This window comes from Microbacterium suaedae (assembly GCF_003254645.1).
GTDB classification, from domain to species: domain Bacteria; phylum Actinomycetota; class Actinomycetes; order Actinomycetales; family Microbacteriaceae; genus Microbacterium; species Microbacterium suaedae.
The window spans coordinates 801,138-916,480 of the sequence record NZ_PNFD01000001.1 but is presented as its reverse complement, the minus strand read 5'-3'; the positions used below and the strand labels follow the sequence as shown (position 1 = coordinate 916,480).

Sequence of the window (115,343 nt, the reverse complement as noted above, 5' to 3'; positions counted from 1 at the left end):
CGAGGGCCTGCGGCCCGCGGCGCTCATCGCGGCGTACGCGGTCACCGACTACGTCGACGTCGTCGAGCGCGCCGGCGAGATGGCCGACATGGAGCGGACGATGCGCTTGGCCATCGCCACCGCGTATCTCGGCACGAGCGCACCCTCGCAGGAGGCCCTCGTCGCGGCGAGCCCCGCGCTGGTCGCCGACGAGAACACCCCGCCGTCATTCCTCTGGGGCACGGCGGGAGACACCCTCGTTCCGGCGCGGCACAGCATGCGCTTCGCCGAGCGTCTCGCCGACGTCGGCGTGCCGTACGAGCTGCACGTGTACGAGAAGGGCCGCCACGGGCTCTCGCTCGCGACGCAGGCGAGCGCCGGATCCCGCGGCGACATCGAGCCCCGTGCCGCCGACTGGTTCCGCCAGGCCGCGGCGTGGCTCGAGACCCGCTTCGCTCTCGACGTCCCCGCGCTCTCCGCCTGGGAACGCAAGGACACCTGACCCCTCCCCGATGCACAACGACGCCAATTCTGCGGTGTGCTCTGCTGCCGTCCGCGGAAACACGGGCTTCGGGCACCCGGCCAACTCAAAATTGGCGTCGTTGTGCATTCGACACTTCCGAGAGGACCTCCGATGATCTCCATCACCCGCCTGTCCGCCGAGCATCACACCGAGCCGCTCGGCATCGGCGAGGCCGCGCCGCGCCTGTCCTGGGTGACCGACACCGACATCCCCGGCTGGCGGCAGGCGGCGTACGAGCTGGCCTCGGGCGAGGAGACGACGGGTCGCGTCGACTCCGCCGAGCAGGTTCTCGTCGCCTGGCCGTTCTCCCCGCTCGCCAGCCGCGAGCGGCGCGAGGTGCGTGTGCGCGTCTGGGGCGAGGACGGGTCTGCGAGCGACTGGAGCGCGCCCCTCGCGATCGAGGCGGGGCTGCTGGATCCATCGCTCTGGGAAGCGTCGCTCGTCGCGCCGAGCCTGCCGGAGGCCGGCGAAGGCGGCGAGCCCGCGGCTCTGCTGCGCGGCGAGGTCGAGCTGCCGGACGGCGTCGTCCAGGCGCGGATCCGCGCGACGGCGCACGGCGTCATGACTCTCAGCCTCAACGGATCCACCGTCGGCGACGACGTGCTGCACCCGGGGTGGACGACGTACGCCGAGCGTCTGCGTTTCCGCACGTGGGACGTCACGGACCTCGTCCATCCCGGCACCAACGCGATCGGTGTGCACCTCGCCGATGGCTGGTTCCGCGGATATCTCGGCTTCGGTGGCAAGCGCGAGATCTACGGTGACACGACCGCCGCGCTCGTGCAGCTCGAGGCGAGCCTCGCCGACGGATCCGTCGTCGTGCGCGGAACGGACGGATCCTGGCGTTCGACGCTCGGACCCGTCACGCGCGCCGATCTGTACATGGGCGAGACCTTCGACGCGCGGCGCGTGCTCGGCGGATGGGACGAGCCGGGCTTCGACGACGGCGACTGGAGCGCGGCGACGCCCGTGCCCTTCGACGTGACGACGCTCGTGCACCCCGACGGCCCGCCCGTGCGTCGCACCGAGACGCTGCCCGTGGCCGAGGTCATCACGACCCCGTCCGGCCGCACCGTTCTCGACTTCGGGCAGAACCTCGTCGGCCGCGTTCGGGTGCGCGTGCCGGCGCTGGATCCGGGATCCGTCGTCACGCTCCGCCACGCCGAGGTGCTCGAGAACGGTGAGCTTGGAACCCGTCCGCTGCGCGCCGCGCGCGCGACCGATGAGATCGTCTCGGCCGGGGATCCGCTGGAGTACGAGCCCCTTTTCACCTTCCACGGCTTCCGCTACGTCGAGGTCACGGGGTGGCCCGGAGACGTGGATCCGGCCGCGTTCGACGCCGTCGTCACGCACACAGATATGCGGCGCGTCGGAACGTTCGAGGCATCGGATCCGCTCCTCACCCGCCTGCACGAGAACGTCGTGTGGGGCATGCGCGGCAACTTCCTCGACGTGCCGACCGACTGCCCGCAGCGCGACGAGCGCCTCGGATGGACGGGCGACCTCGCGGTGTTCGCCCCGACGGCGGCGTTCCTGTACGACACTTCGGGGATGCTCGGAGGCTGGCTGCGCGATCTCGAGTCCGATCAGCACGACGATGGCAACGTTCCGCTGTACGTGCCGAGCTTCCTGGCGTCCGACGAGCTGCCGCCGCTCGACGCCGAGGCGGGATGGGGCGACGCCGCGACGATCGTCCCGTGGACGATCTACGAGCGCACCGGCGACGCCGGGATCCTGCGGCGGCAGTGGGCGTCGATGACCGCCTGGACCGACCGCTTCGCTGCGCGTGGCGGCGAGGCCCTGGCGTTCGAGGGTGGATTCGCGCTCGGTGACTGGCTCGACTCCGCGGCCCCCGACGACCAGCCCTGGGCGGCGCGCCTGCCGTGGCAGCCCGTGGCGGTCGCCTACCTCGCCCAGACCGCCCGCATCATGCGCGACGCAGCGCGGGTGCTCGGCGAGCCCGCGGCGGAGGAGAAGTACGGCGCGCTGTTCGAGCGCGCCGCGCGGCGATTCCGCGAGGAGTACGTCACGCCGACGGGACGCGCGGCGTTCCCGTCGCAGACGGCGTACGCCCTCGGGATCCGCTTCGGACTCCTGGACGACGAGCAGCGTGCGCACGCCGGCGAGCTCCTCGCGCGCCAGGTCGTCGCGGATGACTACCGCATCGGATCCGGCTTCCTCGGCACGCCGCACGTCGCCGACGCTCTCGCCGACACCGGAAACGGCGCGACGGCGTGGGAGCTGCTGATGCAGAAGGAGTGCCCGTCGTGGCTGTATGCCGTGACGATGGGGGCGACGACCGTGTGGGAGCGGTGGAACTCGATGCTGCCCGACGGGTCGATCAACCCCGGCGAGATGACCTCGTTCAACCATTACGCCCTGGGAGCCGTCGCCGACTTCCTGCACCGTCGCGTCGCGGGCCTCGCGCCCGCCGCCCCGGGGTACCGCCGCCTGAGCGTTGCGCCGATCCCGTCGCCCCACCTGACGTCGGCGCGGGCGACGCACGAGACGCCGTACGGGCACGCGGCGGTCAGCTGGAGGCTCGACGGAACCTCCTTCGAGATCGAGGTGACCGTTCCGCCCTCGACGACGGCCGAGATCCGGCTGCCCGACGGCTCTGACCCGGTGGAGGTCGCCCCGGGGACGCACTCCTTCGCCTGTCGTTTCGAGGCGCCGGAGCCCGCCCGCCCGCCGGCGATGTTCGGGGCCTGACCCTCCCGGAAACACAACGCAGTCAATTTGCGCGCGGCAACGCCGAAACGGGCCAGATCCCGCCAGGCCGCGCCGGATTGACTGCGTTGTGATGCCGGGGGTGGCGAGACGGGGAGCCCCGCGCGCTGTGAGATGATACGCACGTGCAGAGGTCTCGCAGCCTTCATGTCGTGCGCGGCGCCACGGCGTCCAGCGTCGCGACATTCATCGCGCTCCTCTCGCACATCGGCGGCGGCGGCGCTCTGCCCGGACCCCTGGGGATCGTCGTCCCGTGGGTCCTCTCCTTCACGGTCTGCACCCTGCTCGCCGGCCGGAAGCTGTCGCTCTGGCGCCTCGCGATCTCGGTCGGGATCAGCCAAATGCTGTTCCACGTGCTGTTCGTCCTCGGCACGGTCGACACGTCGGGCGCTGCATCCACGGGGCACCAGCATCACGGGACGATCGCGCTGCCGACGGTCGAGGGATCCGCAGCGACCGCGATCATGGCCGACGCGTCCATGTGGATGAGCCACGCGATCGCCGCCCTCATCACCGTCGGGATCCTGCATCGCGGTGAGCGCGAAGTGCGTCGCGCGCTCGCGTTGATGCGCGACATCGCGCGGATCCTCGCGCGCCGCGTGCGCGCCCTCGTGACCCTGCCGGTCGAGGTCGATGCCCCGCGCCTGCACCTCGGGACCCTCGTCCTCGGCACCCGATCGCACCAGGTGCTCCTCGCCGCCGTCCGGCGCCGCGGACCACCGCTCCTCTCGATCTGATCCCCGCCGCGCACGGCCTCCTTGCCGCGCGCGGTGCACGCCGTGTGCGGCGCCGATCCGGCGCGCACACGATCAGATGAGGCGCGCTCGCGCGCCACGAGAAGGGCAAGGACACACCCATGCGATGGATCACACGATCCGTCGTGGGCGTCGTCGCGGTGCTCGTCGCCATCCTCGCGATGGCCGCGCCCGCGTCCGCCCACGACCGACTCATCGACAGCAATCCGGCCAGCGGTGAACGACTCGACACGGCTCCCGAGGAAGTTTCGCTCGTCTACTCGGGCGAGCTGCTGACGCTCGGCGATGCGCAGAACACCGCGGTCGTGGTCGTCGTCGACGACGACGGCCGCGACTGGGCGACGGGCGAAGTCCGCATCGACGGATCCGCCGTCACCGCTCCGCTTGCGGCCGACATGCCAGAAGCCGGCTATCAGATCCGCTGGCAGGTCGTCTCGGAAGATGGACACCCCATCACTGGGACGGTCCTCTTCACGATCGGCGACGCGGATCCGTACCTCGGACCGTCCGGCGAATCGGCCGCGCCCGTGGACGGCGAGAGCCGCGCCGACACCGGCGAGGGGCGCATCGCGCTCGTCGCCCTCGGAGGGGCCGTCGTCGGCGGCGGTCTCTTCGTGCTCTTCCTGCTCCTGCGACGCCGCACCGCGTCGCGTGGCGCGTCCGAATCCGACGCGCCGCAAAAGACTCCTGACAAGGAAACCCCATGAACACTTTTCCCACCCGCATCACTTCCTTCGCCGCGCTGATTGTCGCGGGATTCGGCCTTGCGGCCTGCTCCGGATCCGATGCTCCTGCCGCCACGCCCGCGGGCGATTCCGTCGTGATCGAAGACGGATGGATCAAGTCGGCCGACGAGGGGATGACCGGCGCGTTCGGCATGCTCGTCAACTCCGGCGACGATGAGGCGACGGTCGTCTCGGCGTCGACGGATGCCGCGGCGCGGACGGAACTGCACGAGACCGTCGAGTCGGAGACAGGCGAGATGCTCATGCGTGAGATCGACGGGGGGTTCGGGATCCCGGCTGGATCCGATCTCGAGCTCGTTCCCGGCGGCAGCCACCTCATGCTCATGGAGCTGATGGGTCCGCTCGAGGCGGGCGATCAGGTGTCGATCACGCTCACGTTCGATGACGAGTCAACCTACACCTTCGAAGCTCCCGTGAAGGACTACTCGGGCGCGAACGAAGAGTACGTCGGAGACGAGCAGGACGACTCCGAGATGGATCACTGATGCCAGCGCCCGCTGAGGGCGCGCGTCGACGATCTGCGGGCGGTCCGAGCCGGCGGCAGTTCCTCCTCGGAGGAGCTGTCGCCGGTGTCGGCGCCGCGGCCGCGGTCGGGATCGACGCCGCCCTGCGCATGCGCGACGACGCCCCCGCCTCCGCGGGGGACCCCGGGGCGGATCCTGGTCAGCCCGTCGCGTTCTACGGCGCGCATCAGGCCGGGATCGCGACCGAGCCGCAAGCGCACGCCGCCTTTGTCGCGCTCGACCTGCGCGACGGGGTCGGGAAGGAGGAGCTCGCGCGTCTCATGTGGCTTCTCAGCGACGACGCCGCGCGTCTCACGCAGGGGGCGGCGGCCCTCGCCGACTCGGAGCCCGAACTCGCGGTCCACCCCGCGCGGCTGACGGTCACGTTCGGCTTCGGCCAGGGTTTCGTCGCGAGAGCGGGGGCCCGTGGCCCGGACTGGCTCGCACCGCTGCCCTCCTTCGGGGTCGATCGTCTGCGCGCCGAGCTCTCGGATGGCGATCTGCTGCTGCAGATCGCGAGCGATGATCCGCTGACCGTCGCGCACGCGTCGCGGATGCTGCTGAAGGACGCACGCTCGTTTGCCTCGGTCCGCTGGATCCAGCAGGGATTCCGCCGCGCCCGTGGAACGGTGCGTCCGGGAACCACGCAGCGCAATCTGTTCGGCCAGATCGACGGAACCGTCAATCCCGTGCCGGGCACGGACGACTTCGACGAGGTCGTGTGGAGCGACGACGGCTGGCTGGACGGCGGGACGGGGCTCGTGGTGCGACGCATCCGCATGAACCTCGATAAGTGGGACGAACTCGACCGGCCCGGTCGCGAGGCTTCCGTCGGGCGCACGCTGTCGAACGGCGCCCCGCTGACGGGATCCGACGAGTTCGACGAACCCGATTTCACCGCGACCTCGTCGATCGGGTTCCCGGTGATCCCGACGTTCTCGCACATGCGCCGCGCGCGCGGGGACGGCCGTGAGCGGATCTTCCGACGCGCCTACAACTACGACGAAGGCGCTGCGGGCGACGAGATCTCCGACGCGGGGCTGATCTTCGCGTCCTACCAGGCCGATGTCGCACGGCAGTTCATTCCCATCCAGCGGCGGCTCGACGAGATCGATCTTCTCAACGAGTGGACGACGCCGATCGGATCCGCCGTCTTCGCCATCCCGCCCGGGTGCCAAGAGGGCGGATTCATCGGCGAGACGATTCTCACGAAAACAGGAGCGAGCACATGACCGCGACCGTCCCCGAGGCACCCGAGGCCCCGCCGATCGAACGGAGGAAGCCCTGGCTCATGCCGCTGCTGGTGCGCCTGCACTTCTTCGCGGGGATCCTCGTCGGCCCCTTCATCCTCATCGCCGCCATCAGCGGCGGGCTGTACGCGATCGCACCGCAGATCGAGCGGGTGGTCTATGCCGATGTGCTCGAGGTGCCTGCATCCGCCACCTCGCTCACGCTCGCAGAACAGATCGAGATCGCGGAGGGCGAGATCGGTGACGAGGCGACGCTCTCGGCGGTGCGTCCGGCTCCCGTTCCGGGATCCACGACGCGGGTGATGTTCACTCAGGAGGGGCTCGGCCCGAGTGAGTCGCGGGCGATCTTCGTGGATCCCGGAACCGGCGCCGTTACGGGCGACCTGACGGTGTACGGCACGAGCGGCGCGCTGCCCGTTCGCACCTGGATCTCGCAGCTGCACCGCCACCTGCTCCTCGACGATCCGGGGCGGCTGTACAGCGAGCTCGCCGCGAGCTGGCTCGGAATCGTCGCGGCCGCGGGCGGCGCGTTGTGGATCGCGCGGTTCGTGCGCACACGTCGCCGGCGCGACCTCCTGATCCCGAACCGTAAGCACCGCGGCTACCGGCGCCTGTTCGGCTGGCATGCCTCGATCGGCATATGGGTGCTCGTGGGCGCGCTCTTCCTCTCGGCGACGGGGATCACCTGGTCCACTTACGCCGGGGCGAATGTGTCGGATCTGCGCGCGGCGCTGTCGTGGACGACGCCGAGCGTGACGACCACCCTGTCCGGGGAGGCGCCCGAGGCGGATCCGCACGCGGGCCACGGCGCCGCGGCCAGCGGATCCGGTGCCGCCAACCCGGCGCCGCGCGCCGCGAACCCCGCGACTTTCGACGGGGTGCTCGCGATCGCGCAGCGCGAGAACGTCGACACGGGGCTCGTGGAGATCCGGCCGCCCGTGGCGGAGGGCGAGGCGTGGGTCGTCCAGGAGATCCAGCGCTCGTTCCCCACAGAGGTGGACGCCGTCGCAATCGACGGCCGCACGATGGAGGTCGTCGACCGGGTCGACTTCGACGACTTCCCCCTCGCGGCGAAGCTCTCACGGTGGGGGATCGACATCCACATGGGATCGATGTTCGGCCTCGTGAACCAGATCGCGCTCCTCGCCCTCGCGGCGGGAATCGCGGCGATGATCGTGCTCGGGTACGCCATGTGGTGGCGCAGGCGGCCGACGCGCGGATTCGCGAGCCCGCCCCGTCGAGGATCCGTTCGCGCTGCCCCGTGGTGGGGCATCGCCGCGGTCGCCGCCGTCGCCGTGGCGGTCGGGCTGTTCCTGCCGCTCGTCGGGTGGACGCTCGTCGGATTCCTCGCGCTCGACGTGGCGTTGTCGCTGATCGCGCGCCGGCGGGCGCGCGAATCTGCGGTGGCCGGCACCTGACCGCGGTGCGCATCACAACGCAGTCGATTCGGACCGGTCAGGCTGATCCGTGCGTGTTTCGGCGTCGCCGGGGCCGAATCGACTGCGTTGTGTTCGCCGAACCTACCCGCAGTATCGGGCGATGAGCCCGACGAAGCGATCGACGTCGTCTACCTGGGTGTCCCAGCTCGTCAGCCAGCGCACCTCGCCGGTCGCGGCGTTCCAGTCGTAGAAGCGCACATGCTCCCGGAGGCGGTCGGCGACGCCCTCCGGCAGCGTCGCGAAGACGCCGTTCGCCTCGGTCTTCTGCGTGAAGGCGACGCCGGGGATCCCGCGCTCCTGGATCCCCTTGCGCAACCGTGCCGCCATCGCGTTCGCCTGCGCGCCCGCGCGGATCCACAGATCGTCCTCGAGCAACGCGAGCAACTGCGCCGACACGAAGCGCATCTTGCTCGCCAGCTGCATCGTGTTCTTCCGCAGGAACTCGATGCCCGTCACGGCGTCGGGGTTCAGCACGACAACCGCCTCGGCACCCAGCGCACCGATCTTCGTGCCGCCGAAGCTCAGGACGTCGACGCCCGCATCGCGCGTGAACTCCCGCACGGGCATGTCGAGTGCGGCCGCCGCGTTCGCGAGGCGCGCGCCGTCCATGTGCAGGGCGAGGCCGAGTTCATGGGCCGCCTCGGCGATCGCGCGGATCTCTGGGGCGGTGTAGAGCGTGCCGAGCTCGGTCGACTGCGTGATCGACACTGCCTGCGGCACGATCGTGTGCACTCCGCGGGAGCCGGCGTGGGCGCGGACGAGCTCGGGAGTGAGCTTTGCATCGGGAGTCTGCACCGGCAGGATCTTGAACCCGCCGACCTTCTCGGGGGCGCCACCCTCGTCGGTGTTGACGTGTGCGATGGCGGGCGCGATGACGCCGCCCCAGCGGGTGAGGAGGCTCTGCAGGCCGATGACGTTCGCGCCCGTGCCATTGAATACGGGGAACACCTCGGTGCCGTCGCCGAACAGGTCGACGAAGCGCGCCCGGAGGGCTTCGGTATAGGGGTCGTCGCCGTATGCGCTCACGTGCCCGGCATTGGCCGCGGCGAGGGCCTCGAGGACCTCGGGGTGGGCTCCGGCGTAGTTGTCCGAGGCGAACCCGCGCCGGTCGGTGTCGTGCAATGTGTCCACGAACACAGGGTATGCGGGCACCGGAGAGCCGAGCACACCTGCACGACGACGTCAATTCTGTGCAGGGGTGGCCGACACGCGGGGTTTTCGGGCGTGCGGCGCGAGAATTGGCGTCGTTGTGTCCTCACCGCACCAAGCTCAGCTCGTCGAGCACGATGGAGCCATCCTGTCCAGTGGACCTGCACGACGACGCCAATTCTGTGCAGGAGCGGCCGACACGCCGGGTTATCGGGTGCCCGGCGCGAGAACTGGCGTCGTTGTGCACCGAGGACCCCACGCTTCTAGGCTTGAGGGATGACGGATCCGCGGTCTCAGGCGACGTATCAGGTGCGACTCGGGTGGGGCGCCCGAGCGCTCGACGACCTCGCCCCGGCCGAGATCGTGGTGGTCGTCGATGCGATCGGCGAGGATGCGCGGCTCAGAGGAGCAGCTCGGGATCGGGCTGAAACGGTCTTCGCGGGATCTCTGCGCAATGCGTCCGCCACGGCGCGGGCCGTGTACGACGAGCAGGTCGCGCGTGGAGGGCGCACCGCCATCGCGCTCGTACTGGCGGGCGACGACGGTGCATTCGCTGTTGAGGACTACCTCGCCGCCGGCGCGATCGGCGACGCGCTGTCGGAGCGAGGCCTCGACCACTCGGCGCCCGACCTCGCCGTAGCGACGGAGGGGTTTCGCGCGCTGCGCCGTGCCCTGAAGCACCTCGTCTCGGCGAGCGGAGCCGGTCTTGCGCTCGCCGCGGAGGGAAGCCGCGACGCCGTCAAGGCAGCCGCCGAAGTCGACGCCGAGGCGGACCCCACCCGCATCTGACCGTCCGCGCTCCGCCGGTCCAACACAATGCAGTCGATCTGAAGCCGAGTGGGCCGGTAGGTCCGGTTCCGGCACACTCTCGCCGAAATCGACTGCGTTGTGCTGTGCCATTAATCACGGCACAGACGGACTTCCGGCGGGGCGCCCTCCTGTGTCGGCCCGGCGGGAAGGGGCGCACCGCGGACCTGACGCGCGCTGGTTCGGACGCCGCATGCCTCTCAACACAACGCAGTCGATCGAGACCGAACGGATAAAAGAGCCCGGTATCCACGTCTTCGTCGCCCAGATTGACTGCGTTGTGTTGCCCTGCGGCGGGAGGGGTGCACCGATCGAGACCGAACGGACAAGAGTGCCCGGTATCCACGTCTTCGTCGCCCAGATTGACTGCGTTGTGTTGCCCCGCGGCGGGAAGGGGCGCACCGAGCGGGGATGACGCCGTCAGTCGCGCGGGGTCTGCGCCGCGAGACGGTCGGCGTGGGTGATCTCGCGGCGGCGCCACGCGAAGGTGTACCGCGGGTCGAAGCCCCGCGCGCACTTCACGCACGACGACGGTCGCGTGGGGCGTCGGTGACGGTAGACGGTGTGCCCCTGGGGACACGTGCCGATCCACGGAGCCAGCTCGGTCGCCGTCTCGAGGCTGTGCGTCGTGCCGCCGACGTATCCGATTTCGCGGGCGACGCGTGTCCACGCCGGTCCGTGCGCGGCGGCAGGCCCAGCGATCGCGTGCGCGACCTCGTGCAGCAGCGTCTGGTGCGTGTCGTCATCGCTGAATCGCGCCGCGAGGTAGCGCGACACCGAGATCTGCCGTTTCGTGTAGTTGCACAGCCCCGCGCGGCGCTTGGCGTTGTCGAACGCGAAGGTCCAGCTCTCGTCGAGATGCATGCGGATGAGCGCATTCGCCCACACCCTCACGCGATCCAGATCCGACACGTCTCCAGGCTAATCCGCACCTCCGACACCCGACGCGAATGGGATGTCGGGATCCGCCCCCGCAACGCCCCGCCCGCGGCGTCAGCTGGCGAAGAGGCCGCGGTTCGTTGAGCGCTTGCGCTCGGCCGCCTCGATGAACGTCATCGTCTGCTCGAGCTGATCGTCGTCGGCGCCCATCTCCTGGCGCAGGAACAGTTCGCGCTTGAAGTCGCCGCGTGCCCCCTCGTAGTCGCCCGCGTCGTAGCGTGTCTTGCCGCGGTGCGAGTGGGCCAGCGCGGTGATGCGCGGCCATCCCTGCCCCTCGGCTTCTTCGATGCACGACGTGAGCTCGGCTTCGGCGCGCGCGTGCGCACCGCGGACCTGGTTGACCGACGCGTGCAGCACTCGGGCGTGCAGGAGGTCCTTGCGTGTGCCCGACATGCGGGCGAGGCGCACCGTGTGCTCGGAGATCTGCAGGGCCTCGTCGTATTCGCCGAGCACCTTGAGTAGCCAGACCTGTTCGAGCTGTGCGGGAAAGCTGCGCTGGCGCCGCACCTCGGCCAGGCGTTCGTATACGCCCGGGCGGTCGACGATCTCCTGCAGGGTCTCCGAATCGTATCCCTGGATGAAGCCCACGCCTGCTCCCTTCCTCCGCGTCACGCGATGCGGTCTTCTATCCTGCCTGGTCACGACCTGGTAACGAGCTCGGCGCGCGGATCACTTCTCGAACAGGCGCATCGACGGCTTCGGCGAGGCGCTCGCATCGTCGTCCGTGGCGGGGATCGCGCCGCCGATAAAGGTGTCGACCTCGCGGCCTTCGGCGACCTTCGCGGGATGCGGTCCGGCCGCCATGAGCCGCGGCAGCCAGTCGGTCGGCAGGGGCTTGCCCGACGCGGCGAGGACGAGATTGCCGAATCGCCGCCCCTTGAGAACCTGCACCTCGGCGAGGATCGCGAGGTGCGGGAGCACCGCGCGCAGGGTCGCGGCCTGCCGGCGCGCGAACGCGAGTCCGGATCCGTCGGCGACGTTCACGAGCAGGATCCCGTCGGGCGCGAGGAGGTCGGCGGCGGCCCGATAGAACTCGACGGTCGTGAGGTGCGCGGGGGTCTGCGCGCCGGAGTACACGTCGCTGATGAGCAGGCCGACGGATCCGGCGAGGGCCGGCGGCATGCGCTTGAGTCCCTCGCGCGCGTCCCCGAATCGCAGGCGGATCCGCGCCTCGCGCGGCAGGGGGAGGTGCTCGCGCACGAGGTCGACGAGCGGCTGCTCGAGTTCGACGACCTGTTGGCGGGATCCGGGGCGCGTGTGGGCGATGTAGCGCGGCAGCGTGAGCCCGCCCGCGCCGAGGTGTACGGCGGTGACGGGACCGTCGGGAAGCTGGTCGATGACCGCGCCCATGCGGGCGACGTACTCAAAGGCGAGCTGGGTGGGATCCGCGAGGTCGACGTGTGATTGCGGGGTGCCGTCGACGAGTACCTCGTATCCGCTTCCGAAGTCGGACGGCCGGATCTCGGCGATCCCGCCGCCGTCGAGTCGCGCCTGCGGAATCGGGGTGTCCCGTTGTCGCTGTCTGCCCATCACGACATTGTCGCGGACGGGCCTTCTGCATGACGACGCCAATTCTGGTGGGTGCTCGCCGGGCGGCCCCGTGATCTCGGGGTTCGGGGTGGGTGGTGGGGAAGAATTGGCGTCGTTGTGCAGTTCATCTTCCCCGCGCCGACCAGCGCCGCGGGCTACCGCGCCTGGACCCGCCCCGTCACCGTGAGGCGGCCGTCCGCCGCGTCCAGCGCGAGGTCGGTGACCGCGAGCGTGTCGTCGCCGAGGCGCTCCGTCTTTCCCGCGAGCTCGCGGAGCTGGGGGCGCAGGGGAAGGAGGAGCAGTTTCGACAGGAGACTCCGGCTCGCCGCCGTCGCGCGGTGGATCGTGACGGTGCCATCCGGGCTCACCTCGAGGTCGAGGCCGATGCGCGCCGACATCGGGAGGAAGAACACCTTCCCGGCGCCGCCTGCGGTCATGACGAAGCGGTTCTCGCCCTTCGGCACGACCGCGAGCTTGAGCTTCGACAGCGAGGCCGTCCAGCGCGAGGCGTCCTTCATCCGCGATTGCGCGAGTGAGAGCGCGAGCTCGGCAATGTCTTCCTGCGACATCGAGAAGCGGAAGGTGCCGGCGACGCGCCTCTCGGCGTCGCGGCCCGGGGCGGCGGATCCGAGCAGCCGGCCGTCCTTTCGGACGACGACCCACTCGACGGGCGCGTGCGTGACGGCGAGCTCGGCTCGCAGCTCGCGTCCGTTGACGGCGACGGGATCCGCGCGGAGGCGCAGATCGTCGATCACGCCGGGCGTGCGCGAGACGACTTCGTCGTGGTGTGGATCCGGGATCCATGCGTCGTCGGCGTGGGCGAGGCGCGCGCCGTCGATCGTGATCTCGGATCCCGTCAGATCGGCCGTGATGGCCTCGACCCGTGCGCGGCTCGTGAACGCCGACGAGCTGACGCGCACTCCGGGTGCGTCGTTCCACGCCACCTCGATGCCGGATGCCGCGGCGCGCGCGAGGAGCTGCGTGAGCCCGGTCTTGAGGGTGGTGCCCGACGCGGGCCACGCCTTCTCGTTCGACAGGGTCCAGGGCCAACGATCCATGTCGTCCAGCGTATGGGACGTGTACGCCACTGGTGGGGCGGCGCGTGTTTATACCTGAGAGGAAAATCTGAGTCAATTACCACGGTGGACATCGCGTGTCCGCTGGGGTAGCGTGAACAGTTGCGCCCATTGGGTCTTCCATGCCTTCATATGGTGGTCGGCTGGACTTTCGCGTGATCCCCGCAGATAGCGGCGCGGGTCACGAGCGGATCTCGACGGATGGGCGCGCCTCACACCCTGTCGGCAAGGAATCTAGAGGCCCTTCGCGGGTCCACGGAGGTCATCCCCTTGGCTGCTTCGCGCAACGCATCCACTCCCACCACCAAGAACGGACGCGACGCACAGCGTCTTTCGTTCGCAAAAGTCAACGACGCCCTGACGGTCCCGGACCTCCTGGCGCTCCAGAAGGACTCGTTCGACTGGCTTGTCGGCAACGACGACTGGAAGGCGCAGATCGCCGCCGGTCGCTCCGACATCTCGGATCGCAGCGGTCTCGAGGAGATCTTCGAGGAGATCTCTCCCATCGAGGACCTCGGCGAGACGATGCAGCTGTCGTTCGCGAACCCCTACCTCGAGCCCGAGAAGTACTCGATCGAAGAGTGCAAGGACCGCGGCAAGACCTACGCGGCCCCGCTCTACGTCGAGGCCGAGTTCATGAACCACCAGACGGGTGAGATCAAGACCCAGACGGTGTTCATGGGCGACTTCCCGCTGCAGACGCGCGAGGGCACGTTCATCATCAACGGCACCGAGCGTGTCGTCGTGTCGCAGCTCGTCCGCTCGCCCGGTGTCTACTTCGACAAGACGCCCGACAAGACCAGCGACAAGGACGTCGTCTCGGCGCGCGTGATCCCCAGCCGCGGTGCGTGGCTCGAGTTCGAGATCGACAAGCGCGACCAGGTCGGCGTGCGCATCGACCGCAAGCGCAAGCAGCCGGTGACGGTCTTCCTGAAGGCGCTCGGCATGACGAGCGAGCAGATCCTCGAGGAGTTCGCCGGCATCTCCTCGATCGAGGAGACCCTCGCGAAGGACACGGTCCTCACGCAGGAGGACGCGCTCCGCGACATCTACCGCAAGCTGCGTCCGGGCGAGCAGGTCGCCGCTGAGGCCGCACGTTCGCTGCTCGACAACTTCTACTTCAACTCGAAGCGCTACGACCTCGCGAAGGTCGGTCGCTTCAAGCTGAACCAGAAGCTCGGCCTCGACCGTCCGCTCTCCGACTCGGTCCTCACGATCGAGGACATCGTCGAGACGATCAAGTACATGGTGCGCCTGCACCGCGGTGACACGTCCTTCGAGGGCGTCGCCAAGGGCGGCGAGATCGTCGAGAAGCGGATCGCGACCGACGACATCGACAACTTCGGCAACCGTCGCATCCGCGCGGTCGGCGAGCTGATCCAGAACCAGGTCCGCACGGGACTCTCGCGCATGGAGCGCGTCGTCCGCGAGCGCATGACGACGCAGGACATCGAGGCGATCACGCCGCAGACCCTGATCAACGTCCGCCCCGTTGTGGCGGCGATCAAGGAGTTCTTCGGCACGAGCCAGCTGTCGCAGTTCATGGACCAGAACAACCCGCTGGCGGGCATCACCCACAAGCGCACGCTGTCGGCGCTCGGACCGGGTGGTCTCTCGCGTGAGCGTGCGGGTGTCGAGGTCCGCGACGTCCACCCGTCGCACTACGGCCGCATGTGCCCGATCGAGACGCCGGAAGGCCCGAACATCGGCCTGATCGGTCGTCTCGCGACGTTCGGCCGCATCAACTCGTTCGGTTTCATCGAGACCCCGTACCGTCGCGTCATCGACGGCAAGGTGTCCGAGCAGATCGACTACCTCTCGGCCGCGGAGGAGCAGGCGTTCAACGTGGCGCCCGCGAACACGCGCCTGAATGACGACGGATCCTTCGTCGAGGATCGCGTCCTCGCGCGCCAGCACGGCGACGAGGTCGACCTGATCCCGTCCGAGGAAGTCGGGTACATGGACGTCTCGCCGCGCCAGATGGTGTCGGTCGGAACGGCTCTGATCCCCTTCCTCGAGCACGACGACGCGAACCGCGCGCTCATGGGCGCGAACATGCAGCGTCAGGCTGTGCCGCTGATCGAGTCCGAGGCTCCGGTCGTCGGAACGGGCATGGAGAAGTTCGCCGCGATCGACTCGGGCGACTCGATCATCGCCGACAAGCCGGGTGTCGTCACCGACGTCACGGCCGACTACGTCTCGCTGCAGCTCGACGAGGGCGGCACGCAGGACTTCTTCCTGCGCAAGTTCGACCGTTCGAACCAGGGCAACACGTACAACCAGCAGGCCGTCGTCCGCACGGGCGACCGCGTCGAGATCGGCGAGGTCATCGCGGATGGTCCCTCGACCGACAACGGCGAGCTCGCGCTGGGCAAGAACCTCCTCATCGGCTTCATGTCGTGGGAGGGGTACAACTTCGAGGACGCGATCATCCTCAACCAGCGTCTCGTCAAGGACGACACGCTGACCTCGATCCACATCGAGGAGTACGAGGTTGACGCGCGCGACACGAAGCTCGGCAAGGAGGAGGTCACCCGTGACCTTCCCAACGTCAGCCCCGAGCTGCTGAAGGATCTCGACGAGCGCGGCATCATCCGCATCGGCGCCGAGGTCCGTCCCGGCGACATCCTCGTCGGCAAGGTCACGCCGAAGGGCGAGACCGAGCTGAGTGCCGAGGAGCGCCTGCTCCGCGCGATCTTCAACGAGAAGAGCCGCGAGGTGCGCGACACGTCGCTGAAGGTGCCCCACGGTGAGCAGGGAACCGTCATCGCGGTCAAGGAGTTCGACGCCGAGGAGGGCGACGACGAGCTCGGCTCGGGCGTCAACCGTCGCGTCGTCGTCTACATCGCCCAGAAGCGCAAGATCACCGAGGGCGACAAGCTGGCCGGCCGCCACGGCAACAAGGGCGTCATCGCCCGCATCCTGCCGGAGGAGGACATGCCGTTCCTCCAGGACGGCACGCCGCTCGACGTGATCCTCAACCCGATGGGTATCCCCGGCCGAATGAACTTCGGTCAGGTCCTCGAGGTGCACCTCGGCTGGATCGCTCAGCAGGGATGGAAGATCGAGGGCGACCCCGAGTGGGCCGTCAACCTTCCCGAGGAGTTCCGCGAGGTCGCGCCCGGCACGCCCGTCGCGACGCCCGTCTTCGACGGTGCGGAAGAGGACCAGGTGCGTGGGCTGCTCGAGGCGACGAACACGACCGCCGACGGCGACCGCCTCATCGACAGCTCGGGCAAGGCCCGCCTGCTCGACGGACGCACCGGTGAGCCGTACCCGTACCCGATCTCGGTCGGTTACATGTACATCCTGAAGCTGCACCACCTCGTCGACGACAAGATCCACGCGCGTTCGACCGGTCCGTACTCGATGATCACCCAGCAGCCGCTCGGTGGTAAGGCGCAGTTCGGTGGTCAGCGCTTCGGTGAGATGGAGGTGTGGGCCCTCGAGGCCTACGGTGCCGCCTACGCGCTGCAGGAGCTGCTCACGGTCAAGTCCGACGACATCCTGGGTCGCGTCAAGGTGTACGAGTCGATCGTCAAGGGTGAGAACATCCCGGAGCCCGGCATCCCCGAGTCCTTCAAGGTGCTCATGAAGGAGATGCAGTCGCTCTGCCTGAACGTCGAGGTGCTCGGGGCCGACGGCGATGCCGTCAGCCTGCGTGACACCGACGACGAGGCCTTCCGCGCAGCGGAGGAGCTCGGCATCAACATCTCGTCGCGATTCGAGTCCGCCTCGATCGACGAGATCTGATCCGCCCGGCCGATTCACAGATTTCCCACACAGGAGAGTCAATTGCTCGACGCAACTTCTTTCGATGAGCTTCGCATCGGCCTGGCCACCGCCGACGACATCCGTCGCTGGTCCTACGGCGAGGTCAAGAAGCCCGAGACGATCAACTACCGCACCCTGAAGCCCGAGAAGGACGGTCTGTTCGGTGAGCAGATCTTCGGACCGAGCCGCGACTGGGAGTGCGGTTGCGGTAAGTACAAGCGGGTCCGCTTCAAGGGCATCATCTGCGAGCGCTGCGGTGTCGAGGTCACGAAGAGCTCGGTGCGCCGTGAGCGCATGGGCCACCTTGAGCTGGCCGCGCCCGTCACGCACATCTGGTACTTCAAGGGCGTGCCCTCGCGCCTCGGGTACCTGCTCGACATGGCGCCGAAGGACCTCGAGAAGGTCATCTACTTCGCCGCGTACATGGTGATCTCGGTGGACGAGGACGCACGCCACCGCGACATGCCGACGCACGAGAACAACCTGCGCCTCGAGATCAAGGCGGTCTCCGACCGTCGTGACTCGCGCGTCGCCGCTCGCCTCCAGAAGCTGGAGGAGGAGCTCGCCGCGCTCGAGGAGGAGGGCGCCAAGGCCGACCAGAAGAAGAAGGTCAAGGACGCAGCCGAGAAGGAGATGGCGACGATCCGCAAGCGTGCGGACGAGCAGGTCTCCAAGCTCGAGCGCATGTGGGAAGAGTTCCGCACGCTCGAGGTCGGTCAGCTGAAGCCGGAGGACGACGTCTTCCAGGAGCTGCAGGACCGCTTCGGTCAGTACTTCGACGCCCGCATGGGTGCCGAGGCGCTGCAGGTGCGCCTGGCGAACTTCGACCTGGCAGGCGAGGCCGAGTCGCTCCGCCACCAGATCGCCGAGGGCAAGGGGCAGCGCAAGATCCGCGCGATCAAGCGCCTCAAGGTCGTCAACTCGTTCCTCTCGACCGGCATGAGCCCGGCCGCGATGGTGCTCGACGTCGTTCCCGTGATCCCGCCGGAGCTGCGCCCGATGGTGCAGCTCGATGGTGGCCGCTTCGCGACGAGCGACCTCAACGACCTGTACCGCCGCGTGATCAACCGCAACAACCGCCTGCGCCGTCTCATCGACCTCGGTGCGCCCGAGATCATCGTGAACAACGAGAAGCGCATGCTGCAGGAGGCCGTCGACGCGCTGTTCGACAACGGCCGCCGCGGTCGTCCCGTCACGGGCACCGGCAACCGCGCCCTGAAGTCGCTCAGCGACATGCTGAAGGGCAAGCAGGGTCGTTTCCGCCAGAACCTGCTCGGTAAGCGCGTCGACTACTCGGGCCGTTCGGTCATCGTCGTCGGCCCGCAGCTGAAGCTGCACCAGTGCGGTCTCCCGAAGCAGATGGCGCTCGAGCTGTTCAAGCCGTTCGTCATCAAGCGCCTGATCGACCTCGGTCACTCGCAGAACATCAAGGCAGCGAAGCGCGCCGTGGAGCGCACGCGGCCCGAGGTGTGGGACGTCCTCGATGAGGTCATCCGCGAGCGCCCGGTTCTGCTGAACCGTGCGCCCACGCTGCACCGTCTGGGTATCCAGGCGTTCGAGCCGCAGCTCGTCGAGGGTAAGGCGATCCAGCTGCACCCGCTCGTCTGCTCGGCGTTCAACGCCGACTTCGACGGCGACCAGATGGCCGTGCACCTCCCCCTCTCGGTGGAGGCGCAGGCCGAGGCGCGCGTGCTCATGCTCGCGTCGAACAACATCCTCAAGCCGTCGGACGGCCGTCCGGTCACCCTGCCCTCGCAGGACATGATCATCGGTCTGCACCACCTCACGACCGTGATCGAGGGTGCGACGGGCGAGGGTCGCGTGTTCGGCTCGGTGAGCGAGGCGCAGATGGCCTTCGAAGAGGGCACGCTGCACCTCCAGGCCAAGGCGAAGATCCGCCAGCCTGGTCTCGAGTTCCTCGAGGGCGACGCTCCTGAGGGCTACGCCGACAGCGGTCTCGTCGACGCTTCGCTCGGTCAGATGATCTTCAACGACCAGCTGCCCAAGGGCTACCCGTTCGTGCGCGAGCAGGCCGACAAGGGCAAGCTCTCGCAGATCGTCAACAAGCTGGCCGAGGAGTACCCGAAGGTCACGACCGCCGAGACCCTCGACCGGATCAAGGACGCGGGTTACTACTGGGCGACGCGCTCGGGTGTCACGGTCGCGATGAGCGACGTCGTGACGCCGGAGAACAAGGGCGAGATCATCGCGGGCTACGAGAAGAAGGCCGCGAAGATCACGTCTCAGTACGAGAAGGGCCTCACGACTGACGACGAGCGTCGTCAGGAGCTGACGACCCTCTGGACTGAGGCGACGGACGTCCTGCAGCAGGAGATGAAGGACTCGTTCCCGACCGACAACACCATCTACCGCATGGTGTCGTCGGGCGCCCGAGGCAACTGGCTGCAGATCCGCAACATCGCCGCGATCCGCGGTCTCGTGAACAACCCCAAGGGCGAGATCATCCCCCGCCCGATTCTGTCGTCCTTCCGCGAGGGCCTCACGGTCGCCGAGTACTTCATCGCCACCCACGGTGCGCGTAAGGGTCTTGCCGACACGGCTCTCCGTACGGCCGACTCGGGGTACCTCACGCGTCGTCTCGTCGACGTCTCGCAGGATGTCATCATCCGCGAGGAGGACTGCGGTACGACGAAGGGTCTTGCGTACCCGATCGCCGAGGCCGGCGCGGATGGCGTGCTCGTCAAGGACGCCAACGTCGAGAACTCGGTGTTCGCGCGCAACCTCGCCGTCGACGTCGTGACGGAGGACGGCACGGTCGTCGCCGAGGCTGGTCAGGATGTGGGCGACCCGCTCATCGACAAGCTCGTCGCGTCCGGCGTCACCGAGATCAAGGTGCGCTCGGTGCTCACCTGCGACTCGGCCGTCGGTGTCTGCGCCCGCTGCTACGGTCGTTCGCTCGCGACGGGCAACCTCGTCGACATCGGCGAGGCCGTCGGCATCATCGCGGCCCAGTCGATCGGTGAGCCCGGTACGCAGCTCACGATGCGCACCTTCCACACCGGTGGATCCGCGTCGGCAGACGACATCACGCAGGGTCTTCCCCGCGTGCAGGAGCTGTTCGAGGCGCGTACTCCGAAGGGTGCATCGCCGATCGCCGAGTCGGCGGGTCGGGTCACGATCGAGGAGACCGAGAAGGGCAAGAAGGTCATCGTCACGCCCGACAGCGGCGACGAGCCTCACGTCTACCCGGTGCTCAAGCGTGCGACGCTGCTCGTCGAGGACGGCCAGCACGTCGACGTCGGTCAGGCGCTTCAGGTCGGAACGCTCGACCCGAAGGAGATCATGCGCGTGCAGGGCGCTCGCGAGGTGCAGAAGTACCTCGTCGACGGCGTGCAGGGTGTGTACCGCTCGCAGGGTGTGCCGATCCACGACAAGCACATCGAGGTCATCGTGCGCCAGATGCTGCGTAAGGTCACCGTCGTCGACCACGGCGAGACCGACCTGCTGCCCGGCGAGATGGTCGACATGCGCCACTACCAGGACGTCAACCGTCAGGCCGTGGGCGAGAGCAAGCGCCCGGCCTCGGGTCGTCCGGAGCTGATGGGTATCACGAAGGCGTCGCTCGCGACCGAGTCGTGGCTGTCGGCCGCGTCGTTCCAGGAGACGACCCGCGTCCTCACGGAGGCGGCGCTCCAGGGCAAGCGCGACCCGCTGATCGGTCTCAAGGAGAACGTCATCATCGGTAAGCTCATCCCGGCCGGTACGGGCCTTGCCAAGTACCGCGACGTCGAGGTGGAGGCGACCGAGGAAGCGAAGAGCGAGCGGTACCCCAACCGCATCTTCGCCTCGGATGGTGGCTTCGCCGACGGCGAGTACAGCTACGTCGACTTCGACGCGTTCTCGACGGACGACTTCACGCCCGGGTCCTACAACTGACCTGATGTGAGTCGAAAGGCCCCCGGATCTGCGGATCCGGGGGCTTTCCTCGTGCGCGGGCGCGTCACCGAATGCGGAGATCTCACGAAACGAGGACGGATCCGCGTATCGCGCCCGCGATTCGTGAGATCTCCGAGTTTCGTTGCGTCGACTATCCTGGGCGCATGGCGATCGGGGGACGCAGCAGGGTGGCCACGGCGGTCGGGACTGTCGTGATTCTCGCCATCCTGGGGCTCCTCACCTGGGCCGCGTGGCCGTTCCTGCCCGTCGTGGGCGAGTGGCTCGTGGATCTGTTTTTCGGCTTCTTCGACTGGCTGCGGTCGATCACGCCGTAGACGACGCGCCCGGGCCGACTGGGCAGGGGGTGAACGCCGCGCGTGGCGCACGCCCGAGCGGGATCACGCACGTTATCCTTCGGCGGAAGGGGAGAGACCCCGACCGTGAGGAGTGCCTGCGATGAGTGACGCACAGGGCCCGAAGAACGACGGCGACGCCGCCGAGGAGCAGCCAGACGCCACCGCTCCCGCCGCCGAAGACTCGCCTGCGGCCGAGCAGGCACCCGAGAGCGAGGGATCCGCGGTGCCGGGCGACCCGAACACGGGCGGATCTGACGCGCGCGCGTTCGCCGCCGACGAGCCGTCGGTCGACGACGGGACGTCCGCTGCCTCTGCTTCTGAGAGTGGTGCGACGCCCACGGCAGGTGGCGACCCCGCGACCGCCGGGGACACCACGTCCGAGGGTGCCGCGCCTGCGGCGGGCGACCCCGCGACCACCGGGGGCACCCCGTCCGACGGCGCCGCGCCGGCGTCGTCCGACGACGCTGCGGAGGAGCCCGACTACGAGGCCCTCGCGGCCGAGCTCGATCGTCTCGAGTCGGAGACGGCGAGTGCCGCACCTGTCGCGCCGGGGGCGCGCGAGCCGGAGGAGACCGAGAAGAAGCCCGGGGATCCCTGGTTCGAGCCGGCGGCGAACGACACGTTCACGGCGACCGACCCGCAGACGAGTGCCACGACGCCCGTCGACGAGCCCGAGCCGGTGGCGGTGACGTCGAGCGAACCGGCGCACCACGCCGCGCCGGCGCCGGGGCCGATCTTCGTGCAGGCGCCTGAGCCGCCTCGCAAGCGCGGCAACCGTGGCGCATCGGGCCTCATCGGCCTGCTTGCGGCCGTCGTGTTCGCGGTGCTGTACGCCGCGGCAAGCTATGGCTGGCAGATGTACCTGTCGGTCGTGGCGTCGCGGGACAGCTTCGCGGTCGAGCCGCTGGCTTTCGCGACCGACGTGCTGGCGCAGCCGCCGTTCTGGTTCACGGTCATCGCCTTCTGGCTGGCGTTCTGGCTGCTGGGTGTCTTCGTCAATCGCGCCCGATGGTGGTCGTGGGTCGTGCTCGGACTCTTCGTGGCGCTGCTCACCTACGCGGGGTACATCGGCGGCGTGTTCCTCGGTGCTCCGTTCTGGAACCTCACGGCCGACGAGGGAATGGCCCTGCTGGCCGACACGATGTTCGCGGTGCCGGCGCTCGTCGCCGTCATCATCGCCCGCGAGGTCACGATCTGGTTCGGCGCGTGGGTGTCGCGACGGGGCGCGCGCATCACGAAGCAGAACGCCGCCGAGCGCGAAGAATACGATCGCCTGATGGCCGAGGGGCCCCAGGGGTCCGCGGCTTCCTGACGCCGCCGCCCGCCTTACGTCCACAAGTCTCCGTCGAGTCCGCAGCTAATCACTGCGGACTCGGCGGAGACTTGTGGGTTTGCGACGTTGAGGGCGCTCAGCCGCGGGACAATGGGAGCATGGCGACACGGGATCAGCTGCCCGATGCCGCGCTCGTAGCCTTCGCGAGCGCGGGGTACCTCGCGCTGCTCGTGGCGGGCCTGGGTATCGCGAGCCTCGTGACCGACTCCGACGTCATCTCGACTCGCGGGGTCGGGCTGGTTCCCGCCTATCTCGCTGCCGGCGCTGCGATTCTGGCCTTCGCGCTGCTCCTGCGCGGATCGATCGCGCGAGAGCAGCCGAGCTATATGGCCGCGCTCGGCACGGCGATCGGATCCGCCGCCGCGCATCTGATCCTCCTCGCGGGCGCGACGCTCGTCTCCTCGGGAGATCTCGGTACGACAGTGGGCGTCGTGGGAGAGGTTCTGCTCGGCTGGGTTGCGCTGGTCTTCTTCGCCGCGGCCCTCGTCGCCGCATGGGCGGCGATCGCCGTGCGGCGCACACGCATGGATCGCCCGCGCTGGCCCTGGGAGGATCGCCCCTGAGGGGCTACTTCCCGAGATCGCGGGGGTCGAAGGGTGCGTCGAGCGACGTCGTGAGCTCCTTCATCATCGCCTCGATCTGCGGATCCACGTACTCGCTCACGGCCGCCCGGATCCGCGGGCGATGGGTGACGAGAAGGTGGCAGACCTCGTGGCCGACTTCTGCCGCGTACTCGTCGGCGAGGGCGACCTCGCGGCGCAGCGCCCGCTTCGCCTCCTCGCTCAGCGGCGGCAGGGGAGGCGTCTCCTGCGCCGCCTCCTCTTCGAACTCGGCGATCGTGAACAGGAACGGGGCGCCGGGGTCGGGCTCAGGGTCGAGCGGGAGGCCGTCGAACTCGGGATCCAGGTCTTCGCGGGGCCGGTAGCTGCGGGCCCGATTTCGCGCGGACTGCTGATCGAGCTCTGACTGCAGCATCGGAAGATTCTGTGAGGTGTAGCGGGCGACCGACTGGTCGATGATCGTCTTGATGCGCGTCGACAGTCCGTGCTGCACGCCGTGGGGCGTGTCGTGGTCGATCCCCGCGGCCTCGAGGATCGGGGATCCGAAGCAGCGTCGGCACGGTGAGCGGCGGCCACGGTGGGTGGCGGGTTCCCAGCGGGGAAGCCAGCGCAGCCAGGCGTCGACCGCCTGGCTCACCCGCGTCTCGAGGGACCGCTCCATACACTCAGGGTAGTGATCACAGAGCGTTTGCGGGGCGCGTGTCGCGCACGTATGATGGATCAGTCTGCGTGTGCGCGTCTGACGCGTGCGCGCATGCAATAAGGGTCAAGGCCTGCGAACAGGTCCACCCCCACGGCATACCCATAGCAGGCGCCCGGGCAATCGCCCGCGTGGATGGGTCGACGTGAAAAATCACGCCCCGCTGTCACCGTGCAGCATTGATTCAAGGAGAAACGTGCCAACTATTCAGCAGTTGGTTCGCAAGGGTCGCAAGCCGAAGGTCACCAAGACCAAGGCTCCCGCCCTGAAGGCGAACCCGCAGCAGGCGGGTGTCTGCACCCGTGTGTACACCACCACGCCGAAGAAGCCGAACTCGGCGATGCGCAAGGTCGCTCGTGTGAAGCTCCGCAACGGTACCGAGGTCACGGCCTACATCCCCGGTGAGGGCCACAACCTCCAGGAGCACTCGCTGGTGCTCGTCCGTGGCGGTCGTGTGAAGGACCTCCCCGGTGTGCGCTACCGCATCGTGCGCGGTGCCCTCGACACGCAGGCCGTCAAGAACCGTCAGCAGGCGCGTAGCCACTACGGCGCAAAGAAGGGTTGAGTTAGATGCCTCGTAAGGGTCCGGCCCCCAAGCGCCCCGTCGTCAACGACCCGGTCTACGGCGCGCCTGTCGTCACGCAGCTCGTCAACAAGATCCTCGTCGACGGCAAGAAGTCCATCGCTGAGCACATCGTCTACGGCGCCCTCGCTGGCGTCGAGGCGAAGGGTGACGGCGACGCCGTCGCCACGCTCAAGAAGGCGCTCGACAACGTGCGCCCCACGCTCGAGGTTCGCAGCCGTCGCGTCGGCGGCTCGACCTACCAGGTTCCGGTCGAGGTCAAGCCGCACCGCGCGAACACCCTCGCCCTCCGCTGGCTCGTGAGCTACGCGAAGGGTCGTCGTGAGAAGACGATGACCGAGCGTCTCATGAACGAGATCCTCGACGCGTCGAACGGTCTCGGCGCTGCTGTGAAGCGTCGCGAGGACACGCACAAGATGGCGGAGTCCAACCGCGCCTTCGCGCACTACCGCTGGTAAGACGACAGCGACACCCGTCGGCTCCGGAACGCTCTCCGGGGCGCTTCCGGAGCCGACGTTCCTGTTCCATCCCGTTCTCACGTAAGGAAACTCGAAGTGGCACAAGACGTGCTCACCGACCTCAAGAAGGTCCGCAACATCGGCATCATGGCGCACATCGATGCCGGTAAGACCACCACGACCGAGCGCATCCTGTTCTACACGGGCGTCAACCACAAGATCGGCGAGACGCACGATGGTGGGGCGACCACGGACTGGATGGATCAGGAGCAGGAACGTGGCATCACGATCACGTCCGCTGCCGTGACGTGCTTCTGGGACAACACCCAGATCAACATCATCGACACCCCCGGCCACGTCGACTTCACGGTCGAGGTCGAGCGCTCGCTTCGCGTGCTCGACGGTGCCGTCGCCGTCTTCGACGGCAAGGAGGGTGTGGAGCCGCAGTCTGAGACGGTGTGGCGCCAGGCCGACAAGTACAACGTGCCCCGCATCTGCTTCGTCAACAAGATGGACAAGCTGGGCGCCGACTTCTACTTCACGGTCGACACGATCATCAACCGCCTCAAGGCGACGCCGCTCGTGATGCAGCTTCCGATCGGTGCCGAGAACGACTTCGTCGGTGTCATCGACCTGCTGCACATGAAGGCCCTCGTGTGGCCGGGTGACGCCAAGGGCGACGTGACGATGGGCGCCTCCTACGAGACCCGCGAGATCCCCGAGGATCTTCAGGCTCGTGCCGAGGAGTACCGCGCGAAGCTCGTCGAGGCTGTCGCGGAGAGCGACGAGGAGCTCCTCGAGAAGTACTTCGGCGGCGAAGAGCTGTCGATCGACGAGCTCAAGGCGGGCATCCGCAAGCTCACGATCGCCGGCGACGCGTACCCCGTCTTCTGCGGCTCGGCGTTCAAGAACCGCGGTGTGCAGCCGATGCTCGACGCGGTCGTCGACTACCTGCCGGCCCCCGTCGACGTGCCCGCCATCGAGGCGCACGACCCGAAGGACGAGTCGGTCGTCATCGAGCGCCACTCCGACGCGGACGAGCCGTTCTCGGCCCTGTCGTTCAAGGTCGTCTCGCACCCGTTCTTCGGTCGCCTGACCTACATCCGCGTGTACTCGGGTCACCTCGACTCGGGCGCGCAGGTCGTCAACTCGACGAAGGGCAAGAAGGAGCGCATCGGGAAGATCTTCCAGATGCACGCCAACAAGGAGAACCCGGTCGACTCGGTCACCGCGGGTCACATCTACGCGGTTATCGGCCTCAAGGACACGACGACGGGCGACACGCTGAGCGACCCGTCCTCGCAGGTCGTCCTCGAGTCGATGACGTTCCCCGAGCCGGTCATCGAGGTCGCGATCGAGCCGAAGACGAAGGCCGACCAGGAGAAGCTGGGTCTCGCGATCCAGAAGCTCGCTGAAGAAGACCCGACCTTCCGCGTCGAGAACAACGCCGAGACCGGTCAGACCACGGTCAAGGGCATGGGCGAGCTGCACCTCGACATCCTCGTGGACCGCATGAAGCGCGAGTTCAAGGTCGAGGCGAACGTCGGCAAGCCCCAGGTGGCTTACCGCGAGACCATCCGCAAGGCGGTCGAGCGTCACGACTACACCCACAAGAAGCAGACGGGTGGATCCGGTCAGTTCGCAAAGATCCAGTTCCGCCTCGAGCCCATGGAGGTCGAGGACGACAAGATCTACGAGTTCGGCAACGAGGTCACGGGTGGCCGCGTTCCGCGCGAGTACATCCCGTCGGTCGACGCTGGTTTCCAGGACGCGATGAACGTCGGTGTGCTTGCGGGCTACCCGATGGTGGGCGTCAAGGCGACCCTCGTCGACGGTGCCTCGCACGACGTCGACTCCTCGGAGATGGCGTTCAAGATCGCCGGTTCGATGGGCTTCAAGGAGGCCGTCCAGAAGGCGAGCCCCGCGCTGCTCGAGCCGCTCATGAGCGTCGAGGTCCGTACGCCCGAGGAGTACATGGGCGACGTCATCGGCGACCTGAACTCGCGCCGCGGTCAGGTCCAGTCGATGGAAGACGCGCAGGGTGTCAAGGTGGTCAAGGCTCTCGTCCCGCTTTCGAGCATGTTCGGCTACATCGGCGACCTGCGTTCGCGCACGTCGGGCCGTGCCGTCTACTCGATGGAGTTCGACAGCTACGCCGAGGTTCCCAAGGCCGTTGCCGACGAGATCATCCAGAAGGGCAAGGGCGAGTAAGACACTCGCCGCCCCGATGGCTCTCGGGCGGGGTCGAGTCGTTCGGCCCCGCCCACACCGCATAACTTCACACAGGCTGTCTCTACTAGACTGAAATAAACCCCGGAGAGACCCGGTCGCAATCCAGCGCCCGGTATCTCTCCACGAACGTCCTGAGGAGGACCCAGTGGCTAAGGCCAAGTTCGAGCGCACCAAGCCGCACGTCAACATCGGAACGATCGGTCACGTTGACCACGGTAAGACCACGCTGACCGCTGCCATCTCGAAGGTGCTGGCGGAGAAGTACCCGTCGGACGTGAACGTGACCCGCGACTTCGGTTCGATCGACTCGGCTCCCGAGGAGCGCGACCGCGGTATCACGATCAACGTCTCGCACGTCGAGTACGAGACCCCCAGCCGTCACTACGCTCACGTTGACGCCCCCGGCCACGCCGACTACGTCAAGAACATGATCACGGGTGCCGCCCAGATGGACGGCGCGATCCTCGTGGTCGCCGCGACCGACGGTCCCATGGCGCAGACGCGTGAGCACGTTCTTCTCGCCAAGCAGGTCGGCGTTCCCTACCTGCTCGTCGCGCTGAACAAGTCCGACATGGTCGACGACGAGGAGATCCTGGAGCTCGTCGAGCTCGAGGTTCGCGAGCTCCTCTCGTCGCAGGACTTCGACGGCGACAACGCTCCCGTCGTGCAGGTCTCGGGCCTCAAGGCTCTCGAGGGCGACGAGAAGTGGGTCGAGAAGATCGTCGAGCTCATGGAGGCCGTCGACAACTCGATCCCCGAGCCCGAGCGTGACCGCGACAAGCCGTTCCTCATGCCCATCGAGGACGTCTTCACGATCACCGGTCGTGGCACGGTCGTCACGGGTCGCGCCGAGCGCGGCACCCTGAAGATCAACTCCGAGGTCGAGATCGTCGGCATCCGCGACACCCAGAAGACCACGGTCACGGGTATCGAGATGTTCCACAAGCAGCTCGACGAGGCATGGGCCGGCGAGAACTGTGGCCTCCTGCTTCGCGGTCTGAAGCGTGAGGACGTCGAGCGCGGCCAGGTCGTCGTGAAGCCGGGTTCGGTTACGCCCCACACGAACTTCGAGGGTACGGCGTACATCCTCTCGAAGGACGAGGGTGGCCGTCACAACCCCTTCTACACGAACTACCGCCCGCAGTTCTACTTCCGCACCACGGACGTCACGGGCGTCATCACGCTGCCCGAGGGCACCGAGATGGTCATGCCGGGTGACACCACCGACATGACGGTCGAGCTGATCCAGCCGATCGCTATGGAAGAGGGCCTCGGCTTCGCGATCCGTGAGGGTGGCCGCACGGTCGGCGCCGGCACGGTGACGAGCATCATCAAGTAAGACCCTTCGGTCCTGCTTTCGGAAGCGGGGTCGGATCCTTCGGGATCCGGCCCCGCTTCTCTGTGTCTGGAGCCCCCGCGGGCGAGCACCGGGCGCGTCTTCGCTCGCGAGAAGGACTTCTCTCTCACGGGGCGCTGTTACTCTGCCCGCTATGACCTCCGCTGAAGACGACCGCAGGCCGCCCCGGAGCCGCATGCGGGTGGGGCTCGCCACGGCGCTGTTCGCGGCCTACCTCGCCTTCGTTCTCTGGGTGACGATGTCGCCGAGCCTCGACGGCGTCGGCGTGGATACGGTCGCGGATCGCGTGCTGCGCGTGCTGTACCGCCTCGGCATGCCCGACGCGTTCGGCTACATGGAACTGGAGTTCGTCGCGAACATCGGGATGTTCGTTCCGCTCGGCTTCCTGCTGGGCCTCGCCCTGCCGGGGTGGGGCTGGTGGCTCGCGCTGATTCTCCTTCCGGCCTTCTCCGGTGGGATCGAGTGGGCGCAGGGCGAGTTTCTGCCGAACCGCGTGAGCGACCTCCGCGACGTCATCTCGAACTCGCTCGGCGCCTGGATCGGCACCTTCATCGCGGCGACGCTGCGCGGTATGGTGCACGCCCGAGACGCGAAGGTGCTCGAGAGGGCGCGGTGGGAGGATCAGCAGGAGCGGCGGCGGAGTCGCGCGCGCCGCGCCCCGCAGGATCCGGATCGCACGGCCGTGCTCGACCAGCTCGGATTCGCGGAGGATCGGGCGCCGGTCTCGAGGCGCTGAGGGGACGTCGCGACTCGATAGACTCGTCGGCGGGCCAGATCCGGCGAAAGGGGCCACGAGTGAGCGGCGTGATCGTGCACGAATGGCTCGAGCGATCGGGTGGTGCCGAGAATGTCTTCGAGGCGATGCGTAGCGCCTTTCCCGATGCGGCTTCCTGGTGCCTGTGGGACGACTCGGCGGGACGGTTCCCCGGTGTGCGTCAGACCCCGCTCGCGGCCACGCCGCTGCGTCGCAGCAAGACTCTTGCACTTCCCATGATGCCGTTCGTCTGGCGGTCTCTCCCGGCGGCCGATGCGTCCTGGATGCTCGTGAGCAGCCACCTCTTCGCTCATCATGCGCGATTCCGGGGGGCGGCCCGCGAGATCCCCAAGTATGTCTACGCGCACACCCCCGCACGGTATATCTGGACGCCCAGTCTTGATCCGCGCGGCGCCAGCCCCCTCGTCCGAGCCGCCGCGGCGGCGTTCAAGCCGCTCGATCGCCATCGTGCGCGCGAGGCGACCGCGATCGCGGCGAACAGCGAGTTCGTCGCGACGAGGATCCGCGATGTCTGGGATCGCGATGCGCAGGTGATCCACCCTCCCGTGCGCACGTCGGAGTTTGCAGGCGAGCCCGAGCTCTCTGCTGTCGAGGAGGAGCAGCTCGCGGCGCTCCCGGAGGGTTTCCTGCTTGCCGTGTCGCGGTGGGTGTCGTACAAGAAGATCGACGATGCGATCCACGTCGCGGCTGCGTCAGGCCGTCCGCTCGTGATTGCCGGGCGCGGCCCCGACGAGGCTCGGCTACGCGAGACCGCCGCCGAGAGCAAGGCGCGCGTCGAGTTCCTGCATCATCCCTCGCGGTCCGTCCTGCGCGCGCTGTACCGGCGCGCGGCGGCGCTGCTGTTCCCACCCGTTGAGGATTTCGGCATCGTGGCGGTGGAGGCGATGGCCTCGGGCACGCCGGTTGTCGTGAACGGCGTCGGCGGTGCAACTGAGTCCGTTGTCGATGGCGTCACTGGAGCGCACCTACACGACTGGGCGGATCCTGTCGAGGCGCGCTCGGCTGTCGAGACCGCCCTCGCCGCCAGTGGGGAAGCGTGTCGTCGGCGCGCGGCGGAGTTCGATGAGGCGGTGTTCGCGGAGCGGATCCGCGCCTTCATCGCTGCCGATGGAGGATCCCGGGCGGCCGTCCGGTCGTGACGCGGCTCTACGCGGCGTCGATCTCCGCGAGCTTCGCGAGGATCTCGTCAACGGCGTCGTCAGGCGAGACGACGGAAGCGTCGATCGTCAGATCGGCGTCGGCAGGGATCTGGTAGGGATCGCTGATGCCGGTGAATTCCGCGACCTCCCCGGCGCGCGCCTTGGCGTACAGACCTTTGCGGTCGCGCTGCTCGCACACCTCGAGCGGTGTCGAGATGTGCACGAGCAGGAAACGCCCCGCCTCCTCGACCCGCGCGCGCATCTCGGCACGCATGGCCTCGTAGGGCGCGATGGGCGCGCACACGGCGATGCCGTCGTGGCGGGCGACCAGTGCCGCGACCCATCCGATGCGGCGGACGTTGATCATGCGGTCCTCGCGCGAGAACCCGAGCCCTTCCGAGAGGATGAGTCGCACCTCGTCGCCGTCGAGCAGAGTGACGCGACGCCCGTCGCTCTCCGCAAGGCGCTGGACCAGCAGCTTAGAAATCGTCGATTTGCCGGATCCGGAAAGGCCGGTGAGGAGGATGACACGACCCGCGGGAGGCGGCGTCGGCGTCTCGAGCACATCGATGTCGTCGGCGACGAGTGCGCGTGCCGCGACCTTCGTCGCTTCGAGCGTGGAGGCCGCCGGGAGGACGAAGACTTCGCGCCCGGAGCTCTCGACGGAGGCGATCGCTTCGGCGAGTGTGCGCGGATCGCCGTGATCGAGCACGATCACGTTCTCGGCTGAGCCGAGAGCGTCGGGGACGGCGCCGGTGACGAGGAGCGCCGATTCTTCCCTGCGCGGCGAGACCGTTGCGCGGAGGGCGATGTGGTCGAGATGGCCGAGCGGGCGGCGCGCCTGGATCGGGCCGCCGACGGTGACGGGCGTGGGCAGCGCCGGTGCGACGCCCGTGCCGATCTGAGCGATCTCTTCGCCACCGGCGGGCCGTGCGACGGCGGTCTCGACCGTCATCGAGGCGATGTCGGTTCCCTCGGGGTCGAAGAGCACGATCTCCTCGCCGCGGGAGACGTCGAGGTCAGTGAAGACGAGCGAGGCGACTCCGCCCCACGCGCCGGCAAGGGCGAGCTCGACGTCGCGGATCTGCGCGGGCGAGAGCGTTACATGGGGTGAGGTCACGAGTCAGTCCTGTCCGAGGAAGCTGCGAGGGGAGGGAAAGGCGGCGTGGTCAGCATCCTAGGCGTGTCCATGGTCCCCGCCGCCTTCGCACACGGTAACAGCAGGAGTCCGAATGAGTGGGCGCGGAAACTGGCATCGACACCGCTACGAGGGAGCTACGGATTCCGGCGGTCGGAGGCCTGCCGTTCCTTCGTGAAGGTCGCGGGGAGGCCGTGCACGCGGCGGAGGCCCATCCAGCCGAGGGTCGCGGCGACGAAGGCAAGCGAGACGGCCGCGATCGTCCAGGGGAGGTCGACCTGCAGCATGCGCAGGCCGGCGGCGAGCAGCACGAGGGCGAGCGCGCGGCGCACGATGCCGCTCGGCAGCGTCGACGACAGGCGCGCGCCGATGATGGCGCCGGGAACGCTGCCGATGATGAGGGGAATGACGATGCTCCAGTCCACGTCGCCGAACAGCAGGTGGCCGATCGCGGCGGCGATCACGAGCGGCACGGCCTGAACGAGGTCGGTGCCGACGAGGCGGTTCATCGATAGCAGCGGGTACAGGAGCATGAGGGCGATGATGATGAACGAGCCCGATCCGACGGACGTCAGACCGACCATGAGGCCGCCGACGATGCCGATGAGCAGGGTCGGCAGAATCTTCACCTTGATATCGGCGGTCTCGCTGCGCTTCGTGTGCGTGCCGTCGTGACGCTCGCGCGCGCGGTTGCGCATGCCGATGAAGGCTCGGAAACCGAGGAGCATCGCCGCGACCAGGAGCACGACGCCGAGCGCCGTCTTGACGAACTCCTGCACGCCGGTCATCTCGCCGACGGCCGAGATGATGAGAGCCCCGCAGAAGGCGGTCGGCACGGATCCGATCATGAGCCAGATCACGAGCTTCCAGTGCACCGTTCCCTTGCGGGCGTGCACGAGAGAGCCCGCAGGCTTCATCGCCGCGGAGGTGATGAGGTCACTCGACACCGCGGTCAGGGGCGGGACCCCGAAGCCGAGCACGAGCACGGGGGTCATGAGTGCGCCGCCGCCCATACCGGTGAGCCCCACCACCACGCCGACGCCGAGCGCGGCGATCACCATTGCCCAGTCCATGGGGCGAAACGCTAGCAGGGTGGCGCGACGCGATCTTCCGCGTGACGCACCATGTCGGCGGGTGTCGAATCCCTTCCTTCCCAGCCGGTCGGCTGGGGTAAAGTCGCGGAGTCGCCGCTTTTCTTCGCGTGCATGACGACGGACGCAGCTTGAGGACACCAGATTCGTGACGGATACCGCCGCAGTTCGGCCTGAGGTCGACGCCGACATCGCTCGCGAGCTTGCGATCGCCGCTGCTCGTCGGCTGCTTGAGAATCGCGCTGAGAATCCCGACGTCGGGGGCAAGGCCCTCAAAGACCTCGGCGATCAGGGCGCGCAGGAGGTGCTCGCCGCGCGGCTTGCCGAGCTCGCGCCCGGCGATGCCGTGCTCAGCGAGGAAGCGGCTGATAGCGACGCCCGCCTGGGTGCCGACCGTGTGTGGATCATCGACCCGCTCGACGGCACGCGCGAGTACAGCGAGGGGCGCGACGACTGGGCCGTGCACATCGCGCTCGTCGTGAAGGGTGAACTCTCGCTCGGCGCCGTCGCGCTCGGCGGGCCGGACGAGGTGCTCGTCTCGAGCGAGCTCGACGGCCACGCGCCGGCGCAGGAGGGGCGGATCCGCATCGCGGTCAGCCGCAGTCGCGCTCCCGAACTCGTGCAGAGCGTGTCGGCATCGCTCGACGCCGAGCTCGTCCCCATGGGATCCGCCGGCGTGAAGATCTGCTCGGTCGTGCGCGGCGAGGCGGATGCCTATGTGCACGGCGGCGGTCAGTACGAGTGGGACAGCGCGGCGCCTGTCGCCGTAGCCCGCGCCGCCGGACTGCACACCGCTCGCCTCGACGGCAGCGAGCTCGTCTACAACCAGCCCAACCCTTATCTGCCCGACCTGGTGGTCTGCCGCCCGGAGCTTCGGGACGAAGTCATGACGTCGATCCGCGCGGCACTCGCGTCGCAGGCGGACGGAAAGGAGCACGGTGTCCGCTGAGACCCACTACTCGCTCTCGCAGCTGCGGCAGCTCGAGGCCGAGTCGATTCACATCATCCGCGAGGTGGTGGCGCAGCTCGAGAAGCCGGCGCTGATGTTCTCGGGCGGCAAGGACTCGCTCGTGATGCTGCACCTGGCGCTGAAGGCGTTCGCCCCCGCGCGTCTGCCGTTCCCCGTCGTGCACGTCGACACGGGGCACAACTTCCCCGAGATCCTCGACTTCCGCGACCAGTATGTCGAGAAGCACGGCCTTCGCCTCATCGTCGGATCCGTGCAGGAGGCGATCGATCGCGGTGTCGTGAAGGAGGAGCCGAACGGCTCGCGCAACCGCATCCAGACGCCGGTTCTCCTCGACACGGTTGAGAAGCACGGCTTCAACGCGATGCTCGGCGGCGCGCGTCGCGACGAGGAGAAGGCGCGCGCGAAGGAGCGCGTGTTCAGCTTCCGCGACGATTTCGGGCAGTGGGATCCGAAGAGCCAGCGCCCCGAGATCTGGAACCTCTATAACGGCCGCGTGCACCCGGGCGAATCGATCCGCGTGTTCCCGCTGTCGAACTGGACCGAGCTCGACATCTGGCAGTACATCAAGGAAGACGGCGTCGAGATCCCGCGGATCTACTTCGCGAGCGAGCGCGAGACGTTCGTGCGCGACGGCATGGTGTTCGAGGCGAACGAGTTCGCGCAGCCGAAGGACGGCGAGGAGGTGTCGACCCGCAGGGTGCGCTACCGCACGGTGGGCGACGCGACGCTGACGGCCGCGGTCGAATCGGACGCCGACACGCTCGACAAGATCATCGAAGAGGTCGCTGCGACCCGCATCACCGAGCGCGGCGCGACCCGCGGCGACGACAAGGTGAGCGAGGCCGCGATGGAAGACCGGAAGAAGCAGGGGTACTTCTAAAATGGACATGCTGCGATTCGCGACCGCCGGCTCGGTCGACGACGGCAAGAGCACGCTCATCGGCCGGCTGCTGTTCGATTCGAAGTCGATCTTCGAGGATCAGCTCGAGAGCGTCGAGAAGACGAGCAAGAGCCGCGGCAACGAGTACGTCGACCTGTCGCTTCTGACGGACGGCCTGCGCTCGGAGCGCGAGCAGGGCATCACGATCGATGTGGCCTACCGCTACTTCGCGACGCCCAAGCGCAAGTTCATCATCGCCGACACCCCGGGCCACGCGCAGTACACGCGCAACATGGTCACGGGCGCCTCGACGGCTGATCTCGCGATCGTGCTCGTCGACGCACGTAAGGGTGTCATCGAGCAGAGCCGCCGACACGCGACGATCGCGTCGCTTCTGCGGGTGCCGCACGTCGTGCTGGCCGTCAACAAGATGGACCTCGTCGACTTCGACGAGCAGCGGTTCAACGAGATCCGCGAAGAGTTTCTCGACTTCTGCTCGAAGCTCAACATCACCGACATCACGACGATCCCGATCTCGGCGCTGCAGGGCGACAACGTCGTCTCGCGCAGCGAGAACACGCCCTGGTACGACGGGCCCTCGCTGTTGCACCACCTCGAGACGGTGTACATCGGCGCCGACCGCAATCTGCAGGACGTGCGCTTCCCGGTGCAGTACGTGATCCGCCCGCAGCAGAGCGACGTGATCGACTACCGCGGCTTCGCCGGACAGGTGGCGAGCGGACACATGCAGAAGGGTGACGAGGTCATCGTGCTGCCGTCGGGCTTGACGTCGAAGATCAAGGCGATCGACACGGCCGACGGCGAGATCGACGAGGCGTTCCCGCCGATGTCGGTCACGATCCGCCTCGAAGACGAGATCGACATCTCGCGTGGTGACGTGATCGCGCGACCGAAGAACCAGCCGCACGTCTCGCAGGACATTGACGCCACGATCTGCTGGATGGATCAGACGCCGCTCGTGCCCGGCAAGAAGTACGCCGTGCTGCACAACGCGCGCGAGGCGCGCTGTGTCGTCAAGGAGATTCAGTACGAGCTCGACGTCAACACCCTGCACCGCAAGGAAGGCGTGACCGAGCTGCCGCTGAATGCGATCGGTCGCGTGACGCTGCGCATGACGACGCCGCTCGTCGCCGACTCGTACAAGCTGAACCCGTCGATGGGCTCGTTCATCATGATCGACGAGTCGACGAACGCCACGGTCGCGGCGTGCACGATCAACCAGGCCGAGTAATCTGACGCACGTCCGAGACGGGGCGGCGCTTCCTGCGAGGGAACGCCGCCCCGTTTTCTCGGGCATCGGCGTGCACTCGCGCGGAGGTCTTGCCGGGTCACGCGCATCGTCGCTGTGGCGCTCAGGAATCTCGACGCACCGGCCTATATTGTCGAGAGGCGTCGCTCGCCGCGCCCGAAACGCCCATTTAGGTGAGCGCCTTCGCTGAAACAGGGGATTTTCATCGCACATGCACAACTACGCAACGATCGGCCCCGTGGGGCAGAGTCTGCGATGGTGCGCGCTGTGAGCACGAAGAACGTGGCTGATTCCTCCACGACGATCGCTCCGCAGGGGTCGCGTCGTCGGTACTTCCATGCGCTCTGGCTCCTGACCGGTCGTGACCTGCGCGTCAAGTATGCGACGACCTGGCTCGGGTACGCGTGGACGATTCTCGACCCGTTGCTGATGTGCGCCGTCTATTGGTTGCTGTTCGTCGCGATCATCGGCCGTACGGGCGGCGTGGAGCCCTTCGGGCTCTTCCTCATCACGGGACTACTCCCGTGGCAGTGGTTCACCACCGCCGTGAATGATTCGACAAGCGCGTTCAAGAAGGACAACAAGCTGTTGCGGTCGACCGGCGCGCCGAATTCGATCTGGGTGATGCGCGTCGTCCTGAGCTCGGCGACGACCTATCTCCTCGCGGTCCCCGTGCTCATCGCGTTTCTGCTGGTCTTTCAGGTCCCCGTGGGGCCGGGACTGATCTGGTGGCCGGTCGCCTTCATCACGCAGGCCGTGCTGGTGACGGGAATCGGTCTGCTTCTTGCGCCGCTTTGCATCCTCATCGGAGATCTCGCAAGGATCGTGAGCCTCGTCACCCGCTTCCTCTTCTTCGCCTCACCGATCTTGTTCGAGCATGGACGCCTGCCGGAGTGGCTCGACTGGATGGACCGCGTGAACCCGCTGTACGGGATCATGACGATGTATCGACTGGGGTACTGGCCCGAGCTATGGAACGGCGGCTCGATCATCGCCTCGATCTCGATCAGCATCGCCCTGCTCGCCGTCGGCACCATTGTGTTCCCGATGCTCGTCCGGCCTGTCCTGAAGGATCTGTGATCGCATGGGAGACGTCGCGATCCGCGCCCGTGGGCTCGGGATCAAGTTCCGCCGCAACCGCCGCGGCCGCCGAAACATTCGGGACGTGTTCGGTCGCGCCGAAGGTCGAGTCCGAAGCGACGAGTTCTGGGCGTTTCGTGATGTCAGCTTTCGCGTTGAGCAGGGTGAGGCCGTCAGCGTGGTGGGGCGCAACGGTCAGGGCAAGTCGACGTTGCTCAAGCTCGTTGCGGGCGTGCTGAAGCCCGATGAAGGCAGGGTGACCGTGCGTGGCGGCGTGGCCCCTCTCATTGAGATCACGGGTGGCTTCGAGAGCACCCTCACAGTTCGAGAGAACATCAACATCGTCTCGGGTCTGCACGGCATGCGTCGGAAAGAAGTCAAGCGGCGTTTCGACTCGATCATCGACTTCGCCGAGCTCGACGGTTTCGTGAATACCCCATTCAAGTTCCTGAGCTCGGGCATGAAGGCTCGCCTCGCGTTCGCCGTGGTATCGCAGCTCGACGAACCGATCCTGCTCGTCGACGAGGTGCTCGCCGTCGGAGACAAGGCGTTCCGGGAGAAGTGCTTCGCCCGCATCGAGGAGATGATGGACGAGGGACGTACCATGTTCTTCGTGGGTCACAACGCGGGCAACATGAAGAGGTTCACGACGCGTGGGCTCTATCTGGACGACCATCAGCTCAAGATGGACGCGCCCATCGATGATGTATTGAAGCAGTACAACGAGGACCACCCTCCGGTGACGCCCATCAGGCGTGGGAAGAAGCCGGGGCACAGCCGCATGACAATCCAGACGGACGATGACGAATGATGGAACCTTACGGTTCTCGATCTCGCGGGGATGACCTCCCTGTGAGATGGTCGCGCGCCACGGTCGAGGTTGTTCTCGATGGGCACGACGTCGCCACGGAAATCCTTGGGAGAACGGACGGGAGGCGTGACATCCTTCCGGGGCGTCACTCGGTCACACCCGTTCAAGTGACATCTGTTCGTGGTTCACGTGGCCGCCGTGCCACGCGTGGCTCACGTCCCGGCGAGTTGCACATACGCGGCTAGGATGAATCATGCCGGGGTGGCTGGGATCAGTATGCCTCGTGGCAATCATCGAATGCCGAACCGCTGTGTGCCGACGACGGAGCAAGACCCTATGAACACGACACCTCGCGTTTCGATCGTGATTCCAGTATTCAACGACGAGGAATGGGTCGCAGCATCTCTGCGGAGTTGCCAGGCTCAATCGGTTCTAGACATCGAGGTCATCTGCGTAGATGACGCGTCGACCGACATGACTTGTGACATCATCGAGCAGTTCCAAGCTGATGACCCGCGCGTAAGCCTCATTCGACAGTCGGTCAATCGCTCGGCGTTCCAGGCGCGTCGTGCCGGCATCATGGCGGCGACTGCTCCACTCGTTCTATTCCTCGATGGTGACGATGAACTTGTGCCGGAGGCGGTCGAGACGGCCCTCACCGTCGCTGAGGAGACGGAGGCAGACGTGGTCGGCTTTGGTGTCGACGTTGTGGCTCCGGAAGGCGTTGCTGTCGGTCGCTTCGCCGCCGACATGCAACCGAAGTATGACCAGCTCCTTGGTGCCGACATTGCTCCGACGATGTTCCCAATCGGAAAGATCGCGCAAGGACACCTCTGGCGCTACTTGTGGGACATTACGTTGTTGCGCCGGGCCTACCTTGAGATCCCGGAAGACCTGGAGTTGTATCGGGCCAACGATATCCCGATTGCTTTCTTGGCGCTGTCCACAGCGAAAAAATATGTCTCAACGAAGGCGGAACTATACAAGTACTACTGGCGACGTGGCGTCAGTGGGCGTTCAGTCGAGACCGTTGAAGATTATCAATTCTACCTGGGGGCTCTCGACTCGATTGATTCGATAAGTACGAGCGTCGCAAGTATCGCGACAGATCTTGAACGGCCGGATCAATTAATCGCATCTTATCATTCTGCTCGACTCTCGATCATTCAGATGATCCTACGCTATTGCACGCCAGTCGTGGACGACGAACTGCGAGAAAAATGCTTCTCGATGCTCTCGGATAAGGCTGGAATAGTCGATGTCGTTCTTGCCGTGGCGGCATTCTATCGTGAGGCACTGTCGCTCGTAGCGGGGTATCGTGAGCATGCTCCGCAGCTTACTGCGAAGGTCAAAACAGTGATGATCACCACGGGCAACTTGGGGAACGGGGGCGTACAGGGCGTCGTTGCGTCGCAAGCCAAGTTCTTGGCTGAGGCGGGATACCGTGTGCTCATCGGGTTGCGCACCACCGAGGGGATCGTGCAGGAGGTCCACGAGGGTGTTGCTGTTGTGGAATTCTCGGGAAAGACAACGCTGGAGAAACTCGGGTCGTACTTGGACATCTGTCGCGAGTATGATGTCGACGCCGTCATTGACCACTACATTCTGTACTATGACGATTGGCCCTACTTTGCTCTTGCCGCGCGCGCCCTCGGGATTCCGGTAATTGGATGGATTCACAATTTCGCGCTTCGGCCGGTCTTTGATTTTAATACGAGGAGCTCATACCTCGCAAAATATCTGGGTATATTGACGAAGGTCGTCGTGCTCTCTCCCGCCGATGTCGCCTTCTGGAAGCTCCGGGGCGTTGAGCGTGTCGTATGCTTGCCGAATCCTCCTTCGCAGATGCTTCTTGAGCTCCCCGAGCGAGCTGGTCCGCGGATCGCTCCTAGCGGACGCGTTCGGCTTGTCTGGTGGGGGAGGCTGCAACAGCACACGAAACGGGTGCGTTCGCTCGTGGACGTCGGGGCGGCCTTGCGAGATCTCGATGTCGACTTCGAGCTTACGATCATCGGCCCGGATTCGGGCGATCTTCGACTCGCGCAAGTCTCAGACTATGCAAGGAGCAAGGGGGTTGATGATGCGATTTCTCTCCCAGGCGCACTTCATGGCGATGAGTTGCTAAATGCGATTGACGCTTGTGATGTGTATGTGGCAACGAGTGCGATCGAGGGATATCCGTTGGTACTCATTGAGGCGCAGGCGATGGGGTTGCCTGTAGCAATGTACGAACTCCCCTGGCTCGCCTCAGGAGAGAAGAATGAGGGGATCATGGCCTCGCCGCAAGGGGATGCGCGAGCGTTGGCCCTGCGGATCGCCGAACTCGTGAGAGATGAAAGCGAGTACGCTCGACGTTCACAGGGCTCTATTGATGCGAGCCGTCACACGCTTTCGATCAATTTTCGCGAGCTGTACAGAGATCTCCTCGTGAATAACCTATCCGATGATTTCTCGCTGGCGCCTACGGTTGATGACGCCAAATTGTTGCTTAATCTGACGATTGACTTCCATGAGGAGAATGTCGGTCGCGAGAAGCGTCATGCTGCGCGACTTCGCGAAGGGCGTGATCGCGAAGCACGATACGCGAAACGACTGGAAGCGGAGGTGGAAGGGCTGCGTCGCAGGCTCGAGGCTGAAGGACTTGTTGGCAACGATAGTAGACCGCAGTTTGCACACTTCCCGCGGAAGCAGCGGGCGCGTCCTGGACGTCCCCTGCAATCACGTGCGGTGATTGCTGAAGACGCCGCTGAACCCTTGCCGGTGCGAGCGATCCGGCCCATTGGCCGTGCTGTCCTGCGCATTATCCCCGCTCTTCGTCCCGTGGCACGACGAATCAACCGTGTGCTTCGCCGCTTGTAGGAGGTGTGTTGACCGCAGGGTGTTGGGCGATTGAATGAGTGGCGGATCGTGCGCATCCGAAGCGGGCGCGCATTGGCTCGCAATTTGGGGCAGGAATCGCCTGAGTTTAGCTACAATAGCCTCACCTGGTCGCGGCAGGGGGTGGGTTCACCCGATGCGCGTATCGATCACGAACCGCGGGACCGCCAGGGCCGCGCGGGGCGGCCTGCTGAGGGAGCTCTTTCGCACGGAGGCGAAGCGTGCTTCTCGAGTGCGGCGTTGCGTCAATCTGGCGCCCCGGCAGATACCGCGTGGAGCCGAATGGCCGGTGACGGCCGTCCGGATGGGAGCGGGGCTTCCGTCCGGTAGATGTGAGCCGATACGTCACTTTTCGTCGTTTCGTGCAGCAGTCCTCCCCTGCGTCGGCTGTGCCTCCGCAACTGCGATCTCGATCGAACCTGATAGGGTCGTGCCGTGATTCTACTCGTAGGCGGAGGCGGAATCCCCAACTATGGGGATGAACTCATTATCAACAACTGGCTCAAGTGGTACCATGACTCTGGGCTGATTGACAACCAATCGATGATTGTCGAGGGGTACAGGTCCAGCGTCTTACGGAACATGTTTGCTGACCGTTTTCCTCGTGCGCGATGGTCTCATACCATTCGGGAAGCACGTGTTAAGCATCGCTCCCTCGATTTTTGGGGTGCGCTCGCTCGGGGCCTCAATGTCGCTAACAGCACTGATGACGCGGGTCAGCATTCATTCCGTGAGGCTTCGGAAGCGTCACTGATGCATATTCATGGTGGCGGATACATCAATGGGAAATGGCCCAGTCATGCGTTCGTTCTCGGACTTGCGTCTGCTGCGCGCGAGAAGTCGGATACTCGCGCTATCACGACAGGAATCGGAATTAGTCCGCTGGCGGAGCCTGACACGGACCAGCGAAAAATTCTTGACCGGGCAATCGAATCCTTCGATTTCGTGGAGGTGCGCGATGTCTGGTCTTACGAATACCTCAGACGAAACTTGTCAGGGGACCGGCCGAATAAGATTGTCCTTGGCCTGGATGACGCCTTCCTTTATCGCGTAGAGTCTACCGGTCAAGACCACCGCACCCTCCATCTCGCGCTCCGTGATGACCCGCAGGCGGATTCAATCATCGAAAGATTGACGAATAAGTTTGTCGGATCATTTGATCGTCACCTATTCTGGGTATGCAAGCATACTGATGCGGGCGCCTACGTCAAGGTTGCAAATCGCTTCCGACTTTTTGAGCTTGCCGGGACCACGCAACTTGTTGAGGATCCGCGCTTGGGGCCGAACGATACTCTCATTACCGAACGCTTTCATCCGCATCTCCAGGCAGCTCGATCGGGAGCCAGTGGCGTCTACTGGTCGGGGTCGGAGTATTACGATACGAAGCATGGCTCTCTTGTGGATCTGGGGTCACCGTTTGTCGCAGATGATGGCAAAGAGTTCGGCGGGCTCAAGCCAGCGAAGAGCCCATCAAAGATGCGCGTGGATGATCCTGAGAATATTGCAACAAAGCAAGGACTTGCGCGAAGAGCCCTTAAGCTCCTGGAATGAGATGGGGGGCTGTCGAGATGGTCGCGGAACAGCGTTTCGCGACGACTCTCCGCGGGTTTCGACCGGGTTGCTCAACACTACGTTGAGGCGTCCTCCGATCGGGGGACGTCGAAGGTCGCAGTGCGGCATAGGGCGGATGCCGCCACGCCGTCCCGTCTAGGTTTCAGGATTGAGTGCGGTGCAGATGAGTGCCGTGAGCGGGTTGCGATTTCGACAGGTGTGGAGGAACTAATGCGGAGGGCTGGGTCCCGAAGAAGGCGTCGTTTGGCCCGGTTTAGGCGTCCCGGTAGGGAAGTCGATGACTTGGATCGTGCCTGAGCGGACCTGCACTGGCGTGATTGAGTCGATCAGGATGAACTTACGGTGGGCTTGGCTTCAACTCTCATGGTCTTGAGTCGAAGTGCCCGAAGTCTTCGCGTCATTTCCGTGGCGAGTCGCCGTGCGCGACTGGAACTCGACGGTTACACTGGCGAAGCAGGTTGCGACGGTGGCTTGATTCAGGTCCAGATCGTGAACCATTACGGAGCATATGTCGCTTCGCGTGAAGAGGCCGTGAGCTTGAATGATGCCTGCTGGGTCAAACATCTGCATTGCCAGGGGATGAGGAAGAACATGTCTAGCGACCGCTCTATCGTACTTCATGTGGGTGCCCACAAGACCGCGTCGACTCTGCTACAGCGTGCCATGTCGCAGCAAGCCGATGATCTGGAGCGAGATGGACTCGCAGTCACACATCGGAGAGACATTCTTGATACTGCTTTTTTCAGGAACTTGAAGCAGATCGTCATCTCGGGTAATGTTCCAAGTCCGAGCGAGACGGAAGTGTCGAAAAGAGATTTCGGGCAACTCGTTGACCGGGATGCGAGTCGCGTCCTGTTGACGAATGAGAATTTCTTGGAGAATTTCCGGAAGCCCCGATTCTATCGGAATGCTAAGGTGGCGCTGTCTTGGATTTCTGACCTTTCTGATGACCCTCTGTCGATCGTTCTATTTACGCGTTCGCAGCCGGATTATATCGAATCCATGTATATGCAGCGCCTGCATCTTGGAGAATCGATTGCATTTGACGAAGCAAGTGTCAAATATGCGAACTTGAATATGTCGTGGGCTAGCATCCTCGATGACGTGTCCGATGTGCTGGGGCGCGAATCGGTGACGAGTATCCCCTACGAGGCGGTGAAGCGTGTAGGTGCGACTGGGTACTATCGCGCGTTTCTTGCCGCCTGTGGGGTCGACGGCACGACGTACGAAATTCCTGCAGAAATGGAGACGTCCAGGTCTGCAAATCGTTCGTATTCAGGCGAGGCGATGAAGCTGGCGTTGGCTATAAACCCGCTGATTCCGCGGCAGAAACGCAAGGTCTTCAGGAAGTATCTCCAAGAGAATTACTCAACCGCCACTCATCCGAAGGCCGAGTTGTTCTCAGAGGCTGAACGTGCCACCATTCTCGAACTCTACGCCGAGGAGAATTTGCGGTTGTTCGTTGAGCATATGCCGGATTGGCGCGAGGATGCAGCGGCGTACGGCGTGAGCACGACCTAGCATCACGAGAACCGACGTGAACAGAGATCCGGCGCGACGCAACTGCCTCTGGTGGCTATTGCGTCCTGGAGCTCGCGCTGGCTTGCCGCGGCTAACGCCGACGGTTCGTTAGGGGCCTAGAGTCTCATTCGACATGCGGTAGCACAGGCCGCGAGCTCATCGGGTGCGTGGTCGGCGTTGTTGGTGGATGTCAACAGACTGGTCGTCCAGATTCGCATCAGGTCGTTTGTTGTGCGTCAACGCGTGCTCCTTCCGCGGGCAGTTGTGGACGCCCCTGTCATTGCCAGGGATGCTCACCTACCGGCTTTCTGAGGTCGACGGTTCCTCATGAGGTCTCGGCTTTAGGGATCTGCTCGCTGAAGCCTAAAGTGAAGTGTCCTGCGGCTGGCGGCCGCGGTGTACTGGCAACGGGCACACCAGCGCCGTGCTCGCGTGCTCGAGCATGGCGTGGGTCGTGTTGCCTTCCGCGCCCAGGTCTTGTCAGATGTCCGAAGTACCATCGGGCTTCTCGGTGTATCCCATGGCTGGCTAGGCTATGGGGGTGTCAAGCTCACCTCGTGTCTCAATCGTCATCGCCGCGTACAACGACGAAGCGTGGGTGGGGGCGTCGCTGGATAGCTGTCTTGCGCAGACCGAACGCAACATCGAAATTGTCGTGGTCGACGACGCCTCGACTGACTCGACATACGAGATAGTCAAGCGATACTCGCAGCTCGATTCGCGCGTGAGGCTGATCCGACAGCGTGAGAATCGCTCCGCATTCCAAGCACGCCGCGAAGGTGTCCTGGCCGCTACTGCGTCGCGCCTGATGTTCCTCGATGGCGACGATGCACTTGTCCCGACTGCTGTTGCAGAGGCTCTATCGACAGCCGATGCCAGCGGGGCAGATGTCGTCGGGTTCGGGGTAGAAGTTGTCGTTCCAGCGGGAATGAGCGTCGGACGCTTCGCTGGCGACCTGCAGCCGAAGCACGCCGAGCTGTCCGGCGACGAGATCACTCCCGCGCTGTTCCCTGTCGGGAAGATCGCGCAGGGGCATCTTTGGCGCTACCTCTGGGGCGTCCATCTGTTGCGAGACGCCTATATGTCTTTGCCTGCCGATCTCAGGCTCTACCGCGCGAACGACATTCCCATCGCGTTTCTTGCCCTCACGTCCGCGAAGAAGTATGTGTCGGTGGCTTCGAAGCTCTACCGTTATTTCTGGCATCGAGGAGTCAGCGGACGGACGGTGGCCGACGCAGAGACGTTCGACTTGTACCTCAGCGCGGTTGACTCGATCGATTCCATCGCTGACAGCATCGACGCAGCAGCTCAGTCGAAGACCAGCTCCACCGGGTTACGAGAATCCTACCGCTCTGCTCGTCTGTCGATCATCCAGATGATTCTGCGCTACGTGACCTCGATTGAGTCGACTTCGCTGCAAGATGAGTGCTTCGAACGTCTCGAGTCGAAGGCAGGATCCGCCGAGGTCGTGCTCGCGGCCGCGAGCTTCCACCACGCCGCACTTCCGTTGCTCTCCCGTCATGCGGTCGAGGTTCCCGTGAGGCGCACCCTGCGCAACGTGGTGATCGTCACAGGAAACCTGGCAGCAGGCGGGTTACAGGGCGTGGTCATTTCGCAGGCGCGACACCTTGCGGAGTCTGGACATACCGTGACCATAGTCGCTCGCACTTTCGATGGACGCACTCACGAACCGCTCGAAAATGTCGATGCTGTCGTATTGCACGGACACACGGTCGGCGAGCGAATAGCGTCTTTCCTCGAGATCCTGCGCGAGCGCGATATCGACATCGTACTCAATCATTGGTTGCTCTACGACGAGAATTGGCCGTTCTTCCCCCTTGCCGCCCGCACGGTCGGGGTACCGACCATCGGATGGATCCACAATTTCGCGCTCCGAACCGTCTACGATTTTAGTACTCGCGGGTCGCTTCTCGCGACCTATCTGCCGCTGCTGTTGCGCACCGTCGTCCTGTCGAAGATCGACGTCGTGTTCTGGAAGCTCCGGGGTGTGCACAACGCGGTGTATCTGCCGAACCCACCATCACCACTGCTGCTCGATCTTCCTCACGACGGCACGCCTCGCAGCGCTCCTGACGGCCCGATCCGGCTCGTCTGGTGGGGGCGTCTTCAGCAGCATACGAAGCGCGTGCGCGATCTCGTCGACGTCGCAGCTGCTCTGCGCGTGCGTGACGTTGAGTTCCGGCTTGCTATCATCGGGCCAGATTCGGACGATACCACTGCCGATGATCTGCACGAGTACGCCTTTGAGCGGGGCGTTGCGGATGCTATCGATATCCCCGGTATACGGCACGGTAGTGAATTGATGGAATGGCTTGAGGTCTCTGACCTCTGTATCTACACCAGCGCCATCGAAGGATACCCCCTGTCGCTCGTTGAAGCGCAGGCCGTCGGATTGCCCGTGATCATGTACGAGTTGCCGTGGCTGGCGGTCGTTCAGGAGAACGACGGCATCGTGCAGGTGCCGCAGGGCGACCCTCATGCGCTCGCCGAGCAGATCGCATTGCTTTCGGCAGATTCAAGCGCGTACGTGGCTCGCTCCCAGGCTGCGCTTCGGGCTGGACGCGAGGCCCTTGCACATGACTTCACTCAACTGTATTCGCAACTGTTGGCCGACGAGCTTCCACCTGAGCTCTCTCCGGAGCCGACCTTGGAAGACGCACGCCTCCTGTTGAACCTCTCGCTTCGTCTCGAGGAGTCCGTCGTCGTCCGTGAGCGTAGCCATGCCCAGCGCTTGGCTGATCAGCGCAACCGCGCGTGCCGCGAGGCCGAGCGCTTGCGACTCGAGAACGCGAAGCTCAATGAACCCACGATCGTTGCTGGCATCCGCCCTCTGGGGCGCGCCGCGCTGAAGATGCTCCCCAGCCTGCGCCCGATGGCGCGTAGGTTCAACCGGTGGGTGCGCGGCCTCTGACTCAGCGGAGAGCCTCGGCGAACTCCCGCGCTCCTGACGTCATGTCGCCCCACAGTTTCTCGCGGCGTTCGGCGATCTCGGCCGACAGACGATCTTCGTTGTGGATGAAGTAGTTGAGCTTGCCGATGAGTGAGTTCGCCATGCCGTCGAGTTCATCGCGCCCCAGGCGGGCGCGACGCGGCACCTTCGCGAGGAAGTGGTAGTTGCCGAAGTAATCGTTCGGCATGCCCTGGCGCGCGTTCATCCCGATGAACGCAGCCGGCTGGTCGAAGGCGAGGAATGGCAGCCAGCCGTGAAGACGTTTGCCGAACGCGAAGCGACTTCCCGTATAACGCGCGCCGAAGTCATCGACCTGTTGCAGCCGGGCCGTGTACTCCCGATTGAACGTCTTTGAGTCGGGCTCCGTCGCGAGGACGTCGTGGAAGAGGGCCTGGTCAGCGTCAATGAGCGGGAAGAGATCAAGCGAGTACCGGTTCGAGTCGCCATACGCATTGACCATGCCGCGCACTTCGAGGCCCTCCGCTTCGGCGTAGGCCTTGAACCGACGTAGGGGGTGGTTCGCGATATTCTCCTCGGTGAACAGATGCGCATCGAGGTTGACGACCACGATGTCGTTCACCTGCTTTGGCGTGCCGAGGAGGCGGTCGGTGAACAGAGATGAGCACGGCAGCATGCGCGGTTCTGCTGCGGGGTCGACCTTCCGAATGAAGTCGGCTTCCTTGCTGGCTCGTACAACGATCCGCTCCGACTTGCGCAGAATCTTCTGAAGGATCGGAAGCTCGTCTTCACGGGGAGTCTCGAGGATTCCGGAAGACCAGACGAACATACGCGAGTCGTCGAAACGGCTCCACTGCGCGTCGAATTTTCTCTGCACGTGACGCGCGCTGTTGGTGCGTGCGAGGATCCCGCCCGGCCCGATGATCACGTTGGCCGGGGCCGTGCGCGCGAACTTTACGTACTTCGGGTCGCCGACCGTGCGGAAGTCGAGGTCGACGAGACCGTCGAACAGCTTCCGGGTCGTCTGATAGATCAGGGCATCTCCCGCGTTGCCGCGCACGCCGAGCGTGACCCACATCGCCTTCTTCGGCACTGATTCCTCCGTTGTCCGCCGACTAGGCTATCCCGTGTCGTCGGAACAGCATTGCGATCGGGCCGCCGCCCCGCGCGCCGATGACGCACAAGAGGATGTAGAGGAGAACCATGCCGACCGACCAGGTAGTCATCGGAGGCCAGACGATCGGTGCGGGATCACCCGTCTACGTGATCGGCGAGATCGGGCTCAACCACAACGGCGACGTCGACAACGCGAAGAAGCTCATCGATGTCGCGGCCGATGCCGGTGCGCAGGCGGTCAAGTTTCAGAAGCGCACGCCGGCGATCGCGACGCCCGAGCATATGAAGCAGACCCCGCGCGAAACGCCGTGGGGCACGATGACGTACCTCGACTACCGCTACCGCGTGGAGTTCGAAAAGGAGGAATACGGCGAGATCGCCGCATACTCCCAGAAGAGAGGTCTCGACTGGTTCGCTTCGCCGTGGGATGAGCCCTCGGTCGACTTCCTCGAAGAGATGGGCGTCACGACGCACAAGGTCGCCTCTGCTTCGGTCACCGACCTCGGCATGCTGCGCAAGCTGAAGCAGACGGGCAAGCCGATCATCCTGTCGACGGGCATGTCGACGCTCGAGCAGATCGACACGGCCGTTGAGATCCTCGGCACCGACAAGCTCGTCATGATGCACGCGACGAGCACCTACCCGCTCCCCGCCGAGGAGGCCAACCTCCGCACGATCCAGACGCTGAAGGACCGCTACCAGGTCCCCATTGGCTACTCGGGGCACGAGCCGGGCCTGCAGATCTCGGTCGCCGCGGTGGCCCTCGGCGCCGTCGCCGTCGAGCGCCACATCACGCTCGACCGCACGATGTGGGGCAGCGATCACGCGGCGAGCCTCGAACCCCGCGGATTCGAGACCCTCGTTCGCGACATCCGCATCATCGAGGAGGCGCTGGGTGACGGCGAGAAGCGGGTGTTCCCGGGTGAGCTCGCGCCACTCAGCAAGCTGCGTCGGGTGGACGGCTGACACCCATCGTGGGCGAGCTCGACGAGCAGCGCCTGTTGTGGTGCCTGTTTCCCGAGTTCGACATTCAGCTCGCGCGTCCTCGATCGCACCGATCGACGCGTGCACGATTCGCGTCCGCGGTCATGCCGGAGTCCCTGCGGCCGTATGCGCCGTCGCGAATGCGCGAGGCCGGAGGCGGGCTTGTTGTCACGCGCTCTCCGAACGAGGAGCGAGCCGTCGCGCCCGTATTCTCATCGGAGAAGGTGGGAAGACGACCGCTTCCGAGCATCGCGGGAGCGAAGGCACATGGTGGTGTCGTGCGACGCGCCAAGCGGCGCATCGACGAGTTTCTCGAGAGAGTTGACAGGACTGAGCTTGTCGCGTCGTGGCGGCACGCCGCGAATGCGACCGCACGCGAGATTCGCCGTCTCGAGGGCGTAGACCTGAGCGAGTACGAATTCGTGCTTCTCGCGCGACAGACCCACCCACTGCTCCGCGCGCTGATCCTGCGCGCAGAGCAGCAGAATGTGCCCGTGGTGTACGTCCCGCACTCTCCGCTCACTGATTTCCAGGTGGATCTGCCAGTGTCTCTTGCGGCGATGCGTGGCGAGGCCGAGGTCGACCACATTGCGTCGGTCACGGGCGCAGACGTGTCGCGTATGGCGGTTGTCGGCAATCCCGCCACCGATGTCACACGGGCTGACCCACCGGCTCTCACGGGACCTCCTGTCTTTGCGGTGTCGCCCGACCCGGAGCCGCTCCTGCGGAGGATGTTCTCGCTGCTCTCAGATGCCGGTCTGGAAAGCGTGGTTGTGGCCCCACACCCGCGCTCCGATGTCGCAATGCTCGAGCGGCTGATGCCACGAACGTGGTCGTTGCGCCGCGGCGGGCGCACAGTGGACCTGCTTCGTGAAGGACCGCGCTGCGTTCTCCAAGCGTCGAGTGGCGTCGCGTGGGAGTCCGCGGCGCTCGGGATCCCCACCGCCGACATCCGCCTCGACATTCAGTCGCCCGTGTATCCATTTCTCCGGGATGAGCGCGCGTTCCCTGCGATACGTAGGCCGGAGGACGTTCGTGATTTCACCGAGGGGGTCTTCTCGATCGACCGCGACGCCCTGCGCAAGCGAGCGCTTCTCTGGTGCGCATCTGACGGCTCGGAGGCCGCCGGACGCCTGCGCGACCTCCTGAGGGCTCCGCGGCCAGCTGACGAACGGATCGTGGACGCCTGGGCTCCCGGAGGTGTCCTGCGCACAGCGTCGCCGCTCGCCGGGCTGTAGTGAGATATTCCTGGGTCGCGGAGCGTCTGCTGACTCTGCGACGGGTGTGAAGCCGAACACGCGCCGGCCATGAACTTTCGTACGCTATACGGTGGAATCGGATGAAAGAGGTGGGATGAGCGATACCGGTGCGTTCACTACGAACGAAGGGCGGTCGCCTGGTCGGCGCGTGCCGTGGCGCGTCGTCATCGCCGCCGCCGTGGCGCTGATCGCGGGTGGCGTGGCCGCGGCCAACCTGGCCGCGGCGTTCGTCGGCCCCACACCCGCGGGAGGCGAGCCGACACAGACGGTATCTCCGGCGCAGACGCCGACACCCACGCCCACTCGTACGCCCACTTTTGCTCCCACCCCGACGCTGACCCCCACCCCGACGCCGACTCCAACACCAACCCCGACGCCTGAGGGCGTGGAGCCCCCAGTGCACGAGGCCCCGGCGCCGCCCGCGGAGCAGCCACCGTCGCCTCCTCAAGAACCGGCGCCCAGGACGGAGCCGCCGACAGACGGTTCGACGGGCTCGGAGGGTTCTGCCGATTCGGAGGGTTCGACGGGCTCGGAGGGTTCTGCCGATTCGGAGGGCTCGATCGACTCGGAATCGGACAGCGGTACGCAAGGGGACGCGGAAACGTCAGGCACTGAAGACGCGAACGGATCCGGAACCAGCACGGGCCCGACGGTATCTCCGACGACGTCGCCCGCGCCCAACGACATCCTCGGCAACTGATGCGTGCGTCGGTGGGCCAGTAAGAGAGCCCGCTGTAGCGCCTCAGCGCGCCGCGATCACCCGGTCCGCAAGCTCCCGCACCGCGCCGTCGCCGCCGTTTCGGGTGAGCACGACGCGGGCGGCGCGCTTTACCTCGGGCCGCGCGTCCGCGACGGCGACCGGCCAGCCGACGAGCGACATCGGACCGAGATCGTTGACGTCGTTGCCCAGGTAGGCCGTGCGTGCGAGGTCCACGTCGTTCTCGCGTGCCCATTCTGTGAGCACAGAAACCTTGTCGTCGACGCCATGGAGCACGGGAACGCGCAGCTTCTCGGCGCGGGCGGCCACGACGGGATTCCGTTCCTTCGACAAGATCAGCAGCGGGATGCCGGCCTCACGGAGGAGCGAGACGCCCATGCCGTCCGAGCGGCTCACACGCACTGACTCCTGCCCGGTCTGGTCTACCGTCGCGGTGTCGTCGGTGTGGACGCCGTCGAAATCGGTCACGATCGTGTCAGCGTCGATGGCGTCCGTCGTCTCGACCAGGGGAGCGAGCGCGCCCGCCATGTCGAGCTCGAAGGGGCTGTCGATCTCGATTGCTGAGTTCTCCGGCACCTCGACGATGCCGATGCGCCCGAAGAAGCGATGCTTGGCGGTACGGAAGCCCGCCGCATCGAACACGTAGAAGGCGCCGGTTTCCATGTAGTGCGGATCGCGGTCCTGTCGCCGAGGGCGGTGACCAGCCGAGTGGTTGATTGCCTCGGCGGACCCGTCGGCGCTGCGTCCCCACAGGAAGCCGTACGTCTCGTAGGCAGAGAAGGCCGAGTCGTGCGATCCGTCTTCCACGAGGCGCACGGCCTCGGCGATCCCGTCGGAAGGGATGAACGGCGACGTTGCCTGCAGGAAAACGACGGTGGAGAGAGGGGTCCCGGCGGCCTCGATCTCTTCCATCGCGTGCAGCACGGCGCTTTCCGAGCTCGCCGTGTCACCGGCGATCGTCTCGGGCCGGTGGACGATATCGGCCCCCGCGGCCGTCGCAGCGGTAGCTATCTCGGCATCGTCTGTCGACACGAACACGTGGGAGATCCCGGCCCCGAGCGCCGCGGCGACGGCACGCGCGACGAGCGGAACGCCCGCGACAGGGAGGACATTCTTGCGGGGGACGCCCTTCGAGCCGCCGCGCGCGGGGATGATGGCGACGACCTCGCCAGGCTGAGCGGGAGTCATCACGAGTTCTCCTGGGTCGTGTCGCCGGACGCGAGCACCTCGTCGAGCATGTCGCGGTATCGGTCCGCGAAATGGCCGAGAGAGAAGCTCTCGGCGAAAGCGCGGCGGTTCGATTCTCCCCAGGTACCCCAGTCGCGTTCGATGATTGCGCGAGCCGCGTCGGCGAGGTTGTCGTCCGTCACGAACTCGACGTTGCCGTCTATGTCGAACTCGGGATTTCCGCCCGCGGGCGACAGGACCACGCCCTTGCCGGCGCGCATGGCCTCGAGGATCGCGAGGTCGAAGATCGAGTGGCGATGCATCATCACGTACACGTCGGCATAGTCGACCAGAGCGAGGAGATCGGCGTGCGTCATCCGCTTGCCGATGAGGCGCGACTCGAACGACCAAGTCTGCGACGCCTCTTGGGCCTCGGCGAAGCGCGTGCGGTCGATGGCGGATCCGATCGCGATCCACAGCACGCGGCGCCCGGACTGCTCGCGGTACACCTCGAGGAGCGCGGGCACGCGATCGAGGCCCTTGTCGCCGTTCCAGTCGCCGACGCTGATGAACACGTCGAGATCGTCGTCCTTCACGGGGAGGTCGAGCTTGCGCGCGAGGGCCGGGAGGCGCTCGGCAGGCGCGGCGCTCGCCGAGTGATCGACCGCCGACAGCGTGTTGTACAGGGGCTCGTCGCCGAAACGAATCTGTGCGGCGAGCGCCGGATCCGCCGTCGATTCGAATGCGGCCCGCGCGCCGTCGCTCGGGAAGTACATACGCTCGGCGCCCGCGCAGATGACCTCCTCGAGCCGTGTGACCACCGCCGTCTCGTGCGCGGTGGGCGTGCGCCCGATCGAGCGCATCTCCTGCAGTGTGCTGCCCTGCTGGTGGTACACGATCACGTAGGGGACGCCGAGCTGGTTCGCGCCTAGGGCGCTGCCGAGGTCGTGGCAGACCATGACGACGCGCCTACCGGCATCGATCGCGTTCGTGACCTCGGGGTGCGTACGCACGTACTCGGCGCCGAGAATGAGGTCGACGGGCTTACCGCTGAGCCCAGCGGTCAGGTGGGGAAGGCTGTGCTTGAGCGCGCCCTTGTCACCCTTGTCGAACAGAAAACGCATCTCGTGGCCCGCGTGCTCTTCGCCGAGCGCCAATCGCTGTGTGGCGAGTACCCCGGCCGGGCCTCCCGTGCGCCCGCGAGCCGGGTCGTAGTCGCGGTACGCGCAGTTGAAGATGATGGTTTCGTCGGTGTTCACGGGTTCGTCGCGACCGAGAAGCCCGCGCAGGAACGACCCCTCTCGCTCGACCTCGTGGCGCGTGCCCATATCCCCGAGCGTGTCGTAATAGTGCCCGTGGTCGGCGCCGCCGTCGACGCTCGAGAAGCCGTACACGTCGACGCCGGACAGATCGCCGTCGCGCGCCTGGGCGAGCAACCACAGCACCTGCGCCCCGCTCGTCGGAAGGCGGAGCCCGGAGGTATCGCGCAGCGTGCGCTTCGTCTCCGTATCGATCCAGGCGAGCTTCTCCGGGGCAAACAGCGCGTCGCGAGCCAGGATCTCGAGGTGTGACGGGTGCTCGAGGAGATTACGCCGCAGATCCATCTCCCAGAGCACTAGGGAGAAATCGTGGAGATTGTGACGGTCGCGCACGTCGCGGTGCGCGCCCCGCACCCACACGTCGGTGCGCGCGCCGTAGTCTCGCTCGTGCCCGCTGGGGAAATTGTTGAATCGGATCACGACGTCGTGCGCGTCGACCTCGGCCCCGAGGCCTGTGCTGAGGTTGCCGGGGCCGTTGCCTACGACGGCGACAGTCTTGCCCGCGACGAGGTCGCGAAACCGCTCGCGCGGGTCTGCCGTGAAGAGGACTTCGGCAGTCGCCGCCGCGGAGTCGAGCTCGGGCGTACGAACGCCCAGGTTGTGCACGAACGGGGCAAGGGGGAGCACCTCGGCGATGCGGTCGGGGCCGAACTCGTCCGCGTACCTGCGGGAGATCGTCTCGGCGGTACGGACCTCGCTTGCCTCGAGGGAAGCCGCCGCGTAGACGAGCCAGGCTGCCGGGTGCAGGGCGCTCCACGCGCGATCGTTCGTCGCGAGTTCCCGTGCCTGAGTCAGGATGCTCTGGGTCGGGCCGTCGTCGCGCCACGCGCAACGCAGGATCTGGAAGTCTTGGTGACGCGAGGGAAGGACGTCGGCCAGGTCCACTCCGTAGGCGTCGCGTCGTGCGCCCATCGACCGGATCGCATTCGCTGTCTGCGACACGGCCCTGCGCCCGATCTCCGTCTTCTTGACCTCGCGGAGCACGGCGCGCGCGCCGGGCAGCTTCTTGAAGGAGTCGAGCGGGTTCATGGGCCTCATAGCGTGACGGGAGCGATCGGGGCCTGCCCTGAGGCGGCTGCCCCTCGATCCTATGCAGTCGGGGGAGCGACTCTCGGATTCCGACCGCGTGGTATGCATGGAGACTATGCGCCACACGCTTCAGAATCTCTTCGCTCGTCTGAAACGTGGGGCTCGAACTCTGCGACTCCCGGCGACGGAGCGACCCTATGTGCGCAGGGCCGATGAGCTCTTCGCCTACCTGAACGTGAACGGTATCGCCGAGGGACGAGACGTGCTGGCGCTCGCCGCATCACACGGGCGCTGTCGACGTGCGGAACTCGTGGAGGCGCTGTCCGGGACGGTTCCGGTGCGCCGTTTCCGTACTCGGTACGAACGGACGGCCCTGCGGAACCTCGCCACGCTTCTCGCCGATCAGCCGGAGGGGCCGACCGACGCCGACGACGCGATTGTGCTTGTCCGAGCGCTCATCGACGGCGTCGGCGTACGCGATGCCGGAAAGGAAGCGCGCTTCCGTCTGATCGAGATGATCGTCGAACGGTCGGAGACGGAGGAGGACCTGGATGAGTTCATCGACACGCTGCACATCGCACGCGACGACGCCGCACAGCAGCACCTGCTTCGCGCGAATGCCGTAAACCCGTTTTCCGGCGGACGGTCGATCGAACCGTGGCAGGCGCACGTCAACACGATGCTGGCGTCGGACGGGCTCGACACCATCACCTTGCGCCCTGGCGAGGACGACCCGTTCGATCGTGTGTCGAGCGTGCCCGCGCAGACGCGTGGCGATGGCCCCCTCGTGACGGTCATCATTCCGACCTACGAACCCGGATCGCGTCTGGCGACGGCGGTCGAATCGCTCCTTGCCCAGTCGCACCGATCACTTCAGATCCTCATTGTGGATGACGCGTCATCTCCAGAGACCGCCGCATCCCTCGATGCATGGCGGGAACGCGACCCACGGATCGAGATCGTGCACCTGCCGGAGAACGCCGGGCCCTACCTCGCTCGAAACATCGCGGTGTCCGAGTATACGCGAGGCGCGTACGTGACGGTCCACGACGACGATGACTGGTCCCATCCGCGCAAGATCGAACGCCAGGTGGACCACCTTGAGCAGAACCCCGACGAGGTCGCGAACATGGTGAATGCCGTCCGTGCGTCTGATGACATGCAGTTCGGGCGGATCAACGGCAATCCGGTATGGACGCAGCACGCGCTCTCGTCACTCATGGTGAGGCGTTCGGCGTTCGACGTGATCGGGTTCTGGGATGTCCTGAACCGTTCGGCTGACGCCGAGTTCAACGATCGGATCAGGGCGTGGACCGCGCGGAGGATTCCCGTGGTCGGGCGGGTTCCGCATGCCTTTTACCGCGTGCGTTGGGATTCCCTGAGCGCGGGAGAGTTTCATCACGGATACATGGACGCTCGGCGTCGTTGGTATCGCGATTCTTACTCGCGCTGGCACGCATCCGAGATCGTCGCCGGCCGGGCGCCGCACCTTCCTGTCGACGATCGGAGCACGCGTCCGTTCTCGGTCCCCGCGGACTTGTGCGGCTCCCGTCAGGGTGGTGAGCGAAGCGTCGCCGTTGATGTGCTGTTCGCGGGGGACTTTCGCGACGATGCCCTCGACACGGGCGGGATCCGGGCGCGGATCGCCGGCGGGGCGAATGTGGCGCTCCTGCAGGTCGATTCGCCCCGTCTCGCCCCATCTGCACGCGTCCGGGCCGACATTCTCGACCTGGCGAGAGACCCGCGCGTCAGCATCTTTAGCCTGAAGGACGACGTGATCGCAGCGGAGACGATCGTCCTCGACACCGAGATCCTTCGGTTCCATGCCGAGGCGCGCCGGGCCCTTGAAGCGCACGTCTGACGGCCGGATGGTTGCAATCGGCGCGATCCCGCCGCGATAGGATCGCACGCGTGCCGAACGAGACCGCGAATGTGCCTCCGACCGGAGACGCCACCGCGGGACCGGGAGATCGTGCGATAGCTGCCGCGAGCGTGCTTCCCGAGGGGGCTCGGCTTCTCCACATAGGTCAGCCGGATGCCGCAGTGGTCGACATTCGCAAGGCCGCCGCTGCGCGCCGGGAAGTCCTTCTCGAAAACGGCGTCGTGTACCCCGGGGCCGACCTTGACCACAGTGCGGCGACCTCAGCGCTCATCGGGCCCTCTTCGCCAGCGTGGCGCGCGAATCGCACGCTGGCTGTGTGGGACGCGTTGCGAAGCGAGATCGAGATGCATCCGCGCAAGCGCGCGCTCATCAGCGACGAACACATCGCGGCGTGTGATGACGATGCGGCCCGGCGATTCGCCGACGAACTTGGGGGCCGCCTGCACGTCGTCATCACCGCAAGGCGTCCAGGTTCCCTTCTGCCGTGGCTCTGGCAGCAGCGCGTTCTGAGCGGTCATGCCGGGCCCTATGCCAAGTGGCTCTCCCGGGCGGTCGAGCTGGAAGATCGGAGTGACAAGCGCCGATCTGTTGTCCCCGAAGAGTACGACCTCGCGACGCAGATCGTGCGCTGGACGCGGATCATCGGCCCCGCGCAGGTGCACGTCGTCCTCGCCGACGCCGACAATCCGGCCGTTGTCCCCGACATGTTCGAGACGATGCTCGGACTCCCGGCCGGCCTTCTCCAACCGGATGCACTGAACGAGAACGACGTTCCTCGGGCGCTGACGTCCGCCGAGACAGGTCTGGTCCGTCGCGTGAACAGGGCGGCGAGGCGAGCGGGCGTCAGGCGTGACGCATACGATCGCGTCATACGCAACGGGGCGGTTGCGGCGTTGCGAGGCCACGGAGATTCGGGCGATTGCAGCGGCCCCCTGGTCGTCCCCCCGAAGTACGCCGCCCAACTGGCGTCGAAAGCGCGCACCTTCGTCGACGCGGCCGTAGCGAACGGCATCGATGTCGTCGGCGCCGGCGACCACTTCCAATCGCCGACGGCGGCGCCCGCCGCCTCGCGCCTGAGCGCCGAGGATCGCGTGGCGATGGCAGTGTCTATGCTCCGGGGGGCCGTGTCGGCGGCCCTCGGTCGAGGCGTCGACTTCGACCGCGCAGCCCCTGACCCGCACCCGTTGGGCCAGGAAGCGCGCGACGCGCGACGTGGGCGCGATGTCCTGCACATCGACCTGAGTTTCACGCGCGTAATCGATCGCATCCGTCCCTCCACTCCTCGCGCAGGCGCCCCGGCTCTCGTCGGAGGCGTTGCTCGTGTTGTCGCTTCGTCGCGCACAGCGCGGTGGGTGGGGGTCGAGGGGTACGCCCTCATCGATCCCGGTCTGCGCGAGTGCGTCTTTCGCGCGTTGAACGATCCCATGGTCATCATCACGGCCGACGCCGACGCTGAGCGTGCACTCTGGGAGCAAGCCCTCGCGTTGGGGGAGACGCGGGGCTTCCCTGATTGGTCGGTCGACGGTGACGCGCTCTTCGCCGCGATCGCAGACCAGACAGCGGACTTCTCGGTTATTCGCTCAGACGACGAGGACGCCATTCGCAAGACGCTTCAGGACCACCCCGCGCCCCTGAGATTGGCTCCCGGGAATAGTCACCCTCTCAAGCAGCCCGATCTGCTCCTCATTCGTGAACTCAACGAATCCCTCGCCGATACGTTCCTGCGGCCATTCGAACGGCTCGCCGTGATCGGGACGGGCGCGATGGGGGGCATGCGTGCGAGACGATCTGGCGACACCAACCGGCCCGACTCGATGGCGCGGGCAATTGCTGGCATCGCGGCCATGGTGGGAGACCACCTGCTTTGATGCCAAGTTCTCTCCGTGCGGCGACACCGCCGACGGTGAAGACGCGTCGCTATCAGTGTGACGACACCGAAACCGGTGCGTCGCGTCGGAGCGATCCCGTTGACGCGTCAGGCCGCCGCCGGGGGAACCTGGCCCATCGACGAGTTCGCGCGTGCCGCCTTCCGCGCCGCCTTTCGGCCGGTCTCCGCCGGAAGCTGTTCCCGCAGACGTGCCTTCTGTGGCCGGAGCTGCGCCAGCTCTTCCTTCGCCGACTTGATCGTCTCGCGTGCAGACTTCATCGACGCGCGAAGCTCCTTGATACGCGCGTTCACCTTGCGCAACTCCTGACGTGCTTCTTGGGACATGAGAGCTACTCCTGCTCGCTTGAAATGACGCGGTGCCGTGATCTTCATCGCAGGCACGCGATGCGTCTCACGCGTCGCGCCTGCCGATGGCCTCATATAGAGCATTCCGGCCCGAGGGTGATCGATCTCAGCGTAGTCCTTGGCCGATGCGACTTCGACTACGCTCGCACACGACCGGTCGGCCGCCAGGCTGGCTTGATTTCTGTCAGCAGCTCTCCGGGCGCGCCAGGGCGAGTCGAAATGTGAATGCGAGTGGAGAATGTTCGATGCCCCGTGAGCGCGCGCTGACAGTGCTCCATTCGACCCGAGCCTCCGCGCCCGGCGAGACGAAGTACGCCGACCACATGGCCGCCGTCGCCTCAGACGAGATCCACGTCGTCTTCTTCACGTGGCGCCACGCCCTGTTCGGGCGGTACGACCTCTTCCACCTGCACTGGCCCGAGGGGCTTGCCGGGGGCGCGGGGGCGCGCGGCATCGTGAAGTCGCTGCTGACGCTCCTGCTGGTGCTGCGCCTGCGGTTGACGCGCACGCCCGTCGTCTCCACGTTGCACAATCACGCACCGCACGATGCGCGCGTCTCGTGGCGGCTGCGCCGCATCACGCGCGCGTTCGAACGAATGACGCGCGTCGAGATCCATCTCGTGCCCGAGCCCGATCGCGTTGCCCCCGCACCCGTCGCCGACATCCCGCACGGCAGCTACGTGCAGCCGTTCGCGGGCATTCCTCGGGCCGAGCGCGTCAACGGACGTGTCCTCTTCTTCGGCCTCATCCGGCCCTACAAGGGAATCGATGCGCTCCTCGACCGCTACGCGGAGGCGGATATGCCCGGTGCGCTCCGCATCGTCGGAAACCCGATCGATGACGCCCTCGCGGGGCGGGTCGACGAAGCGGCGCAGCACGACGCGCGCATCACCCGCCGATTCGGCTTCCTGCGCGACGCAGACCTCGTCGACGAGGTCACGAGCGCGCAGCTCATCGTGCTGCCGTATCGCGAGATGCACAGCTCTGGCGCCGTGCTCGTCGCGCTCTCGCTCGGCCGACCCGTGCTCGTGCCAGACGGTTCGACGGCCCGGGCGCTGCGCGAGGAGATCGGGGACGGATGGGTGCACACGTTCTCGGGCGACCTCACGGCCAATGATCTGCGGACGGCATTCGAGCGTTCTCGCGAGCTGCCTTCGGATCCGCCCGATCTGTCGGCGCGGTCATGGGATCGCGTGGGCGCGGCACACGCGGCCGCGTACCGGACGGCCGTGGGCCGCGACGCAGACGAAACGGTGTTCGCGTGGCTGTGGGGGCAGGACGACAACGTCGGCGACACCGCCCTGCGTCGTGAGTACGCCGACGCTCTTCGCGCACGAGGCCCCCTCGTCGCCTACGTCGACGACGCGTCCGACGATTTCGTCGCGGCTCTCGGGCTCGCGGACGGCGACCGCGTCACCTCGAGCCTCACCGCCTGGCTCCGCGACGCGGTCTCCGCGGCTCGACGCGGACCGGCGACGCTGGCGATCAACGCCGGTGAATTCAGCTTCTCGGGCGGGTATACCGTGCGTCTCCTGCGGATCCTGCCCGCTCTGCGGCGCTTCCATCGCCGGGGCGGCGCGATCGTCTGGCTCGGCGCCGCCGTGCCGTCGCCACGTCGCGGCGTGACCTGGTTGTTCCGACGGCTCTTCCGTATGGCGGATCTCGTGCGGTGGCGAGACGACGAGACCGCTCGCGTGTTCGAGCCCGCGCCGTCGATGCCCGATTGGGCGCTCGGGCTCCCCACGAGCGGTGTCGCGGTGTCGCAGAGCACGCTGGGCGTCTCCTTGCGGGCGGATCGTCCGTATCCGAGCCCCGCGTGGATCCGCGCGGTGCGCGAGACGGCGGATCGCCTCGGCCTCGAGATCGTCACGTTCGCGCAGGTGCGCCGCGATTCCGCCCGCGCTCGACAGCTCGCAGCGGATCTCGGTGCCAGGGCCGTCCCATTCGATGACGCGACCACGCATCTTGCGCAGGAGGGAACGCTGCGCCGCGAGTACGCTGGCATGCGCGCCGTGCTCAGCGATCGTCTGCACGTCCTCCTTCTCGCGTTCACGGAAGGGGTCGTCCCCCTGGCGTGGGTCGAGGCGGCGACCCCGAAGCTCTCGCGCCACCTCGACGCACTCGGGCTGCCGTGGGCCACTGTGCAGGCGGGTGAGCTGCCGGTGCGCATCGCGGAGCTCGACGATGACACACTTCTCGCGTGTGCGAGCGACAGCGCTGCGGCGTACGCGCGGGCCGTTGACGAGCTGGCAGACGTGCGCCGCGAGCTCGTGGGGGATCAGTGGCGGCCGGCGGCACGGGCGAACACGCGCTCGTGAGCGCGCACGATCGTCTCATCGGAGGGGATCCGCTCGTCGGTGCGCGCCGCGTCGGCAAGGCGTCCGCGCAGAGCGGCGTCATCGACCAAGCGGCGCAGCGCCTTCGCGAGGGCGGCCACGTCGCGCGGAGGAACGAGCACGCCGTTCTCGCCGTCACGGATCCACTCGGCGGGCCCGCCCTCGTTTGAGGCGACGACGGTCCGCCCGCGCGCGAGGTACTGCAGCACGTTCTGTCCGAGAGGCTCGGGGCGCGTGGAGTACTGCACGCAGACGTCGAGGGCGTCGATACGCCCCCGCACCTCGTCTTCGTGCCCCGCGAACGTGACATCGCCTGCGACACCGAGCTCTCGGGCAAGGCCGGCGAGGCGACGCGCAAACTCCTCGCTGCCGAAGGAGGTACCGCCGACGAGCGTCAGCGTCGCGCGCCCGGAGAGGCCTGCGCGCGCGAAGGCGCGCAGGAGCTCTTCTTGCCCCTTCCACGGCGACAATCGTGCCACCATGCCGATGCGCACGGGGCCGTCCGGACGCGGTGCGGAGTGCACGGCGCGGCTCATGCCGATGGGGCTCGGCACGACCTCGACGAACTGGTCTGCGCGCGCGAGGGGGCTCACGGTGCGCGCCGTCGACGCCGAATTCGCGACGAATCCGGTCGCCCGTGGCACCACGACGCGGCGGAACAGCAGGGCGCCGGCCGAGCCGATTGCGTCGCGCTCGATGCGGTCGCGCAGATGCACGATAAGAGGCGTCGTCCGCCCTCGGAGGGCAAGGGCCGCATAGGCGGCCGCGCGCGTCGAGTTCGCGTGCACGACATCGGCTCCGTGCAGGGCGCCGCTGCGGCGCAGAGCCCCGGCCTGTCGAACGAGAGCTCCCGCGAATCGCGTCGCCGCGATCGGCGAGGCCGAGGCTGCGCCGGGCCGCTGGGGACGCCCGGCGCGCGAGATGTCGACGTCGTCGAGGCCTGCGAAGACACCGAGGGAAGAGTCGGTCGGAAGCGCGAGACGCGCCTGCCAAGCCCTCGCAGGATGCGAGAGAAGCCGCGCGAGCGCGATCTCGGCCCCGCCCCGTTCCGTCGTGTGCGCGACGTGCGCGACGAGGAGCGGCGGATTCGAGGTCGACACGACGTCAGTCTAGAATGGCGCGCGGTGTCCGCCTCATCGTTGGCGGTGCCGGGTGGGGAAAACGCCTGACCAGGAGCCCGGTCGGTTGTGAGGCGTGGGTGTAAGATCCTTGCGGCGGTCCCAGGCTGAGAGACAGGACGTGCAGGAGTGACAACCGAGATCGCACGTGGAGACGTGCGCGGACAGGGCGCCAGTCGACCCTCGTCCACGATCTCTTCCGCACTCGCTGCGCAGGTCTCGGCCACGTCAACGTCTTCCGTGAAGGACCGCATGGGTTGGCGCCGTCGGTACGCCATGTTTCTGCGCTGGACCGATCTCGGCGTCCTGCTCGCCGTTGTGTACGGCACCCAGGTGTTTGCCCTCGGCCTCGATGAGGACGTCGCCCGCAGCTCGACCTGGCTCGGCTCCGGCGGATGGCCGTACACGATCGTCTCCGGAATCATCGTCATCGCGTGGATGATCGCCCTCGCCCTCAACGACACGCGCTCCGACCGCGTCATCGGCGTTGGTGCCATCGAGTACAAGCGGATCTTCGACGCGAGCGTCATGCTGTTCGGAATCATCGCGATCATCGCCTTCCTGACGCGCGTGGAGCTCGCCCGCAGCTACCTCCTGCTGGCCTTCCCCGTCGGCGTCGCCGTGCTCGTTCTCGAACGGTGGCTCTGGCGCCGCTGGCTCGGCGCGAAGCGATCGCGGGGAGAGTACGCCGCCCGCGTCCTCCTCGTCGGCACGGGAGAATCCGTCGAGCGAACGGCGCGGGAGCTGCGGCGCCACGTCGGCGCGGGCTACAAGGTCGTCGGTGCGTGCGTGTCTTCGCGCCCGGGCGAGTCGAAGAGCCTCGACGGCGTTCCCCTCTATGACGGCCTCGACGACGTCGTCCCAACGATGGCGTCGGTCGGGGCCGACACGGTCGTCATCACGAGTGCCGACAGGCTCGGGCCGACGCGAGTGAAAGACATCTCCTGGGCGCTCGAGGCCGGCAGCCAGCACCTCGTTCTGGCTCCGAGCATCACAGACGTGGCGGGCCCGCGCATTCATACGCGGCCGGTCTCCGGCCTGCCGCTCATGCACGTCGAGACGCCCCGCTTCACCCCGGGACAGCGCTTCGTCAAGCGCATGCTCGATCTGTGCGGGTCCCTTCTGCTCGCGCTTCTCGCCCTGCCCGTGATGCTCGTTCTTGCGCTCGCCGTCGCGACCACGTCCCCCGGCCCTGTCATGTACCGGCAGACCCGTATCGGCCGCCACGGACGCCGGTTCCGCATGTACAAGTTCCGCTCGATGGTGGTCGACGCCGAAAAGCAAGTCGAATCGCTTCTCGATATGCAGGACATGGGCAATGCGGTCCTGTTCAAGATGAAGGACGATCCCCGCGTCACCTCCGTCGGGCGCTTCATGCGCCGCTTCAGCCTCGACGAGCTGCCCCAGCTATTCAACGTCATCGGCGGATCCATGTCGCTCGTCGGACCGCGCCCGCCGCTGCCGACCGAGGTCGAGCAGTACGCCGACCACGTGCACCGCCGATTCCTCGTCAAGCCCGGCATCACGGGCCTCTGGCAGGTCTCGGGGCGCTCGAGCCTCTCGTGGGACGACACGGTGCGCCTCGATCTGGCGTACGTCGAGAACTGGAGCCTCATGTCCGACGCCGTCATCATGTTCAAGACGGCGCGCGCGGTGATCGCGCCCGACGGCACCTCCGCCTGAGCGTCGCCTACGCGCGCGTGAGCCGGCGCCGGATCGGGCCCGGCAGAGCGAAGATCACGCGCATCGGGGTGCGCATCACGAGGGCGTGCACCGCGATAGCGGCCGCCGCGCACCCGAGTGTGATGATCAGCGGCGAGATCGCGCGCGCGAACGCGTGGTGCTGCACGAGGGGTACCCACCAGCCGGGGAATAGGATCAGCGTCTCGAGCAGAAGGGCGTGCGTCACGTAGATCGGCAGCGTGCGGCGTCCGATCCAGGCGAGCGCTCGGCCGAGCAGGGGAACAGCGGCGAGGAACAGAGCGCCGGACAGGACGACGAGCGCGCCCGCCGCGTCGCGCGGAACGGACAACAGATTCTCGATGCTCGCGATCCCGGTGATCACGACGACGCTCTGGAGCAGGGCGAACGCTCCCAGCGCCGCCGTAAACACGCCCGCGGCGTGGCGCGCGAGGGCGTCGCGCACGAAGCGCGCGCCGTACACACCCAGCGCGAAGAAGAAGGCGTATCGGCAGATGTTCCGGTACTGATCGGATCCCTCAAGTACCGGCATCCAGAAGCTCGTCGCCGAGAGCGCTGCGAGGGCGACGAGGACGATCGCGGGCGAGACTCGGCGCAGCGTCGCGAGCACGGCGGTCCACACCGCCAGAGCGAGCACGTACCAGAGCACGGTGCGGGGTAGCACGAGCTGGCGGGCGAACGCCTGCCACGTGCCGAGCGCATCGCCCGAGGCCAGCGGTCCGACCCAGAGGAATGCGCCGACTGTCAGAGCGAAGAGGGTGAAGAGGAGCAGCCATGTCGCGTACAACCATGCCGAGAGGGCGACAGAGACGCGCACGCCTTCGTCGGCCCAACCGGCGCGAATGCGTCGCGACAGCAGAAGCCCGCTGATCATCGACAGCGCCGACATTCGGAACGGGCCCATCGCGTCGACGAACCAGCGCCACGGCTCGATGGCGAAGCCGAAGGCCTGCACCGTGATGACCGTGTGCATGAGCACGACGCCGAGCACGCAGAGGGCACGAGCCACATCGGCCCACGCCATGCGCGGTTGCTCTCGGGGAGAGTTCAGATCACGCGCCACGGACGACATGTCTCAGCCCCGCAGATACGCGGCGAGCGACTCCTCATGATCGGCGGGGGCGAAGCCCGTCTGCTCGATCTTCGAGAGGTCGAGCACGCTGTTCGCGGGGCGCGGGGCGATGCCCGTCTTCCCCGCGAAATACTCGGCGGTCGACACGGGGGCGACGCGATCCGCGTCGTGGCCCGACAGCTCGAACACGCGCCGCGCGATCTCGCACCACGACCGCGGCTCGCCGGATCCCGAGAGGTTGTACGTGCCGAACGGCGCCCTCGTGTCGAGCAGGTGGCGGATCCCGCGCGCGATCTCGCTCGTGAACGTGAGGCGGCCCACCTGGTCGTCGACGACCGACGGATCCACGCCGCGATCCGCGATCTGCGCCATCGTGCGCACGAAGTTGCCGCCGTCGCCGACGACCCAGGATGTCCGCACGATGTAGTGGCGCGGCGCCGTCGCGGCGGCGACGTCGCCGCCGGCCTTGCTCTGTCCGTAGACCCCCACGGGGCACACGGCATCTGCCTCGGCGTAGGGGTGTGGGGAGGCGCCGTCGAACACGTAATCACTCGAGACGTGCACGAGCGTGATCCCGTTCTCAGCCGCGACGCGGGCGAGCTTCGCGACGCCCGTCGCGTTCGCGGCCCACGCGTCGGCCCGGTCGCTCTCGGCCGCGTCGACTGCCGTGTAGGCGCCTGCGTTGATGATGACGCCGTAATCGCGCCAGCGTCGAGCGCCCGAGACGTCGCCCGTGAGGTCGAGGTCGGCGCGCGAGGCATACTCGGCGGCGTCGCCGAACTCGGCACGCAGCGCCCGTCCCAGCTGCCCGTTCGCGCCCACCACGAGCGTCTTCCTCGGCGGCACCGGCGTGACATCCGCGAGGCGCGGGTGGGCGCGATCCTTGTCGCTCAGCTCGGCCTCCGCGAGCGGGATCGGCCAGTCGATTGCAGCGGTCTCGTCGGCGAGATTGAGGAACGAATACTCCGCATCGGGAGACCAGTGGTCGTTCACGAGATAGGTGTACGCCGTGCCGGCCTCCAGCGTCTGGAACGCATTGCCGACACCGCGCGGGACGAAGATCGCCGCCGAGGGGTCGATCTCGGCCGTGAACACCCGCCCGAAGCCCTCGCCTGCCCGCAGATCCACCCACGCGCCGAAGATGCGGCCCGTCGCGACCGAGACCCACTTGTCCCAGGGCTCCGCGTGGATCCCGCGGGTCGTGCCGACCGCGTCGTTGAACGAGATGTTGTTCTGCACGGGGCCGAAGTCGGGCAGGCCGAGCGCCGTCATCTTCTCGCGCTGCCAGTTCTCCTTGAACCAGCCGCGTGCGTCTCCGTGCACGTCGAGCTTGGCCAGCAGCATCCCCTCGATCGGGGTCTCGTGGATCCGCACTACTGTCCCTTTGATGCGTAGAAGGCCTCGACGCCGTCCTTTGCGCCCGCCCACCATGACTCGTTGTCGCGATACCAGCGGATCGTCGCCTCAAGGCCCGCGCGGAAGCTCGGGTACTGCGGTCGCCAACCCAGCTCTGCGCGCAGGCGCGAGGAATCGATCGCATAGCGCATGTCGTGCCCCGGGCGGTCGGCGACGAGGTCGTAGTCGTCGGCGTCCTTCCCCATGAGCGACAGGATCGTCTCGACGACGTCCCTGTTGCTCTCCTCGCCGTCCGCGCCGATCAGATAGGTCTCGCCGATGACCCCCTTGTCGAGGATCGTGAGAACGGCCGCCGAGTGGTCGTCGGCGTGGATCCAATCGCGCACGTTCTCGCCGGTGCCGTACAGCTTGGGACGGATCCCGCGGAGCACGTTCGTGACCTGGCGAGGAATGAATTTCTCGACGTGCTGGAACGGGCCGTAGTTGTTCGAGCAATTCGAGATCGTTGCGCGCACGCCGAACGAACGCACCCACGCGCGCACGAGCAGATCCGATGCCGCCTTCGTCGACGAGTACGGCGACGACGGGTTGTACGGGGTCGTCTCCGTGAAGCGCTGCGGGTCGTCGAGCTCGAGATCGCCGTACACCTCGTCGGTCGAGATGTGGTGCAGCCGCACGTCGTGGCGGCGCGCGGCCTCCAGCAGCGTGTAGGTGCCGACGACGTTCGTGTCGAGGAACGGGCGCGGGTCGTCGAGCGAGTTGTCGTTGTGCGACTCGGCCGCGTAGTGCACGACGGCGTCGTGGCGCGCGAACAGCTCGTCGACGAGGGGTGCATCGGCGATATCGCCCACGATGAGCTCGACACGATCCTCAGGCAGCCCCGCGAGCGAGGCGCGATTGCCGGCGTACGTGAGCTTGTCGAGCACCGTGACGGTGTGATCCGTGTGCTCCACGACGTGGTGCACGAAGTTCGATCCGATGAAACCGGCGCCGCCGGTCACGAGCAGCCGAGGCATCAGTGACCCCTCTTCAGAAGATCCAGCAGGTAGCGTCCGTAGCCCGACTTCACGAGCTTCTCGGCACGCACCCGCAGCTCCTCGTCGTCGAGGAAGCCGCGACGCCACGCGATCTCTTCGGGCGCGCCGATCTTCTGTCCCGTGCGGTGCTCCATCGTGCGCACGAAATCGCCGGCGCCGATCATGTCGTCGAACGTGCCCGTGTCGAGCCATGCCGTGCCGCGGGGGAGCACCTCGACCTGGAGGGAACCCCGCTCGAGATAGGCCCGATTGATGTCGGTGATCTCGTACTCGCCGCGCGCAGACGGCTTCAGGCCGCGGGCGATCTCGACGACGTCGTTGTCGTAGAAGTAGAGACCGGGAATCGAGTAGTTGCTCTTCGGGTGCGCGGGCTTCTCCTCCAGCGAGAGCGCGCGGCCCTCGTCGTCGAACTCGACGACGCCGTATGCCGACGGATCCGCGACCCAGTAGGCGAAGATCGCGCCGCCGACGACGTCGGTGTAGCGCCCGAGCCGTGTGCCGAGGCCCGGTCCGTACAGCAGATTGTCGCCGAGGACGAGCGCGACCGAGTCGTCGCCGATAAAGTCGGCACCGATCGTGAACGCCTGCGCGAGGCCGTCGGGCGACGGCTGCTGCGCGAACGAGATGCTCACGCCGAACTGCGATCCGTCGCCCAGCAGCCGTTCGAAGGCTGCGGCGTCATGCGGCGTGGTGATGATGAGGATGTCGCGGATCCCCGCCAGCATCAACGTGGAAAGCGGGTAGTAGATCATCGGCTTGTCGTACACGGGAACGAGCTGCTTCGAGACACCCAGGGTGATGGGGTGCAGACGCGTGCCGGTGCCGCCGGCCAGGATGATCCCCTTCACGACGCCTATCGTGTCATGAGAAGCGCTGTCGGACCGTTTGCGACGGTTGCGCGTCACATCGACCGATTACCCTGGCCACGGCTGCACGGGCCCACCGAGACCACGGAGCATGATGACGACATCCTCGACCGGCTTCCCCCGGAACCTCAATCCCGCGCGCTGGTCGACCCGCACGCGCATCATCACCGCGGTGGCGGCCGTCGTGGCGCTCGGCGGAGGCACGCTCACCGCCGTTGCGCTCCAGCAGGATCCGGAGGAGGTCGCGGCGCCGGTCGCGACCTCGACGCCGACGCCCACCCCGACGCCAACTCCCACCCCGACGCCGACACCCACGCCGGAGCCCGTGGCGCTGCCGCGTGCGGCCGTCGTCGACGCACTGATCGTCGGGTGGCAGCGCGCCCCCGAGACCCAGATCGCCGATGTGCTGCCCCAGTACGGCGCGGCCGCCGACGGAGAGACGTCCGCGTACATCGACGCTCCGAGCGTGAACGGATCGGTTACGGTGCTGCGCGCCGACGTCGACGTCGAGCCGGGGAAGACCTACGCCTTTGCGGGCCAGATGCGCGCCCTGTACGAGGAAGCCGAAGAGCGTCCCGTGCGGGTGACGGTCGGCGGTGCGGAGATCGACGTCCCCGACCTCGACGCCGGATGGGCCGAGATCGAGGGCGAGTTCACGGCGGCCGATGATCAGACGGTCGCCGAGGTGCATGTGATCGTCGAGGGGCCCGTTGCGGGGCTCGGGGTCGACGCTCTCTCGCTGCAGGCCGCAGGCGAAGGCGACAACCTCCTCCCGAACCCGTCGTTCGAAGAGGTCGAAGCGGGAAGCGGCATTCTCAACGACTCGCTCGTGCTGCGCCAGGACAGCGCGGCTCTCGGAGTGAACCTCGCCGAAGGGAAGGCGCACTGGCGCGCGGAGCGGTTCGAGAACGACACGGTCATCGAAGGCACGGCCGATCTGGGCCCGGGGGTCAGTGCGATCCCCCTCGAGGGCGTTGAGCAGGGGTACTACACCGTCACGGTCACAGCGGCCGACGGAGTCGAGGCCAGCGCACCGCTTGCCGTGATCGACCACGCGGGCGCGCGCATCCCGGTGGATGACCGCTTCGGGGCCGCCACGCACCTCCAGCGTGACGCCTATGTCGACGGGGCGGAGGCGGCCGCATCGCTCGGGCTCTCTGCCGTGCGCAACGACGTCAAATGGGACAACAACGAGGCGTCGCGCGGCAGCTACCAATGGACCCAGACCTACCTCGACGAGTTCGGGAAGCTCGCTGCCCACGGGGTCGATCTGCTCGCCGTCCTCGACAGTGGCAATCCGGCGTATACCGGCTACGCGGGTCAGGCCGAGTGGGAGATGCTCAAGACACCTCCGGAGGGCGAGGCGATCGACGCTTACGCGCGATACGGCGCGGCGGTGGTTCAGCAGTTCGACCCGATCGGCATCGAGGTCTGGAACGAGTTCAACCACGAGCCATTCAACAAGGGGTGTCGCGAGGCCGACTGCTATCTGCCGCTCGTGCAGGCCGTGCAGCAGCGCGTCGGGGAAGTCGATCCCGATGTCGCCATCGTCGCGGGCGCCACGGCGAACTACGACGCGGGCTTCCTCGACCGGCTGTGGGACATCGGCGGCCTCGACGCATCGGACGTGACGAGTTACCACCCGTACAACATCGGCCAGAACCCCGACAACGCCGCGAAGATCGTCCGCGAATCGATCCAGTCGATGAAGGACCGCGGCGAGGAACAGCCCGTCTGGATCACCGAGATGGGCTGGACGACGGGCGGCATCTGGGCGCAGGTTCCGGCCGACGAGCAGGCCGTCAACCTCCTTCGCGTCGAGACGATGGCGCTCGTCGGAGGGGCGGATAAGTACTTCTGGTACGACCTCGTCAGCGACCCCTCGCAGATCAAGAAGGACGGCAACGAACACGAGGTGCACTTCGGTCTCTTCAGCCCGCGCCGTGCGGATCTCCCCGCGCTGCCGCCCAAGCCGGCCGCGTTCGCGCAGGCTCTGCTCACGTCCAAGATCGCCGGTCTCGAGCTCGCTGGCAGCGAAGACGCGGGGGAGGGGATCCGCTCGGTGCGCTTCGGATCGGGGAACGACGCCGTGCGCATCGCCTGGGCACCCGGCGGCGGAGGAACCGCCGAGTACGCGAGCGAGGAAACCGTCACAGTGACGGATGCGTGGGGGAAGGTCTCGACCATCGATCCGGTCGACGGCACCGTGCGGATCGACATGAACCAGGAACCCGTGTTCGTCGAGGGGCTTGGGGCAGAGTGAGCCGGATCTACAGCCGCGGTTTCGTAGGATCGGCGCATGAGCTTTTCCCCCGCTGACTCCGGCGCGCCTGTGCCCCAGACGCGCCGCGAACGTCGCGCCGCGCAGGACGAATCTTCGAAGAAGGAAGCGTCCGCGCCACGCAAGCGGCGTCGGGTCATCGGCATCGTCATCGCAGCCGTTCTCGCGATTGCCGTTCTCGCCGTGTGCTGGCTCGTCTTCCGGGCCCTCACGGTGAAGAGTGAACTCGAGGCGAGCCAGCGCATCGTTGCAGAGGTTCAGAACGGCGATGCCGAGATCGCAGCGGCGCTTCCCGAACTGGGGGAGCACGCGTCCGCGGCTGCAGGCGCAGCGGGGGATCCGGTGTGGCGCCTCGCGGAGGTCATCCCGGGGGCAGGCGACAATCTGCGCGGTGTTCGCCTCGCGGCGGAGTCGCTTGACCTGCTCGCCAATGATCTCGGTCAGCCGCTCTTCGCGGCGTTCGAGGGCGACAGCGACAGGGGCCTCATCGCGATCGCCCTCCCGCTCTTCGAATCGGCTGCTCCCGACGTCACGCGCCTGGCCGACGGGCTGGACGAGGTGCGTGAAGGGGCGCTGCTCGATCCGGTGCGCGCGGGCGTCGATCAGGTCGGGGATGTCATGAGTGCGATGGCGCCCACCCTCAGCATGCTGCCCGATGTGCTCGGTGCGAACGGCGAGCGTCACCATCTGCTGGTCTTCCAGAACAACGCCGAATCCGTCGGGCTCGGCGGATCGGCCGCGTCGCAGACCCTCATCCGCGCCGACGGCGGCGAACTCGAGATGGTCCACCAGGCCAACAGCGACCAGTACAAGAACGGCACCGCGGTCGACGTCGAGGTTCCCGAGAGCGCGACCGATCTCTACACCCGGTACCTCGTCGACCACATCAACACCTCCGCGAGCCGGCCCGACTTCCCGACCATGGCCGAGATCGTCACGGCCTGGTGGCAGCGCGATATCCGCGATGACCAGATCGACGGGGTGCTTTCGGCGGATCCGCTCGCCCTTGCGCGCATGCTCAGCGCAACCGGGCCGATCGAGCTTTCTACGGGCGACGTCCTCACCGAGGACAACGCCGTCGACTTGCTGCTTCGCGAAGCGTACGAACGCTGGGGCACGCAGGAGACTAAGTTCGGCGCCGACGCGTTCTTCGCGAGCGTCGCCGAGCAGGTGTTCAGCAAGATCGCGTCGGGCGACTTCGACGCGCAGAAGATGATCGTCGCGCTCGGCGAGAGCATTGAGACGGGCAGCCTCCTCTTCTATAGCGCCGACGACGAGGTCCAGCAGATCGTGGAGCCGCTGAAGGTCTCGGGAATCCTGCCCGCGACCAACGACGAGCAGACGACGGTCGGCGTCTACTTCCGCGACGAGTCGGGTTCGAAGATCGACTACTACATGGACTCCGCCGTCGCCGTCGCCGCGAGCTGCGCCGACGGTCGTCGGTCGTTCGACGTCTCGGCGGAGCTGCACCTCGACATCTCTCCCGAGGAAGCGGCGCAGCTCCCGCCGTATGTGCGCAGCCAGAACTGGGGCATCGAGAAGTTCCGCACTCAGGTGGACGTGTACGGCCCGCCCGGAACGAGCGTCGAGAGCACGGCCGTCGACGGAGGTCAGGTCGAGCTCCGCAGCGACAATGTCGACGACCTTGGTCGCCCCGTTGCGAGCTTCTGGACCTACCTCTCCCCGGGCGAAAGCGCCGAGGTGACGGCGACCTTCTCCGGTGACGACGGCGACTACGGGGCGCTCGACGTCCGCACGACCCCCATGATCCAGTCGACAGACGTCACCACCGAGAGCGCGGGATGCGCCGCGCCCTCGTCGGAGAGCTCGGCGACGTCGTAGGTCGCACTCCGCAGGCACCCCTCGTGTCATGCTCCAAGGTCGCCGCGCCCGCAAGATAGCATCGCTGAGGCCGACGAGACGAGGGGATCCGCATGACCGAAGCGCCCGACACCGACGAGCGGGCGCAGGGTACCGAGTCCCTCTGGCAGCGCCTCCGCTGGCCGCTGCTCGCGGTCGCCGTCACCGTCGGGCTCGCCCTGAGCAGGCTCCTCGTCAACCCGCGCTTCTACTTCACCGACGACACTGAACGCGGATCCTTCGGCCAGTGGTGGGCGCTCGGCGAGTACCTCACGCAGGGTCGGCTGCCGATCCTCGATCCGTCGGCCTGGCAGGGCGGCAACTACTTCGCCGAAGGGCAATGGGGGATCCTCAGCCCCGTCACCTGGCTCATCGGACTGACCGCTCACGCCGCGCCGGACGCGGCCGTGCACGTGACGGCGTGGAAGGTGCTGTTCCTCGCCGTCTTCGCGGTCGGTATGTTCCTCCTCGCGCGCGACTTCGGGGCGTCGCGCCCATGGGCAGCGCTCGCCGCGGTGCTCGCGCCCGCCGCGGGCTTCACCGTCTACATGGACGCCGCGTCGTGGGCGACCGGCCTGTTCGACGCCTGCGTGCTCCCGCTCGTGTGGTGGACGCTGCGGCGCGTCGTCGAGGGCGGTCGATCGCCGATCCCGTTCCTCCTGGCGAGCTTCACGCTCATCACCTTCGGGTACGTATTCGGCGTGATCGTCCTCGTCGTGCTGCTCGTCGAGACGCTCGTGCGGCACCTCGTCGCGCGCGACGGGGTGCGGATCCTGCGCACGCTGCTCGCGAGCGCGTGGGGCGCGCTGTGGACGATCGTCGTCTATCTGCCCGCGATCATGACGTCGCCCGTCACGGAGCGCAGCGCGGATCCTTTCGCGAACGAGCATTTCCTCAACGCCGACGTCGCCGACCTGTTCTCTGCGGGATCCCCGCTCACGACCGCGTCGATCGAGTCGTTCTGGGGGCCGACGACGCAGGGGCCGCTCGTGTACATCGCGTGGCTGCTGCCCCTGATCCCGCTGTTCCTGCCGATCCCGCGCGACGCCCTCCGGCGCCTCGCGCCCGTCTGCGTGCTCGGGCTCGCGATGCTGGCCTTCATCCTCGCCCCGAGCGAGATGGGGCCGCTTCGCTGGCCGATCCGGATGATGCCCTACGTCGCGATCGCGGTGATTCTCGTGTTCGCCGTCGCGGCGACCCGGGCCTTCCCCGAGCGGCTGACGCGGACACGGCTCGCGGTCGCCGCCGGCGTGATCGTCGCGTGCGCCTACATCAGCTGGGTCGGCGAGATGTGGTCGTGGAAGTCGATCGCCGTGACCGCGGCGCTGCAGCTCGCCGCACTGGCGGGCTTCTGGTTCATCGCCCGCGGGCGCGAGCGCGGCTACGTCGCGGGCAAGCCGGCCGGATGGGAGCGGAAGACGTCCGCGGTCGTGCTCGCGTCGATGCTCGTCACGGTCGGCGTCGGGGGAGCGCAGCTGACGCAGTGGCCCGAGTCGCCGATGCCGAGCGTGAACGCTCCGACGGCGACGAGCGAGCTCGAGGGCGTCCTCGCAGGCGCACCGGGCGACGCGATCGTTGTCGGCAACTACTACACCGGCCAGTCGACGCCCGACAGCTGGGATGAGCGCCTCATGGGCAATCTCTGGTACCTCAGCGACACCCCCGTCGCGAGCGTCTACACCGTGCTGCCGTTCGCCGCCTACGCCGACGACCTCTGCAGCGACCTGCGCGGCATCACGTGCGCCGACGCCCTCGGCACGCTGTGGAGCATCGACGACGAGACGGGGGCGCCCGTGAGCGACCTCATGAGCATCTCGACGATCGTCGCGGCGAAGGACACCTACCCCGACCGCCCCGCCGTGCCCGAAGGATGGCACCTGGAAAGCGAGGGGTACTGGAACTGGTTCTTCGAGCGCGACGAGGAGCTGCCGACGGCGGGCGGCGTGACGTGGCAGGGATCCGGCACGACCGTGGACGTCACCGGCCAAACGCAGACGACCGTGACATTCACGGTCGAGTCGGTCGGATCCGATCCCCGCGTCGTCCTCAGCCGCCTCCCGTTCCCGGGATACTCGGTCGACGGGGCGGAGCTCGCGGATCCCGTGCGCGACTACCTGCTGACGGTCGACGTCTCGGGAGCAGCGGAAGGCGACACGGTCACGGTGCGCTTCCTCCCGCCCCCGTTCCCGGTCCTCGTCGGATCCTTCGCCCTGGCGTGGCTCGTCGCACTGTCCTGGCTCGTGGCCCGAGCGATCGCCCGCCGCCGTCTCACAGGGTCGCACCTCGCGAACGGGGCCTGGCACGGGATGCGTAGCGGCGCTACGACGCTACGATCGACGCCCGTGGTCGGCCACCTTGAACGCGTACAGGGGGCGGCCCTGCACCTCCTCGTAGATCCGGCCGATGTACTGGCCGAGCACGCCGAGCATGAGCATCTGGATCCCGCCCAGCAGGAACATGCCCGCGGCGAGGAACGTCCACCCCTCGACAACCGACTCGGGGTTCACCAGCCGCGAGATCGCGAGATACACGGTCCAGACGCCGGCGCCGACGGCGAGGATCATGCCGATGGCGCTGATGAGGCGCAGAGGAAATGAGCTGAACCCGAGGATGCCGTCGGCGGCGAGCTTCAGCATTTTCCCGAGCGGGTATCCGGTCGTGCCTGCGTGACGGGCGGAGCGATCGAACTCGACGGCGCGCTGCTCGAAGCCGATCTCGGCGACCATGCCGCGCAGGAAGCGATTGCGCTCGGGGTAGCGGCGGAGCTCTTCGACCACCCGACGATCCATGAGGCGGAAATCGCCCGTGTCGCGAGGAATCTCGATGCGCGCGAGCTTCGACAGCGTCCAATAGAAGAAGCCCGCGCTCGAGCGCTTGAAGAATCCGTCCTCGCGCGTGCGGCGCTTGGCATAGGCGACGTCGGCGCCGTCCTCCCACGCTGCGACGAGATCGACGGCGACCTCGGGCGGATCCTGCAGATCGCTGTCCATGACGATCACGGCGTCGGCGTCTGCAACGTCGATCCCCGCCGTGACGGCGATCTGGTGGCCCTTGTTGCGGGCGAGCGCATACACCGAGACGCGGTCGTCGCGCTCGCGGAGCTCGCGCAGCAGCGCCAGCGAGCGATCACGGGATCCGTCGTCGACGAACACGAACTCGCACGTGAAGCGATCGGCGAGGCCATCCGCGACGCCGCGGAGACGCTCATAAAGCACCGGGATGTTGTCCTGCTCGTTGTAGATGGGCAGGACGAAGGCGAGGGACTTCATCGCTTCACCGCCCCGAGCACGCGGTAGACGAGCCTCCGCTGGCGGGCGAGCCGCCGCGCGCGCCGTGCGCCGCGCCGGACATCGTCGGGCGTGACGGCGTCGACCGTCCGACCCGTCTCCTCGAAGAGGCGCGTGATCTCGTCGGCCTGTTCGTCGACGAGGGCGACGGACCACTGACCGCCGCCGACGCGGAAGGTCGAAGCGACCTCGTCGTCGCGGACGAAGGATCCGTGCTGCAGCACGCCGAAATAGCTTGCGAGATCGATCGCATACGACCACCGCCCCTGCCAGCCTCCGGCGCTGACGAGCGCCTCGCGCCGCAGGGTCACGGCGCCGGGCTCGCCGAACGGATTCGTGCCGCTGACGACCGCTCGTCGCACGGCCTCGTCGCCCGAGAGCGTCGCGTCGAGCCCCTGCAGCCCGCGGCGCTTCGCGATCGTCCGGCCGGACGTGTCGACGATCCGGCGCGGACCCGCGACGAGTGAGGCGTCGGGGTGCGATCGCAGGAGCGCGATCTGCCGGGCGAGGGCGCCGGGCAGCACGGTGTCGTCGCCGGGGAGGAGCTTCAGGAACTCCCCGCGCGCCGCGTTCGTCACGGCGGCCCAGTTGGCGTACGCGCCGCCACCCGCCGGGGTGCGCATCAGGCGCACGCGCGAGTCGCCTTCGAACGCGGCGGCGACGTCATAGGTGCCGTCATCGGATCCGTGGTCCGACACGATGAGCTCGACGTCGACATCGGTCTGCCCGAGGACGGAGCGCATCGTGTCCGCGAGGAATGCCGACTGACGGAACGCGGGGACGACGACAGACAGCTCGGGGGCGCGTTTCATCGGTCCTCCTTTCCGCTGCGCCGGAACGAGAAGCGGCTGTGCCCGAACCAGCTCATGACGGCGAAGACGAAGGTGAACAGGAACTGGGCGAGGATCTTGTCCATGCCGAGCCAGAGCACGAGCGGCGGCACGACGACGTGGTTCAGCACGAAGGCGGTGAGGTAGACGAGCTGGAAGCGGAAGAAGTCGAGCCAGACGTGACCCCGTACGCGGAACACCGCGTGGCGATAGAGGAAGAACGCGCTGATCGTCGACGTGATCTGGGCGCACGTGATGATCGCGAAAACCGTCCAGGCGGCACCGGGAAACCAATGGTCGAAGAGCGTCGAGAAGATGATGAACCACACGAAGCCGACGCCCGTGTTGATTCCGCCGACGACGAGGAAGGCGATCCGACGATCCGCGAAGAACCTCAGCAGGGGGCCATCCGGGCCGGACATGCCGCCGACGACGTCGCTCGTCGCGTCGTCGTCGCGCTGTCCTTCTGTCACGTGCGTCCTCATCCGATCGCTGTCGATACCGGCTATTCCCCTGCGGCAGGGCCGGTGCCAGACTAGTTGGTGCGCGCTCGCGGGGCGCGCAAGACCGATCCGAGATGAGGGGGTTTCTGGTGGGATTCGATGACCTGGTGAACAAGGGCAAGGAAGCCTACGAAGACAACAAGGACAAGATCGACGACGCCCTGCACAGCGAGAAGGCGGAGGAGATCAGCGACTCCGTTCTCGACAAGGGTGAGGAACTCGCCGACAAGGTCGGGCTGGGCGACAAGGCCGGCGACATCCGGGAGAACCTGGACGACAAGATCGGCAACGAGTAGCTCGACGATCTCGAAGGCCCTTCCCGCGGTTCGCGGGAGGGGCCTTTCGCGTCACTCGTGAGCTTGCTGAGAGCTTCGTGCGCGAACGCCGGGATCCCCGGAAACACGGGAGCCTCAGCGCGACACGCCCGGGTTGCTTTCCGACCTGCGCGCCTGGCAGAATAGACCAGTTCCACATTCCGATGCCTGCGCTGTGCGCGCATCGGATCACTGCACTGGCAGTGCACAGGCGGCGCCATGGGCGTCCAGATCTGGGCCGCGGGCAGAGGAACGAATCACATTCCACGACATCTCGGGCCCGTCCTGCGTGCCGTGGGGCTGATATGTGAACAAGGCGCGGCGTCCTGCCGAGCGGATCCTGTGGGTCCGTCACGCAGCGGCGAACGGTGCCGGCCCGAAGGGTGTCCGGAGGGTACGTGCGTCCAATGCCCATCGAGGTATGACGCGAGAAGAGAGTGAGCAGACAAATGGCGGGACAGAAGATCCGCATTCGCCTGAAGTCGTATGACCACGAGGTCATCGACACGTCGGCGCGCAAGATCGTCGACACCGTGACCCGCGCAGGTGCGCAGGTCGTGGGCCCGGTGCCCCTCCCGACGGAGAAGAACGTCGTGGCGGTCATCCGTTCGCCCCACAAGTACAAGGACAGCCGCGAGCACTTCGAGAAGCGCACGCACAAGCGCCTCATCGACATCGTCGACCCGACCCCCAAGGCGGTCGACTCGCTGATGCGGCTGGACCTTCCGGCCGACGTCAACATCGAGATCAAGCTCTGAGGTGCGTCGTGGCTGACATCAACAACAAGATTTCGAAGGGCATGCTCGGCAAGAAGCTCGGCATGACTCAGGTCTGGAACGACAACGGCAAGCTCGTCCCCGTCACGGTGATCGAGCTCGCGCCGAACGTCGTCACGCAGGTCCGCACCCCCGAGAAGGACGGCTACAACGCCGTTCAGATCGCGGGCGGCGAGGTCGACCCGCGCAAGGTCACCCAGCCCCTCACCGGCCACTTCCAGGCCGCGGGCGTGACGCCCCGTCGTCACGTCACCGAGGTCCGCACGGCTGACGCCGCGGACTACGAGGCGGGCCAGGAGCTCACGGTCGACGGCACGTTCGAGGCCGGCCAGCTGGTCGACGTCGTCGGCACCAGCAAGGGCAAGGGCTTCGCGGGAACGATGAAGCGTCACAACTTCTCGGGCGTGGGCGCATCGCACGGTGCGCACCGCAACCACCGCAAGCCCGGCTCGATCGGCGCCTCGGCGACCCCGAGCCGCGTCTTCAAGGGCACGCGCATGGCCGGCCGCATGGGCGGCGAGCGCGTGACCGTCCTCAACCTCACGGTGCACGCCGTCGACGCCGAGAAGGGCCTGCTGCTCGTCAAGGGCGCCGTCCCCGGTGCGCGCGGCCGCGTCGTGTACGTCCGCAACGCAGTGAAGGGGGCTTGAGTTAGATGGCTGACTCGACTCTCGCTCTCGACGTCCTGAACACGGACGGCAAGAAGGTCGGCTCTGTCGACCTTCCGGCCCAGGTGTTCGACGTCAAGACGAACGTTCCGCTGATCCACCAGGTCGTCACCGCGCAGCTCGCGGCTGCTCGCCAGGGCACGCACTCGACGAAGCGTCGCGGTGAGGTCTCGGGCACGGGCGCCAAGCCGTTCAAGCAGAAGGGCACAGGTCGCGCTCGTCAGGGCTCGATCCGTCAGCCCGAGCACCGCGGCGGTGGCACCGTGCACGGCCCGAAGCCGCGCGACTACTCGCAGCGCACCCCCAAGAAGATGATCGCGGCCGCCCTCGCCGGCGTGCTCAGCGACCGTCTCCGCGGACAGCGCATCCACGTGGTCGAGTCGTTCGGCGCCGAGTCGCCGTCGACCAAGGCCGCGGCGTCGTTCCTCTCCTCGTTCACGGCTTCGAAGAAGACGCTCGTCGTCCTCGACCGCGACGACGAGATCGGCTTCCTCAGCGTCCGCAACCTCGGCAACGTGCACGTGCTCGTCGCCGACCAGCTCAACGCCTACGACGTGGTCCGCAGCGACGACGTCGTCTTCACCCAGGCCGCCATCGACGCGTTCATCGCGATGAAGGCCGGCGCCAAGGAGGTCTCGGCATGACCGCGATCAACAAGGACCCGCGCGACATCATCTTCGCGCCGGTCGTCTCGGAGAAGAGCTACGGCCTGATCGACGAGGGCAAGTACACGTTCATCGTGGACACCCGCGCGAACAAGACCGAGATCAAGCTCGCGATCGAGAAGATCTTCGGCGTGAAGGTCGCCTCGGTGAACACCCTGAATCGTCAGGGCAAGTCCCGCCGCACCCGCTTCGGCACTGGCAAGCGCAAGGACACCAAGCGCGCCATCGTGACGCTCAAGTCGGGCACCATCGACATCTTCACGGCTGTCGCCTGATAGCTGGGAAGGACACAAGGAACGAATATGGGTATTCGCAACTACAAGCCGACGACCCCCGGTCGCCGCGGCTCGTCGGTGGCCGACTTCGCCGAGATCACGCGTTCGACGCCTGAGAAGTCGCTGCTTCGTCCGCTGACCAAGTCGGGCGGCCGCAACAACCAGGGCCGCATCACGACGCGTCACATCGGTGGTGGCCACAAGCGCCAGTACCGCGTGATCGACTTCCGTCGCTCCGACAAGGACGGCATCAACGCGAAGGTCGCTCACATCGAGTACGACCCGAACCGCACGGCGCGCATCGCGCTGCTGCACTTCGCCGACGGCACCAAGCGCTACATCCTCGCTCCGGCGAAGCTGAAGCAGGGCGACGTCGTCGAGTCGGGCGCCGGTGCTGACATCAAGCCGGGCAACAACCTGCCGATGCGCAACATCCCCACGGGTACGGTCATCCACAACGTGGAGCTGCGTCCCGGTGGCGGTGCGAAGCTCGCGCGTTCGGCCGGCTCCTCGGTGCGTCTCGTCGCGAAGGACGGACCCTACGCGCAGCTCCGTCTGCCGTCGGGCGAGGTCCGTAACGTCGACGCACGCTGCCGCGCCACGATCGGCGAGGTCGGCAACGCCGAGCAGTCGAACATCAACTGGGGCAAGGCCGGCCGCAACCGCTGGAAGGGTATCCGCCCGACCGTCCGCGGTGTCGTCATGAACCCGATCGACCACCCCCACGGTGGTGGTGAGGGCCGCACATCCGGTGGTCGTCACCCCGTCAGCCCCTGGGGTCAGTCGGAAGGCCGCACCCGCCACGCCAACAAGGAAAGCGACAAGTACATCGTGCGTCGCCGTTCCGCGGGCAAGAAGCGCAAGTAGGAGTTCAAGAAGATGCCACGCAGTCTGAAGAAGGGCCCCTTCGTCGACGAGCACCTGCTTCGCAAGGTTGTCTCGCAGAACGAGGCGGGAACGAAGAACGTCATCAAGACCTGGTCGCGTCGTTCGATGATCGTGCCGGCCATGCTCGGCCACACGATCGCCGTGCACGACGGTCGCAAGCACATCCCCGTGTTCGTGACGGAGTCCATGGTCGGCCACAAGCTGGGCGAGTTCGCGCCCACCCGCACCTTCCGCGGCCACGAGAAGGACGACAAGAAGGGCCGTCGCCGCTGACGCGGTGACGCAAGAGGAGAGAGAAATGGTGGAGTCCATCGCACGCGTGCGACACATCCGCGTGACCCCTCAGAAGGCTCGTCGTGTCGTCGCGCTCATCAAGGGAAAGCAGGCCGACGAGGCCCTCGCGATCCTGAAGTTCGCCGCGCAGGGTGCTTCTGAGCCCATCTACAAGCTCGTCGAGTCGGCGAAGGCCAACGCGCAGGTCAAGGCAGACGCCTCGGGTGAGTTCCTGAACGAAGACGACCTCTTCGTCAAGAACGCCTTCGTGGACGAGGGGATCACGCTGAAGCGGTTCCGTCCCCGCGCCCAGGGTCGCGCCGACCAGATCAAGAAGCGCACGAGCCACATCACGGTCGTGCTCTCGACGCCCGAGGTCGCCGAGGCGGCCGTGGGCAGCAAGAAGAAGGCGAGCAAGTAATGGGACAGAAGATCAACCCTTACGGCTTCCGCCTCGGCATCACGACGGACCACACGTCCCGTTGGTTCGCCGACTCGACGAAGCCGGGCCAGCGGTACGCCGACTACGTCGCGGAGGACATCCGGATCCGCGAGCTTCTGCAGAAGAACCTCGACCGGGCCGGTGTCAGCCGCATCGACCTCGAGCGCACGCGTGACCGCGTTCGCGTCGACATCCACACCGCCCGCCCGGGCATTGTCATCGGGCGTCGTGGTGCGGAGGCCGAGCGCATCCGCAGCGAGCTCGAGAAGCTCACGAGCAAGCAGATCCAGCTGAACATCCTCGAGGTCAAGAACCCCGAGGCCGATGCTCAGCTCGTCGCGCAGGGTGTCGCGGAGCAGCTCGCTGCCCGCGTGGCATTCCGTCGCGCGATGCGCAAGGGTCTGCAGGGCGCCATGCGCGCCGGCGCCAAGGGCGTCCGCATCCAGGTCTCCGGCCGCCTTGGCGGCGCCGAGATGAGCCGCACCGAGTTCTACCGCGAGGGTCGTGTGCCGCTGCACACGCTGCGCGCGAACATCGACTACGGCTTCTACGAGGCGAAGACCACCTTCGGCCGCATCGGCGTGAAGGTCTGGGTCTACAAGGGTGACCTCACGAACAAGGAACTCGCTCGCGAAGAGGCTTCGAAGAAGCCCGCTCGCGACCGTGGTGGCCGTCGCGGTCCGCGTCGTGGAGACGACGCCGCGAAGAAGGCCCCGGAAGGAGCGTCGGCGTAATGCTTATCCCTCGCAAGGTCAAGTTCCGCAAGCAGCACCACCCGAAGCGTTCGGGTCAGGCGACGGGCGGCACCAAGGTGTCGTTCGGCGAGTACGGGATCCAGGCCCTCAGCCCCGCGTACGTGACGAACCGTCAGATCGAGGCAGCTCGTATCGCCATGACGCGTCACATCAAGCGCGGCGGCAAGGTGTGGATCAACGTCTACCCCGACCGTCCGCTCACGAAGAAGCCCGCCGAAGTCCGCATGGGTTCGGGTAAGGGCTCGCCGGAGTGGTGGGTTGCCAACGTCAAGCCGGGTCGCGTCCTCTTCGAGGTCGCGGGCGTGAGCGAAGAGCTCGCCAAGGGCGCGCTCACCCGAGCAATGCACAAGCTGCCTCTCAAGGCACGCATCATCAAGCGCGAGGAGGGCGACGCGTAATGGCGATCGGCACCAAGGAGCTCGCCACCACCGAGCTCGACACGTTCGAAGACCAGCGCCTCGTCGAGGAGCTGCGCAAGGCCAAGGAAGAGCTGTTCAACCTGCGCTTCCAGTCGGCCACCGGCCAGCTGGAGAGCCACGGTCGCATCCGCGCCGTGAAGCGCGACATCGCGCGCCTCTACACGGTCATCCGCGAGCGCGAGCTCGGGATCCGTGCGACGCCGGCCCCTGTCGAGAAGAAGGCCAAGAAGAGCAAGGCGAAGAAGGCCGAAGAGCCTGCTGTCGCCGAGGGAGAGGCTGAGTGATGGCCAGCGAGAACAAGACGGAGGCGGCCGTCGAGCGCGGTTACCGCAAGTCCGTTCGCGGCTACGTCGTGAGCGACAAGATGGACAAGACCATCGTCGTCGAGGTCGAGGACCGCATGAAGCACCCCCTCTACGGCAAGGTTCTTCGCCGCACGAAGAAGCTGAAGGCCCACGACGAGCAGAACACCGCCGGCATCGGCGACCTCGTCGTGATCAACGAGACCCGTCCGACCAGCGCCACCAAGCGCTGGCGCCTGGTCGAGATCGTCGAGAGGGCCAAGTAAGCCCTCGGGCTCGCTTGAAGGAGTAACCAGTGATTCAGAACGAATCCCGCCTCAAGGTCGCCGACAACTCCGGCGCGAAGGAGCTGCTCACGATTCGCGTTCTCGGTGGATCCAGCCGCCGTTACGCGGGCGTGGGTGACACCATCGTCGCGACGGTCAAGGACGCGATCCCCGGCGGCAACGTCAAGAAGGGCGACGTCGTCAAGGCGGTCGTCGTCCGCACCGTGAAGCAGACGCGCCGCGACGACGGCTCGTACATCAAGTTCGACGAGAACGCGGCTGTGATCCTGAAGAACGATGGGGAGCCCCGTGGCACCCGCATCTTCGGACCGGTTGGCCGCGAGCTCCGCGACCGTCGGTTCATGAAGATCGTCTCGCTCGCCCCGGAGGTGCTGTAACCCATGGCCAAGATCAAGAAGGGCGACCTCGTCCAGGTGATCACGGGCGCCACCCAGGAGCGCGGCGGAGACCGCGGCAAGCAGGGCAAGGTGCTCGAGGTCATCGGCAACCGCGTGGTCGTCGAGGGCGTCAACTACATCACCAAGCACAACCGCGTCGGTCAGACGCAGCGCGGCACGAAGACGGGTGGAATCGAGACCTACGAGGCCCCGATCCACACGTCGAACGTCGCGATCGTCGACCCCAAGACCAAGAAGCCGACCCGCGTGGGATACCGCGTGGAGGAGCAGGTCAAGGACGGCGTCAAGAAGACCGTGCGTGTGCGCGTCGCCAAGGGGTCGGGCGAGGACATCCCCGACCCCAAGGGAAAGTAAGGGTTAACAGATGAGCACGGACACCGCCGCGCAGGCTGGCCGAATCCAGCCGCGCCTGAAGCAGGTCTACCGAGACGAGATCCGCCAGAAGCTGCAGGACGAGTTTGGCTACGCCAACGTCATGCAGGTTCCCGGCCTCGTGAAGGTCGTCGTCAACTCGGGTGTCGGCGAGGCCGCTCGCGACAGCAAGGTGATCGAGGGAGCGGTCGCAGACCTCTCCGCGATCACCGGTCAGAAGCCCGTCGTCACCAAGGCGAAGAAGTCGATCGCGCAGTTCAAACTGCGTGAAGGACAGGCCATCGGCGCACACGTCACCCTCCGTGGTGACCGCGCCTGGGAGTTCATCGACCGCCTCGTGTCGCTCGCGCTTCCCCGTATCCGCGACTTCCGCGGTCTGTCGCCGAAGCAGTTCGACGGCAACGGTAACTACACGTTCGGCGTGACGGAGCAGTCGATCTTCCACGAGATCGACCAGGACAAGATCGACCGCGTCCGCGGCTTCGACATCACGATCGTCACGACCGCGAAGTCGGACGCTGAGGGCCGGGCGCTGCTCACGCACCTCGGATTCCCGTTCGTCAAGAGCGCCTGAGCGGATCCGTCCACTCGGGGAAAACGCTGAGGATGCCGGGCTCGGTTTGGCCGAGCCCGGCTCCTTAGCGGACAATCGAATATTGCTGTCCACGTCGTGGAAGGTCGTCTGTCGTGTAACGGCAGCCGAAACCTCATGAACAAAGGAAATCTCATATGACCATGACAGACCCGGTCGCAGATCTGCTGACCCGTCTGCGCAACGCGAACTCGGCGCACCACGAACAGGTCACGCTGCCGTCGAGCAAGCTGAAGAAGAACATCGCGACGATGCTCGAGCAGGAAGGCTACATCTCCGGATGGGAGGAGTCCGACGCGCGCGTCGGAAAGAACCTCACGCTGACGCTCAAGTACGGCGCCAACCGCGAGCGGTCGATCTCGGGCATCAAGCGCGTGTCGAAGCCCGGCCTCCGCGTCTACGCGAAGTCGAACGAGCTCCCCAAGGTGCTCGGTGGCCTCGGCGTCGCCATCCTGTCCACCTCCAGCGGTCTCCTCACTGACCGTCAGGCCGAGCAGAAGGGCGTGGGCGGAGAAGTTCTCGCCTACGTGTGGTGATCGACAATGTCGCGTATCGGCAAGCTTCCCATTGACATTCCCGCGGGCGTCGAGGTGAACATCGACGGCCAGGACATCTCGGTCAAGGGCCCGAAGGGTGAGCTCTCGCTCACCGTCTCGAGCCCCATCGAGATCAAGGTCGAGGAGAACCAGATCCTCGTCACCCGCCCGGACGACGAGCGCGAGTCGCGTGCACTGCACGGCCTGTCTCGCACGCTCATCAACAACAACATCATCGGCGTCACGCAGGGCTACTCCAAGGGCCTCGAGATCGTCGGCACGGGTTACCGCGTGCAGCAGAAGGGCTCGAACCTCGAGCTCGCGCTCGGCTTCTCGCACCCGGTCACCGTCGAGCCGCCGGAGGGCATCACCTTCGCGGTCGAGGGCAACACCAAGATCACCGTCAACGGCATCTCCAAGCAGGCCGTGGGCGAGTGCGCCGCGAACATCCGCAAGATTCGCCGACCCGAGCCGTACAAGGGCAAGGGCGTGCGCTACGCCGGCGAGCAGGTCCGCCGCAAGGCCGGAAAGGCTGGTAAGTAATCATGGCTGTGAAGTCGAAGTCCGCTGCGCGCTCGCGTCGCCATGCTCGCCTTCGCAAGAAGGTCGTGGGATCCGCGGAGCGCCCCCGTCTCGTCGTGACGCGCTCGGCGCGCCACGTCTTCGTGCAGGTCATCGACGACGCTCAGGGCCACACGCTGGCCTCTGCGTCGACCCTCGAGACCGAGCTCCGCTCGGCCGAGTCCGACAAGACCGCCAAGGCGCGCAAGGTCGGCGAGCTCGTCGCTGAGCGTGCGAAGGCGGCCGGTGTCGACACCGTCGTGTTCGACCGCGGCGGCAACCGCTACGCCGGACGCGTTGCGGCCATCGCCGACGGCGCCCGCGAAGGAGGGCTGAGCCTGTGAGTGACAACAAGGAGACCGAAGTGACCACCGAAGCCGGTCAGAGCGCGCCCGCCGAGGCGCAGACCGAGCAGCGCCAGGATCAGCGTCAGGACCGCCGCGGCGGCGGACGCGGCGGGCGCGGCGACCGTCGTGGAAACGACCGCGGTCGCGGAAACGACAGCCAGTTCCTGGAGCGCGTCGTCACGATCAACCGCGTGTCGAAGGTCGTCAAGGGTGGTCGTCGCTTCAGCTTCACCGCGCTCGTCGTCGTCGGCGACGGTGACGGCCTCGTGGGCGTTGGCTACGGCAAGGCGCGCGAGGTTCCCCTCGCGATCTCGAAGGGTGTCGAGGAGGCGAAGCGCAACTTCTTCCGCGTTCCGCGCGTCGGCCAGTCGATCCCGCACCCCGTGCAGGGCGAGGAGGCGGCCGGTGTCGTCATGCTTCGTCCCGCCTCGGCCGGTACCGGTGTGATCGCCGGTGGTCCGGTGCGTGCGGTGCTCGAGTGCGCCGGCATCCACGACGTGCTCTCGAAGTCGCTCGGCTCGTCGAACACGCTCAACATCGTCCACGCGACGGTGACGGCGCTGAAGCAGCTCGAGGAGCCCCGTGCGGTCGCCGCGCGTCGCGGTCTCGAGTTCGATCAGGTCGCTCCGGCGCGTCTGGTCCGTGCGGAGGCCGAGGCCGCCGCCGCTACTGCGAAGGCAGGTGCCTGATGGCTGCGCGTCTGAAGGTCACGCAGATCAAGTCCAAGGTGAGCGAGAAGCAGAACCAGCGTCACACGCTGCGCAGCCTCGGTCTCAAGCGCATCGGCGACGCGGTTGTCCGCCCCGATGACGCACAGACCCGCGGCTACGTGCGTGCGGTCGCTCACCTCGTCGAGGTTGAGGAGATCGACTGATGGCTGAGAACAACGAGCGCCCCGGCGTGCTCAAGGCTCACCACCTCCGTCCGGTCCCGGGCGCGAACACCGCGAAGACCCGTAAGGGTCGCGGTGAGGCGTCGAAGGGCAAGACGGCGGGTCGAGGCACGAAGGGAACGCGCGCCCGCAACACGGTGCGTCCCGGCTTCGAGGGTGGCCAGATGCCGCTGCACATGCGCGCACCGAAGCTTCGCGGCTTCAAGAACCCGTTCCGCACCGAGTACCAGGTCGTCAACCTCGGCAAGATCGCCGAGGCGTTCCCCGAGGGCGGCGACATCACCTCCGACGTCCTCGTGGCGAAGGGGCTCGTGCGTAAGAACTCGCTCGTCAAGGTTCTCGGAGATGGCGACATCTCCGTGGCCCTGAACGTCTCCGTCGACAAGGTGTCGGCGTCGGCGAAGGCCAAGATCGAGGCCGCGGGCGGTTCGATCAAGTAACGCGCGATCGCGCGTTTCACCGGGAGGGCCGGGAGCGAGAAGCTCCCGGCCCTTTTCGGCTAGTCTGGTGGCTGGTGTGCGCTCTCGCGCGATCACCATCCGTTTCTGGGAGGCAGTTTCTTGTTCAGCGCTATCGCGCGGATCTTCCGCACCCCCGACCTGCGTCGGAAGATCGGCTTCACGCTCGGCATCATCGCCATCTATCGTTTCGGCGCGCACATTCCGGCGCCCTTCGTCAGCTATCCGAACGTGCAGAGCTGTATTGAGCAGACGTCGGGCGCGGATGGACTGCTCTCCCTCGTCAACCTCTTCTCCGGTGGCGCGCTGCTGCAGCTGTCGATCTTCGCGCTCGGCGTGATGCCGTACATCACCGGCACGATCATCACCCAGCTGCTGCGCGTGGTGATCCCGCACTTCGAGACCCTCCACAAGGAGGGCCAGGCGGGCCAGGCGAAGCTCACGCAGTACACGCGCTACCTCACGATCGCGCTGGCGCTGCTCCAGTCGACGACTCTCGTCACGGTGGCGCGTTCGGGCCAGCTGTTCGGCACGACCGATGTCGCCGAGTGCAACAACCTGCTCACCAACACCAACTGGGTCGCGCAGGGCATGATCATCATCACGCTCACCGCCGGTACGGGCCTCGTGATGTGGATGGCCGAGCTTGTGACCGAGCGCGGTGTCGGCAACGGCATGTCGCTGCTCATCTTCACGTCGATCGCTGCGACGTTCCCGGGGGCGCTCGGCGCCATCTGGGCCGCCCAGGGCTTCGAGATCTTCCTGCTCGTCCTCGTGATCGGCGTCGTCATCATCGGCCTGGTCGTCTTCGTCGAGCAGTCTCAGCGCCGCATCCCCGTCCAGTACGCGAAGCGCATGGTGGGGCGTCGCACCTACGGCGGCACCAATACGTACATTCCGATCAAGGTCAACATGGCCGGCGTCGTGCCCGTCATCTTCGCCTCTTCGCTGCTGTACATCCCGGCGCTCATCGCGCAGTTCAACACCCCGACCGACGGAACGGCGCCTCCCGCCTGGGTGATCTGGATCAACGACTACCTGACGACGGGCGATCACGCTCTCTATATGGCGGTCTACTTCCTGCTGATCGTCGGCTTCACCTACTTCTATGTCGCGATCACGTTCAACCCGGTCGACGTCGCCGACAACATGAAGAAGTACGGCGGATTCGTTCCGGGCGTCCGCGCCGGACGTCCGACGGCCGAGTACCTCGACTTCGTGCTGACGCGCATCACCTTCCCCGGTTCGATCTACCTGGGCCTCGTCGCGCTGATCCCGCTCATCGCGCTTGCGACCGTCCAGGCGAACCAGAACTTCCCGTTCGGCGGCGCTTCGATCCTCATCATCGTCGGTGTGGGTCTCGAGACCGTCAAGCAGATCGACGCGCAGCTTCAGCAGCGCCATTACGAAGGGCTCCTCCGATGACCTCCAGGCTTCTGATCGTCGGCCCGCAGGGATCGGGCAAGGGCACGCAGGGCGTGCGGGTCGCCGAAGCGTACGGCATTCCGGTCGTCTCGACAGGCGACATCTTCCGCGCGAACATCAAGAACGGCACACCGCTCGGTCAGAAGGTCAAGGCGATCACCGACGCCGGCGACCTCGTCCCCGATGACGTGACGGGCGAGATCGTCGCCGATCGCCTCTCGCAGGACGACGCTGCTCAGGGCTTCCTTCTCGACGGCTACCCGCGCAACGCGGCGCAGGTCGAGTACCTCGACGCGTTCCTCGGTGGTCGCGGCGAGAGCCTCGACGCCGTGATCCTCCTCGACGTGCCGCGCGAAGAGTCGATCGCCCGCATCACCGAGCGGGCTCGGATCGAGGGCCGCAGCGACGACACGGAGGAGGCGGTCGCGCACCGCCTCGACATCTACGAGTCCGAGACCGCGCCCATCATTGACACGTACGAGAAGCGCGGCATCGTCATCCGCGTCGACGGCGTCGGTTCGCTCGACGACATCACGGCGGGCATCTTCGCGGCGCTTGACGCGCGCGGGCTCGAGCGAGCGGTCTGATTCTCCCTCGCATGTTCCGGCGCTCCATCTACAAGAAGCCGGCGCAGCTGCGCGGCATGATCGCGCCGGGCGAGATCACCGCGGCGGCGCTCGACGCGGTCGCGGGCGCGATCCGCCCCGGAATCACGACGGGCGAGCTCGACCGGATCGCCGAGGCGGCGATCGTCGCGCGCGGCGCGCACTCGAACTTCCAGCTCGTGCCGGGCTACCGCCACACGGTGTGCGTCTCGGTGAATGAGCAGGTCGTACATGGGATCCCGGGCGATCGGGTTCTCGAGCCGGGCGACATCGTGTCGGTCGACTGCGGTGCGGAGACGCCCGAGGGCTGGAACGGCGACTCAGCCCGCACCTTCATCGTGCCGGGGGAGCCCGCGGATCCGAGCCTTGTCGCGCAGCGACAGGAGCTCTCGAACGTGACGCGCGGATCCATGTGGGCCGGCATCGCGGCACTCGCCTCCTCGTCGCATCTCGGGCAGGTGGGCGCCGTGATCCAGGATCACATCGAGGCGAATCCGCTGCCCTCGACGGGGCAGCCCGCCGGCATCCTGCGTGACTACGTCGGGCATGGCATCGGCCGGAAGATGCACGAGGATCCGACGCTGTTTCACTACGCGACGCCCGGGCGCGGAGCCGAGATCAAGCCGGGCCTCTGTATCTGTGTCGAGCCGATGATGACGGCCGGCAGCGAAGAAGTCTTCGTCGAGGACGACGAGTGGACAATTACGACGGTCGACGGATCTTCCGGCTCACACTGGGAACATAGCGTTGCCGTGCATGCTGAGGGCATCTGGGTCCTCACCGCCCCAGACGGGGGCGCGGAGGGTCTCGCCCCGTTCGGCGTGACGCCGACCCCCATTCCCTGACACCCACCACGAAAGTCTCACTCACATGATGATGGCAGCAGCAGCCAAGAACCGGAGCGTCTTCGCGATCGTCGTCTCGATCGTCGTCGTGGTGGCGGTCGTCGCCGTCGGCGTTCTCGTGTACTTCATGAACCGCACCGCCAGTGCGCCGGCCGAGGCGCCCGCCGCGGGCGTCGTCAACGAGGAGACGGGCGCGATCGCGATCGGCGACGGCGAGCAGTCGGTCTCCGAGTACATCGACTTCATGTGCCCGTTCTGTGGCCAGGCACACGACGCATACGGTGACACCCTCACGGATCTCGTCGAGAGCGGCGACATCACGCTGAACATCCACCCGATCTCCATCCTGGATAACATGTCGCAGGGAACGCAGTTCTCGACACGTGCCGCGAGCGCGGCGTACTGCGTGGCAGAGGACAACGGTGAAGCGGTGTATCCCTTCGTCGACCTGATGTTCCGGAACCAGCCCGCCGAGAGCAGCGAGGGCCTCTCCGATGACGAGATCATCGGCTACGCCGAAGATGCGGGTGCGAGCGGGGCGGCCAGCTGCATCTCCGAGGGTGACTACATGGACTTCGTCACCCAGAGGTCGGAAGAGATTCCGATTGCGGAGGGCCAGACGCGCCCCTCGACGCCCACCTTCCTCATCAATGACGAGATCATCTCCTTGTCTGTGCCGATGAACGCCGAGACGGACATCGTCGCGAACCTCGACTGATACCACGTCGACACGCGCCCGAGTTGAAAGGCTCGGGCGCGTCGTCTATCATGGATCTTTGGTGTCTTGCGCCTGCGCATGCGCGCGCGGAGATGCTGATCCACTCATTCACCGCAGACCGGTCGGTCTGCTCAGAAGGTTAGCGAGTCTATGGCTAAAGACGGTGTCATCGAGATCGAAGGCACAGTGTCCGAGTCGTTGCCCAACGCGATGTTTCGCGTCGAGCTGACGAACGGTCACAAGGTGCTCGCCACGATCTCCGGGAAGATGCGGCAGAACTACATTCGCATCATCCCCGAGGATCGCGTTGTCGTGGAGCTGAGTCCCTACGACCTCACGCGCGGCCGCATCGTCTACCGCTACCGCTGATCGGTCCGACCGAGAAGTAACGGCCCGGGGTCTCCTCGGGTACGAAGACAGCGATAGGAACATCATGAAGGTCCAGCCCAGCGTCAAGCGCATCTGCGAAAGCTGCAAGACGATCCGTCGCCACGGCGTCGTGATGGTCATCTGCAAGTCGAACCCGCGCCACAAGCAGCGCCAGGGCTGAACTTCTGCCGCTTCGCGGCAGAGGTTCAGAGAGCACGACAACTCCACATTTTCGGCAGGATCAGAACCCGTCAGGCATCGCCTGCGGGGGACACCTCGGGGCGGAGGCCCGGGCACCGATCCTGCTCCACACCTCCACATATCACGAGGAGAAACCGCATGGCACGTCTTGCCGGCGTCGACATCCCGCGCGAAAAGCGCGTGGTGATCGCACTCACGTACATCTACGGCGTGGGACGTACCCGCTCGGGCGAGATTCTCGCCGCTACGGGCATCGATGAGAGCATCCGCGTCAAGGACCTCACCGACGACCAGCTCATCGCACTGCGCGACCACATCGAGGGCACCTACAAGGTGGAGGGTGACCTGCGCCGCGAGGTCGCCGCAGACATCCGCCGCAAGGTCGAGATCGGTTCGTACGAGGGCATCCGCCACCGCCGTGGCCTCCCCGTGCGCGGCCAGCGCACCAAGACCAACGCTCGCAGCCGTAAGGGCCCGAAGCGCACGGTCGCCGGTAAGAAGAAGGCACGCTGAGGCGCGTAAAGGTTTAGGAGAACACCATGGCTGCACCGAAGTCCGCCGCGCGCAAGCCGCGCCGCAAGGAAAAGAAGAACGTCGCGCTGGGCCAGGCCCACATCAAGTCGACGTTCAACAACACGATCGTCTCGATCACCGACCCGTCGGGTGCCGTGCTCAGCTGGGCCTCCTCGGGTGGCGTGGGCTTCAAGGGCTCGCGCAAGTCGACGCCCTACGCCGCCGGCATGGCTGCCGAGTCCGCCGCGCGTCAGGCGCAGGACCACGGCGTCAAGAAGGTCGACGTCTTCGTGAAGGGCCCGGGCTCGGGCCGCGAGACCGCGATCCGCTCGCTCCAGGCCGCGGGCCTCGAGGTCGGCTCGATCCAGGACGTCACGCCGCAGGCACACAACGGCTGCCGTCCGCCGAAGCGCCGTCGCGTCTGAGCAACTTCGCGCCGGGGTGCGGCCAGCCGCCGCACCCCGGCGCCACGTCGTTCCCACTGCGCGATCGCATCGCGCAGGAGTCACAATTCAAGACCTCATTCAACAAGTGTCATATAGCGGGCACTTGATCGAAAGGAACACATAGTGCTCATCGCACAGCGTCCTACTCTGACCGAGGAGAAGATCTCCGAGTTCCGCAGCCGGTTCGTCATCGAGCCGCTCGAGCCCGGTTTCGGCTACACGATCGGCAACTCGCTGCGCCGCAGCCTGCTGTCGTCGATCCCCGGCGCTGCCGTCACGAGCATCCGCATCGACGGCGTGCTGCACGAGTTCAGCACGATCCCCGGTGTGGTCGAGGACGTCACGCAGATCATCCTCAACGTCAAGCAGCTCGTCGTCTCGAGCGAGCGCGACGAGCCCATCACCGCGTACCTCCGCAAGACGGGCGCGGGCGAGGTCACGGCGGCTGACATCTCCGCTCCCGCGGGCGTCGAGGTGCACAACCCCGAGCTCGTCATCGCCACGCTCAACGACAACGCGAAGTTCGAGCTCGAGATCACGATCGAGCGCGGTCGCGGCTACGTCTCGGCGGGCCTGAACCGCAACGAGTACGCCGAGGCCGGTCAGATCCCGATCGACTCGATCTACTCGCCGGTCGTCAAGGTCGCCTACCGCGTCGACGCGACGCGTGCGGGCGAGCGCACCGACTTCGACAAGCTGGTGCTCGACGTCGAGACGAAGCCCTCCATCGCCCCTCGTGACGCCGTTGCGTCGGCCGGACGCACGCTCGTCGAGCTGTTCGGTCTCGCGCGCGAGCTGAACGAAGAGGCCGAGGGCATCGAGATCGGCCCGGCGCCCGTCGAGCAGGTTCTCTCGAACGAGCTGTCGATGCCGATCGAGGACCTCGACCTGTCGGTTCGCTCGTACAACTGCCTCAAGCGCGAGGGAATCAACACGGTCAGCGAGCTCGTCGCCCTCTCGGAGACGCAGCTCATGAACATCCGCAATTTCGGACAGAAGTCGGTGGACGAGGTGCGCGACAAGCTCACCTCGCTCGGACTGTCGCTGAAGGACTCGGTGCCCGGATTCGAGGGCTCGAACTTCTACGGCGGTTACGAGAACGACGAGACGCTCTGATCCATCCGACTCTTTCGATACTGGAGTATTGAGACATGCCTAAGCCCACGAAGGGTGCCCGCCTCGGTGGCGGCGCTGCCCACGAGCGTCTGATCCTCGCGAACCTCGCGTCGGCGCTGTTCATCAACAAGTCGATCAAGACCACCGAGACCAAGGCGAAGCGCCTGCGTCCCGTGGCTGAGCGACTCGTCACGTTCGGCAAGCGCGGCGACCTCGCCTCGCGCCGCCGTGCGCTGTCGATCCTCCGCAACAAGGAGGCCGTGCACGTTCTCTTCACCGAGATCGCGCCGCAGGTCGCCGACCGCGAGGGTGGCTACACGCGCATCGTGAAGATCGGCCCCCGCAAGGGTGACAACGCCCCCATGGCCGTCATCGAGCTCGTGCTCGAGGCCGTGACGCCGAAGTCGGACGCCGCTCCTGTCGCCGACGAGGCGCCCGCCGCCGAGGTCGAGGAGACCGAGGTCGTCGAGGAGGCCGCAGAGGCCCCCGCCGAGGAGTCGGCCGCCGATGAGGCGCCCGCCGCCGACGCTGAGGCCAGCGACGACGTCGCCGAGCCGCTCGAGGACGGATCGGCGCCCGAGGGCTTCGACGTCAAGGGCAAGAAGCAGACGAAGAAGTTCTACGCCCCCGGTGACGGTGGGTACGCGCAGGTCAAGGCCGACGTGTACTTCCGCACGGTTGAGGCAGCGGAGGCCGCCGGCTTCGCCCGCTGACACCCGCACCACACAGAAGGCCCCCGGGTTCGTCCGGGGGCCTTCTGCGTGCGCGCGGCGCGCGGGCGTCGGATCCGTTCCACGTCCACCGCGCGAATGTCGGATCCGGCCGCCCGGTGGTCCTCCGTTGTGTGTGACACGCGGTGGGGTGGTGTCGTACGGGGTCGTTGGTCCGACGCTGGCGCGGGGAGGCTGAGACGAGTCCGACGCCCGCGCACGGTGGGGGTGCGGGCGTCGGACTCGGTCACGGTGTGGGTGTCGGGTCCGTGACCCGTTTACCGCGCGGGCGTCGGATCCGTTCCACGTCCACCGCGCGAGCGTCGGAGTCGGCCGCCCGGCGGTCCTCCGTTGTGCGTGACACGCGGTGGGGTGGTGTCGTACGGGGGCGTCGGTCCGACGCCCGCGCGGTGCGGTCCGGAAGGATCCGACGCCGGCGCGGGCGGGGAAGCGGAGGCCGGGTGCAAAACGACCTCGCCCCGGATCTGTTGAGATCCGGGGCGAGGTCTGAGGGTGGCGAGTAGAGGATTCGAACCTCTGAAGCATTCCGCGGCTGATTTACAGTCAGCTCCCTTTGGCCGCTCGGGCAACTCGCCGAATGCGCACCCGCCCGACTTATTCAGCCGACCGGAGGCGCGATCATTCATCATACGCGCGATCCGCCGCTGCGGGAAATCGCGTTGCCCGGGCGTGCCCGACGCGGATCGGAGGAGTTGCTGTCACAGGGAAGGCGTGACGGTGCGAGGATGGATCCGACCAACGAGGGGGAGACATGTCGACACCGAATCCGCAGCCGTCAGGCCCGACTTCTCATGAGGAAGGCCCGGGGATGCCGCGCCTGTTGCGCGGCGCAATGTGGGTCGCGATCGGCGCACTCATCGCCGGCGCGATCGTCTGTGTCGTCTGGGTTCTGATGTCGCCCGAGGGCGACGTGATCCCGAAAGCATTCCTGACGATCCTGCTGCTCGCAGCGTTCGCCGGTGCCGCTTTGCTCGACTCACACCTCGCGTATGCCCGCCCGCCCTGGCTCGTCGTTGCGAGTATGACGTCGTGGGTCTTGGCGCTGGTCTGCGGCCTGACACTCATCTGGACGCCGGCAAGCGTGTGGTCGGGGCCCATCAAGGTGTGGAACTTCATTCTCATCATCGGCTTCCTCCAGCTCGCGCTGCTGCATCAGCGACTGTTGTGGAAGGTGCACGCGCGGTATGTCACGACGTTCACGCGGTCCCTGGTGCTGGCAACGACGGTCTTTGTCCTGGCCCTCCTCGTGATGGCTCTCGTGCCGCTGACCCTGTTCGAGCTGATCGAGCTTCCTGACATCTACGGCCGCATCATGGTGTCGCTCGCGATTCTCGGTGCCGTCGGTACGGCTCTCGTGCCGCTCGTGGGGGCGCTCTTCGCGCCACGCAGGCCCGCGGCCCCGCGTGCCCCTCACGCGCCGGGCCAGGTCCAGGGTGGAGGCTTGCTTCCGTGGCCGACCTACGGTGACGGCGTCACGCCCCTGCCGATGCGCCCCGACGGTCAGCCCGACTTCGACGCACAGCGCACAGGGGTTCCCTCACCGGGGTCGCGCTCCTTCGCCCCGGTGCCTCGGCCGGCCCCCGCCATTGCCGGTTCCGCAGTGCCGCAGCCCGGTCCGCGCCCGTTTGCTCCCGGCGCGATGGTTTCGCAGCCCGCTCCGGGCACTCCGTATGACGGCGCGTCACAGTCGGCTCAGGGCTCACCCGAGCCCCAGGGTGGCCTCGGCGCTCCGGGCGTTCCTTCTGCTGCCGCGTCGCAGTCGGCCCAGGGGTCACCGGAGCCTCAGGGTGCCCCCGACACTCCGGATGTCCCGCCCCGTCCCACTGACCCGGTGTCGCAGGCGGCTCCGACGAAACCCCCGATCCCGCCCGTTCCACCAATGCCGCAGGCTCCGTCGCGCGAGGATCCGCCGCTCTGACGGCCGCGTGAGGATCCGTCGGCCTGACGGACGCGCGGGAGCCGCCGGCCTGGCGGCCGCGCGAGGATCCGTCGGCCTGACGGACGCGTGAGGATCCGTCGGCCTGACGGACGCGCGGGAGCCGCCGGCCTGATGGCCGCGCGCTGAGCGCCGGGTAGCGTGGGAGTCATGAGCCTCGAACTCGATCTGCGCGATCTGGCCCGCGACATTGCGACCGAAGCGGGGGAGCTCGCCCGGCGCCGCCGCGCGGAGGGCGTGCGCGTTGCCGCGAGCAAGTCGACGATCGCCGACATCGTGACCGAGGCCGACCGAGAGGTCGAGGCGCTCATTCGCTCGCGTCTCGCGAACGAGCGCCCGAGCGACGGGTTCCTGGGCGAGGAGTCCGGTACGGCGGAGGGAACTTCCGGTGTGACATGGGTCGTCGACCCGATCGATGGCACCGTGAACTACGCGTCGGGCATGCCGAGCTATGCGGTCAGCGTTGCGGCGGTCCGAGAGGGGGAGGCTGTTGCGGGAGTCGTCCGCGTCCCCATGCTCGACGAGACCTTCTCCGCCGCACGCGGCGACGGCGCGCGCCTCGATTCGGCCTCGGGATCCACTCCTTTGAATGTGGCGACCGAGTTTCCGGCAGGCGCTCTGATCGGAACGGGGTTCGGGTACGACCCACGCACCCATCAGGGCGATATTGAGACGGTGCAGAGCGTCATGCCCCTGGCGCGCGATGTGCGGCGCATCGGCGCCGCCGCGATCGACCTCAGCTACGTCGCGGCCGGGCGCCTCGACGCCTTCTTCGAGCGTGGTTTGAAGCCGTGGGATCTCGCGGCAGGCGGCCTGCTCGTGGAGGAGGCCGGTGGATCCGTGCGTGAGCTGCCGGCCGACCGCTTCGGCCGTCGGATGACCATCGCGGGCCACGCGTCGCTTGTTGGTCGGATCGTTGATCGCATCGCCGGGATCACGTCCGACGAGTGAATCGCACCGCCGGGATCACGTCCGACGAGCAGAGCGCACCGCTCAGGCTCGAAGCTCCGCGCGTCGTGGATGGCGTCTTCAGCGAAGATCACGTACAGTAGTTACCTGTTCGTTACTTTGCTCCCCCAAGCGCAAGGAACGCACCCCCTCACTCACTGCTCCTTCGAAGAGCACAGGACGAAAGTGCGCCCGATTGACTGCTGATCAGCCCGTGCCTGAAGCCGCGCCTCTGCGCGGCTCGCGCCGCGCCGACGCCGCGGCAGAGGGGTCTGGTGACGTCGCGCGCCCGCTGACGCGCCGGGAACTCCGGGAGCGTCAGCGCCTTGCGGTGACGGTTGAGACGCAGCCCGCGGTCGAGCACAAGTTCGACGAGGCCCTGGCCGTGGCGCGTGACATTCCGCGGTCTGCTGTGGGCGAGACGCTCGGCGTCCCGCAGTCTGGCGACACCACGCCAAGCGGCGTCCCGCAGTCCAGCGACACCACGGCGCACGGCGCCCTGCAGTCCAGCGAGAGTGCGGCAAGCGACATCCCCCACGCTGGCGAGCGCGCAGCAAGCGAAGCCCCGCGTGTGGGCGAAAGTGCGGCGCACGGCGTCCCGCAGGCCGGTCCGCGCGAGCGCGAGGCGCGCGACGAGTTCTCGGCGGCGGCCGAAGCCCTGAGGTTCACGGGGCGGCAAGATTCTGCGCGCGGTAAGGCTCACGAGAACCGCGAGCCTCGCCAGCAGGCCCGCCGGCGTGAGATGGCGTCGCATCGAGTTCTGAACACGCCGTTCCGCCGCTTTGCCACCGCGACTGCATCGGCGGCGGCGGTCGGCGCTGTCGCTCTCATGGCGATCGGATCGACGCTGCCGCTGACTGCGACGGCCTTCGGTCCCGGCGCCCAGGCCGACGCGGCGGTCACGACCGAGGCCGGCTCGGCCGACGGTTCGAGCGGCAGCGAGGATGTCGAATCGCAGCTGCAGGGCTACGTGGCCGGAGGTGACATCGAGTCAGAGCCGCTCGAGCGCATTGAGGGCTATGAGGCGTCGAGCTTCGGGGAGATCGCCTCGGCCGACGGCATCAGCACGTCGGGTGCGTTCTTTACGAACGATCCGACCGCCGACATCCAGTGGCCCTTCGCCGTCGGGACGAGCATGAGCTCTCCCTTCGGGTGGCGTTGGGGCCGTATGCACGAGGGTGTCGACTTCACGCCCGGATCGGGTGCGCCGATCCAGGCAGTTGCTGACGGCGTCGTTCGTACGGCGACGGAGGCGGGTGGCGCGTACGGCGTCAACGTGTACATCGATCACGTCATCGACGGCGAGCTCGTCACCACCCACTACGCGCACATGCAGTACGGATCGCTGCGTGTCGTCTCCGGGCAGCGCGTCGAGGTGGGCGACATCATCGGCCTCACGGGCAACACGGGTCGCTCCTACGGTGCTCACCTGCACTTCGAGGTCCGCTACAACGGCACCGCGATCGATCCCGTGCCGTGGCTCGAGGAGCACGCGAACCGGCACTACAGTGATGACGAGCGCACGGCAGTCGCCGACCTCGAGGGGCAGTTGCTCGGCACGAGCGACACGTCCGGATGAGGCCCGCAACGCCCGACGGATCCTGATTCGAGGATCCCAGGCGCCTTTGGTACGATTTTCTGGTTGCCCTGCGAAGGGCTACGCCCCGATAGCTCAGTGGTAGAGCACTTCCATGGTAAGGAAGGGGTCGTCAGTTCAATCCTGACTCGGGGCTCGCAACATCACGTTGTCATGCGGCAGGGTAGCTCAGTTGGTGAGAGCGCACGACTCATAATCGTGAGGTCGCGGGTTCAAGCCCCGCTCCTGCTACAGATGAAAACCCCCGATTTATCGGGGGTTTTGTCGTTTCAACCGCTTCACCTCCCGCAGCAGGAGCGACCTCACGATTTCGAGCACTGGCAAGGTCGCGCAGAGCGAGCGCAGCAGCTCGTGAAGATGACCGCGTATAGAGTTCCGTCGTTGTCACTGACGCATGACCGGCGACACGTTGCACGACGTCAGGTGCTGCACCGAGGCGCACGAACCACGTAAGCGTCGTGAAATCTGAGCGGCTCAGAGTCGGGGAATGTGGTGATCTGATCGCGGATCGCGTGCCACCGGACAGCCCGCGCGAGGTTACCCGAATCGAACGCACCGCCCTTGATCCCGGTGAACACGTGGTCGAAGTCGTTCGGGGGCAGCCACGGCTGCAGCTCATCGAGGATCGGCACCGAGAGCACTTGACCGCTCTTCGTCGGACGCTCAACCAGCTTGCCGTTACCGTCAGGGGAGAACGTGCGCCGAACCGTCAGCAGCCCTGCATCAGTGTCCACGTCCGCCCATCGCAGGCCGACCAGTTCGCCAAGCCGCAGCCCGGTGTAAACGAGGCCAGCAAGGGTGCGCTGCCCGTTCGGAGTGTCCTTCGTCAGATCAAGCGACCGGCTGCGCCGGGCGTCGGCGAGAACGAGCGCGGCTGCGCGTGCGGCCTCCGGCCGTTCTCGCCGCGCTCGTCTTCCCCTCACCAGAACCCATCGCCCGACAGTGAGGGCACATCCGACGCCAACAGCGACCATCAACGGCTGCCGCAGGGCGTTCCACCCCTTGCCATTGGCTTTCGAGCGTCGCCGCCAGATCGTGTGTCGAATCCCACATCGTAGACTTGTCGTTGTGGCGCGGTACTCCGGAAACGACTTTTACTGTGACGTGGCGATCCCTCGACGTGAGCCGCTGGACGTGGTGTTCGAGGATCGTGATGTGCTCGCTTTCCATCACACGCGCCCCTTCTGGCCGGTGCATATTGTCGTCGTGCCCAAGATCCACGTGGGGTCGTTGCTGACGCTAGATGACCCGGTTCTGGTCTCCAGGCTGCTAGAGGTCATCCAGTCGGTCGCCGCAGACGTCGTGGCCCGTCACGATGGGGCGAGTGTCCTGACGAATCTCGGCGACTATCAAGACTCGAAGCACCTGCACGTGCATATTCGTGCGGGTCAGCCGCTCAGGCAAGTGTCCTGAGCCACGCGATTGACGCATTGACGAGGACCGACGCGCGGCATCTCAACAATGATGATCAATCACTATGCGTCACGCCCCAGCTGTTGCGGTGCCCGTGCGAGAGCTCCCGAGGTGCGTTCAGCCCACCGTGCAGCCCGCCGCTCGTTCAACCACTCCATAAGCTGCACCTGCGAGGCATCCGACCCGCTACCCATATCGGCGGGAGCGTTCGCCTCCACCCACGCGCGGCGCTGCTCCCTAAGCCGACGGCGCGTTAGACCCGCGAAGCTCCATCCCGGACGCACCACGACGGTTTCGACCACGCCGGGCGACACCTCAACTTCTCTCGTGATCTGCCGCGACATGCTCAGAACGTGACCCGCGAACCCGTATTGCCGGTGTCCTGGCGACGTGCGATTAGCAGCGCCAGCATCCGGGCACCGAGGGCACCGTTCCCACCGTGCCGCAGCCGTCAGGCGTTGCATGAATCGCATCCGCTCCGGCGTGATGTCCTCCATGCGCCCGCCGAACGAAAGATCCTTCAATTGGTACTTCACGAGCGTCTTCAACGTGTAGCCGAGCACGCGCAGCAGCGACTCTGATTCGTCCGGCAGAACCCCGTCCGCGTCCCGGTGCCGCGCCCTCACCTCTCGCGCATCGCCCTTCGACCCATGCATACGTCTCCGTGATGACTTCGCCGGTAGTCGGGACAATCACGCCTTCGCGAACCGTCGTCGCCGCTTGCGCCTCGGCCAGCAACTCAGCCGCCGTCATCTTCGACCACTCGGGAATCCTCACTATGGCGTGGACATACAGTGCGCCGCGAGCCTGTGCCTCGAGAACCCTGTAGAACTCCATGTCCGGCACCAGCCGTCGCATCCGCCCTACCGTGACGTTCCAGAGCTTTCCGAGCGACTGATGCCACCTCACCTGACCGGTGTAGTCGTACCCGTTCAGATCGAGCGGCAGACCTCGCAACGCAGTTTCGTCCCGACCATGCGTCGCGCCACACCCGCAGCGTTTACCCTCGTCGCGTTCCCACTTCGCGACCAGGTGCGTGCGCCCGAAACTGGGAGCCGTCAGTGTCAGGAACAGGAACCGATACCCGGCGACCGGATGACCGTCCGCATCCTCAAACCCACTGCGACCGAGCTTCGCCGAGTCGCCCGCCCAGATCGACGCACACGCCGGACATTGCGACCGGCGGCGCGATCCACACCGTACTTTCAACCCGGGGGATACCTCGACCGGGCGCGAGCAGAAGCGTTCCCGCAACTGATCTTCTAGGCTGTCGGACAGCCCCTCCGTCAGCAGATTTCGCGGTGAGTCTCAGGCCTCATAATCGTGAGGTCGCGGGTTCACAAGCCCCGCTCCTGCTACTTCAATCCCAGATCGGCACCGGTTCTTACCGGGGCCTTTCTGTTTCTGGACGGCGTTCCGCGTGTACACACCGCTGCAGTGCCGCGTACGTCGCCGCGTACCAAATCGCGTACCATATCGTCTGTTCGGGCGAACTTCAACCCATTCTGGACGCTTTCGTCGCGTAAGAAGAGAAGCAGACCGCCCGGGCCCTCTCCCTTGCCCTGTCGTGAATCTGCGCGTCATGAGGGACCTACGTGCGGTCTTGTGCGCGGCTGCTCCGCGCCGTCGTTCCTTGATCGCATGAATGGGGAGAGCCCTCTTGAAACACCGCAGTCCGCGTCGGCACGCCGACGCACACACTCGCCCGTCAGGGGATGGCCATCGGCGACCAGTCCTGAAGCGCGCAACAGCGATGACGAGCGTCCTGGCGATCGTCGCGGGAGTTCTCGTCGCGGCGTCCTCCTTGTTGACGGCGGCACCCGCCCAGGCGGCGTACGCGTCCGGCGGGGAGGGGCTGTACCACGGCTCGATCGACTGGATCGAGTGGGGCGGCCATGGTGACGGGATCACCAACGGAACCACGGCCACGAGCACCCGTGAGATCGCGGGTCAGGAGCTGACCACGACCTGCGTCGCGACAAACGTCGCGGGGGACGTGCAGGCGTATCGCAGTGGTGCGTGGGATGGCGATGGCCTCGACAACCTCTACCACGTCGGATCCGGCGGGCCCGGAAACGAGCTCGTCCAGGCCGTGGCGAACCGGAACGCGGGCCAGCGGGTCTCCTTCGACTTCTCGTGCGACGTCACGCTCGACGGAGTCTCGGTGCCGATCCAGGGGCTCGTGATCGCGGATGCAGAGTCGAGCAACCACAATGACAATCCGGACCGTACCGAGTTCGTCTCCGCGCGCCCGCACCAGGACGCGACATGGCGGATCATCGACCGATACCGCACACCGAGCTGCGAGCGGCTCACGACCGCGGAGATCGTGGACGACGGGACGATGACGTTCCGGCCCGACACGCGGGAGTGCTACTACGACATGGTCGGAGGCCAGGGGCCGATGGCGGTCGGGTTCATGGAGGGCGCGACCAGCGCGAGCGTGGTCGTCAAGGGTGGCGGTCGAAGCGCGATCGCGCTCGGCGTCGTCCTGGACGTCGACTTCGGTGATGCCCCGGAGAGCTACGGCGAAGCGGCCGCGATCTTCGAGCCCACGTGGCAGGACGGATTGGTCACGACAGGGCGCACCGAGGTGTCGACCGAGAACTTCGTCCTCGCCACCCCCTCCGCTCCGCAGACACGGCTGGGCGATCTCATCGACTCCGAACCTGCTGCTCTGTTCAGCGTCGACGCGAAGGGCGACGACGAGGATGGATCCGCCGACGAAGACGCGGTCGGCCCGATCGGGCAGATCGCGGTCACGCCCGGACTGACGTACACGCTTCCCGAAGTGGCGTGCACTGGTCCCGGTTTCGTGGCGGGGTGGATCGACTGGAATGGCAACGGCGTCTTTGACGACGGCGAGCGTTCCGATGCCGTCGAGTGCGCGGGCGGCAGCGTCGATCTCGACTGGACGATCCCCGCGGACACGGTCGAGGGAGCTTCGTTCCTGCGCCTGCGGATCGCCGAGGGTGAAGCCGATGTCGCCTCTCCCGTCGGCATCACGACGTCGGGTGAGGTCGAGGATCACGCCCTGTCCGTCCGGCTGCCGGTCCTGGACATCGCCAAGACGTCGGACGCGACCGAGAACGCCCGCCCCGGCGACACGATCTCCTACACGGTGACGGCGACGAACAACAGCGGGGCGGACTACACGAGCGACTATCCGGCCGTGGTTTTCGACGACCTGTCCGGGGTGTTGGACGACGCGGAATACAACGGCGATGCGTCGGCCACGGCCTCCGGCGCGGTCGCCTATGCGGAGCCGCTGCTGTCGTGGACCGGTGCGCTGCCCGACGGAGACAGCGTCGAGCTGAGCTACACCGTCACTCTTGGCTCAGCCGGAGACGGCGCCGTCCGCAACGTCGCCTGGGAACCGGAGGATCCCGAGAACCCGGAGCCGCCGACGTGCGATCCTGCGCAGGGGGGAGTGGACTCGGTCACCGGTGAACCGTGTGCGAACCACGAGTATCTGCTGCCGCGTCTGAGCATTACGAAGACCGCGGATCGCACCGAGCTGCCCGCTGTCGGTGAGCGCGCGCAGTACACGATCACCGTCACGAACGAGGGGCCGGGCGCCTACACAGCGGATGCCCCGGCGACGTTCACCGATGACCTGATGGACGTGCTCGATGCGGCGGACTACGAGGACGACGCGACGGCGACGGTCGGCGAGGTGACCTATCACGAGCCGATCCTCTCGTGGGAGGGCGCTCTCGGAGCGAATGAGTCGGCCGAGATCACCTACAGCGTGACCTACACGGCAGAAGGCAACCGGCATCTGCGCAATCTGGCCTGCATCCCGGAGTCCGAGACGGCGCCGGGCGCGGCGTCGTGCGACGGCGTGGACATTCCTGGCGCGGGCCTGACGACGTGGAAGGAAGTCGTCTCGAGCGACGAGCCGGCCGTGGCGGGCAGCGAGCTGACCTACACGCTGTTCTTCGCCAACGACGGCGAGGCCGCCGCCACGGTGGATCACATCGACGACCTCACCCACGTGACCGATGATGCCGACGTCACCGTCGAACCCAGCAGCGAGGACGGTCTGACCGCGACGCGGGACGGGAACCGGATCGCGGTCACGGGAAGCGTGCCCGTGGGCGAGACCTACGAGGTCAGCTACCAGGTGACGGTGAGGCCGGACGGCGAACGCGGCGACGACATCGCGGCGAACTTCCTGCTCAGGAACGACCCGGAGAATCCGCCGTCGACGCCCGAGGAGCCGGTCTGTGAGCCGGTCGACGACCAGTTCCCAGACTGCACGAGCACGCCGATCGCCGAGCTCGCCTACGTCAAATGGGTGACTGCATCCAGCGATCCGGTAGTCGCAGGCACCGTGCTGACCTACGAGGTCGTCGTGATCAGCACCGGCGAGGCGACGGCGACCGTCTCGCGGGAGGACGTCCTGACCGGCGTGCTCGACGACGCCGAACTGAGCAGCGCGCCCGTCTCTGACACGGACAGCGTGACGGTGAGCGATGTGGTCGACGGTCGATTCCAGATCGGTGGCGAACTGCCGAGCGGGGAGATAGCGAGCATCACCTACGAGGTGACGGTGAAGCCCGACAGTGAGCGTGGCGACAATTCGGCGGACAACTTCCTCGTTTCTCCGGGCGAGACGCCGCCCGAGGTGTGTGTCCCTTACACGGCTTCGCCGACTTCCGCGCGCGACGCGGATCCTCGACGCGATGCCGCCGCTTCTTCGGGAACGCCGGAGTGCACCACCACCCCGATCCCGCTGATCGAGGCTGCGAAGTCGTCCGATCCCGAGTCCGGCACGGCCGTCACCCCGGGGCAGGAGGTCACCTACACGCTGACCTTCGCCAACACGGGCAAGGCAGCGGGCGCCGTGGATCATGTCGACGATCTGGCCGACGTCCTCGACGACGCCACCCTCACCGCCGCCCCGGTCGCGTCGGATGACGCCCTGACCGTGGCGCAGGACGGAGACGTCCTGCGGGTGACGGGGACGCTCGTCCCGGATCAGGTGGTCACCGTGACCTACACGGTCACGGTGAAACCGGACGCCGAGCGAGAGAATAATCGTCTCGGGAACGTGCTCGCACGCTCTGGCGATACCGACCCCGAGTGCGGGGATGACGGGGTCTCCTGCACGCAGCATCCGATCCCCGAGCTGGTCTCCTGGAAGTCCGTCGACGCCGATTCGGTGCCTGTGATGGCCGGAACGGTTCTGACCTACACGCTGTACTTCGACAGCGTCGGAGAGGCGCCTGCGCAGGTCCGTCACGTGGATCTGCTGGACCATGTGACGGACGACGCCGACGTGACCGCCGAGCCGGTTAGCGAGGACGGCCTCACGGTCGACCGGGACGGCAACAGGATCACGGTCTCCGGCGAGGTGCCGGTCGGGGAGACCTACGAGGTCACCTATCAGGTCACCGCTCGCGCCGACGGTGAGCGCGGGGACGACCTCGCGGCGAACTTCCTCTTGCCGAACGACCCCGAAGATCCGCCGGCGCCGCCGGAGGAGCCGGTGTGCCAGCCCGGCGACGTGGAACAACCCGACTGCACGATCACCCCGATCGGGCGACTGCTGGTCGGCAAGACGGTATCCGCCGACACGGATCCGGTCGACGTGGGCACGGTGCTCACCTACACCCTGACGTTCGACAACCAGGGCAAGGGCCCCTCGGCAGTCGACCACACCGACGTCCTCACCGACGTCCTGGACGACGCCGACCTCACTGCGGCGCCGACGGCATCGGACGATGCGCTGACGGCATCCGAGGTGACGGATGGAGCCTTCCGGATCACCGGTGAGCTCGCGGCGGGCCAGACGGTGACGGTTGCCTACCAGGTGACGATCAAGGAGATCACCGATCGGGGCAACAACCTTGCCGACAACTTCCTGATCCCTACGGGGGAGACTCCGCCCACCGAGTGCACGGACGATGACGGAAGCTGCACGTCGACAGCCCTGCCGTTGGTCGACGTGGTCAAGTCGTCCGATCCGGAGCCGGGAACGGGGCTGCAGGCAGGCCAGGAGGTCGCCTACACGCTGACCTTCACCAATACCGGCGAGGCAGCGGGTGCTGTGGACTTCACCGACGACCTCGCCGCCGTCCTCGACGACGCCGAGCTGACAGGGGCACCGGTGAGCAGTGACCCGGCGCTGCTGGCGACTGACGGCGCGAATGGCGAAGTGCGGGTCACCGGAACACTCGAGCCGGAACAGCTCGTCACAGTCACCTATACCGTGACGGTCCGGCCGGACGGCGAGCGCGGGGACAATCAGCTCCGCAACCTGGTTGCCAGGACCGGCGAAGAACCGCCTGCGAGTTGTGAACCGGGACGATGCACCGAGCATCCGATCGGCGAGCTGGACGATTGGAAGAGCGTCGACCCGGCCACCGGATCCACGCTGCGTCCGGGCGAGACGGCGACGTACACGCTGCACTTCACCAACTCCGGCAACGCGCCCGTCACCGTGAACAGGGACGACGTCCTCACGCAGGTGCTCGACGACGCCGATGTGACGGCGCAGCCCGCCGCATCCAGCGACGCACTGTCCGTCACCGAGATCACCGATGGGCGGTTCACGATCACCGGAGAACTCGCCGCCGGCGAGCAGGCCACCGTGGCGTACGAGGTGACCGTCAATCCGGACGGGCAGCGCGGTGATGACCGATTGGGCAACTTCCTCGTTCCGAACGGAGAGAATCCGCCGGAGGCGTGTGTGCCGGCAGACCCGGAGCGAGCAGACTGCACCGTCAACCACGTCTCCGATGTGGCGGTGGAGAAGTCCAGCGACCCGGAGTCCGGTTCGACCGTCGAACCGGGAGACGAGATCACCTACACGGTCACCTTCACGAACCGTTCCGCCAACCCGGACGCCGATCCCGTCGCCGTCGACTACACCGACCACATGGCCGACGTGCTCGACGATGCCACCCTCACGGCCGGGCCCACGGTCTCGGACGAGGATCTCGCGGCTGAGCTGGACGACGGGAAGATGCGGATGACCGGCACGGTGCCCACGGGCGCGGTTTACACCGTCACCTACACCGTCACGGTCAATGCCTTTGACGAACAGGGCGATCGCACGATCAGCAACGTCGTCGCCATCACCGGTGAAGAACCGGCCTGCGTCGAGGGATCCCCTCTGTGCACCACGCACCGGGTGCCCGAACCGCCGGCGGACCTGCCGTCCACGGGGGTGGAGATCACCGGAGTCGTGATGCTGGCTGCGCTGCTCCTGCTGGGCGCCGGAGGCGGAATGGTCCTGTTCGTGCGGCGCCGCAAGGCAGCCGTGAGAACTGCCGGTCAGGAGACATCCGATGATGATCTGATCTGAGCGACCTCCGTCGGGCGCTCGCAATGAGTGCGAGCTCCGACGGCACGGTTCACGCCCGTGGCACGTGAATGCCGCGTGAACCTCACAACGTCCCGGCTCCGACCAGTCTCTCTCCCCTCGAGGGCTGGCGGGGTCGGGACCCTCTTCATTTCACTGCAGACTCCTGGGAAGGCGAGGGCCCCATGCCCGACGCATCGGCGAAACTGGGGAATATGGCGATCCCGCGTCCACCCGGCACCGTCGTCCACCGGCACCGGCTTCTTCAACGCCTTGACGCGCTCCTGCCGCTGACTGTCGTCCGCGGGCTTCCAGGAACCGGCAAGACGACCCTTGTCGCGGACTGGGCTCGGAAGCGCGAGGCCAGCGGCGACACGGTCGCCTGGATCAACGCGGCGGATCTGCCCGATTGTGCAGCCTTGCCCGATACTGTCGGCGCGCTGCTCGGCACGATGGATGACCGTCGCCTCATCGTCGTCATCAACGAGGCCCATCGCATCCACGACGAGACGGTCGCTGAGGCCCTCTGCGAGCTGGTGGTGCGGCATGCCAGCCTGTACCTGGTCGTGTGCACCCGCGTCGTGCATCCCATCAAACGGCTTGCGCAGAATCGAGGCATCGCGCTCACCGTGCTCACGGGACGCGATCTGAACGCCGCCGCTGATGAGCTGACCGCGTTCGCTCGCGCGTGGGGCCATGAGCATTCCCCCGAGCGACTGCGAGAGCTTTCGGATCGAGTCGGCGGTTGGCTCGCGCCGCTACGCATCGCGCTGGACCGCGACGATCCAGACCACGACGAGGGAGGCTATCTCGCCGCGAGCCGCTTCCTGCGCGATCACCTCCTGCCGAGGATCACCGATGAGGCGTTCCTGATGGGTGCGATGACTCTCGCCGTCGCGGGCGAGGTCACCGAGGCTCTCGCGCAGGCGCTCTTCCTGGACGACCCGCACACCCCCGGCCTTCTCGCCGGGCACCGACCGGCCGCGATCCTGGCGTCGTTCGAACGCCACGGACTGCTCGACCGGGTTCTCCTCCCGCATGGAACGGACGCCTGGCGCTTTCCGGTTCTGATCGCCGACGTACTCACCGAGACCTTCACGGCGCAGTTCCCCGACCTCGCCCGGCACACTCACCGCGTCATCGCCGACTCCCTGCCGACGGAGGAGGAGCAGGGGCAGGGCGGGCGGATCATCCGGCACGCCCGCGCGTGCGATCACTGGGCACTGCTGGAGCGCATGTGGATCACCCACGGCCTGCGTCTGGCCATCGATCACGCCGACGACGTGTGCGCCGCCTATGACGATCTGCCCGACGCCGTGCTCGCCGAGTTTCCGGCGCTGGCCGTCGCCGCATCCGTCGTCGCGTCTCTTCGTCACCAGTGCACCCACGCGGAGCGCGCCGCGCTCGTTCGCAGCTATGCGGATGCCGGGTGGGCGCTGGATCTGGCTTCCGACGAGCGGCGGTCGGACGCCGCGCACGACACGATGGCCGTCACTTCTCAGATCATCGCGGATCGCATCACGGGTGACCCGGCGGCCGCCGTCGCTCGCGCTCAGCAGCATGCCGTCGAAGTCCTCGGAATGAGCACGGTGAACTCGGCCACCGGCACCACGCGCGCGTGGTTCGAACTGCAGTGGGCGCTTTCGGCCTTGGCCGCAGGCGACTGCTCGTCCTCCATGAATCTGCTCGCACGAGCCATGAACACGGCGCGCACGGCCGGGGCCGACTTCATCGTGTCGACTGTCGCCGCGCAGCGCGCCATGATGAATGCCATCGTCGGGCACACCCACGAGGCACGCGATGATCTCGCCACCCACCGCGGCATCGACACCTCACACCAGTGGCTCCACCACGCGATCGCGGCCCCCGCTCACCTCGCCGAGGCACTGCTCCGCTTGGACCGCCTCGACCCGACCGCCGCCGATTTCCTCGCCCTCGTCGGGGATGGAACCGACTCCTTCGAAGAATGGGGGTACCTGACCTGGGCGCGCGCCCGGTATGCGCTGCTATTCGGAGACCCCGTCGCGGCCGCAGCCGAAACCAGCAACGTCGCCGTTCTGCACGAGGGGTTCACCCGCCCCGGCAGTCGCGATCAGCTGGCACTGGACCGCACGTTCGCCGAGCTGTTTCTCGCCCTCGGCGAGCTCAATCGCGTCGAGCGGCACCTGCGCGACGTCGATCCGCACGATGTCACTCTCGCCGTTCAACGCGCGCGACTCGCGCTCATCGCCGGCAACTTCTCCGACGCCCGCAGCATCGCGGCGATGAATGCCTGGGATCCGCACGTCGTCCGGCGAGACCGCGCGGACCTGTTCATGATCAAGGCTGCTGCCGCCCTGGCCATGGGTGACGAGGCTTCCGCCGTCGAGGCCTTCGCCCGAGGTCACCAGCTTTCCGCCGCCAGCGGCATCCTGATCCCGTATGCATTCCTGCCCAGGCGCGTTCTCACCAGCCTGCTCGATGTGAGCGGCATCGAGCTCTCCGACGAGGTGATGGGCGTGCTCGCGTCGTGTCGCCAGGTCTATCCCGAGCACGGAGAACTGGTCACGCTCACCAGCAGAGAGACAACCATCCTGTGCGCGATGGTCGAGCACGACACTCTCGCGGAGATCGCCGCCTCCCTCACCGTCTCCCTCAACACCGTCAAGAAGCAAGCGGCCGCGATCTACACGAAGCTCGGCGTTCATGACCGCGCCACGGCTCTCCTCCGAGCGCACAAGCTCGGGCTTCTTCCGCACTCAGTGAAGGATCCGGGCGATCACCTTCGCGTCTCGTTCTGACTCGTGCGGCGGACCCGCGCGGCCCCACATTTCCGAGGGATCCGCGCGTCCTATGATCACGCGTTCTCGCCAAGCCCCTTGATGTGCTCGGGCAGGCGTTCGTTCGAGCCGTACATGAAGTGGTTCGCCATGTTCTCGCTGAACCGACTGGCCGGGGGAGTGAGCCCGACCGCCTCCGCAACCTCGCGAATGTGGATCGGCGCGGCGCCGCAGCACACGCCGAGGAAGTTCACACCGAGACCGTGGGCCTCCTCCGCGAAGGCGCGGATCTCGTACCGGTTTGTGTACAGGGGGTCGAGCGCCGTCGGGAAGGTCCGGCCGTGCGGCGACGGCACGGATGCCGCAACGTCCGAGAGATTGAAGAAGGTCGGCTCCTCAGGTGTCGTGCGGTACGGGACCGGCAGCGCGCCGACGTGGCACGAGACGGCCTCGCGGATCTCGCGCAGCCACGGCATCATCGTCTGCGGTCCGCGGAAGCAGTTGAGCCCCACGACATCGGCGCCGGCCTGCTCGAGCTGCTGTGCGGTGTCGACGATCCCGACGCCGTCCATCAGCTCGTTCGCGGCCATCGGGGCGAGCATCGACACGACCGGGAGGCCGCTCGCCTTCGCGACCTCGAGCGCGGCAAGAGCCTCGCCGGCGTAGTAGAAGGTCTCGGCGACGATGATGTCGGCGCCCTCCTCGACGGCCCAGCCGACCATCTCCTCGAACATGCCGCGCACCTCCGTCTGCGCGGCGGCGCTATTCGGATCCCAGATGTTCGTGTTCGAGATGTTCCCGGCGACGAGGTTGCCCGGCACCTGATCCGCCACATCGCGCGCGATCCGAAGCGCGGCACGGTTGAGCGGTTCGAGCAGATCCTCTTTGCCGATCACGCGCATCTTCTCGCGGTGCCCGTTGTAGGTGAACGCCTCCACGATGTCTGATCCTGCACGCTGGAAGTCGACGTGCAGACCGCGCAGGGCCTCGGGGTTCTCGAGGGCGACCTCGGGCACGAACTCGCCCGCGGTCAGGTATCCACGCCGCTCGAGCTCGAAGAGGAAGCCCTCCGCGCAGATCACCGGACCCGCATCGAGTCGACGGGTCAGCTCGTTGGCACCAGTCATGGTCTGCTCCTTGAAGCTCGTGCGCGGCATCGGGATCGCGTCGGTGCCAAGATAGTTGGTCGAACCCACGGATGTCTCCTGGGTGACGTCGTGTGTCGGGGTGGCGCGGGGGATAACCCCCTTCGTGCTCGGCGGTCGTCCCTGCTGTGCGGCGGATCGGCGTTCCGTAGCTTTGAAGCATGACTTCGACTACCGCGCCTCTGGCCGGGGCGCCGCCCCGCACAGGGACGTCCCTCGCTCTGATCGGGGCGATCGCACACCTGGCATTCCTGGGCTTCTACGGCATCGCCGTGTTCGGGCTGATGGGGTCGCTTCTCGTTTCGGGAATCCTCGCGCTCCCCTTCCTCGGCATCGGGATCCTCCTCCTCATCGCCCTCGTCTACGTGCTGTACGGCGCCGGATTCCTCGAGACGGCGCGCGTGGAGGGGCTCTACGGATTCGGCATGCCGATGCTCCGGGCCCGGCGCTCGCCGAAGCGCGGCTTCGGCGGATTCCTCCACACGATCTGGCTGCAGTTCGTCGACGGCGCGATGTGGCGGGCCATCGCCCATCTCGCGATCGCCACCGTGCTCGGATGGGTCGTCGTCGGTCTGGCGTCCCTCCTCGTGGCGGGCGTCGCGACTGCCTTCGCCCCGCTCTACGCGCCGGGCGGTTCGGTCCGACTCTGGGGCCTGTCGTTCGAGATGGCCTGGGCGCCGCTCGTCGGCGCGATCGCCGCGATCCTCGCGCTCGCCGCGATCGTCGGGATCGCGATGCTGCACGGCGTGCTCGCCCGCGTCTTCATCGCGCCGATCCGTGAGGCTCAGCTGGCGGCTCAGGCGCGCGACGCGGTCACGCAGCGGCACGACGCGATCCGCGCGAGCGACGTCGAGCGCGCCCGCATCGAACGCGATCTCCACGACGGGGTACAGCCTCGACTCGTGTCGGTCGGCATGACGCTCGGTCTCGCGCAGCAGAAGATCGACGCCGATCCTGACGCGGCGAAACAGCTTGTCGCTGAAGCGCACACGTCGACGAAGGCCGCGATCACCGAGCTGCGCCAGCTGGCGCGCGGGATCCACGCCTCAGTGCTCGACGACCGCGGCCTCGACGCTGCGCTCAGTGCCGTGGCCAGCCGCTCGCACATCCCCGTCCACCTCGACGTGCGCATGAGCGGGCGCGCGGGGCGCGACGCCGAAGCGGCCGTGTACTTCGCGATCGCGGAGAGTCTCACGAACGCCGCCAAGCACTCCCGCGCAACGGCATGTCGCGTGGTCGTGCGCGCCCGTCCCGACGGCGGGCAGCTCTGGGCCCGCGTCGAGGACGATGGCGTGGGCGGCGCGCGTATCGTGCCGGGCGGAGGCCTCGACGGCGTCCGAAACCGGATCGCGGCGCTCGGCGGCACCGCCCGCCTCGACAGCCCCGCCGGGGGTCCCACATCACTGGAGGTGAGCGTGCCATGCGCATCCTGATCGTCGAAGACTCGGTGCTCCTGCGCGAAGGGCTCGTGCGGCTGCTCGCCGATGCCGGTCACGAGGTCGTCGCCGCCCTGCCCGACGCGTCTCGCGTGCTCGAGGAGGTGCATGATCTGCAGCCCGATCTCGCGATCGTCGACGTGCGTCTGCCTCCGTCGTTCACCGACGAAGGGATCCGCGCGGCGCTCGCGCTGCGGCAGCAGGATCCGTCCCTCGCCGTGCTCGTGTTCTCGCAGTACGTCGAGGAGCGTTACGCGTCCGACCTCATCGCCCAGCCGGGCGGGGCCGTCGGATACCTCCTCAAGGATCGCGTGACCGACGTGACCGACTTCCTCGAATCGATCGAGCGGATCCGCCAGGGGGCGACCGTGCTGGATCCCGAGGTCGTCGCTCAGCTGCTCACCCGCCGCTCGCGCGACGAGAAGATGCTCCGGCTCACGGAGCGCGAGCGTGCCGTGCTGTCGCTCATCGCCGAAGGAAAGAGCAACGGCGCCATCTCTCGCCTCCTGTTCGTCAGCGAGGGGGCGGTCGAGAAGCACATCACGTCGATCTTCCAGAAGCTCGACCTCGAGCAGGACGAGCACGGCAATCGCCGTGTGCTGGCCGTGCTCGCCCATATCGACGCCACATCGCCGCAGGCACCTGTCGGCCCCGGTGCACAGCAGAACGGAATGACACGATGACCGGCACGACCACTCCCACGCCACCCGCGCCCGAGCAGCAGCCCGCCGCGCAGCCGACTTCGCAATCCACGACGACGCGTTCGGGCACCCGGGCCCTCGCCATCACGATCGGCGTGCTCGGCGGCGGCGCCCTCATCCTCTCCGGAATCGGCGTCGCCTTCACGACCGTCGGATCCACGATCGCCACGACGCTCGGATCCGCCGGGGAAGCAGCCGTGTCGGCGGCGGGCGCCACCGACCTCGTCGCCCAGGTCGACGCGGGCGAGCTCGAGATCGAGTTCGGACGGACGGACGAGGCGGTGCTCGAGCACTCCTCCGACAACGGCACCTGGACGATCGACCGCGAGGGCGACGCGATCTCGGTGCGCTCGCCGGAGCGCGACTTCGGCTTCGACCCGTTCGACTGGGGGGCTCGCCAGACGGCGACGCTCACGCTGCCCGAGTCGCTCGAAGGGATCGACCTCGACATCCGCGTGGCGGCGGGCAGCATCGTCGCCGACGGCGACTTCGGCGACATCGCGTACGGCATCGACGCGGGGCGCATCGAGATCGAAGGATCCGCCGGGGCACTCGACGCCCGCATGACCGCCGGACGCAGCGTCATCGATCTCGACAGCGTCGCCACGGCGAATGTCGAAGTGACGGCGGGCAGCCTCGAAGCCGAGTTCTCCGGCACGCCCCCGGAGGGCGTCACGGTCACCGTGACGGCCGGATCGGTCGAGATGCGGCTTCCGGACGTGCCGTATGACGTGCGCGTCGACCGGGAAGCCGGGAATCTGACCTCGACTCTCGCCGAGGATCGGGCGTCGTCGCGCACGGTCGAAGGCACCGTCATGGCGGGGAACCTGCGCCTGATCGCCGACTGACGGCGAGCCCGCGGATCCCGTCGACGAACGCCGGAGATCCGCCCGTTCTCCGGACCGGAGGCGGGCGGATCGGTCCGCGGCTTCGGGGATCGCCCGGGGAACCGGCCCGGCACCGTCCGCGACGGCGGCGCATCGCGGCCCGCCGCGGGCGAAGGATCCGGGCATCGCGAATAAGCTGGAGGCGGCGTCTCTCGTCGCGTCCGGCACCCGGATGGTGATCCGCGCGAGGCGCCGGACGAAGGAGGAAAGATCCATGGCCGTGGACCCGGATCTCGCATCGCGAGAGTTCCCGCCGACCCCCGCATACCTGGTCGGCCGCGAGAAGGTGCGCGAGTTCGCTCGCGCCGTGTTCGCGACCGCGCCGCAGCACACCGACGTCGACGCCGCGCGAGCGCAGGGCTACGACGACGTCGTCGCGCCGCCCACCTTCGCCATGGTGATCGCCGATCTGACGCTGCAGCAGCTGCTGCAGGACCCGTCGACGGGCGTTGTTCTCGAACGGGCGCTGCACACGGATCAGCAGTTCACGTACACGCGCCCCATCGTCGCCGGCGACGAGCTGACGGGCCGGCTGCGCGTCACGCGCGTGCGCCAGATGGGAACCGCGCACATGGTCGCGAGTGAGACCGAGATCACCGACGCGGAGGGCGCGCACGTGGTCACGGCCAGCTCGACGCTGCTCATCGGCTCGGAGGAGGACGCCTGATGGTCTCGCTCGCAGGACTCGAGAAGGGGCAGGTCGTCGCCGAGCGCACGGTGCACCTCACGCGCGATGCGCTCGTGCGGTACGCCGGAGCATCGGGCGACTTCAACCCGATCCACTACCGCGACGACGTCGCGACGCGCGTGGGCCTGCCAGGCGTGCTCGCCCACGGCATGCTCACGATGGGGATCGGCTCGTCGGTCGTGGGCGAGTGGATCGGCGACACCGCGCGCATTGCGTCGTACGTCGTCCGCTTCACGAAGCCGGTGCTCGTCGATGCCGACGCGGGCGCCGATGTGTCGGTCACCGCGACCGTCGGGCTCGTGAAGGACGACGGATCCGTCCGCATCGATCTGACCGTCACGCACGGTGACGAGAAGGTGCTCGGGAAGGCGCAGGCCGTCGTGCTGCCGGAGCCGACCGCGTGAGCGCTGCTGCGGCGCCTGAGGGCGGGAGTTCGCGGGCCGACGCTTCGGCGACGGGCGACGCCGCTGTCGGCGGGCCACTGCCGTCGGCGAGTCGGCGAGAGGCGTCAGCGGCGGGCGGAGCGGCTGCAGGGGGCCCACTTCCGGCGGAGGCTCGGCGCGAGGCGTCGACCGCCGCGGTCCCTCTCGCCGATCTCACGACGCTGGGCGTGGGCGCCGCGCCCGAGCGGATGGTCGACGCCGCGACG

At 67.0% G+C, this 115,343-nt stretch carries 102 protein-coding genes and 3 tRNA genes (2 of these 105 cut by a window edge); 81 read left to right on the top strand and 24 right to left on the bottom strand.

The window, feature by feature from the left end:
• The 7 genes from C0012_RS04195 to C0012_RS04165 form a co-directional block, all read left to right on the top strand.
• Positions 1-481, top strand: the 3' portion of a protein-coding gene (locus C0012_RS04195) for an alpha/beta hydrolase (RefSeq protein WP_110589612.1). The gene continues 446 nt to the left of window position 1, outside the view; the window shows 481 of its 927 coding nt (coding positions 447-927); the start codon falls outside the window, past its left edge; the stop codon is at positions 479-481.
• 132 nt (positions 482-613) lie between these two features.
• On the top strand, positions 614-3,214 hold the full coding sequence (locus tag C0012_RS04190; RefSeq protein ID WP_110589613.1) for an alpha-L-rhamnosidase: 2,601 nt from the start codon (positions 614-616) through the stop codon (positions 3,212-3,214).
• Positions 3,215-3,384: 170 nt separating this feature from the next.
• Positions 3,385-3,969 carry a hypothetical protein gene (locus C0012_RS04185; protein ID WP_232527768.1) on the top strand — a complete coding sequence of 195 codons (585 nt, stop codon included), beginning with the start codon at positions 3,385-3,387 and terminating at the stop codon, positions 3,967-3,969.
• A gap of 119 nt (positions 3,970-4,088) precedes the next feature.
• Positions 4,089-4,694, top strand: a complete 606-nt coding sequence (locus tag C0012_RS04180) for a copper resistance CopC family protein (RefSeq protein WP_110589615.1) — start codon at positions 4,089-4,091, stop codon at positions 4,692-4,694.
• Positions 4,691-5,218 (top strand): copper chaperone PCu(A)C, encoded by a 528-nt coding sequence (locus C0012_RS04175; RefSeq protein ID WP_110589616.1) that lies wholly within the window; start codon positions 4,691-4,693, stop codon positions 5,216-5,218. The genes C0012_RS04180 and C0012_RS04175 overlap by 4 nt, the downstream gene beginning before the upstream one ends.
• Positions 5,218-6,468 carry a Dyp-type peroxidase gene (locus C0012_RS04170; RefSeq protein ID WP_110589617.1) on the top strand — a complete coding sequence of 417 codons (1,251 nt, stop codon included), beginning with the start codon at positions 5,218-5,220 and terminating at the stop codon, positions 6,466-6,468. The genes C0012_RS04175 and C0012_RS04170 overlap by 1 nt, the downstream gene beginning before the upstream one ends.
• A complete protein-coding gene (locus tag C0012_RS04165; protein WP_110589618.1) occupies positions 6,465-7,904 on the top strand; it encodes a PepSY-associated TM helix domain-containing protein in 1,440 nt (479 codons plus the stop codon). Before C0012_RS04170 ends, C0012_RS04165 begins: the two co-directional genes overlap by 4 nt.
• A 102-nt stretch (positions 7,905-8,006) precedes the next feature.
• Here C0012_RS04165 and C0012_RS04160 read toward each other — a convergent pair whose 3' ends face one another.
• Entirely contained in the window at positions 8,007-9,056 is a 1,050-nt protein-coding gene (locus C0012_RS04160; RefSeq protein WP_110589766.1) for a threonine aldolase family protein, read from the bottom strand.
• 294 nt (positions 9,057-9,350) lie between these two features.
• Between C0012_RS04160 and C0012_RS04155 the strand changes: the two genes are divergently transcribed.
• Positions 9,351-9,863 (top strand): 2-phosphosulfolactate phosphatase, encoded by a 513-nt coding sequence (locus C0012_RS04155; RefSeq protein ID WP_110589619.1) that lies wholly within the window; start codon positions 9,351-9,353, stop codon positions 9,861-9,863.
• A gap of 438 nt (positions 9,864-10,301) precedes the next feature.
• Here the strand turns inward: C0012_RS04155 and C0012_RS04145 are convergent, their stop codons facing one another.
• The 4 genes from C0012_RS04145 to C0012_RS04130 all read right to left on the bottom strand — a co-directional run bounded on the left by C0012_RS04145 (position 10,302) and on the right by C0012_RS04130 (position 13,408).
• Positions 10,302-10,793, bottom strand: a complete 492-nt coding sequence (locus C0012_RS04145) for a SprT-like domain-containing protein (RefSeq protein ID WP_110589621.1) — start codon at positions 10,791-10,793, stop codon at positions 10,302-10,304.
• 81 nt (positions 10,794-10,874) lie between these two features.
• On the bottom strand, positions 10,875-11,432 hold the full coding sequence (locus tag C0012_RS04140; protein WP_332835670.1) for a hypothetical protein: 558 nt from the start codon (positions 11,430-11,432) through the stop codon (positions 10,875-10,877).
• 57 nt (positions 11,433-11,489) lie between these two features.
• A complete protein-coding gene (locus C0012_RS04135; RefSeq protein ID WP_110589623.1) occupies positions 11,490-12,350 on the bottom strand; it encodes a spermidine synthase in 861 nt (286 codons plus the stop codon).
• 155 nt (positions 12,351-12,505) lie between these two features.
• On the bottom strand, positions 12,506-13,408 hold the full coding sequence (locus C0012_RS04130) for a hypothetical protein (RefSeq protein ID WP_110589624.1): 903 nt from the start codon (positions 13,406-13,408) through the stop codon (positions 12,506-12,508).
• Positions 13,409-13,696: 288 nt separating this feature from the next.
• Here C0012_RS04130 and rpoB point away from each other — a divergent pair, with 288 nt between their 5' ends.
• The 5 genes from rpoB (at position 13,697) to C0012_RS04105 (ending at position 23,349) form a co-directional block, all read left to right on the top strand.
• Positions 13,697-17,179, top strand: a complete 3,483-nt coding sequence (rpoB, locus tag C0012_RS04125; RefSeq protein ID WP_110589625.1) for a DNA-directed RNA polymerase subunit beta — start codon at positions 13,697-13,699, stop codon at positions 17,177-17,179.
• 42 nt (positions 17,180-17,221) lie between these two features.
• On the top strand, positions 17,222-21,097 hold the full coding sequence (gene rpoC, locus C0012_RS04120) for a DNA-directed RNA polymerase subunit beta' (protein WP_110589626.1): 3,876 nt from the start codon (positions 17,222-17,224) through the stop codon (positions 21,095-21,097).
• A 164-nt stretch (positions 21,098-21,261) separates the two neighbouring features.
• Positions 21,262-21,432 carry a hypothetical protein gene (locus tag C0012_RS15370; protein ID WP_162621892.1) on the top strand — a complete coding sequence of 57 codons (171 nt, stop codon included), beginning with the start codon at positions 21,262-21,264 and terminating at the stop codon, positions 21,430-21,432.
• A 121-nt stretch (positions 21,433-21,553) separates the two neighbouring features.
• Positions 21,554-22,765, top strand: coding sequence for a hypothetical protein (locus tag C0012_RS04110; RefSeq protein WP_110589628.1), 1,212 nt, complete (start codon positions 21,554-21,556; stop codon positions 22,763-22,765).
• A gap of 119 nt (positions 22,766-22,884) precedes the next feature.
• Positions 22,885-23,349, top strand: a complete 465-nt coding sequence (locus C0012_RS04105) for a hypothetical protein (protein WP_110589629.1) — start codon at positions 22,885-22,887, stop codon at positions 23,347-23,349.
• Positions 23,350-23,353: 4 nt separating this feature from the next.
• On the opposite strand, the gene C0012_RS04100 is transcribed toward C0012_RS04105, so the two are convergent.
• Positions 23,354-24,007: a spermidine/putrescine ABC transporter substrate-binding protein gene (locus C0012_RS04100; RefSeq protein ID WP_110589630.1), complete on the bottom strand. Its 654-nt coding sequence runs from the start codon at positions 24,005-24,007 to the stop codon at positions 23,354-23,356.
• A gap of 235 nt (positions 24,008-24,242) precedes the next feature.
• On the opposite strand from C0012_RS04100, the gene rpsL reads away from it, so the two are divergent.
• The 6 genes from rpsL (at position 24,243) to C0012_RS04070 (ending at position 30,590) form a co-directional block, all read left to right on the top strand.
• Positions 24,243-24,611, top strand: a complete 369-nt coding sequence (gene rpsL / locus C0012_RS04095) for a 30S ribosomal protein S12 (protein ID WP_110589631.1) — start codon at positions 24,243-24,245, stop codon at positions 24,609-24,611.
• A gap of 5 nt (positions 24,612-24,616) precedes the next feature.
• Positions 24,617-25,087 carry a 30S ribosomal protein S7 gene (rpsG, locus tag C0012_RS04090; RefSeq protein ID WP_110589632.1) on the top strand — a complete coding sequence of 157 codons (471 nt, stop codon included), beginning with the start codon at positions 24,617-24,619 and terminating at the stop codon, positions 25,085-25,087.
• Positions 25,088-25,183: 96 nt separating this feature from the next.
• Positions 25,184-27,298, top strand: coding sequence for an elongation factor G (gene fusA, locus C0012_RS04085; RefSeq protein ID WP_110589633.1), 2,115 nt, complete (start codon positions 25,184-25,186; stop codon positions 27,296-27,298).
• A gap of 166 nt (positions 27,299-27,464) precedes the next feature.
• The gene (gene tuf / locus C0012_RS04080) at positions 27,465-28,658 is read left to right on the top strand and encodes an elongation factor Tu (RefSeq protein WP_110589634.1); all 1,194 of its coding nucleotides are present in this window, start codon (positions 27,465-27,467) and stop codon (positions 28,656-28,658) included.
• A 151-nt stretch (positions 28,659-28,809) separates the two neighbouring features.
• Positions 28,810-29,412, top strand: coding sequence for a VanZ family protein (locus C0012_RS04075; protein WP_110589635.1), 603 nt, complete (start codon positions 28,810-28,812; stop codon positions 29,410-29,412).
• Between the two features lie 59 nt (positions 29,413-29,471).
• Positions 29,472-30,590 (top strand): glycosyltransferase, encoded by a 1,119-nt coding sequence (locus C0012_RS04070; RefSeq protein ID WP_110589636.1) that lies wholly within the window; start codon positions 29,472-29,474, stop codon positions 30,588-30,590.
• Positions 30,591-30,597: 7 nt separating this feature from the next.
• On the opposite strand, the gene cysC is transcribed toward C0012_RS04070, so the two are convergent.
• Both cysC and C0012_RS04060 read right to left on the bottom strand, forming a co-directional pair.
• Positions 30,598-31,710: an adenylyl-sulfate kinase gene (gene cysC, locus C0012_RS04065; RefSeq protein WP_232527767.1), complete on the bottom strand. Its 1,113-nt coding sequence runs from the start codon at positions 31,708-31,710 to the stop codon at positions 30,598-30,600.
• Between the two features lie 155 nt (positions 31,711-31,865).
• Positions 31,866-32,801 carry a sulfite exporter TauE/SafE family protein gene (locus tag C0012_RS04060; RefSeq protein ID WP_232527766.1) on the bottom strand — a complete coding sequence of 312 codons (936 nt, stop codon included), beginning with the start codon at positions 32,799-32,801 and terminating at the stop codon, positions 31,866-31,868.
• Between the two features lie 166 nt (positions 32,802-32,967).
• On the opposite strand from C0012_RS04060, the gene C0012_RS04055 reads away from it, so the two are divergent.
• From C0012_RS04055 to C0012_RS04015, 9 genes are all read left to right on the top strand, one after another.
• Positions 32,968-33,768 (top strand): 3'(2'),5'-bisphosphate nucleotidase CysQ, encoded by an 801-nt coding sequence (locus C0012_RS04055; protein ID WP_162621893.1) that lies wholly within the window; start codon positions 32,968-32,970, stop codon positions 33,766-33,768.
• A complete protein-coding gene (gene cysD, locus C0012_RS04050; protein WP_110589639.1) occupies positions 33,758-34,669 on the top strand; it encodes a sulfate adenylyltransferase subunit CysD in 912 nt (303 codons plus the stop codon). The genes C0012_RS04055 and cysD overlap by 11 nt, the downstream gene beginning before the upstream one ends.
• 1 nt (position 34,670) lies before the next feature.
• Positions 34,671-35,921, top strand: a complete 1,251-nt coding sequence (cysN, locus tag C0012_RS04045) for a sulfate adenylyltransferase subunit CysN (RefSeq protein WP_110589640.1) — start codon at positions 34,671-34,673, stop codon at positions 35,919-35,921.
• 285 nt (positions 35,922-36,206) lie between these two features.
• A complete protein-coding gene (locus C0012_RS04040; protein WP_162621894.1) occupies positions 36,207-37,019 on the top strand; it encodes an ABC transporter permease in 813 nt (270 codons plus the stop codon).
• A gap of 4 nt (positions 37,020-37,023) precedes the next feature.
• Positions 37,024-37,830, top strand: coding sequence for an ABC transporter ATP-binding protein (locus C0012_RS04035; protein WP_110589642.1), 807 nt, complete (start codon positions 37,024-37,026; stop codon positions 37,828-37,830).
• A 336-nt stretch (positions 37,831-38,166) separates the two neighbouring features.
• Positions 38,167-40,689: a glycosyltransferase gene (locus tag C0012_RS04030; RefSeq protein ID WP_162621895.1), complete on the top strand. Its 2,523-nt coding sequence runs from the start codon at positions 38,167-38,169 to the stop codon at positions 40,687-40,689.
• 453 nt (positions 40,690-41,142) lie between these two features.
• Complete coding sequence (locus tag C0012_RS04025) at positions 41,143-42,258, top strand: polysaccharide pyruvyl transferase family protein (RefSeq protein ID WP_110589644.1); 1,116 nt, start codon at positions 41,143-41,145, stop codon at positions 42,256-42,258.
• Positions 42,259-42,684: 426 nt separating this feature from the next.
• Positions 42,685-43,800 (top strand): hypothetical protein, encoded by a 1,116-nt coding sequence (locus tag C0012_RS15365; RefSeq protein WP_162621896.1) that lies wholly within the window; start codon positions 42,685-42,687, stop codon positions 43,798-43,800.
• A 541-nt stretch (positions 43,801-44,341) separates the two neighbouring features.
• Entirely contained in the window at positions 44,342-46,732 is a 2,391-nt protein-coding gene (locus tag C0012_RS04015) for a glycosyltransferase (protein ID WP_162621897.1), read from the top strand.
• A 1-nt stretch (position 46,733) separates the two neighbouring features.
• Here C0012_RS04015 and C0012_RS04010 read toward each other — a convergent pair whose 3' ends face one another.
• The gene (locus C0012_RS04010; protein ID WP_110589647.1) at positions 46,734-47,822 is read right to left on the bottom strand and encodes a polysaccharide pyruvyl transferase family protein; all 1,089 of its coding nucleotides are present in this window, start codon (positions 47,820-47,822) and stop codon (positions 46,734-46,736) included.
• Positions 47,823-47,932: 110 nt separating this feature from the next.
• On the opposite strand from C0012_RS04010, the gene C0012_RS04005 reads away from it, so the two are divergent.
• Both C0012_RS04005 and C0012_RS04000 read left to right on the top strand, forming a co-directional pair.
• Positions 47,933-48,811 carry an N-acetylneuraminate synthase family protein gene (locus C0012_RS04005; RefSeq protein WP_110589648.1) on the top strand — a complete coding sequence of 293 codons (879 nt, stop codon included), beginning with the start codon at positions 47,933-47,935 and terminating at the stop codon, positions 48,809-48,811.
• A 296-nt stretch (positions 48,812-49,107) separates the two neighbouring features.
• The gene (locus tag C0012_RS04000) at positions 49,108-50,067 is read left to right on the top strand and encodes a hypothetical protein (protein ID WP_162621898.1); all 960 of its coding nucleotides are present in this window, start codon (positions 49,108-49,110) and stop codon (positions 50,065-50,067) included.
• Positions 50,068-50,830: 763 nt separating this feature from the next.
• Here the strand turns inward: C0012_RS04000 and C0012_RS03985 are convergent.
• Both C0012_RS03985 and C0012_RS03980 read right to left on the bottom strand, forming a co-directional pair.
• Positions 50,831-51,994, bottom strand: coding sequence for an acylneuraminate cytidylyltransferase (locus tag C0012_RS03985; protein ID WP_110589652.1), 1,164 nt, complete (start codon positions 51,992-51,994; stop codon positions 50,831-50,833).
• Positions 51,994-54,321, bottom strand: coding sequence for a glycosyltransferase family 29 protein (locus C0012_RS03980; RefSeq protein ID WP_162621899.1), 2,328 nt, complete (start codon positions 54,319-54,321; stop codon positions 51,994-51,996). The genes C0012_RS03985 and C0012_RS03980 overlap by 1 nt, the downstream gene beginning before the upstream one ends.
• 199 nt (positions 54,322-54,520) lie before the next feature.
• On the opposite strand from C0012_RS03980, the gene C0012_RS03975 reads away from it, so the two are divergent.
• Both C0012_RS03975 and C0012_RS03970 read left to right on the top strand, forming a co-directional pair.
• Complete coding sequence (locus C0012_RS03975) at positions 54,521-56,182, top strand: glycosyltransferase family 2 protein (protein ID WP_162621900.1); 1,662 nt, start codon at positions 54,521-54,523, stop codon at positions 56,180-56,182.
• A 50-nt stretch (positions 56,183-56,232) separates the two neighbouring features.
• Positions 56,233-58,071, top strand: coding sequence for a hypothetical protein (locus tag C0012_RS03970; RefSeq protein WP_162621901.1), 1,839 nt, complete (start codon positions 56,233-56,235; stop codon positions 58,069-58,071).
• Positions 58,072-58,178: 107 nt separating this feature from the next.
• Here C0012_RS03970 and C0012_RS03965 read toward each other — a convergent pair whose 3' ends face one another.
• Positions 58,179-58,415 carry a hypothetical protein gene (locus tag C0012_RS03965; RefSeq protein WP_111466934.1) on the bottom strand — a complete coding sequence of 79 codons (237 nt, stop codon included), beginning with the start codon at positions 58,413-58,415 and terminating at the stop codon, positions 58,179-58,181.
• A gap of 266 nt (positions 58,416-58,681) precedes the next feature.
• Between C0012_RS03965 and C0012_RS03960 the strand changes: the two genes are divergently transcribed.
• Positions 58,682-60,754 (top strand): polysaccharide pyruvyl transferase family protein, encoded by a 2,073-nt coding sequence (locus C0012_RS03960; RefSeq protein ID WP_110589657.1) that lies wholly within the window; start codon positions 58,682-58,684, stop codon positions 60,752-60,754.
• Here the strand turns inward: C0012_RS03960 and C0012_RS03955 are convergent.
• Positions 60,715-61,872 (bottom strand): glycosyltransferase family 4 protein, encoded by a 1,158-nt coding sequence (locus C0012_RS03955; protein WP_110589658.1) that lies wholly within the window; start codon positions 61,870-61,872, stop codon positions 60,715-60,717. The two genes, C0012_RS03960 and C0012_RS03955, sit on opposite strands and share 40 nt — an antisense overlap.
• Positions 61,873-62,142: 270 nt before the next feature.
• Between C0012_RS03955 and C0012_RS03950 the strand changes: the two genes are divergently transcribed.
• A complete protein-coding gene (locus C0012_RS03950; protein ID WP_110589659.1) occupies positions 62,143-63,573 on the top strand; it encodes a sugar transferase in 1,431 nt (476 codons plus the stop codon).
• Between the two features lie 7 nt (positions 63,574-63,580).
• Here the strand turns inward: C0012_RS03950 and C0012_RS03945 are convergent, their stop codons facing one another.
• Genes C0012_RS03945 through rfbA form a run of 4 tightly spaced genes read right to left on the bottom strand, consistent with a single transcriptional unit; the run spans position 63,581 to position 67,904 of the window.
• Positions 63,581-64,615: an acyltransferase family protein gene (locus C0012_RS03945; protein WP_162621902.1), complete on the bottom strand. Its 1,035-nt coding sequence runs from the start codon at positions 64,613-64,615 to the stop codon at positions 63,581-63,583.
• 51 nt (positions 64,616-64,666) lie between these two features.
• On the bottom strand, positions 64,667-66,037 hold the full coding sequence (rfbD, locus tag C0012_RS03940; protein WP_408631126.1) for a dTDP-4-dehydrorhamnose reductase: 1,371 nt from the start codon (positions 66,035-66,037) through the stop codon (positions 64,667-64,669).
• A complete protein-coding gene (rfbB, locus tag C0012_RS03935) occupies positions 66,037-67,035 on the bottom strand; it encodes a dTDP-glucose 4,6-dehydratase (RefSeq protein ID WP_110589662.1) in 999 nt (332 codons plus the stop codon). Before rfbB ends, rfbD begins: the two co-directional genes overlap by 1 nt.
• Positions 67,035-67,904 (bottom strand): glucose-1-phosphate thymidylyltransferase RfbA, encoded by an 870-nt coding sequence (gene rfbA, locus C0012_RS03930; protein ID WP_110589663.1) that lies wholly within the window; start codon positions 67,902-67,904, stop codon positions 67,035-67,037. The genes rfbB and rfbA overlap by 1 nt, the downstream gene beginning before the upstream one ends.
• A 112-nt stretch (positions 67,905-68,016) precedes the next feature.
• On the opposite strand from rfbA, the gene C0012_RS03925 reads away from it, so the two are divergent.
• Positions 68,017-70,185: a cellulase family glycosylhydrolase gene (locus tag C0012_RS03925; protein WP_162621903.1), complete on the top strand. Its 2,169-nt coding sequence runs from the start codon at positions 68,017-68,019 to the stop codon at positions 70,183-70,185.
• Positions 70,186-70,221: 36 nt separating this feature from the next.
• Complete coding sequence (locus C0012_RS03920; RefSeq protein WP_110589665.1) at positions 70,222-72,045, top strand: DUF4012 domain-containing protein; 1,824 nt, start codon at positions 70,222-70,224, stop codon at positions 72,043-72,045.
• Positions 72,046-74,390: 2,345 nt separating this feature from the next.
• Here the strand turns inward: C0012_RS03920 and C0012_RS03915 are convergent.
• The 3 genes from C0012_RS03915 to C0012_RS03905 are packed head-to-tail and all read right to left on the bottom strand — an operon-like array spanning position 74,391 to position 76,653.
• The gene (locus tag C0012_RS03915) at positions 74,391-75,332 is read right to left on the bottom strand and encodes a glycosyltransferase family 2 protein (protein WP_110589666.1); all 942 of its coding nucleotides are present in this window, start codon (positions 75,330-75,332) and stop codon (positions 74,391-74,393) included.
• Positions 75,329-76,162: a glycosyltransferase family 2 protein gene (locus tag C0012_RS03910; protein WP_110589667.1), complete on the bottom strand. Its 834-nt coding sequence runs from the start codon at positions 76,160-76,162 to the stop codon at positions 75,329-75,331. Before C0012_RS03910 ends, C0012_RS03915 begins: the two co-directional genes overlap by 4 nt.
• Positions 76,159-76,653 carry a GtrA family protein gene (locus C0012_RS03905; RefSeq protein ID WP_162621904.1) on the bottom strand — a complete coding sequence of 165 codons (495 nt, stop codon included), beginning with the start codon at positions 76,651-76,653 and terminating at the stop codon, positions 76,159-76,161. Before C0012_RS03905 ends, C0012_RS03910 begins: the two co-directional genes overlap by 4 nt.
• Before the next feature lie 119 nt (positions 76,654-76,772).
• On the opposite strand from C0012_RS03905, the gene C0012_RS03900 reads away from it, so the two are divergent.
• The 31 genes from C0012_RS03900 to rplQ all read left to right on the top strand — a co-directional run bounded on the left by C0012_RS03900 (position 76,773) and on the right by rplQ (position 93,854).
• The gene (locus C0012_RS03900; protein ID WP_232527765.1) at positions 76,773-76,979 is read left to right on the top strand and encodes a hypothetical protein; all 207 of its coding nucleotides are present in this window, start codon (positions 76,773-76,775) and stop codon (positions 76,977-76,979) included.
• Positions 76,980-77,446: 467 nt separating this feature from the next.
• Positions 77,447-77,755: a 30S ribosomal protein S10 gene (gene rpsJ / locus C0012_RS03895; RefSeq protein WP_110589670.1), complete on the top strand. Its 309-nt coding sequence runs from the start codon at positions 77,447-77,449 to the stop codon at positions 77,753-77,755.
• Between the two features lie 8 nt (positions 77,756-77,763).
• Positions 77,764-78,423, top strand: a complete 660-nt coding sequence (rplC, locus tag C0012_RS03890; protein WP_110589671.1) for a 50S ribosomal protein L3 — start codon at positions 77,764-77,766, stop codon at positions 78,421-78,423.
• 5 nt (positions 78,424-78,428) lie between these two features.
• The gene (gene rplD, locus C0012_RS03885; protein ID WP_110589672.1) at positions 78,429-79,085 is read left to right on the top strand and encodes a 50S ribosomal protein L4; all 657 of its coding nucleotides are present in this window, start codon (positions 78,429-78,431) and stop codon (positions 79,083-79,085) included.
• Positions 79,082-79,381 carry a 50S ribosomal protein L23 gene (gene rplW, locus C0012_RS03880; RefSeq protein WP_110589673.1) on the top strand — a complete coding sequence of 100 codons (300 nt, stop codon included), beginning with the start codon at positions 79,082-79,084 and terminating at the stop codon, positions 79,379-79,381. The genes rplD and rplW overlap by 4 nt, the downstream gene beginning before the upstream one ends.
• Before the next feature lie 27 nt (positions 79,382-79,408).
• Positions 79,409-80,248 carry a 50S ribosomal protein L2 gene (gene rplB, locus C0012_RS03875; RefSeq protein ID WP_110589674.1) on the top strand — a complete coding sequence of 280 codons (840 nt, stop codon included), beginning with the start codon at positions 79,409-79,411 and terminating at the stop codon, positions 80,246-80,248.
• A gap of 12 nt (positions 80,249-80,260) precedes the next feature.
• Complete coding sequence (rpsS, locus tag C0012_RS03870) at positions 80,261-80,542, top strand: 30S ribosomal protein S19 (protein WP_110589675.1); 282 nt, start codon at positions 80,261-80,263, stop codon at positions 80,540-80,542.
• A 25-nt stretch (positions 80,543-80,567) separates the two neighbouring features.
• Positions 80,568-80,963, top strand: coding sequence for a 50S ribosomal protein L22 (gene rplV, locus C0012_RS03865; RefSeq protein ID WP_110589676.1), 396 nt, complete (start codon positions 80,568-80,570; stop codon positions 80,961-80,963).
• Entirely contained in the window at positions 80,963-81,718 is a 756-nt protein-coding gene (gene rpsC, locus C0012_RS03860) for a 30S ribosomal protein S3 (RefSeq protein ID WP_110589677.1), read from the top strand. Before rplV ends, rpsC begins: the two co-directional genes overlap by 1 nt.
• A complete protein-coding gene (gene rplP, locus C0012_RS03855) occupies positions 81,718-82,137 on the top strand; it encodes a 50S ribosomal protein L16 (protein WP_110589678.1) in 420 nt (139 codons plus the stop codon). Before rpsC ends, rplP begins: the two co-directional genes overlap by 1 nt.
• Entirely contained in the window at positions 82,137-82,442 is a 306-nt protein-coding gene (gene rpmC, locus C0012_RS15790) for a 50S ribosomal protein L29 (RefSeq protein WP_110589679.1), read from the top strand. The genes rplP and rpmC overlap by 1 nt, the downstream gene beginning before the upstream one ends.
• Positions 82,442-82,726: a 30S ribosomal protein S17 gene (gene rpsQ, locus C0012_RS03845; protein ID WP_110589680.1), complete on the top strand. Its 285-nt coding sequence runs from the start codon at positions 82,442-82,444 to the stop codon at positions 82,724-82,726. Before rpmC ends, rpsQ begins: the two co-directional genes overlap by 1 nt.
• A 29-nt stretch (positions 82,727-82,755) precedes the next feature.
• Positions 82,756-83,124, top strand: a complete 369-nt coding sequence (gene rplN / locus C0012_RS03840; protein ID WP_110589681.1) for a 50S ribosomal protein L14 — start codon at positions 82,756-82,758, stop codon at positions 83,122-83,124.
• Between the two features lie 3 nt (positions 83,125-83,127).
• The gene (gene rplX / locus C0012_RS03835; RefSeq protein ID WP_110589682.1) at positions 83,128-83,499 is read left to right on the top strand and encodes a 50S ribosomal protein L24; all 372 of its coding nucleotides are present in this window, start codon (positions 83,128-83,130) and stop codon (positions 83,497-83,499) included.
• 10 nt (positions 83,500-83,509) lie between these two features.
• Complete coding sequence (gene rplE, locus C0012_RS03830) at positions 83,510-84,091, top strand: 50S ribosomal protein L5 (protein WP_110589683.1); 582 nt, start codon at positions 83,510-83,512, stop codon at positions 84,089-84,091.
• 155 nt (positions 84,092-84,246) lie between these two features.
• Positions 84,247-84,645, top strand: coding sequence for a 30S ribosomal protein S8 (gene rpsH / locus C0012_RS03825; RefSeq protein WP_110589684.1), 399 nt, complete (start codon positions 84,247-84,249; stop codon positions 84,643-84,645).
• A gap of 6 nt (positions 84,646-84,651) precedes the next feature.
• Positions 84,652-85,188, top strand: coding sequence for a 50S ribosomal protein L6 (gene rplF / locus C0012_RS03820; protein ID WP_110589685.1), 537 nt, complete (start codon positions 84,652-84,654; stop codon positions 85,186-85,188).
• 2 nt (positions 85,189-85,190) lie between these two features.
• Complete coding sequence (gene rplR, locus C0012_RS03815; RefSeq protein ID WP_110589686.1) at positions 85,191-85,550, top strand: 50S ribosomal protein L18; 360 nt, start codon at positions 85,191-85,193, stop codon at positions 85,548-85,550.
• A complete protein-coding gene (gene rpsE / locus C0012_RS03810) occupies positions 85,547-86,242 on the top strand; it encodes a 30S ribosomal protein S5 (protein WP_110589687.1) in 696 nt (231 codons plus the stop codon). The genes rplR and rpsE overlap by 4 nt, the downstream gene beginning before the upstream one ends.
• Positions 86,242-86,427, top strand: a complete 186-nt coding sequence (gene rpmD, locus C0012_RS03805) for a 50S ribosomal protein L30 (RefSeq protein ID WP_110589688.1) — start codon at positions 86,242-86,244, stop codon at positions 86,425-86,427. The genes rpsE and rpmD overlap by 1 nt, the downstream gene beginning before the upstream one ends.
• Positions 86,424-86,885, top strand: a complete 462-nt coding sequence (gene rplO / locus C0012_RS03800; protein ID WP_408631132.1) for a 50S ribosomal protein L15 — start codon at positions 86,424-86,426, stop codon at positions 86,883-86,885. The genes rpmD and rplO overlap by 4 nt, the downstream gene beginning before the upstream one ends.
• 120 nt (positions 86,886-87,005) lie before the next feature.
• Positions 87,006-88,328, top strand: coding sequence for a preprotein translocase subunit SecY (secY, locus tag C0012_RS03795; protein ID WP_110589690.1), 1,323 nt, complete (start codon positions 87,006-87,008; stop codon positions 88,326-88,328).
• Positions 88,325-88,915, top strand: coding sequence for an adenylate kinase (locus C0012_RS03790; RefSeq protein WP_110589691.1), 591 nt, complete (start codon positions 88,325-88,327; stop codon positions 88,913-88,915). The genes secY and C0012_RS03790 overlap by 4 nt, the downstream gene beginning before the upstream one ends.
• 11 nt (positions 88,916-88,926) lie before the next feature.
• Positions 88,927-89,778 carry a type I methionyl aminopeptidase gene (map, locus tag C0012_RS03785; protein ID WP_110589692.1) on the top strand — a complete coding sequence of 284 codons (852 nt, stop codon included), beginning with the start codon at positions 88,927-88,929 and terminating at the stop codon, positions 89,776-89,778.
• Positions 89,779-89,803: 25 nt separating this feature from the next.
• Positions 89,804-90,496, top strand: coding sequence for a DsbA family protein (locus C0012_RS03780; protein ID WP_110589693.1), 693 nt, complete (start codon positions 89,804-89,806; stop codon positions 90,494-90,496).
• 150 nt (positions 90,497-90,646) lie between these two features.
• Positions 90,647-90,865 carry a translation initiation factor IF-1 gene (gene infA, locus C0012_RS03775; protein WP_110589694.1) on the top strand — a complete coding sequence of 73 codons (219 nt, stop codon included), beginning with the start codon at positions 90,647-90,649 and terminating at the stop codon, positions 90,863-90,865.
• A gap of 64 nt (positions 90,866-90,929) precedes the next feature.
• Positions 90,930-91,046: a 50S ribosomal protein L36 gene (gene rpmJ / locus C0012_RS03770; protein ID WP_110589695.1), complete on the top strand. Its 117-nt coding sequence runs from the start codon at positions 90,930-90,932 to the stop codon at positions 91,044-91,046.
• Positions 91,047-91,204: 158 nt separating this feature from the next.
• On the top strand, positions 91,205-91,579 hold the full coding sequence (gene rpsM / locus C0012_RS03765) for a 30S ribosomal protein S13 (protein ID WP_110589696.1): 375 nt from the start codon (positions 91,205-91,207) through the stop codon (positions 91,577-91,579).
• A 26-nt stretch (positions 91,580-91,605) separates the two neighbouring features.
• Entirely contained in the window at positions 91,606-92,004 is a 399-nt protein-coding gene (gene rpsK, locus C0012_RS03760; protein WP_110589697.1) for a 30S ribosomal protein S11, read from the top strand.
• A gap of 144 nt (positions 92,005-92,148) precedes the next feature.
• Positions 92,149-93,141: a DNA-directed RNA polymerase subunit alpha gene (locus C0012_RS03755; RefSeq protein WP_110589698.1), complete on the top strand. Its 993-nt coding sequence runs from the start codon at positions 92,149-92,151 to the stop codon at positions 93,139-93,141.
• A gap of 35 nt (positions 93,142-93,176) precedes the next feature.
• Positions 93,177-93,854, top strand: coding sequence for a 50S ribosomal protein L17, sunset domain variant (gene rplQ / locus C0012_RS03750; protein WP_110589699.1), 678 nt, complete (start codon positions 93,177-93,179; stop codon positions 93,852-93,854).
• A 511-nt stretch (positions 93,855-94,365) separates the two neighbouring features.
• On the opposite strand, the gene C0012_RS03745 is transcribed toward rplQ, so the two are convergent.
• Positions 94,366-94,447 (bottom strand) — tRNA-Tyr (locus C0012_RS03745).
• A gap of 233 nt (positions 94,448-94,680) precedes the next feature.
• Here C0012_RS03745 and C0012_RS03740 point away from each other — a divergent pair.
• The 5 genes from C0012_RS03740 to C0012_RS03720 all read left to right on the top strand — a co-directional run bounded on the left by C0012_RS03740 (position 94,681) and on the right by C0012_RS03720 (position 98,584).
• Entirely contained in the window at positions 94,681-95,790 is a 1,110-nt protein-coding gene (locus C0012_RS03740) for a hypothetical protein (protein ID WP_162621905.1), read from the top strand.
• A gap of 168 nt (positions 95,791-95,958) precedes the next feature.
• Positions 95,959-96,759 (top strand): inositol monophosphatase family protein, encoded by an 801-nt coding sequence (locus C0012_RS03735; RefSeq protein WP_110589701.1) that lies wholly within the window; start codon positions 95,959-95,961, stop codon positions 96,757-96,759.
• A 211-nt stretch (positions 96,760-96,970) separates the two neighbouring features.
• Positions 96,971-98,335 carry a M23 family metallopeptidase gene (locus C0012_RS15650; protein WP_232527764.1) on the top strand — a complete coding sequence of 455 codons (1,365 nt, stop codon included), beginning with the start codon at positions 96,971-96,973 and terminating at the stop codon, positions 98,333-98,335.
• A gap of 82 nt (positions 98,336-98,417) precedes the next feature.
• Positions 98,418-98,489: transfer RNA gene (locus C0012_RS03725), tRNA-Thr, on the top strand.
• Between the two features lie 21 nt (positions 98,490-98,510).
• Positions 98,511-98,584: transfer RNA gene (locus C0012_RS03720), tRNA-Met, on the top strand.
• Positions 98,585-98,772: 188 nt separating this feature from the next.
• On the opposite strand, the gene C0012_RS03715 is transcribed toward C0012_RS03720, so the two are convergent.
• Complete coding sequence (locus C0012_RS03715) at positions 98,773-99,327, bottom strand: site-specific integrase (RefSeq protein WP_110589702.1); 555 nt, start codon at positions 99,325-99,327, stop codon at positions 98,773-98,775.
• 94 nt (positions 99,328-99,421) lie between these two features.
• On the opposite strand from C0012_RS03715, the gene C0012_RS03710 reads away from it, so the two are divergent.
• A complete protein-coding gene (locus C0012_RS03710) occupies positions 99,422-99,766 on the top strand; it encodes an HIT domain-containing protein (protein WP_110589703.1) in 345 nt (114 codons plus the stop codon).
• 396 nt (positions 99,767-100,162) lie between these two features.
• On the opposite strand, the gene C0012_RS15855 is transcribed toward C0012_RS03710, so the two are convergent.
• Positions 100,163-100,975 (bottom strand): replication initiator, encoded by an 813-nt coding sequence (locus C0012_RS15855; RefSeq protein WP_408631131.1) that lies wholly within the window; start codon positions 100,973-100,975, stop codon positions 100,163-100,165.
• Between the two features lie 544 nt (positions 100,976-101,519).
• On the opposite strand from C0012_RS15855, the gene C0012_RS03700 reads away from it, so the two are divergent.
• Both C0012_RS03700 and C0012_RS03695 read left to right on the top strand, forming a co-directional pair.
• Positions 101,520-107,081 (top strand): CshA/CshB family fibrillar adhesin-related protein, encoded by a 5,562-nt coding sequence (locus tag C0012_RS03700; RefSeq protein WP_162621906.1) that lies wholly within the window; start codon positions 101,520-101,522, stop codon positions 107,079-107,081.
• Between the two features lie 182 nt (positions 107,082-107,263).
• Positions 107,264-109,858 (top strand): helix-turn-helix transcriptional regulator, encoded by a 2,595-nt coding sequence (locus C0012_RS03695; RefSeq protein WP_162621907.1) that lies wholly within the window; start codon positions 107,264-107,266, stop codon positions 109,856-109,858.
• 56 nt (positions 109,859-109,914) lie between these two features.
• On the opposite strand, the gene C0012_RS03690 is transcribed toward C0012_RS03695, so the two are convergent.
• Complete coding sequence (locus tag C0012_RS03690) at positions 109,915-110,964, bottom strand: homocysteine S-methyltransferase family protein (RefSeq protein ID WP_110589769.1); 1,050 nt, start codon at positions 110,962-110,964, stop codon at positions 109,915-109,917.
• Between the two features lie 179 nt (positions 110,965-111,143).
• Between C0012_RS03690 and C0012_RS03685 the strand changes: the two genes are divergently transcribed.
• The 6 genes from C0012_RS03685 to C0012_RS03660 all read left to right on the top strand — a co-directional run.
• Positions 111,144-112,415 (top strand): sensor histidine kinase, encoded by a 1,272-nt coding sequence (locus tag C0012_RS03685; RefSeq protein ID WP_110589707.1) that lies wholly within the window; start codon positions 111,144-111,146, stop codon positions 112,413-112,415.
• Positions 112,403-113,101, top strand: a complete 699-nt coding sequence (locus C0012_RS03680; RefSeq protein ID WP_110589708.1) for a response regulator — start codon at positions 112,403-112,405, stop codon at positions 113,099-113,101. Before C0012_RS03685 ends, C0012_RS03680 begins: the two co-directional genes overlap by 13 nt.
• Complete coding sequence (locus C0012_RS03675; protein ID WP_110589709.1) at positions 113,098-113,967, top strand: DUF4097 family beta strand repeat-containing protein; 870 nt, start codon at positions 113,098-113,100, stop codon at positions 113,965-113,967. The genes C0012_RS03680 and C0012_RS03675 overlap by 4 nt, the downstream gene beginning before the upstream one ends.
• A 253-nt stretch (positions 113,968-114,220) precedes the next feature.
• Complete coding sequence (locus C0012_RS03670; RefSeq protein WP_110589710.1) at positions 114,221-114,673, top strand: FAS1-like dehydratase domain-containing protein; 453 nt, start codon at positions 114,221-114,223, stop codon at positions 114,671-114,673.
• A complete protein-coding gene (locus C0012_RS03665) occupies positions 114,673-115,098 on the top strand; it encodes a MaoC/PaaZ C-terminal domain-containing protein (protein WP_110589711.1) in 426 nt (141 codons plus the stop codon). The genes C0012_RS03670 and C0012_RS03665 overlap by 1 nt, the downstream gene beginning before the upstream one ends.
• Positions 115,095-115,343: the start of a UDP-N-acetylmuramate dehydrogenase gene (locus C0012_RS03660; protein WP_269777915.1), read on the top strand. 1,074 nt of this gene lie beyond the right edge of the window; only the first 249 of its 1,323 coding nucleotides appear in the window; its start codon is at positions 115,095-115,097; its stop codon lies off the right edge, out of view. Before C0012_RS03665 ends, C0012_RS03660 begins: the two co-directional genes overlap by 4 nt.

What these genes read in the sequence shown, in the direction of transcription:
- C0012_RS03740 (WP_162621905.1), top strand. Translation starts at nt 94,681, where the DNA reads ATGCCGCGCCTGTTGCGCGGCGCAATGTGGGTCGCGATCGGCGCACTC.
- C0012_RS04170 (WP_110589617.1), top strand. Translation starts at nt 5,218, where the DNA reads ATGCCAGCGCCCGCTGAGGGCGCGCGTCGACGATCTGCGGGCGGTCCG.
- rplX (WP_110589682.1), top strand. Translation starts at nt 83,128, where the DNA reads ATGGCCAAGATCAAGAAGGGCGACCTCGTCCAGGTGATCACGGGCGCC.
- C0012_RS04130 (WP_110589624.1), bottom strand. Translation starts at nt 13,408, where the DNA reads ATGGATCGTTGGCCCTGGACCCTGTCGAACGAGAAGGCGTGGCCCGCG.
- cysN (WP_110589640.1), top strand. Translation starts at nt 34,671, where the DNA reads ATGGACATGCTGCGATTCGCGACCGCCGGCTCGGTCGACGACGGCAAG.
- C0012_RS03790 (WP_110589691.1), top strand. Translation starts at nt 88,325, where the DNA reads ATGACCTCCAGGCTTCTGATCGTCGGCCCGCAGGGATCGGGCAAGGGC.
- C0012_RS03950 (WP_110589659.1), top strand. Translation starts at nt 62,143, where the DNA reads ATGGGTTGGCGCCGTCGGTACGCCATGTTTCTGCGCTGGACCGATCTC.
- C0012_RS15370 (WP_162621892.1), top strand. Translation starts at nt 21,262, where the DNA reads ATGGCGATCGGGGGACGCAGCAGGGTGGCCACGGCGGTCGGGACTGTC.
- C0012_RS03670 (WP_110589710.1), top strand. Translation starts at nt 114,221, where the DNA reads ATGGCCGTGGACCCGGATCTCGCATCGCGAGAGTTCCCGCCGACCCCC.
- rfbB (WP_110589662.1), bottom strand. Translation starts at nt 67,035, where the DNA reads ATGCCTCGGCTGCTCGTGACCGGCGGCGCCGGTTTCATCGGATCGAAC.
- C0012_RS04110 (WP_110589628.1), top strand. Translation starts at nt 21,554, where the DNA reads ATGAGTGACGCACAGGGCCCGAAGAACGACGGCGACGCCGCCGAGGAG.
- rplE (WP_110589683.1), top strand. Translation starts at nt 83,510, where the DNA reads ATGAGCACGGACACCGCCGCGCAGGCTGGCCGAATCCAGCCGCGCCTG.
- C0012_RS04180 (WP_110589615.1), top strand. Translation starts at nt 4,089, where the DNA reads ATGCGATGGATCACACGATCCGTCGTGGGCGTCGTCGCGGTGCTCGTC.
- C0012_RS03945 (WP_162621902.1), bottom strand. Translation starts at nt 64,615, where the DNA reads ATGGCGTGGGCCGATGTGGCTCGTGCCCTCTGCGTGCTCGGCGTCGTG.
- C0012_RS04175 (WP_110589616.1), top strand. Translation starts at nt 4,691, where the DNA reads ATGAACACTTTTCCCACCCGCATCACTTCCTTCGCCGCGCTGATTGTC.
- C0012_RS03665 (WP_110589711.1), top strand. Translation starts at nt 114,673, where the DNA reads ATGGTCTCGCTCGCAGGACTCGAGAAGGGGCAGGTCGTCGCCGAGCGC.
- C0012_RS04190 (WP_110589613.1), top strand. Translation starts at nt 614, where the DNA reads ATGATCTCCATCACCCGCCTGTCCGCCGAGCATCACACCGAGCCGCTC.
- rpmC (WP_110589679.1), top strand. Translation starts at nt 82,137, where the DNA reads ATGGCGATCGGCACCAAGGAGCTCGCCACCACCGAGCTCGACACGTTC.
- rplP (WP_110589678.1), top strand. Translation starts at nt 81,718, where the DNA reads ATGCTTATCCCTCGCAAGGTCAAGTTCCGCAAGCAGCACCACCCGAAG.
- C0012_RS03735 (WP_110589701.1), top strand. Translation starts at nt 95,959, where the DNA reads ATGAGCCTCGAACTCGATCTGCGCGATCTGGCCCGCGACATTGCGACC.
- C0012_RS03910 (WP_110589667.1), bottom strand. Translation starts at nt 76,162, where the DNA reads ATGAAACGCGCCCCCGAGCTGTCTGTCGTCGTCCCCGCGTTCCGTCAG.
- C0012_RS03780 (WP_110589693.1), top strand. Translation starts at nt 89,804, where the DNA reads ATGATGATGGCAGCAGCAGCCAAGAACCGGAGCGTCTTCGCGATCGTC.
- C0012_RS04100 (WP_110589630.1), bottom strand. Translation starts at nt 24,007, where the DNA reads ATGGAGCGGTCCCTCGAGACGCGGGTGAGCCAGGCGGTCGACGCCTGG.
- infA (WP_110589694.1), top strand. Translation starts at nt 90,647, where the DNA reads ATGGCTAAAGACGGTGTCATCGAGATCGAAGGCACAGTGTCCGAGTCG.
- rpsK (WP_110589697.1), top strand. Translation starts at nt 91,606, where the DNA reads ATGGCTGCACCGAAGTCCGCCGCGCGCAAGCCGCGCCGCAAGGAAAAG.
- rplW (WP_110589673.1), top strand. Translation starts at nt 79,082, where the DNA reads ATGACCGCGATCAACAAGGACCCGCGCGACATCATCTTCGCGCCGGTC.
- C0012_RS04105 (WP_110589629.1), top strand. Translation starts at nt 22,885, where the DNA reads ATGGCGACACGGGATCAGCTGCCCGATGCCGCGCTCGTAGCCTTCGCG.
- C0012_RS03680 (WP_110589708.1), top strand. Translation starts at nt 112,403, where the DNA reads ATGCGCATCCTGATCGTCGAAGACTCGGTGCTCCTGCGCGAAGGGCTC.
- rpsS (WP_110589675.1), top strand. Translation starts at nt 80,261, where the DNA reads ATGCCACGCAGTCTGAAGAAGGGCCCCTTCGTCGACGAGCACCTGCTT.
- C0012_RS03965 (WP_111466934.1), bottom strand. Translation starts at nt 58,415, where the DNA reads ATGTCCCAAGAAGCACGTCAGGAGTTGCGCAAGGTGAACGCGCGTATC.
- rplQ (WP_110589699.1), top strand. Translation starts at nt 93,177, where the DNA reads ATGCCTAAGCCCACGAAGGGTGCCCGCCTCGGTGGCGGCGCTGCCCAC.
- C0012_RS03985 (WP_110589652.1), bottom strand. Translation starts at nt 51,994, where the DNA reads ATGACTCCCGCTCAGCCTGGCGAGGTCGTCGCCATCATCCCCGCGCGC.
- C0012_RS03980 (WP_162621899.1), bottom strand. Translation starts at nt 54,321, where the DNA reads ATGAACCCGCTCGACTCCTTCAAGAAGCTGCCCGGCGCGCGCGCCGTG.
- rplB (WP_110589674.1), top strand. Translation starts at nt 79,409, where the DNA reads ATGGGTATTCGCAACTACAAGCCGACGACCCCCGGTCGCCGCGGCTCG.
- C0012_RS04030 (WP_162621895.1), top strand. Translation starts at nt 38,167, where the DNA reads ATGAACACGACACCTCGCGTTTCGATCGTGATTCCAGTATTCAACGAC.
- rpsJ (WP_110589670.1), top strand. Translation starts at nt 77,447, where the DNA reads ATGGCGGGACAGAAGATCCGCATTCGCCTGAAGTCGTATGACCACGAG.
- C0012_RS03695 (WP_162621907.1), top strand. Translation starts at nt 107,264, where the DNA reads ATGCCCGACGCATCGGCGAAACTGGGGAATATGGCGATCCCGCGTCCA.
- C0012_RS04135 (WP_110589623.1), bottom strand. Translation starts at nt 12,350, where the DNA reads ATGGGCAGACAGCGACAACGGGACACCCCGATTCCGCAGGCGCGACTC.
- C0012_RS04060 (WP_232527766.1), bottom strand. Translation starts at nt 32,801, where the DNA reads ATGGACTGGGCAATGGTGATCGCCGCGCTCGGCGTCGGCGTGGTGGTG.
- C0012_RS04165 (WP_110589618.1), top strand. Translation starts at nt 6,465, where the DNA reads ATGACCGCGACCGTCCCCGAGGCACCCGAGGCCCCGCCGATCGAACGG.
- C0012_RS03925 (WP_162621903.1), top strand. Translation starts at nt 68,017, where the DNA reads ATGACGACATCCTCGACCGGCTTCCCCCGGAACCTCAATCCCGCGCGC.
- C0012_RS03920 (WP_110589665.1), top strand. Translation starts at nt 70,222, where the DNA reads ATGAGCTTTTCCCCCGCTGACTCCGGCGCGCCTGTGCCCCAGACGCGC.
- rpmD (WP_110589688.1), top strand. Translation starts at nt 86,242, where the DNA reads ATGGCTGCGCGTCTGAAGGTCACGCAGATCAAGTCCAAGGTGAGCGAG.
- C0012_RS03685 (WP_110589707.1), top strand. Translation starts at nt 111,144, where the DNA reads ATGACTTCGACTACCGCGCCTCTGGCCGGGGCGCCGCCCCGCACAGGG.
- rplV (WP_110589676.1), top strand. Translation starts at nt 80,568, where the DNA reads ATGGTGGAGTCCATCGCACGCGTGCGACACATCCGCGTGACCCCTCAG.
- rpsG (WP_110589632.1), top strand. Translation starts at nt 24,617, where the DNA reads ATGCCTCGTAAGGGTCCGGCCCCCAAGCGCCCCGTCGTCAACGACCCG.
- C0012_RS03915 (WP_110589666.1), bottom strand. Translation starts at nt 75,332, where the DNA reads ATGAAGTCCCTCGCCTTCGTCCTGCCCATCTACAACGAGCAGGACAAC.
- rplR (WP_110589686.1), top strand. Translation starts at nt 85,191, where the DNA reads ATGGCTGTGAAGTCGAAGTCCGCTGCGCGCTCGCGTCGCCATGCTCGC.
- rpsH (WP_110589684.1), top strand. Translation starts at nt 84,247, where the DNA reads ATGACCATGACAGACCCGGTCGCAGATCTGCTGACCCGTCTGCGCAAC.
- C0012_RS04005 (WP_110589648.1), top strand. Translation starts at nt 47,933, where the DNA reads ATGCCGACCGACCAGGTAGTCATCGGAGGCCAGACGATCGGTGCGGGA.
- rplF (WP_110589685.1), top strand. Translation starts at nt 84,652, where the DNA reads ATGTCGCGTATCGGCAAGCTTCCCATTGACATTCCCGCGGGCGTCGAG.
- rpmJ (WP_110589695.1), top strand. Translation starts at nt 90,930, where the DNA reads ATGAAGGTCCAGCCCAGCGTCAAGCGCATCTGCGAAAGCTGCAAGACG.
- C0012_RS03960 (WP_110589657.1), top strand. Translation starts at nt 58,682, where the DNA reads ATGCCCCGTGAGCGCGCGCTGACAGTGCTCCATTCGACCCGAGCCTCC.
- C0012_RS03690 (WP_110589769.1), bottom strand. Translation starts at nt 110,964, where the DNA reads ATGACTGGTGCCAACGAGCTGACCCGTCGACTCGATGCGGGTCCGGTG.
- rplD (WP_110589672.1), top strand. Translation starts at nt 78,429, where the DNA reads ATGGCTGACTCGACTCTCGCTCTCGACGTCCTGAACACGGACGGCAAG.
- C0012_RS03700 (WP_162621906.1), top strand. Translation starts at nt 101,520, where the DNA reads ATGACGAGCGTCCTGGCGATCGTCGCGGGAGTTCTCGTCGCGGCGTCC.
- map (WP_110589692.1), top strand. Translation starts at nt 88,927, where the DNA reads ATGTTCCGGCGCTCCATCTACAAGAAGCCGGCGCAGCTGCGCGGCATG.
- rpsQ (WP_110589680.1), top strand. Translation starts at nt 82,442, where the DNA reads ATGGCCAGCGAGAACAAGACGGAGGCGGCCGTCGAGCGCGGTTACCGC.
- C0012_RS03675 (WP_110589709.1), top strand. Translation starts at nt 113,098, where the DNA reads ATGACCGGCACGACCACTCCCACGCCACCCGCGCCCGAGCAGCAGCCC.
- rpsC (WP_110589677.1), top strand. Translation starts at nt 80,963, where the DNA reads ATGGGACAGAAGATCAACCCTTACGGCTTCCGCCTCGGCATCACGACG.
- C0012_RS03715 (WP_110589702.1), bottom strand. Translation starts at nt 99,327, where the DNA reads ATGGTCGCTGTTGGCGTCGGATGTGCCCTCACTGTCGGGCGATGGGTT.
- C0012_RS04035 (WP_110589642.1), top strand. Translation starts at nt 37,024, where the DNA reads ATGGGAGACGTCGCGATCCGCGCCCGTGGGCTCGGGATCAAGTTCCGC.
- C0012_RS04155 (WP_110589619.1), top strand. Translation starts at nt 9,351, where the DNA reads ATGACGGATCCGCGGTCTCAGGCGACGTATCAGGTGCGACTCGGGTGG.
- rpsM (WP_110589696.1), top strand. Translation starts at nt 91,205, where the DNA reads ATGGCACGTCTTGCCGGCGTCGACATCCCGCGCGAAAAGCGCGTGGTG.
- C0012_RS04075 (WP_110589635.1), top strand. Translation starts at nt 28,810, where the DNA reads ATGACCTCCGCTGAAGACGACCGCAGGCCGCCCCGGAGCCGCATGCGG.